Here is an 82,702-nt window from a genome sequence, read left to right as displayed (position 1 = left end):
GGCAATGGCCAGGGCCAGCAGCAGTTGCGGTGCGCTCCAGCCCAGCAGCTGCTGGGTCAGCAGGCCGACACCGGCGGCGGCCACGATGAAGCCGGAGTTCTGGATGTTCAGCGCGGCGAACACGCGCGCCATCTGGTTGTTGGGGGTGCGGCTCTGGATCAGCGCAAACAGCGGCACCACGAACAGGCCGGTGGCAAAGCCAATGCCGAGCAGGTCGATGATGATGCGGGTGCTGCCGGGCTGGGCGAGGAAGCCGGCCACGTCCAGCCCGCCCACCGGGGCGGCGCCGGGGCGGGCGAAGTACAGGTCCAGCAGGAAGGCGCTCATGCCGAAGGCGCCCAGTGGCACCAGGCCGATCTCCACGATGCGCCCGGACAGCTTTTCGCACATCAACGAGCCGGTGCCGGTGCCGATCGAGAACAGGGCCAGGGCGGCGATGTAGAGCAGGCTGGAATCGGCCACACCGCCGAGGTTGCGCTCGGCCCACACCGGCAGCAGCGAGGTGATGATGGTGCCGAAGAACCAGAACCAGGACACGCCGAGGATGGCGTTGCGCACCGCCAGCTGCTGCTTGGCCAGGCGCAGGGCCTTGATCGATTCGGGAATCGGGTTCCAGCCGATCTGCAGGCCCGGCTCGCCGGCATCCATGCGCGGGATCAGGCGCGCCACCAGGTTGCCGGCCACGGCCAGCACGATGATTGCGCTGGCCGCCACCACCGGGCCGTGCTCACCGGCCAGGTGGAAGATCAGGCCGCCGGTGATCATGCCGCACAGGATCGAGATCGAGGTGCCCATCTCGACCAGACCGTTGCCGCCGGTCAGCTCCTCCGGCTTGAGGATGGAGGGCAGCACCGAGTACTTCACCGGCCCGAACAGGGTGGACTGCACCCCGGTGGCGAACAGCGCCACCAGCAGCACCGGCAGGTTTTCGCTGACAAAGCCCACCGCCGCCAGCGACATGATGCCGATCTCCATCATCGTGGTGATCACGATCAGGCGGTGCTTTTCCAGTTTCTCGGCCACCTGCCCGGCCAGGGCCGAGAACAGGAAATAGGGCGCGATGAAGATGGCCGGGGCCAGGGTGGCGTAGAGCCCGCGCTGGTCGGCATCCAGGCCGAGGAAGAACAGCAGGCCGATGATCGCCTGGCGGTAGACGTTGTCGTTGAACGCGCCCAGGGCCTGGACGATGAAGTACGGCGCGAAGCGACGCTGGCGCAGCAGGGCAAACTGGTTGTGTCCGGACATCCATGACTCCTTGGATAGCGCGCCTGAGCCTAGCAGAGCGCGGCCGCGGTTTACTGCGTGGCGTTCACTGCCGGCGGTGGCAACAACATCGACAGACCGGTGGCCGCGGCGGCGGCCTGGCGCAGGCGCGGCAGCAGGCGCAGCACCAGGGCCAGCTGGGTGTGGATCAGCCCGAGGCGTTCGTCCAGCTCGCTGCTGCCGTCTTCCAGGGCCTGGGCCATGGCCCGCTCGTCGCCTTCGGCGGTCGGCAGTGCCTGGCGCCGTGCCAGGGCATCGGCAATGCCGGACAGGCTGTGCCGGATGTAGGCACCGGCGGCCTGGGCCTGGGCATCGGCGGCCAGCGCGGGCAGTTGCTCGCGATGCGCACCCAGCGCCGAAAGATGGCCGAGCAGGGTGTTGGACAGGGCCAGGAAGCGGAAGCCGGCATCCAGGTTGGGGCGCACCCGCGCCGGCTCGCGCAGCATGTTGCCCAGGGCCACCGACAGTGCCGCATCGGCGTTGTGCATGTCGCGCCGGGCGATGCGCCAGGGCAGGTCATCGCGCTTGCCGTCGCGGTACTGGCCCAGCACCTGTTCCAGATAGCGCGCGGCACTGGCGGCCACGGTGCCCATCACCGCGTGCAGGCGGCGGCCCTGCCAGTCCGGCAGGATCCACAGCGAGGCCGCGGCGGCAATCACGCAGCCGACCACCGTATCGAGCAGGCGCGCGCTGATCAGCACGAAGCCATCGCCGAGCAGGTTGAAGCAGGTCAGCGCCATCAGGGTGATGCCGGCGGTGGCGGCGATGTAGCGGTCGTTGCGGCAGATGAAGAACAGCAGCGCGCCGGCAAAGGCGATCAGCAGCTGGGCCGGGGTGGCCGGGAACAGCTGCAGCAGGGCCCAGGTGGCCAGCAGGCCGGCCACCGTGCCGATGATGCGCTGGACCAGGCGCAGGCGGGTGGCGCCGAAGTGCGGGCGGCACACGAACACGGTGGTGAGCAGGATCCAGTAGCCATTGGCCACATCCAGCAGGTGCATCAGGCCGTAACCGGCGACCAGGGCGATGGCGATGCGCACACCGTGGCGGAACAGCACCGAGGTGGGGGTGAGCTGCTGGCGCAGGCGCCGGCCCATTTCCACCAGGGTGCGTGGGCTGGAATCGCGCAGGCGGGTGTCCATGCCGTCCAGGGTGCTGTCACTGAGGTTGGCCGCGGCCAGCTGGCGGTCAATGGCGCCCAGATTGCGGCGCAGCAGGCGCAGCGCGCCCAGCAGTGGGGTCCAGGCCGGGTTGTGCTGCTGGCCCAGCCAGGCCAGCGAGCCGTCCAGGTCTTCCAGTGCGGCCGGCAGGCGCGCGGCGTGGCTGTAGGCCTGGCGCAGGCGCACCGCTTCGGCCAGCGTCTGGCAGGCCTTGCCCTGCAGGGTGAGCACGCGGTTGGCCCGGTACAGCACATCGGAGTGGAAGAACGCCTCGCTCAGTGCCGCATACGGGTAGTGCGAGGAACTGGCGCGTTCGTGGAAATCCTGGGCCATGTAGTACAGGCGCAGGTACAGCCCGGACTGCACGCCGGGCCGGCCGGAGCGGCCGAAGCGGGCCAGGATGGCGTTCTTGGCCACGTTCAGTGCGGCCACCACGCGCCCGTTCTGTTCGGCCAGGGCCAGCTGCATGGCGGCATGGTCGGCATCGTGCACCGGCTCGAACATCGCCGCCTTCAGCCGCAGGTAGTGGCCCAGCTCGCCATACAGGCGAGCCACCGCCTCGCGTACCGGGCGGTTGGCAAACAACGCGGTCCACACGATGGACAGCAGGCCATAGCCGGCTGCACCGCCGAGCAGGTGGCCGATCTCGTGCCACGCGGTCTGGCTGGGCGTGCCGGGCGGGAGCTGGTCCAGCGCGATCATCGCGTACAGAGCCAGGGTGACGGTGGCCTGGCCGATGGAGCCGTAACGCTCGCCCAGCGCGCCGAGCAGGGTCAGGCCGAAGGCGGCCAAGGCCAGCGCGGCAATGAAGGGCAACGGATAGGGAAACAGCAGCACCACCGCCGCCCCGGCCAGGGCAAAGCAGGCCAGTGACAGCGCCACCGCCTTGCTGCGGCCCCACCAGTTGTCGTCGGTTTCGGCAATCGCGCTGGCGATGATGCCCAGGAACAGGCCGGGAATGGCCGCTACCGCATCGCCATACCAGCCATAGGCAATGGCGCTGGCCAGGGCGATGCTGACGCGCAGGCCGTAGCTGGATTTTTCATGCGCCCACAGGCGGCCCAGGCGGGAAGAGTGGCGAGCCATGGCGGTCTCGGTTCAAGTGCCCGGCCATTATCGCGTCAGTGCATGCCAATCCGGTGGCAGGCAGGCAAACCTGCCCGGCCCGGGATGCCGGCGGCTCAGGCCAGCTTGCTGAAGATCACCCACAGCGCGGCGGCAAAGCTCAGGAAGGCGAAGATCATGCCGCCAACGCCGCTGACCGCAGCCGCTTCCTTGTTCAACCCAAAACGCAGCCAACCCACGATCAACGAGGGAATCAGCAGCAACAGCACCACCAGGATCCAGGCGTTGTCGGGCATGGGCAGTCTCCACAGAATCAAACGGGGCCAGCATGGGCCGATGTCCCATCCTCGTCATTCGGGAACTTGTCGGCATTGATCCAGAACAAGGGTCGGCAACAGGCGGCCGGTGGCTGGGCGGGCGGGTACCATCAAGGGCTTGATGATCAGCAAGGGCGGGCGCAATGACGGGCAGGCAGGCAAGGGGTTGGACGAGGGCGGCACTGGCCGCGGCAGTGGCCATGGCCGGCATGGCGGCCGGCGCCCAGGCCGAGGTGTTGCCGGCAACGGCCAGCGCCCAGGCCGCACAGGCGCAGCTGCAGGCCTGGCGGCGTGACCTGCACCAGCACCCGGAACTGGGCGGGCAGGAAACCCGCACCGCGGCCATCGTGGCCGGGCACCTGCGTGCGCTGGGCCTGACCCCGCGTACCGGCATTGCCGGCACCGGTGTGGCGGCCGTGCTCAAGGGCGGCAAGCCCGGCCCGCGCCTGCTGATCCGTGCCGACATGGACGCCCTGCCGGTGGCCGAGGAAACCGGCCTGCCGTTTGCTTCCACCGTGCGCAGCAGCTACCGCGGCCAGCCGGTGGGGGTGATGCATGCCTGTGGCCACGATGCCCACGTGGCCATCTTGATGGGCGTGGCCCAGGCACTGGTGGCGCGCAAGGACACGCTGCCCGGCGAGGTGATGTTTGTGTTCCAGCCCTCCGAGGAAGGCCCGGCCGACCCCAACGAGGATTTCGGCGCCCATCGCATGCTGGCCGAAGGCCTGCTCAACGACTTCAAACCCGATGCCGCCTTCGGCCTGCACGTGTGGGCCGGGCTGCAGGTGGGGCAAGTGGGCTACAAGGCCGGCCCGCTGCTGGCCTCGGCCGATGAGTGGCTGCTCACCATCGATGGCAAGCAGACCCACGGCTCGCGGCCGTGGGAGGGCGTGGACCCGATCACCGTCGGCGCCCAGGTGCTGCTGGGCACGCAGAGCATGATCGCGCGCCAGATCAACATCGCCCAGACCCCGGTGGTGCTCACCGCCGGCCAGTTCAACAGCGGCGTGCGCTTCAACATCATCCCGGACCAGGCCAACCTGGTCGGCACCCTGCGCACCTTCGACCCGGCCGTGCGCGAGGACGTGATCGCCCGTTTTGATCGCATCGCCAGCGACTACGCCCATGCCGCCGGCGCGACCGCCACGCTGAAGGTGATCAACCAGGCCCCGGCCACCATCAACGATGTCGCCCTGGCCCAGCGCCTGCGTCCGGCACTGGAGCGCGCCGCCGGTGCGGCCAACGTAGTGGACATGCCGCTGCAGACCATCGCCGAGGATTTCTCCCACTTTGCCAACACCGTGCCCGGTTTCTATTTCCTGGTCGGTGCCACCAGTGAGGGCATCGACCCGGCCAAGGCCCCGGCCAACCATTCGCCGAAGTTCCTGCTCGACGAGGCCGCACTGGTCAACGGCATGGCCGCGATGCTGCAGGTGACGACCGAGTTTCTCGAGGCCGGCGCGCACTGAAGGGCATGCCACCGGCTGATGCCGCCACGACAAGGAGTGAGAGCCGATGAAGCGTTTTCTGCTGGCCGTGTTGAGTCCGGTGATGGTGGTGTTGATGTTGGCCTTGCTGCTGGTGGCGGGCTACTGGTTTGGCCCGTTCGGTGTGGGCCTGGTGATTGCATCGCCCTTGCTGTACCTGTTCGTGAAGGTGCAGTGGCGGCGGGCAACCAACAACCGTTATGTGGACCCGAGCCTGCCGCCGATCGAGCCGGACGTGTCCGGCGTGCCGCCGCAGGTGCCCAACGCACAGCCGCCGGTGTACGGCGCTGCTGCGGGCAACCGGGTGCAGCTGCATCCGGTCGGGCGCTCGCTGGGCGTGCTGCAATGGCTGGAATACCTGCTGGCCGGCCTGTGGCTGCTGTGGCTGACACCGATGATCTACAACGGCCTTTTCAGTGATTTCCATGCCAGCCGTGGCATCGGCATGCAGCGCCTGTTCGCCCAGCTCGGCGCGTTTGGTATGGCCGCGCTGTTGGCGGCCATTTTCCTGTCGGTACAGAACGCCTACTTCAGCCTGCGCCTGCGCGCGCGCTGGATCAGTTGGCTGGTGGTTGCGGCCGCCTGGGTGCTGATGCTCTGGCTGCGCAGCGGCAGTCAGTGATGCGTGCGCAACGGCGGCAGCGTTCGTGCATCAGTGCAGGTAACGCGCAAACCAGGCCAGGGTGCGTTCCCAGGCCAGCTGTGCGGCCGCTTCGTCATAGCGCGGGGTGGAATCGTTGTGGAAGCCGTGCTGGGTGCCGGGGTAGATGTAGGCCTCGTACGTCTTGCCGTGCGCTTTGAGTGCGGCTTCGTACTCGGGCCAGGTGGCGTTGATGCGGGCATCTTCCTGGGCAAACTGCAGCAGCAAGGGGGCCTTGATTGCCGGCACCTCTTCCGGGCGTGCCTGGCGGCCATAGAACGGCACCGCTGCAGCCAGTTCCGGGTAGGCCACCGCCGCCGCATTGGACACGCCGCCGCCGTAGCAGAAGCCGGTGATGCCCACCTTGTCGGTGCTGCGGCTGTCGGCCAGCAGGAACTCGATGGCGGCGAAAAAGTCGTTCATCAGCTTTTCCGGGTCCACCTGGGCCTGCAGCTCGCGGCCCTTGTCATCATTGCCCGGGTAGCCGCCCACCGAACTCAGGCCATCCGGGGCCAGGGCGATGTAACCGGCCTTGGCCAGGCGCCGCGCCACATCCTCGATATACGGGTTCAGGCCGCGGTTCTCGTGCACCACCACCACGCTGGGCAACGGGGCATCGGCCTTGGCCGGGCGCACCAGGTAGCCGCGCACGTGGCCGTGGCCCTTGGGCGAGGGGTAGCTGATGTATTCGGCAATGATGTCCGGGTCGGTAAAGCGCACCTGTGCGGCCAGCGCGTAATCCGGGCTGAGTGCGGCCAGGATGCCCACTGCGGTCATGCTGCCCACCGCATAGGTGGCCGCGCGTTCGAGAAAGTCGCGCCGGCTCAGCTTGCCGTGCACGTAACCGTCATACAGCTCCAGCAGCTCAGGGGCGAAATCCTTGGCGGTCAGGCGGGTCATCAGGTTTCTTCCGGGTGGGATGGGGAGAAGCTAGCAGAGGCTGGACGTCGAGGTGGCTGGACTGTTCAAGGATGTGAGCCTCACTCCCGTTAGTTCGCAGGCAACCACCCTGACGAGGGCAATGCTTGCGCGCCGCGCTTGGCTGGTCTTTTCGTGGGCACAGGGGCGGCCGGAGCGGGAGGAGGAGAAGGGCGCGCTCGGCGGTTCAGGGGCATCGCATGGTCAAACCGTTTGGCGAGGCGTGCGTGCAGGATGAATGCGCAGGTGCGGCGCGGGCAGACAGTCGCCTTCATTTGTTTCCAAATTTGTAACGATTGAGTGACTGTATTTTGCCCATCTGGTCTGGAATTACAGTAATATTTACTCTAAAACTTGTATCCAGATTTGTAACGAAACTTTCCTCATGGCCCGTCCACGTTCAGCTGCCGTCGCCGATCTGCTGTTCCTGTTGCAAAGCGGGGATCCCATGTCCTCAGCCGAACTGGTCAGCCAGCTGGGTATCTCGCGCCCATTGTTGTCGCGCCTGGTGGCCGAGGCGGGTGAGCAGGTCATCCGTTTCGGCAATACCCGCGCCACCGCCTATGTGGCCACCGAGCGCAGCCGCCCCAACAACTGGGCGCTGTACCGCATGGGCGCCGATGCCACGCCGGAGCCGCTCGGTACCCTGCATGCCCTGCGTGGCGAGCGTTTCCTGTTCCAGCCCTCAGGACAGCGGCCCAATCTCGTGCGAGCGGTGGAGGCGGTGTCTGGGCATTTTCCGGGCATTCCGTGGTTTCTGGATGACGTGCGCCCGCAGGGCTTTCTCGGTCGCACCCTGGCGCACAGGAACGGGAAGCTGATGGGCGTGCCGGAGGACCTGCTCAGCTGGCGTACGGCAGACAACCTGATCGGCATCCAGCACGGCGGCACCGGCATTGGCGACCTGCTGCTGGGCAGTCGGGCCGTGGACCAGGCGCTGGAGCAGTTGCAGAACCCGCCCGATGCGGTGGCCATCGAGCAACGTCTGGATACCTACGCCCGCATGGCCCGCGATGCGCTGGCCGGCGAGGATGTTGGCTCCTCTCCCGGTGGCGAGCAGCCCAAGTTCACGGCCACCGTGCAGGACGGCAGCTCGCGTTATGCGGCCATCGTGAAGTTCGCCGTGTCTGTGCGCTGGGCCGATCTGCTGGCGATGGAGCATCTGGCTCTGCGCACACTTGCCGCGCACGGCGTGCCGGCGGCGGTATCGACCCTGCTGCAGGACGGCGGCCTGACGTATCTGGAGCTGCAGCGTTTTGACCGCACGCACGATGTGCTGGGCCGGCGCGGCTTTGTCTCGCTGATGTCGCTGGATGCCGCCTTCACCGGCGAAGGCCGCCGCAGCTGGGCCGAGGCCGGGCGGCAGTTACAGGCACTGCGTTTGATCGATGTGGCCAGTGCCGAACGCATGGCTCTGTTGCACTGGTTCGGCCAGCTCATCGGCAACAGCGACATGCACCAGGGCAACCTGGGTTTTGAATTGGTCGATGACGGCCCGCTGCCGCTGTGCCCGGCTTACGACATGCTGCCGATGTACCTGGCTCCGCCGCGCAGTGGTGCCGAACGCGAACCGGTGGCCATTGCACCGCGTGCGCCCGAGCAGATCGGCCAGGGGGCGGTGATCGCCCGTGCCGCTGCCATGGCCATCGATTTCTGGGGGCAGGTGGCCGGCAGCGGCCTGATTGCCGATGCGGTCCTGTGCGAAGTGGCACGCCGCAACCGTGAGGTGGTGGCGACCTACGCCGCGCGTTTCGGCCGCTGAGCAGTTTCAGCGCAGGTAGCGCGCTAACCAGGCCAGAGGGCGCTCCCAAGCCAGTTTCGGCTGACAGGGGCAGGTTGAAGTGGCCTGGGTTTTACGGGCTGAGCGCGGCCAGGATGCCGCCCCCGTCAGGCTGCCTGCCGCAGAGGTGGCAGCGCGTTCGTGAAAGTCGCGCCGGCTCAGCTAGCCGTGGACGCAACCGTCTTGCAGCTCAAGCAGCCCGGGGGGGCTGAATCCTTGGCGGTCAGGCGGGTCATCAGGTGTCTTCCGGATGGGGTGGGCAGACCCTAACAGAGGAAGGATACGGTGCGGGCAGGCAGGTCATCGCCATGAACCGGTCGCGATCAGGCTGGCAGCTGAAAGGACAAGCGGAGCTGGCTTGTCAGTGCTGTGCTAAAACGCCAGCCTCCTGCCGCGTAATTGATGGTTTCCATGTCCCAGCCAGCCTCACCGCCACCATCACGCTTGCCGCCACCGTCCTCTCGTAAACCGCCAGCACCGCGTGGCTTGAATCTGGTGCATGTGGTTGTCGCTGCTGGCGTACTCCTGGTGGCGGGTTATTTCATCGGCGGCAAGCGCGAAGAAGCCAGGCCGCAGGCGCAGGCGGTGCCAGCCGTGGCGACACGCCCCGATACGGCAACGCCGGCCGGGCAGGATGGCTCCGGGGTCATGGTGATGCGTGGCCAGGCGGCTACCGAGCGGCGCGAGGTGGACCTGGCCCGCATGACCTTGCTGGAAGGTGGCACGGTGTTGCGCATTGAAGGTGGCGTCGGGCGCCACTTTGCCCGTCAGTTGGCCGGTTTGCTGGCCGAGAACCGTGGCCTGCAGCGCATCGACATCACCAGCGGTGGTGGCTACATGATGGAAGGCTTCGAGGCGGCGCGGGTCATCAACCGGCACAACCTCATCGTGCGGGCCAAATCGCATTGCGCCAGCATCTGCGTGGCGCTGTGGGCGGCGGCGTTTTCGCGCCAGTTGGAGCCGGATGCGGTGATCGGCCTGCACCAATGGACGGCCCAGTGCGAAGTGATGCCCTCGCCGGAGCGCGAGCAGTGCCAGCACCACGCGCAATTTGCCACCAACAACAAATCCACCTACGAAGCCTGGCTGCGCAGCGCCGGTTTCAATGCCAACCTGATCGCCCTGCAGGCCCGCACCTTGCCGCAGGACATGGCCATCCTCACTGCCGCACAGCTGCGCAGTAATGGCGTGGATTTCGTGCTGGTGGACAAGGCGGATTGATGGGCCCAGTGTTGTTACTGCAGGTCAGCCTGATCTCGACATACATTTATTCCTGATCGTGTCCATCAGTGTGTATAGCGGATGGAGATCAACCTCTGCTGCGAGTAGCGCAGGTCAAGCTGGACCATGTGCATGGAAAGGTCGGGCACGCCCAGATAATAGACATCAGTCAAATCAGCCGCATGAGATGTGCTGCTATCGGGTTGCCCCAGTTCGGCGATCACCTGTTCGCGTGCCATGCCCGGGGTGATGTGGCGCAGAACGGTATCCGCCATTGCCCAGCGTTTGGTCTGTTCGAGGTCTTTCTCGCCCTCGGTACGCCACGCTTCACGGTCGAACTCCGTTGCCGGTGCGCATGCGGCCGTGGCACACACCAGAGCCATCAGCGTTGCATTCAGTGCATGGGAAATGGCTTGTTTTCTTGGCTGGTCGTTCACCGCTGTCACTCCGTGCGATCCGTCCCGATCCTAACGTGAATCCTTGATCTTCCATAACGGATGCATTGATCTGTGACGGTGGTTGGCGGAAGTGGTCGGGTTTGACCATAGTCAGTTTTTCCTTGGCTTGTCGCTGTTCTGCTGTAATCTCGCAGGGCGTCAGCAGTCGCGTTTTTTCAGGGTGGTATTGTTTTCTGGAACGTACCCGCCACAGTGCCGCCAAGTGCAACGCGGGTAGCGATGCAGTGGCGGGCGGATTGATCAAGCAGACAGTGTGGGGAAGCCTGTGCGCTATGGATTGCGGTGTTTTCTTGTCATGTTGCTGGCTTGCGGCAATGCCGTGGCTGCCGGCCTGCCTGAGGCGGTGTTCCATCAATGGCTGGCTGCCTTCAACAGTGGTGATGCACAAGCGCAACAGCAGCTGATATCCACCTACAACATGGAGGGTGAGCAGCGGCCGGGTTTTGGCCTGCGGCAATCCATGGGGCCTTTCAGCTTGCTGGCCGTGCAGGCCAGCAACGACGAGCGAGTGCAGGCCCTGGTGCGCGCGGATGACAGCGAACGGACCTTGCTGGTGACCCTGGCCATGAGCGGCAGTAAGAAGCCCGTGGTGAGCTTGTTCCAGATCGAGGGTGCGCAGACACCGCCACAGTTCCAGCCTGCACGCTTGGCCATGCCTGCCTTGCTGGATGCTGCCGGCAAACGCCTGGACGGCCTGTTGGCCGACGATGCCGTGGCCGGCTGCGTACAGCTGGCCAAGGACGGGCAGACGCTTTTTGCCTGGCAGGGCGGCCTGGCCGACCGTGCCGGTGGTGTGCAGATGCGCGCCGATACGCAGTTGCGCATTGCCTCGCTGGGCAAGATGTTCACCGCCGTGGCGGTGTTGCAACTGGTGCAGGCCGGGCAGCTCTCACTGGATGACCCCATTGCCGCGCATTTGCCCGATTACCCCGGCAATGCCGCTGCGCGTGGCATCAGCGTGCGCCAGCTGCTCAACCACACCAGTGGCTTGGGCGATGTGTTCGGTGAGGATTTCAGTGCGCATGCCAGCACCCTGCGTACCCATACCGATTACATCGCCCGCTATGCCGCGCAGCAGCCGCAGCATGCCCCCGGTGCTGAGGATGGTTATTCCAACTACGGCTATATCGTGCTGGGCGCCATCATCGAGGCGGTGAGCGGGCAGTCGTACTACGACTACGTGCAGGCCCACGTATTTGCACCGGCCGGGATGACCGCTACCGGTGCCTTGCCCGAAAGCGAGGCCGTGCCGGGGCGGGCGGTGGGCTATGCCAAATTCGAGGGGCGTTGGCTGCCGGAGACGGTCTCATTGCCATGGCGTGGTACCGCGGCTGGTGGTGGCTACAGCACCGCCGGGGATCTGCTCAAGTTCGGCCAGGCCCTGCTCGATGGCACGCTGCTGGACCCGGCATTGCTGCAGCAGGCCACCGTCGCGCAGAACCACAAGGATTGGTATGGCTACGGTTTCATGGTCAGCGGCATTGGGCCCGCACGCCAGTTCGGCCACGAAGGCGGCGTCCCCGGCCAGAACGCCGTGTTCTGGGTGCTGCCCGAAGCCGGCTATGTGTTGGTTGGCCTGAGCAACACCGACCCGGATGCCATGGGGAATGCGGTCAACTACATCGCCCGACGGCTGCCGCTGTGAGTTCGCGCTGGCTTTAAGCGGCAAGTGCACTCTGACCCGGGTTCTTACTTTGAACTGGTAAGTGAACCTGACCCTGAGGTTTCCCGAGGTGATGCCCTCGCCGGAGCGCGAGCAGTGCCAGCACCATGCGCAATTTGCCACCAACAACAAATCCACCTACGAAGCCTGGCTGCGCAGCGCCGGCTTCAACGCCAACCTGATCGCCCTGCAGGCCCGCACCTTGCCGCAGCACATGGCCATCCTCACTGCCGCCCAGCTGCGCAGCAATGGTGTGCATTTCGTCCTTGTCGACAAGGCAGATTGATCGCAATTGAGTGAGCTTGACCTCGTTGGCTCGGCTATCAACCGGGTAAGTGAACCTGACCCCGATCGTCGTGATGATCCTGTGACCCCGATCCTCGTGTACTACGCCAGCATTTCGCCCAGACGTCTCATCCAGCCGCGAATCTCTCCATCCGGATCACGTTCGTCCAGCATGGCTGCGGTCATCATCGGGAACGCGAATTGAGCTAGTTTTCCTTTGGCCTTGTTGTCTCCCAATGGTGCTCCGTGCCCAACATGCGCCGAGTAGGCTTCAGCGAAGAGCTTGGGCGTTGCCTTGCCGTTGACGGGATGGTCGAAGATATCTACTTCCACGCCGAAAGCGAGCGAAATGGCGTCCGTATGCAAGTAGCTCTCAATCTCGTGCTTGGTCGTGCGAACGGCCCAAGAGCCATCTATTCGTGCATTTACCAAATCTACCGACTGAGCATACTTCGCCACGTCCCCGTCGTAGATATGAACTTCCCGTTTATTGAGCGCACGCAGATAATTCTGATTGACCCAGTGTTCCAGCGTGCCACCACCCAAGACGATGAAGGCCAGGCGATCATCCGACGCCAGATTGGGCAGTGTTGCATCGTCCTGATGAAGTGCATTGGAAAGAGCCTTCAACGACAAAACATCGGTGGGCCCTTCGACGCATACAAGGACTTGGACGCGGCTGTCCGGGGTAACGCCGAGTGCCTCCGCGACCTGTCCGAAAACATCCATCCCTGATTGGATCTGGGGCTTGCCAGATTCCGGATGGCGCGAGACATACCGAATACTGTCTTGGGGTAAGGAGGAGGCAAAGCCAGGACTATGGGTGGTCAAGATCACTTGGCATCCCGGATCCTCCGAGAGCATTTTGAAGGAGTCAATGAGAATGCGCTGGTTGTTCGGGTGCTGTGCTGTTTCCGGCTCCTCAATGGCATAGATGATGCTGCGCTTGATGCTGGTCCTAAGGCGACGTTCGGCTTCGGCTTTAAAGAAGCTGACCAAAACCAGGCGCCGTACACCGCTTCCTCGCTTGTTCAGTGGGATGCCGTCATCAGTGTTCAGACCCAGGGAGAAGAGCCCTTGCCATTTGGCTGGGGTGGGTGGGCTGAACTCTGGCGTTAGCTTGCTGGCAAGGTTTGGATCGATGGTGGCAAGGGCCGCATGTGTGTTCTGGGCGATCTCTTCCGCCTTCTCCCGAACCTTTGCCTGGATTCGAGCGATATCGTCTTGGACTTCCGCGATCGCCGCTGCCACTGCTGCTTTCATTGGGCTCTGGACTTCGTCGTCTGAGTCTCGGCTGCTCCGGTCGCTTTGAAAAAGAGCGAACATGGGTAGGTGCGGCTCGATCTGCTCCCAGATTCGCTTCACGTCTTCCTTGGACTTGCCCACGGGAATAGCGACTTCCTGAAGCTGGAGGTCGGCGGCAGCCGCCCAAATCGCGCGACGCATCCCGGGATTGCCCTTAAGAGCAACGTCTAAACCCAGAGCTCTCACCCGCTTTTGGAGATCATTTTCTTTGAGTTCCAGTAGGTTGGCGCAGTCGGCCGCTGTGGGATGGTTGGCAATGACCAGAACGTCTGCGGATGGCTTTTTGCTTTTGCAATCAAAGGTCTTCCTGATCTTCAGTCGCCCATCGTTGGCTAGCAGGTATTCGTCGGCCAAAGTTGTTTCGGCCCCCGCGTCCAAAGTCAGTGTGGGCGGCAGCCGCGAGAACTCGCAGGTGATGGACACGTCTTTGCCGACGTTGTGGACGTGTGCATCCCCTTGTTCCATGGAGACAAGATCGTCATTGAAGAAAATCTCCAAGGCTTCAAGGACGGTAGATTTTCCGATGTCATTCCTTCCGATAAAGGTTGTCAGGTCGCCCAGCTCGACTCGAACCTCTTCCCCATAGCAGCGAAAATTTTTGATGCTGACTGCTTCCAAGCGCATGTTGTCGCCCTCCCCCGGGCCTCTTCCAAGCAGCCAGTCCGGCTGCAGGCTGATGATGCCTAGGAGGCAGCGAGCCAGCAACGGGCATGGCGGGACCGCCTTCTTCCCTGCTTGGTGCCACCGGGGACAGTTGTCTTGCACACAAAAAATAACAGGGCGCCCAAAGGGCGCCCCGTCTTGTCATCCATCCATGTCCAGCGCTCTCGCGCCTTCTGCAGTTACCCCTGCTGCTCACGCGCAATCGCGCGCCAGCCGATGTCGTTGCGGTGGAACTCGTTGGCCCAGCTGACCTTGGCCACACCGTTGTAGGCATTGGCCTGGGCATCGGCCACCGAGGAACCCAGGGCGGCAACGCAGAGCACGCGGCCGCCGGCAGAGATGATGTTGCCATCGGCATCGAGTGCGGTACCGGCGTGGAACACCTTGGCACCGCCGTGGTTGATGTCGCCCACGTCGCTGTCCAGGCCGGCGATCACATCACCGGTGATCGGGCTTTCCGGGTACGGTTTGGCGGCCATCACCACGCCCAGGCTCGGGCGCTCGTCCCACTGGGCGGTGGTGTCGGCCAGCTTGCCGTCAATCGCCGCTTCAACCAGGTCCACCAGGTCGGACTGCAGGCGCAGCATCACCGGCTGGGTTTCCGGGTCGCCGAAGCGCACGTTGAATTCGATGACCTTGGGTGCGCCGCTGGCGTCGATCATCAGGCCGGCGTACAGGAAGCCGGTGAACGGCACGCCGTCGGCGATCATGCCCTGCACGGTCGGGTTGACCACCTCGCGCATCACGCGTGCATGCACGTCGGCGGTCACCACCGGGGCCGGGGAGTAGGCGCCCATGCCGCCGGTGTTGGGGCCGGTGTCGCCATCGCCCACGCGCTTGTGGTCCTGGCTGGTGGCCATCGGCAGGGCGGTGCTGCCATCGACCATCGAAATGAAGCTGGCTTCCTCACCTTCCAGAAATTCCTCGATCACCACGCGGGCGCCGGCATCGCCGAAGGCATTGCCGGACAGCATGTCGCGCACGGCGTCCTCGGCCTCGGCCAGGGTCATGGCCACGATCACGCCCTTGCCGGCGGCCAGGCCATCGGCCTTGATCACGATGGGGGCGCCCTTCTCGCGCACATAGGCCAGGGCCGGCTCCACCTCGGTGTGCACGGCGTAGAACGCGGTGGGAATGCCGTGGCGGGCGAGGAAATCCTTGGCGAACGCCTTGCTGCCTTCCAGCTGGGCGGCGGCGGCGGTGGGCCCGAAGATGCGCAAGGAGGCGGCGCGGAAGGCATCGACCACGCCCAGCACCAGCGGCACTTCCGGGCCGACCACGGTCAGGCCCACGCCTTCAGACTGGGCCAGGGCGAGCAGGCCGTCGATGTCGGTGACCTTGACCGCGACGTTGCGGCACTTTGCTTCGCTGGCGGTGCCGGCATTGCCCGGCGCCACCAGCACTTCAGTGACGCGGGAGGACTGGGCCAACTTCCAGGCCAGGGCGTGCTCGCGGCCGCCGGAACCGATAACCAGAATCTTCATGCGCGTGGGGTGTCCGTAAGGGTCAGGAAGTGGGGCAGCTGTTGGCCGGCAGGGTGGCTTCGAAGAACAGCGCACCGTCGGCATCGATGAAGCGCCGGCGGACCACGCCGCCAGCAGCCAGATAGGGTTTGAGCGCGGCATCGGCGCACAGCTCGGCCATGGCCTCGGTTTCGTCGGCCAACAGCGCATCACGCAGGTGTGGCTTGGCCTCCAGCTGGGCCACGCGGGCATCGGCAAAGCGGATGTCCAGCACCAGGTCCACGCCGCCGGCATAGGCGCGTTCGGTGATCAGGCCATCGCGGTAGGGCGCAGGCAGTTTGGCGTTGCTGGCGGCAAGGGCCGCCTCACGGGCCTGGCCCAGGCCGTTGCCCTGGCAGGCGCTGGCAAGGGCAAGCACGGCAAACAGGGGCAACAGGCGCAGGTTCATGGGCAGCGGTTGTCCAGTTCCGGGGTGGGGTAGTGGCGCAGGCCGGGGTCGTAATCCAGGCGCAGGTTTTCGATCACCGCGCTGCCGCAGGCCACGCCGCTGTGGGAAAGCTGCAGCGGCCAGAAACCTTCGCGCTGGCTGCTGGTATCGGCCTGCCAGGTGGTGCGCAGCTGGCGCAGGCCGGCTTCGCAGTCCGGCGCACCGGCGGTGGCGGCGGCGCTGTCCGTGGCCGCGCCGTCGTCGTCCTGGTCTTGGATGTCGGCATCGTCCTGGCACTGCAGCTGGGCCTGGTTGTCGTAGTGGCTGGCAAAGCGCGCCACCTGACGCAGCTGGCCGTGGTGGGCGGCCACCAGCACGGTTTCGCCCTGCATGGCCTGATTGGCATCGCCCACGCCGGCCTGGATGGCCACGCCGGGGATGTCCGCACCGAGGGTGATCAGGGACACTTCGCCGACCACACCGCCACTGCCCAGGGTGATGCCGCGCCGGCCATCCACGGTTTCCAGGCCGCCATTGGCATCGGCGCGCAGCAGCCACAGGTCGAGCAGGCCGGCCTCGTCGGCGGCGGCATCGTCGCGGTTGGCGCACACCGCCACCAGGCTGTGCTGGATGCCGGCAATCTCCACCGCCTCATCCAGGCACTGGTAACGGTGCAGGGGGCGGTTGTTGTCGCGGTCACGCCAGGCCTGGTCGGCACTGGCCTGCTCGCCATAGGTGGTGTTGCGCCAGGCCTGCAGGCGCTTGTCGCGCTCGGTCGGGCTCAGCTGTGCCGGTGCACTGGGCGCGGCATCGGTGCTGGCCGCATCGGTGCCGGCCGGGCCGTCACCGGACTGGCCGCAAGCGGCCAGCCCGGCAGTGAGCAGCAGCGCACACGCGCTGGAGGTCAGGTTGCGTGTGCGCATGGGCTGGCTCCTTTTAGTGGCGGAAGTGGCGCACGCCGGTGAACACCATGGCGATGCCGTGTTCGTTGGCAGCGGCGATCACTTCGGCATCGCGCATCGAACCGCCCGGCTGGATCACCGCGGTGATGCCGGCTTCGGCAGCGGCGTCCAGGCCATCACGGAACGGGAAGAAGGCGTCCGAGGCCATCACCGAACCCGGCACGACCAGGCCGGCGTCATTGGCCTTGATCCCGGCGATGCGGGCCGAATACACGCGGCTCATCTGGCCGGCGCCCACGCCAATGGTGCGCTCGTCCTTGGCATACACAATCGCGTTGGACTTGACGTACTTGGCCACGCGCCAGGCAAACAGCAGGTCGCGCAGCTCGGCCTCGCCCGGGGCACGGGTGGTCACCGTGGTCAGCTCAGCAACGCTCATGCCGCGGTTGTCGGCCGACTGGATCAGCAGGCCCGAACCGATGCGCTTGGTGTCGTAGTTGTTGCGGCCCGCACCCTGCGGGATGCGCAGCACGCGCACGTTGGCCTTCTTGGTCGCGTAGGCCAGGGCGTCGGCGCTGTAGTCCGGGGCGATCAGCACTTCAACGAACTGGCGGTCCAGGATGGAGGCCATCAGCGCGGCGTCCACCGGCTGGTTGAAGGCGATGATGCCGCCGAAGGCGCTGGTCGGGTCGGTGCCGTAGGCCTTTTCATAGGCATCGGCCAGCGACGGGGCGACGGCCACGCCGCACGGGTTGGCGTGCTTGACGATGACGCAGGCCGGCACCTCGAACTGACGCACGCATTCCAGCGCGGCATCGGCATCGGCCAGGTTGTTGTAGCTCAGTTCCTTGCCCTGCAGCTGTTCAAACGTGGCCAGGGTGCCCGGCACCGGGTACAGGTCACGGTAGAAGGCGCCGGTCTGGTGCGGGTTCTCGCCGTAGCGCAGGTCCATCACCTTCACGAAGGACGAATTCATCTGCGCCGGGTATTCGGCACGCACCGGCACCGCGCTGGTTTCGGTCACGGCCGACAGGTAGTTGCTGATCGCCGCGTCGTACTGTGCCACGCGGTTGAACGCGGCCACCGACAGGGCAAAACGCTGGGCCGCGGAGAGCTGGCCGTCGTTGGCCTGCAGCTCGGCGATCAGGCCGGCGTACTGGTCCGGGCTGGTGGCCACGGCGACGCGGGCGAAGTTCTTGGCAGCAGAGCGCAGCATGGCCGGGCCGCCGATGTCGATGTTCTCCACCGCATCTTCCAGCGTGCAGTCTGCCTTGGCGGTGACCGACTCGAACGGGTACAGGTTCAGCACCAGCAGGTCGATGGCGGCGATGCCGTGCTGGGCCATCACTGCATCATCAAGACCGGCGCGGCCGAGCAGGCCGCCGTGGACCATCGGGTGCAGGGTCTTGACCCGGCCATCCATCATTTCCGGGAAACCGGTGACGTCACTCACATCCTTGACCGGCAGGCCGGCGTCGCGGATGGCCTTGGCGGTGCCGCCGGTGGAGAGCAGTTCAACGCCGCGTGCGTTGAGTGCGCTGGCCAGTTCAATCAGGCCGGTCTTGTCGGAAACGGAAAGCAGGGCCCGGCGGACGGGCAGCAGATCACAAGCCATGGTGCGGATCACAGCGGTGGGAGCGGGGGCTGTATTGTAGGCCGCGGCCTTGGATGGCGTCGCGTGACGGAGGGCATGTTGTATCGCCCCGCCGCGTTGTGGCTGGCGCTGCCGGCACCCGGGCCAGAGGCGTACCTGAAGGCGCCGCGCTTGCGGGCCGGGGCCACTGCTGGGGTAGGCTGTGGCCAACACTGCCAGGAACCGCAGGGCGAAGATCGTGTCGATCTATGCATTGAAAGGACGTTTCCAGAACCTGTTGCGCCCCGTCGTGGGGGCGCTGTACCGGGCCGGTGTCAGCGCCAACAGCGTGACCGTGGCCGCCGCGCTGGTGTCGCTGCTGGTGGCCGCGCTGGTCTGGCGCTATGCCCCGTCCCAGCCATTGCTCTACCTGGCCCTGCCGCTGTGGATGCTGCTGCGCATGGCGCTCAACGCCGTGGACGGCATGCTGGCACGCGAGTTCGGCCAGCAGTCCGCACTGGGGGCCTACCTCAATGAACTGTGCGACGTGGTCGCCGATGCAGCGCTGTACCTGAGCCTGCTCAGCGTGCCGGGAGCGCAGGCCGCGTGGCTGTGGCTGCTGGCCTGGGCCGCCGCCGTGAGTGAATACGCCGGTGTGCTCGGCCTGATGGTCGGCGCCAGCCGCCGCTATGACGGCCCGATGGGCAAGAGTGACCGCGCCTTTGTGATTGGCCTGGCCGGCGTGTTGCTGGCCGGCAGCTGGCTGGCGGCCAGCGTGCTCAACGTCGTGGTCGCGGCCATGGCCGGGCTGTGCCTGTGGACTCTGGTCAAGCGGGTGCGCCTGGGCCTGGCCGAGGCCGCAGCGGGAGCAGGGCAGGGCTGAGGCGGACAGCAGCAACGCAGACCACGACAACAGGCCAGGAACGGCCACACCCACCACGATTGCACAGGCACAAGGATCAGCGTCATGAGGCAGCAGCAGGAGCGGCAGTTTTCCAGTTTCGATGAGCAGGCGCTGTACTACCGGTATTGGCCGGCCATGGCGGGCAACACCCCGCCACGGGCCATCGTGCTGCTGCACCGTGGCCATGAGCATTCCGGCCGGGTGACCCACCTGGTCGACGAGCTGGACCTGCCCGATACCGCCTTCTTTGCCTGGGATGCACGCGGCAACGGCCGCTCGCCCGGTGAGCGCGGCGACGCGCCGGGCTTTGATGCCCTGGTGCGTGACCTGGACAGCTTCATCGCCCATATCGGCAGCGAGCACTGCATTGCGGTGGAGGACATCGTGGTCATCGCGCAGAGTGTGGGCGCGGTGGTGGCCGCCACCTGGGTGCACGACTACGCGCCGCGCCTGCGCGCCCTGGTGCTGGCCTCGCCGGCGTTCAAGGTCAAGCTGTACGTGCCCTTTGCCCGCCCCGGCCTGGCCCTGATGCACAAGCTGCGCGGCAACTTCTTCGTCAACAGCTACGTCAAGCCGCAGTGGCTGACCCACGATGCGCAGCGGGTGGAAAGCTACCGCAGTGATCCGCTGATTACCCGGCCGATTTCAGTGCGCGTGCTGCTGGGCCTGTACGCGGCCGCCGACCGGGTGGTGGCCGATGCCCAGGCCATCAGTGTGCCGGTGCAGCTGTTGGTGTCCGGTGCCGATTTCGTGGTCCACCGTGGCCCGCAGGACCGCTTCTACGAGCGCCTGTCCAGCCCGGTGAAGGAGCGCGTGCACCTGCCCGGTTTCTTCCACGACACCCTGGGCGAGCGTGACCGCGCCCCGGCCGTGGCCCGTATCCGCCAGTTCGTGCAGGCCCGTTTTGCCCAGCCGCTGTGGCAGCTGTCGCGGCGTGATGCCCACCGCCATGGGCCGACCTTCGACGAGGCCGAGATCCTGTCCTGGCCGCCACAGCGCAACAGCCTGGCCGACCTGCGCTGGCGCGGGGTGAGGGCCGGCCTGCGCCTGGGCGGCAAGCTGTCCGAAGGCATCGCCCTGGGCCTTGAGACCGGCTTTGATTCGGGCAGCACGCTGGACTACATCTACCGCAACCAGGCCCGCGGCAAGGGCCCGCTGGGGCGTCTGGTGGACCGCAACTACCTGGATGCGATCGGCTGGCGCGGCATCCGCATCCGTGGCCAGCACCTGCAACAGCTGCTGCGCGAGGCGGCCGGCCGGCTGCGCGCGCAGGGAATGCCGGTGCGGGTGCTGGACGTGGCCGCCGGCCATGGCCGCTACGTGCTGGAGGCGCTGGGCAGTGGTGAACAGCGGGCCGAGCAGATCGTGCTGCGTGATTTCAGCGCGCTCAACGTCAGCCAGGGCCAGGCGTTGATCGCCGCACTCGGCGCCGGTGACATCGCCCGCTTCGAACAGGGCGATGCGTTTGATCCGGCCCAGCTGGCCACGCTGGACCCGGCGCCGACACTGGCGGTGGTGTCCGGCCTGTACGAGCTGTTTGCCGACAACGATGCGGTGCTGCGTTCGCTCCAGGGGATTGCCGCGGCGGTGCCGCCCGGCGGCTACCTGGCCTATACCGGCCAGCCCTGGCACCCGCAGCTGGAGTTCATTGCCCGGGCCCTGACCAGCCACCGCGACGGCGCGGCCTGGGTGATGCGCCGGCGCACCCAGCAGGAAATGGACGAGCTGGTGCGCCTGGCCGGCTTTGAGAAGGTGACCCAGCGCATCGATGGCTTCGGCATCTTCAGCGTGTGCCTGGCACGCCGGTGCGCGTGAGCCTGGGGGCAGCGGCGGTGTCGCCTGCACCCACTGCACGGCCGTGGCGGCGGGCGCTGCTGTGGCTGGCCCTGCTCGGCCCGTTCTTCTTTGCCAGTTATGGCTTTGCCAACTGGTATGCCAGCACCCGGGCGCAGGTGCCGGTGGTGGTGTTCGGCTGGGAGGCCGGCATGCCCTTTGTACCGTGGACGATCGTGCCGTACTGGTCAATTGATGTGTTCTACGCGGTATCGCTGCTGCTGTGCCGGCAGCGGCTGGAGCTGGACCGGCATGCGCTGCGCCTGCTCAGCGCGCAATTGATCGCCGTTGCCTGCTTCTTGTTGTGGCCGCTGCGTTTCAGCTTCACCCGGCCGCAGACCGAGGGCGTGTTCGGCTGGTTGTTCGATGTGCTGCTGGGTTTTGACAAGCCGTTCAACCAGGCGCCGTCACTGCACATCGTGTTGCTGGTGGTGCTGTGGGTGAAGTTTGCCCAGTACCTGCACGGTGGCTGGCGCTGGCTGCTGCATGGCTGGGCGTTGTTGATCGGGGTGTCGGTGCTGACCACCTACCAGCACCACTTCATCGATATCCCGACCGGGGCCCTGGTGGGTTGGCTGTGCGTATGGCTGTGGCCGGAGCAGGGCACACCGCCATTGCGGGCCTGGCAATGGCATGGCGATGGCCGGCGCTGGCGCCTGGCCGCGTATTACCTGCTGGGCGGGGTGGTGCTGCTGTTGCCGGCAGTTGTCGTCGGCGGTGCGGCGCTGTGGCTGTTGTGGCCGGTGGTGTCCGTGCTGCTGGTGGCCCTGGCCTATGCCGGGCTGGGCACGAATGTGTTGCAGAAACGGGCCGATGGCCGTTTGAGCATGGCCGCGCGCTGGCTGCTGGCCCCGTATCTGGCCGCGGCCTGGCTCAATTCGCGGCTGTGGACGCAGCGCGCGCCGCAGCCGGTGGCGGTGGCCGCCGATGTCTGGCTGGGCAGGATGCCGGCCCGCCGCTTGCCGGCGCCGTTGCTGGCGGTGGTGGATGTCTGCGCCGAGCTGTCCTGCAAGGTGGCGGCGCCGGCCTATGCCAGCGTGCCGATGCTGGACCTGGTGGTGCCTTCACCTGCGCAGCTGGTCGAGGCGGCCGGGGCGATCGAGCGCCTGCGCGGCAATGGCCCGGTGCTGGTGTGCTGCGCCCTGGGTTATTCACGCAGTGCGGCCAGTGTGGCGGTGTGGCTGCTGCGCAGTGGCCATGCTTCCAGCCTTGAGCAGGCACTGGCGCAACTGCGGGCGGTGCGGCCGCAGGTGGTGCTGGGGCCGGCCCATCGGGCCGCCATTGCCGCTGCCGCCGGAGTACGGCCATGAGCGCGCTGCCCGATCATGCCGCCATGCACTTGCTGCTGCGCCAGGGGCGTGGGCCGGCGTGGCTGTCACTGGCCCTGCTGTTGGCCGCCTTGGTGCTGCTGGGCCTGTTGCCGAACGCCGGCCTGTTGCCGATGGCCCTGTTGCTGGCCAGCGTGCTGGCCGGCCTGGTGCAGGGGTTTTATGCCTGGCGCGTGCAGCTGGATGCCGACCTGCTGCGGCTGCTGCTGGACGAAGGCCTGCACGGTGAGGCGGCGGCACAGCGGGTGGACCAGCTGCTGGCCGCTACCGGCCTGCGCCGCCGCGCCCAGGGCGCGCTGCGTGGCTGGGACCTGCGCTGGGCGGGCATGCGTGGCCTGCTGCGCGGGCAATACCTGATGACCGGTGTGCAGACGCTGTTGTTGCTGCTGGCCGTGCTCTGGCCGCAGCCGTGAAGGGGAGATGCCGATGTTTGCCGACCTGATTGCCCGCGCCTGCAGTGGCGCCATCCATGTGCTCACCGGCGCGCGCGCGCTGTGGCTGGGCTGCGCGCCCTCGTGCGAACGCCGCATCTACTACGGCAACCACGCCAGCCATGGCGACTTCGTGTTGATCTGGTCCTCGATGCCGCCGGCATTGCGCCGCCAGGTACGCCCGGTGGCCGCGGCCGACTACTGGCAGCGCGATGGCCTGCGCCGTTACCTGATCGATGCGGTGTTCAACGGCGTGCTGGTGCAGCGCGAGGCGGCCGGGCGCCAGCACGACCCGCTGCAGGTATTGTGCGATGCGGTCGATGGCGGGGCGTCGCTGATCCTGTTCCCGGAAGGCACGCGCAATACCGGCGAGGAGCCGCTGCTGCCATTCAAGAGCGGCATCTACCACCTGGCCCGGCAGCGCCCGGAGCTGGAGTTCGTGCCGGTGTGGATCGACAACCTCAAGCGGGTGATGCCCAAGGGCCGGCTGCTGCCGTTGCCGCTGCTGTGCACGGCCAGCTTCGGCGCGCCGCTGCGCCTGCAGGCCGGCGAGGGCAAGGCCGCCTTCCTGCAGCGCACCGCCCAGGCACTGCTGCAGCTGGCACCGGCCGGAGGCCGCGCATGAGCGGGTTGATGCTGTTTTCCGGCGAGCTGGCCACGCGCAGCGTCGGCCAGCAGACCGGCCTGCTGTTTGCCGGCATCGGCGCGGTGCTGGTGCTGGCCACCGTGATCGCGGAAACCCTGAGCTGGAGGCAGCGCCGGCGTGGCCAGCCCAGTGCGGTGGTGGCCAACCTGGTCTCGCGCATCCGTGCCTGGTGGGTGATGGCCATCGTCATCGGCCTGGCCCTGTTGTTCGACCGGGCCGGGGTGATCGTGCTGTTTGCCTTGATCTCGCTGTTTGCCCTGCGCGAGTTCATCACCCTGGCGCCGACCCGCTCCGGCGATTACTACGCCCTGCTGGCCGCCTTCTACATCGTGCTGCCGTGGCAGTACTACCTGGTCTGGATCGACTGGTACGGCCTGTACACCCTGCTGATCCCGGTCTATGCGTTCCTGTTCCTGCCGATCCTGGCCACCATCGGTGGCGACACCACCCACTACCTGGAGCGCACGGCCAAGGTGCAGTGGGGGCTGATGATCTGCGTGTTCTGCATTTCCCACGTGCCGTTGCTGCTCAACCTGCAGGTGCCCGGATATGACAGCCACCGCAACGTGCTGCTGTTCGCCTTCATGGTGCTGGTGGTGCAGTCCTCGGACGTGCTGCAGTACATCTGGGGCAAGCTGCTGGGCAAGCGCCTGATCGCACCGAAGCTGTCACCGTCCAAGACCGTGGAAGGCTTTGTCGGCGGCGTGCTCAGTGCCAGCCTGCTGGGCATGGCGCTGTGGTGGATCACACCGTTCACCCCGCTGCAGGCCTTCGGGCTGTCACTGCTGATCAACCTGATGGGCTTCTGGGGCGGGCTGGTGATGTCGGCGATCAAGCGCGACCGCGGGATCAAGGACTGGGGCCACATGATCGAGGGCCATGGCGGCATGCTCGACCGCCTGGATTCGGTGTGTTTTGCCGCCCCGGTGTTCTTCCATGTGGTGCGCTACTACTGGAAGGCTGGCGGCTGAAGGCGCGGGCGGTATGCCGCGCGCTGCCGGGCAGGGCCGGCAGCAGGGAGAGCTCAGGCCGGGATCAGGCCGTATTCGCGCAGCTTCTTGCGCAGGGTGGCACGGTGGATGCCGAGCATCGCCGCGGCGCGGCTCTGGTTGCCTTCGCAGTGGTTGAGCACTTCGGTGAACAACGGGATTTCCATCTCGCGCAGGACCACCTCGTACACGTCATCGGCATCGCAGCCATCCAGGTCGCGCAGGTAGCGGCGAACGGCATGGGCGACGCTTTCACGCAACGGCGGGCGGGGGACGCCACGACTGTTGTCAGGACGGGAGACGGGTACGTTCAAGGGAGTTTCCAGCGAAATGGTCGGGCTGACAGCGCAGCCGTGCAGGCGCGCAGTTTAGCGCGCTGGCGATCAAATGACCATCTGCGGGCGTCAGCGGAAGCGGAAATGGAAGGCTTCGGCGGCCGGTGCCGGCTCCACCAGCTGGAAGCTGGCCTGGGCGCTCTGGCCCGGTTCCAGCCAGGCTGGCGCGTCGCTGCCCAGGTATTCGGCCGGGGCGAAGATGCGCTGGCCACTGACCTGGCCATCGGCGGTGGACAGGGTCAGTTCGATCAAGGGCAGGGCCTGGCGCCAGCGGGCGTCGTTGCGGAAGCTGGCTTCCACCTGCAGGGTGCCGGGCTGGCCGGGCACCGGCAGCACGCTGCGCTGGAGCATGTTGAACGCTTCCGGCTCCTGCCAGGTCGGCAGGCGGCAGCGCAGCACCCCGCACAGGTTTTCCAGCCACGGTCGGTGGGCCGGGTCGCTGGCCAGGCGCGAGCGGTCGGCCAGCACCACCTGCAACACCAGCAAGGCCGCCAGGCCGGCGGCCAGCAGCCATTGCCAGCGGGCCATCTGCGGGCCAGGCGGGCCCTGGCGCAGGAAGGTGGGGGCCGCATCACTGGCCGCCGGCGCGGTGGCGGCAGGCGCGTTGTCAGCACTGTCGGGCAACGGCTGCGGTGCGGCGGTGTCAGCACGCGCCGGCTCCTCCTGCACGGGCTGCGGTGTGCTGGCCGGCACATCGTCAGCAGCCGGCGCGGCCACCGGGGAGGGGGCCGGGCTGCGCAACAGGGCGGCCAGGGACTGGCGGGGCGGCTGGTGCTGGCTCATGGGATCAGCGGCGGCGGCCGGTGATGCGCATCCAGTCGCCATCCTGGGTGGCAACCAGGTCGTCGAACCACTGCGCATAGCGCTGCAGCAGTTCGTCTTCCTGGCCATGCAGGATGCCTGACAGGGCAATCACGCCGCCGGTGGCGACACGGCTGGCCAGGACCTCGGCCAAGGCATCCAGGGCCACGGCCAGGATGTTGGCCACCACCACCGGATAGGTGTCTGCCGGCTCGTCCTCGGGCAGATAGGTGGCAATGCTCACGCCATTGCGCTGCCCATTGTCATGGGTGGCGATGATGGCCTGCGGGTCGTTGTCCACGCCCACTGCGGCTGCGGCGCCCAGCTTGAGGGCAGCCAGGGCGAGGATGCCCGAGCCACAGCCGAAATCCAGCACGGTCTGCCCGGCCAGCTTGCCCTCGTCGGCCAGCTGGTCCAGCCAGCGCAGGCACAGCGCGGTGGTCGGATGGGTGCCCGAGCCGAAAGCCAGGCCCGGATCCAGACGCACGATGGCCGCATCGGCAACCTGGGCGGCGTCGGGCAGCTCGTGGTTCCACGGCACGATCCAGGTACGACGGCCGAAGGACATCGGCTGGAAGGTATCCAGCCAGGCGCGCTCCCAGTCCTCGTCGGCCACCGCACGGAAGCTCACCCCGGACCACTCCAGGCCCGGGTCGAAGGATTCCAGGGCGGCCAGCAGGGCCAGCGCATTGGTATCGGCATCGAACAGGGCAGTGAGGATCAGTTCGCCCCACAGCGGGGTTTCGCCCACGCCCGGCTCCAGGATCGCCCGCTCGTTGCTGGTGTCTGCATCGGCATCGAGCAGGGTGACCGACAGTGCGCCGACGTCATCCAGCGCATTTTCATAGCGCGGCTGGGTGGTTTCGGTGCAACGCAGGGTGAGTTCGAGAAAGGGCATGGGGCTTGGGAAACAACAAGGCAGAAGCGGGCATCGTAGACGAGCCGGCGTCGGAATGCGCGCCCCGGTGTGGCCAATTCAGCCCGCTTGCCGGTACAGCGGCTAAACTCCAGCCTCCTGTCCAGGCCCGCTTCGCGCCCAGACCATGCCTCCGCTGCAGCCCTTTCTCCAACGACGTCTTGTCTTGCTGCTGCCGGTACTGGCCGGGGCACTGCTGTTGCTGGGCGTGGCCGTGGGCCAGCGTCTGCCGCAGGCGGGGCTGGAGGCACCGGCACCATTGCCGGTCAGCAGCCTGTTGCCAGCCACCACCCGGGTGCTGGGGCTTTCCCGGCAGCGCGACGACCAGCCGGCCGGCAATGCCATCCCCGCCCTGCCACTGGATATGGCTGCTGGCCTGGAAGGGCGCGGCAATCTGTATGACTACGCCCGTCAGTTGCAATACGCCGTCGCTGCTGGTGACGCCCAGGCGGGCTGGACGCTGAGCCGTATCCATGACTATTGCGGGCAATACCTGCAGGACCCGCAGGGCTATGCGCTGGATGACCGGTTGCTGGCCACGGCAGGTGGCGGCCCGCTGCAGGCGCTGGTTGCCGCGCGCTCCCGCCTGGGCCAGCGCTGCCATGGGTTTGCCCCCGCCGACCAGCCCGGCCACGCGGGCATCGTGCTGCAGCGCCGGCGCGCCGCACAGGCGGGCCACCTGGCCGCCGAAGCAGCGCTGTTGGCCATGGGGCAGCCGCTGAGCGATGACGATGATTACCGCCGCCAGTTGGTGGAGCGGGTGATCCAGTCCCAGGACCCGGAAGCCTTTCTGGCCCTGTCACCGGCGATGGGCGCAGTGGCCGCTGGTGATGCGGCTTTGCACGATGCAGTGGCTGGGACCCAGTTCACACAATTGGCCTGGCAGGTGGCGGCATGCCGGCTGGGCATGGCCTGCGGACCGGACAGTGTGCTGATGAGCAGTTATTGTGCCAACGCCGGGATCTGCTCGCGCAAGCCCGACCAGGATTTTGAGTCTTTCGTGTTCGATGCGGCGGTGCCGCCGCAGGGTGTGGAAAAAATGAACCAGTTGATCAACCAGCTGCGCCGTCCTCGCGGGGTGCGCTCATGAAACATCGCCGTCTGCTCCACGGTGCCCGCTTCTGGCTGTGGGTGTTCCTGCTGGTGGCGTATTCGGCCGCTGCGGTGGGAGTGCTGCTGATCGACACGCACGAGTACCGCAACCTGTCCCAGGTCAAGCTGACCACGGTGGATTCGCCGCTGGACCAGCGCCGTGCCGGGGCCAGCCAGGCCGCAGCGGTGTACCGGGCGCAGTCGGGCATGCCGTTCTCGACCCTGCCGGCGGGCAGCTCATTGCAGATCCTGTGGCCGGACGGCTCGGCCGAGACGGTGCTGATCCTGGACCCGGCCTCGCCGCTGGGCACCCAGCCGCTGGAAGGCAGCCAGGTCACTGCTGAGAAAACCGGCGCGCGCTGATCTTTGCCGGTGCCGGAAGGGCAAGGAAAAAGGCGGGCAATGCCCGCCTTTTTCATGCCTGCGGTGTTGCCACTCAGGTCAGTTCGATCGACTTGGTCTTGCGCTCGGCCAGACGCTTTTCCAGGTAGTGGATGTTCTGCCCACCGGTCTGGAAGCCGACATCGCGCATGATGCGCTGCTGCAGCGGGATGTTGGTCTTGATGCCTTCCACCACGGTTTCGTTCAACGCCACCCGCATGCGGGCGATGGCGGTTTCACGATCCGGGCCGTGCACGATCAGCTTGCCGATCATCGAGTCGTAGTTCGGCGGCACCTTGTAACCGGCGTAGATGTGGGTATCCACACGCACGCCCGGGCCACCCGGCGGATGGAACGCGGTGATGGTGCCCGGGTGCGGCATGAAGCTTTCCGGGTCCTCGGCGTTGATGCGGCACTCGATGGCATGGCCGGTGAGCACCACGTCTTCCTGCTTGATGGTCAGCTTCTGGCCAGCGGCCACGCGCAGCTGCTCGGCGACCAGGTCGATACCGGTGACCATTTCGGTGACCGGGTGTTCGACCTGCACGCGGGTGTTCATTTCGATGAAATAGAACTTGCCGCCTTCAAACAGGAATTCGAAGGTGCCGGCGCCGCGGTAGCCGATGCGGATGCAGGCATCCACGCAGACCTTGCCGATCTGTGCGCGCAGTTCCGGGGTGATGCCCGGTGCCGGGGCTTCTTCCACCACCTTCTGGTGGCGGCGCTGCATCGAGCAGTCGCGTTCGCCCAGGTGGATGGCATTGCCCTGGCCGTCGGCCAGCACCTGGATTTCCACATGGCGCGGATTTTCCAGGTACTTCTCCATGTACACCTCGCCATTGCCGAACGCGGCCTTGGCTTCACTCTTGGTGGTCTCGATGGAGGACTTCAGCGCGCCTTCGGCATGCACCACGCGCATGCCACGGCCGCCGCCGCCGCCGGAAGCCTTGATGATCACCGGGTAGCCGATCTCGCGCGCGATGCGCGTGTTGGCCACGATGTCCTCGCCCAGTGGGCCGCCCGAGCCGGGCACGCAGGGCACGCCGGCCGCCTTCATCGCACGGATCGCCTCGACCTTGTCGCCCATCAGGCGGATGGTCTCGGCGCGCGGGCCGATGAAGATGAAACCGGACTGCTCCACACGCTCGGCGAAGTCGGCGTTTTCCGACAGGAAGCCGTAGCCCGGGTGGATGGCCTGGGCATCGGTGACTTCGGCCGCGGCAATGATGCGCGGCATGTTCAGGTAGCTTTCCGCAGACGGGCCCGGGCCGATGCACACCGATTCATCGGCCATCGCCACGTGCTTGAGGTTGCGGTCCACGGTGGAATGCACGGCCACGGTGCGGATGCCCAGCGCCTGGCAGGCCCGCACGATGCGCAATGCGATTTCGCCTCGGTTGGCGATGACGACCTTCTCGATCATGGCTGCGCCCTCAGGCGATCACGAACAGCGGCTGGTCAAACTCGACCGGCTGGCCGTTGGTGCCCAGGATGGCCACCACGGTGCCGGAGAACTCGGCTTCGATCGGGTTGAACATCTTCATCGCTTCGATGATGGCCAGGGTGTCGCCGGCCTTGACGGTCTGGCCGACGCTGACGAAGGCCGGCTTGTCCGGGGCCGAAGAGGAATAGAAGGTGCCGACCATCGGCGCGCGCTGGACCTGGCCGTCGGGCAGGGCATTGGCGGCCGGCTTGCTGCCACCGGTCGGGGCTTCGGTGGGCGAGCTCATCGGCATGGCCGGGGCCGGGGCCGGTGCGGCGGCCATCGGGGCGGCCATCATCGGTGCGGCAACGGCGTAGGCACCGGTCGGCGCGCGGGACAGACGAACCGATTCCTCGCCTTCCTTGATCTCGATCTCGGCCAGGTTGGATTCTTCCAGCAGGTCGATCAACTTCTTGATTTTACGCAGATCCATGAGTGCCTCTACTTGCTTGTGTCAGGGATGTCCGCAGCGGTGGGGCGCGCGGAAGGGTCGGTTAAAGCCGGGCCAGCGCTGCATCCAGCGCATAGCGGTAACTGTCGGCGCCAAACCCGCAGATCACCCCGACGGCCTTGTCGGAGAAATAGCTGTGCGCACGGAAGGGTTCACGTGCATGCGGGTTGGACAGGTGGATTTCGATGAACGGGATCGCCACCGCGGCCAGGGCGTCGCGGATCGCCACCGAGGTATGGGTGAAAGCGGCCGGGTTGATCAGGATGAACGCGGTGCCGTCACTGCGCGCGGCCTGGATGCGGTCGACCAGGGTGTGCTCGGCGTTGGACTGCAGGCTTTCCAGCTGGTGGCCGGCGGCCTCGGCCGTGGCCTGCAGACTGGCGTTGATGTCGGCAAGGGTGGTGTGGCCATAGACCGCCGGCTCACGCGTGCCGAGCAGGTTGAGGTTGGGGCCATGCAGTACCAGCAGTCGAGCCATCGAAACAACGCGTCGCGGAATGAAGATCCAGAGTCTGCGGCAAGCTGGCGATACTGTCCAGTTCGCCGAAGTTACGGGTGTTTGAAACGAATGTTTGAAATTCGTTGGCGTATGGATGCCGGATCAGTTGGCCCTGTGGGCCCAGCCGGCAATCTCGCCGGGCGCGAACGGCCCCAGTTTGCGTTTGTGCAGGCGCCCATCGGCATCGATCAATACCGTGTAGGGCAGCAGGCCGCGCGCATTGCCCAGGGCCACGCTGCTGTCGGCCGGGCCGGGCGGTTCGATGGCGATCGGATAAGGCACCGGGACCCGGGCCAGGAAGGCTTCCACGGCCTCGGGCGTATCCAGGGCCAGGCCGATCACCCGCACGCCGGTTTCGCCCTGTTCGGCGGAGAAGGCTGCAAGTTCCGGCATTTCCTCGATGCAGGGTGCACACCAGCTGGCCCACACATTGATCAGCAGCGGCCGGCCACGCAGTTCGGCCAGACGCAGGGGGCGGCCATCGCGCAGGCTCAAGGTCATGTCGTCGGGCAGGCGCTGGCCTTCCACCGCGCCGCCCGGCGCCATGCCGGCCAGGTCCGGCGAGGGTGGGGCGGCGAAATGGCCACCGGCCCACTGGCCGGCCAGCACGCCGGCTGCGGCCGCGGTGGCAATCACTGCCAGCCAGCGGCCGCGCAGGCTCACCGGGCGGCCCGCAGCAGGGCGTCTTCGACCACGGTCTGGCTCAGCACCGTGGGCAGGACCCGCGGCGGTGCGCCGGGGCCGTAGACCACGTACAACGGCACCCCGACGGCCTTGTGCTCGCTCAGGAAGGCGCTGATGGCCGGGTCCACGTTGGTCCAGTCACCACGCATGTAGACCGCATCGGTACGCCGCAGGATGTCGCTGAAGGCGGCACGTTCGATGACGTTGCGCTCATTGGCCTTGCAGGTCACGCACCAGTCGGCGGTCATGTTGACGAACACCACGCGGTTGTCGGCACGCAGGCGGTCCAGCAGGTTGGCGTCGTAGGCGACATGGCCGCTGCCACTGCTGGCCACCGTGGCCGGTGCCGGCAGGCGCGCCACCAGGCCGATCGGCAACAGGGCGCAGGCGGCCAGCAGCAGGGCGATGCTGGCCATGGTGCGGCGTTCGCGCCACAGGCTGCGCTCGGCCCACCACAGGGCCAGGGCGAGCACGGTCAGGCCGGCCAGCAGCAGGGCAATGCCATCCACGCCGCGCTGCTTGCCCAGCACCCACAGCAGCCAGACGGCGGTGAGGTACATCGGGAAGGCCATCAGCTGCTTGAAGGTTTCCATCCACGCGCCCGGACGCGGCAGACGGTCGGCCAGGGCCGGGATGAAGCCGATCAGCAGGAACGGCAGGGCCAGGCCGAGGCCGAGCATGGCAAACACCAGCAGGGCCAGCAGCGGCGGGGCGGTGAAGGCATAGGCCAGGGCGCCACCCATGAACGGGGCAATGCAGGGGCTGGCCATCACGCAGGCCAGCACCCCGGTGAGGAAATCGCCGGCCGGGCCGCTGCGCTGGCCGAGCAGGCGGCTGAACGGGCCGACCCCGCCGCGGCCGATGTTGAACACGCCCGACAGGCTCAGGCCCATCGCAAACATCAGATAGACCAGCACCGCCACAAACAGCGGCTGCTGCAGTTGGAAGCCCCAGCCGGCAGCCTGGCCGGCCGCACGCAGGGCGATGACCAGGCCGCCAATGGCGGTGAAGGCGGTCAGCACGCCGGCGGTGTACCACAGCGCATGGCCACGGGCGTGGTCACGGCTGGCACCGCTCTGGGCCAGGCCCAGGGCCTTGAGCGAGAGCACCGGCAGCACGCACGGCATCAGGTTCAGGAGCAGGCCGCCGGCCAGGGCCAGCAGCAGGGCCAGCCACAGGCGGTTGCTGTTGTCGGCCGGCGCGGCCGGCGGCGGGGTGGAGCGCAGGGCGTTGTCGGCACTGGCATCGACACTGGCCGGCACCTGGGTGGTGGCGCGCGGACGCACCATCAGGCTGCCCGGCGGGGCCGGTAGGTTGGCCGTGGCCGGGTTGTCCAGATGGGCGGCCGGCTCCTGCTGCGGGCTGACCACGGTGGCCGGCGGCAGGGCCGGCTTGGCGGTGCCGTTGGCGGCGGTGGCCGTCGCCGGGGTGGCCGGGCCGGGGTCGATGCGGCCACGCGGGATGTCCACGCGGATGCGGCGGGTCATCGGCGGATAGCAGATGCCCTGGTCCTGGCAGCCCTGGAAGGTCGCCACCAAGGTCGCACTGCCGCCGCCTTCGGCCAGCCGGCGCAGCGGCAGCTTCAGCTCGATCGGGTCGAAATAGACCACCGTGTGGCCGAAATATTCGTCGTGGTGCTGCTTGCCGGCCGGCCAGTTCGGGGTGCCGGCGCGGACCCCGTCCAGACCCTCGATGGTGAAGGCGCTGCGGTCGCGGTACAGGTAATAGCCGGCGGCCGGGGTGAAGCGCAGCAGCAGGGTGTTGCCGCCATCGGCCACGGCCTCCAGGCGGTAGGCCTGTTCGGCCGGCAGCGGCAGGCCGGGGCCGGCGTCACTGCCGGGCAGGCGCAGGCCGGTGCCCGGGCCGGGATTGTTGCCACCCAGGCCGGGCAGGTTGTTGAGCAGGCCGGCAAGCGGCCTGCTGCCCACGGTAGCCGCGGTGGCGGCCGGCAGGCTGACATTGAGCGTGCGCTTTTGCGGCGGATAGCAGATGCCGATGTCCGCGCAGCCCTGGTAATGCACTTCCAGGCTGACCCGCTGGCTGCCTTCGCTGGCCTGGCCGGGCAGGTGTGCGCTGAGCTGCTTGCGGTAGGTCTCCACCGGGCCGAAGAACTCATCGGTGTGGGCCTTGCCGGCCGGCAGCTGCAGGTCGCCGGCGGCAAAACCGCTAGCGGCAACCACGCGGGTGCGGTGGCGATAGAGGTAATAGCCATCGGCAATCTGCCATTGCAGGTCGATGCGCTCGCGGCTGGCGGCGCTGGCTTCCAGCACGAAGGCCTCATCGACCGGCAGCAGGTCCTTCTCATCGGCTGCGCTGGCGCTGAAGGCAGTACCGGCCAGGGTGATCAATGCGCACAGGCGCAACAGCAAAGACATCGGTCAGCAATCCTCGGCGGAGTTGTGTGCCACCCAGGCCAGATAGGCCGGCAGCCCGTCACTGACCGGCAGGGCCAGGATCTCCGGGACATCGTAGGGGTGGTGGGTCTGGATATGGTCCATGGCCTGGGCGCGGCGGGCGTTGCTGGTCTTGATGATCAGCTGGATCTCGCTTTCGCGCTGGATCTGTCCCTGCCAGCGGTAGGTGGAGATCATCCCGGGCAGCTGGCTGACGCAGGCCGCCAGGCGCGCGCTGACCAGCCCATCGGCCAGCGCTTGCGCAGTGGCGGCATCCGGGCAGGTGGTGAGCAGCAGGCAGACGGTGGAATCGGACATGGCGCGGGCCAGTATAGGGGCCCGCGCCGTGCGCTGCCGGGCGGCCGCGCAGGCCGCCCGGACGGGGGACATCAGTTGGCCAGCTGGCAGGTGGCCGGCTTGGCCGAGTTGAACAGGGCGGCGGTGGCCCACTGCGGGTTGTCGATGAACGGGTTGCGGTTGCCCTGGAAGCTCTGCACCACGTCATTGCGCGCGCGCTCGGCCGCATCCGGCGGGTCGAGCTGGTGCCAGGCCAGCAGGGTGGAGAGCAGACCCATGTAGGCCGGCGAGGACGAGGTGATGACGATCTTGGAACGGTCGTCGGTCAGTTCCAGGTCCGGCTCGGTCTGCTGGGTCACCGGGTGCTTGCCGCCTTCATAGCGGATGGCCATGTAGAGCACCGCACGGGCGATGTCGCCCTTGCGCCCGTCCCACACCTCGAAGCTGCCGCCATTGCCGTCCGGGCCGATGAACCAGTTGCGGTCACCGCGTGCGCTGGTGCCGCCGTCGCCGTTGTTGGCCTCGGTGGCCAGCGCGGTGCAGCCGCTGGTGCAGTTGGCCAGCGGCTTGTTGCCGCGGCTGGAATTGAAGTTGGTGTCGGACAGGTAAAGCATGTGCGCGTCGGTGTGCGGGGCGTTGGGCAGGCCCTTGTCACCGGTGGTGGAGGAGAAGCCCAGCGACTTGGGCCAGGTGTGCTCGCGGTTGTAGGTCAGCCCCGAGCCGGTACCGGCGCGCGCGGACACCTTGCTGTAGGCGCGGTTGCGGTAGATGTCCAGGATCTGGCCCGGATTGGCCGGGTTCTCGTCGGCAATCTCCAGGATGGTCCAGGTGTTGGTGGTGCCACCGCTGTAGGGGTAGGAGGTGTGCCCCTTGATGGTGTGGTGGATCGAGCAGCGCAGCTGCGAGGCGCTGGAGGTGTTGACCCGCGACCAGTAGCCGCTGCCCGGCACGCCCGGGGTGCTGCCGGCGGCCACGGTGAAGTTGACCGTGGTGTTGGCTGCCGGGGTCAGGCCGTCGCTGTCGGTGAGCTTGCTGGCCACCACGCCGAGCTGGCAGCTGGCACCGGGGGCGAGCACGCTGGCCGGGGTCAGGGCGAAGCTGGTGCCGCTGGCCGGGTGGCTCAGGGCAATGTTGGTGGTGCCGCAGCGCAGGGTGAAGGCACCGCTGGCGGCGGTGACGGCCTCGGAGAAGTTGACCAGCAGGTCGGCGGCCATCGGCACGCCGGTGGCGCCGTTGACCGGGGTGGTGTTGCTCACGCTCGGACGCGGCCCGGTGCCGGTGCTGGTGCCGCTGAAGGTCTGGGCGTTGTTGCAGCTGCCGAAGGTGGCGGTGGCGCTGCTGCGCCAGCTGAAGTCGCCGTAGCTGCTGCCCGTGCCGGCCAGCTGCAGCGAGGTGCCGGCCGCAGTGGAATTGGTTTCCGACACCGGGATGGCGGTGCTGGTCATGCCGGCGGCCGGGCCGTTGCTGGCGGTCAGGCTGCCCTCGTAGCTGAGGAACTGCACCACCTGGCCGTTGCCGTCGACCAGGGCGATGCCGTCATTGCCACCGTTCTGGATCAAGTTGTTGGAGCGCAGGCTGGCCATGGACACCGTGCCGCCACAACTGGCAGCGCTGCCGGCCGGCAACTGGCGGGTGGAATAGGTGGTGCCGGCGCTGGCGGTGGCGCCGTTGTAGAGCACGATGGAATAGGTGGCCAGGTTCTCGCCGGCAGTGGCGACGACCTCGATGCCTTCGTCGATGTCGTTGTTGCTGTTGTCGTAATGCAGTTCATTGATGAACACCGAGGCCATCGCAGGCGCGGTCAGTGTTGCGGTGAGCAGGGCAAGGGCCAGTGGCCGCAGGCGGAAGCGCATCGTCATGGGGATACCCGAATATGAATGAACCGGTAATTCCGGCACGCGAGGGTAGGCCGGGCTTGATGACGGTTGTACGGGCAGATGCGCGAACTGTGACCGCTGGCCGCTTGCCAGGGTGATGGCGCAGGCACAAAAAAGTTTGCATGTGGCCCTTGAAAGCGCGCCAGCGGGCTCCATCTTCCTTGGCATCCCGGGTTGCCGGGCTTTATCCCGCGCTTGCCGCCGCCCCCGCAAACGGTTGGGGCAAGTGCCAAAATTTTTGACCAGTCAAATACTTAAGAGGTCTTTCATGAGCATCAAGCCGCTTCACGACCGCGTTGTAGTCAAGCCGATCGAAGCAGACGAAATCTCCGCTGGCGGCATCTTGATTCCGGATTCGGCCAAGGAAAAGTCCACCAAGGGCGAAGTCGTGGCCGTGGGCCCGGGCAAGCCGCTGGACAACGGCAGCGTGCGCGCGCCGTCGCTTCAAGTGGGTGACAAGGTCATCTACGGCCAGTACGCCGGTTCGACCTACAAGGCCGAAGGCGTCGAGTACAAGGTCCTGCGCGAAGACGACATCCTCGCCGTCATCGGCTGAGTCGAGCGTTTCGCCGCTACTTCCTGATTTTTCCGAATTTTTTTGAGGTAAATGCACATGGCAGCCAAGGACATCCGTTTCGGTGAAGACGCCCGTACCAAGATGGTGCGTGGTGTGAACGTTCTCGCCAATGCCGTCAAGGCAACCCTGGGCCCGAAGGGCCGCAACGTCGTTCTGCAGAAGAGCTTCGGCGCTCCGACCATCACCAAGGACGGCGTCTCCGTCGCCAAGGAAATCGAACTGGCCGATGCCTTCGAGAACATGGGCGCGCAGATGGTCAAGGAAGTCGCTTCCAAGACCAACGACATCGCCGGTGACGGCACCACCACCGCCACCGTGCTGGCCCAGGCCCTGATCCGCGAAGGTGCCAAGGCGGTTGCCGCCGGCATGAACCCGATGGACCTCAAGCGCGGTATCGACAAGGCCGTGACCGCTGCCGTCGCCGAGCTGAAGTCCATCTCCAAGCCGACCTCCGACGAGAAGGCCATTGCCCAGGTCGGTACCATCTCGGCCAACTCGGACGCATCGATCGGCAACATCATTGCCGAAGCGATGAAGAAGGTCGGCCAGGAAGGCGTGATCACGGTTGAAGAAGGCTCGGGTCTGGAAAACGAGCTGGACGTTGTCGAAGGCATGCAGTTCGACCGCGGCTACCTGTCGCCGTACTTCGTCAACAACCAGCAGTCGCAGACCGCTGACCTGGATGACCCGTTCATCCTGCTGCACGACAAGAAGATCTCCAACGTCCGTGACCTGCTGCCGGTGCTGGAAGGCGTGGCCAAGGCTGGCAAGCCGCTGCTGATCATCGCTGAAGACATCGAGGGCGAAGCCCTGGCCACCCTGGTGGTCAACACCATCCGTGGCATCGTCAAGGTCGTGGCCGTCAAGGCCCCGGGCTTCGGCGACCGTCGCAAGGCGATGCTGGAAGACATGGCCATCCTGACCGGTGGCACCGTGATCTCCGAAGAAGTCGGCCTGTCGCTGGAAAAGGCCACCATCAAGGACCTGGGCCGCGCCAAGAAGGTGCAGGTTTCCAAGGACAACACCACCATCATCGACGGCGCCGGGGATGCCGCTGGCATCGAAGCCCGCGTCAAGCAAATCAAGGCCCAGATCGAAGAGACCTCTTCGGACTACGACCGCGAGAAGCTGCAGGAGCGCGTGGCCAAGCTGGCCGGTGGCGTTGCTGTGATCAAGGTCGGTGCCTCGACCGAAATCGAAATGAAGGAAAAGAAGGACCGCGTTGACGACGCCCTGCACGCTACCCGTGCAGCCGTTGAAGAAGGCGTGGTCCCGGGCGGCGGTGTGGCCCTGGTGCGTGCTGTTGCTGCCCTGTCCGGCCTGAAGGGTGACAACGAAGACCAGAATCACGGTATCCAGATCGCCCTGCGCGCCATGGAAGCCCCGCTGCGCGAAATCGTGGCCAACGCCGGCGACGAGCCGTCGGTCATCGTCAACAAGGTCAAGGAAGGCACCGGTGCCTACGGCTACAACGCCGCTTCCGGTGAGTTCGGCGACATGCTGGAGTTCGGCATCCTGGATCCGACCAAGGTGACCCGTTCGGCCCTGCAGAACGCCGCTTCGATTGCCGGCCTGATGATCACCACCGAAGCCATGGTTGCCGACGCTCCGAAGAAGGACGACGGCGCTGCCATGGGCGGTGCAGGTGGCATGGGCGGCATGGGCGGCATGGGCGGCATGGACTTCTAAGTCCGCCGTTGCCAGCCCCGCGCTGACTGCTGTAACGAAAAACCCCGCTCGTCGAGCGGGGTTTTTCTTTGTCTGCGTCTGCCGTGATGCGGCATGGAGTGGGTTGTCCGCCGCAGGCCTCAGGGCAGAGGGTCGTCTGCCGTGGCATTGTCCAGGCCTGGAGTGTCGAGCATGAGCATATGCAGGCTGTCGCCCTGGCGCAGGGTGACATGGTCGGCACGCACGCTTTCAACGACCAGGTCATCGTGGAGCATGTCACCGACCTGCAGGTTGAGGGTGCCGCTGCCCGGGACCAGGATCAGGGCGCGTGACTGGCTGGCCACATCGGCCACCAGGCTGGCCTGCAGCTGCAGGCCTTCGATGGACGTGCTGCCGGGCGGGGCGCTGGCTTGGCGTGGGGTGAACAGGTTGGCCAGGCTGCCCGGTGCGGCCGGCGCAGCCGGTGCCTGCAACTTGCCAATGGCCGGCAGGCGGAAGTCCTGGCGCAACTGCCAGGCCTGCCAGCCGATGCTGGCCAGGCTGCCGGCAACAATGGCCACGGCCAGCAGGCGTGGCAGCCAAGGCGGGAGACGGGTCATGGACGTGATCATCGACGTGGTCATGGACACAGGCCCAACGCCTGGATTTCCTGCTGTTGTGCGGCACTGAGCTGGCTCATGGCGCTGGAATGGCATTGTTGGCGGACGTCGTCCAGATTGCCGGCCTGCAGTGCCGGTCCTCCGGAGCGGATACCCACGGTGTGGCTGGCCGGGCGCAGGTCATGGCCGGTCGCAGTGGCCTGCCGCTTGACCGGCATGGCTGAAGGTCGACGTTCATCGCTCGCAGCCGGGCGCAGTGGCAGGTAGTACTCGCGGCTGCCGTGGGAGAGCACGACGCGGTCGGTGAGGATACGCAGCAATTGCAGCCCATTGCCCAGGTCACTGCCGGCCCGGCGCAGGCTGGTCTGTCCATTCTGGCCGAACACGGCCATGCCCTGATCGGGCCGGGCCGCGGCAAAAGTAGCCTGCAGACGCAGGCCGGCCGGTGCCAATCCGGCCGGCAGCAGGGCCGGGGTGCTCCCCGCTTGAGCGTCGGCGGCGGTAATCGCGGTGATCAGCAACAGGACAGGCAGGGAATGTAAGAGGGTGGTCATGGTCGGTGTGGCCCGGAGCCTGTACGGCTCCGGGCCGGCAGGGATCAATCCAGATCCAGTTGCATCAGGGTGGTCAGGTTGCGGTTGTTGAGCAAGGTCAGCAGCAGGTTCTCATTGGCCTGCAGCCCGGTCCAGCGCTGATTGGTACCGCCGCTGCAGTTGTAGGTGATGATCGCCTGGCGATTGTTGGTCAAAAAACCACCGCTCATGTCCAGACAGCGGCCCGCGCGTTTGATCGCCGGCAGCGCGGACAGGTCAAACTCCTGGCCGGCGTTGCCACGATCACACAGGCTCATCTGCACCCCGGCCGAATTGCCACCGCTGCCGGTCAGGCAGTAAGTCGGATAGGCGGCACTGCGGATGCTGCCGCGACCATCGGCCAGCCATTGTTCGTTCTGGCCACCGGTGCAGGCCGAGGTGCCGGACACATACGGCGACGGCTTGCCATTGACCAGCTCCACCTTCAGGCAGTGCCCGGCCGGCAGGCGCAGCAGCTGTGCCGGCGGCAGCAACGGGGTCTGGTTCATGCCCAGGGTGCTGAGCAGGCTCTTCAGTGCCTCCACCGCGGCGTTGTTGTCGGTGGCTTCCAGGTCACTGCGGTAACGGGTCATCCAACGGTTCAGGCGCAGCGCATTGCTTTCCTGGGTGTTGTAACGCTGCAGGACCTGGCGCGCGGTGCTGCTCAGGCCCGAGGGATCATCGCCCCAGCTGGCATGCAGCAGTTTGGCATTGGCACTGAGCTCGATCAGCTTGCTGTCGGCCTTGGCGGTGAGCGCGGCCTCCAGCTGCGGCAGCTCGACCCGGCGCAGGGCGGCATAGCCGGCTTCACGGCCGACCACCACCGGTGCCGGCATGGCCGCCAGATTCTGCGGGAAGCTCACCGTATCGAGCACCGTGGCCTGGGCGCCCGGTTCGCGGCAGCTCAGGCTGGCCTGGGTCGGCTTGTCGGCCTGGGCCAGGTTGATGTGCAGTTTGTTGACCGAGCCGCTCTGCATGCGGTTGCCGGCCAGTTCGATCTGGCGGCTGCTGCCATTGGCAAACTGCACCTGCACCCAGCACTGGCGTGCGCTGGCGTTGGCTGCCGGTGTCGGCAGGTCATACACATTGCCCCAGTTGCCGCGCATCGGCGGATACAGCACGGCCGTGCCCGCATTGGGGTCATAACCGCCGATCAGGGTGAACACCGGAACGCCGAACAGACGCGGACGCTGGTAGTGGTTGGTGGGCAGGTTCATGTGGATGACGTTGCTGGTGCCGGTGGCCGGGCCGGCCTCTTCCATGCGCCGGGTGGTGGCATTCCAGCGTGACCAGCCGGTGGCCGAGTCCGGGTCCGGCACCACCCGGTCCAGTGATGGCTGGATGCGGACCTTGGTGCTGTAACCGGTGTAATGGGTGTAGTTGGACAGCGAGGTGGCGTAGTGGCCGCCGCTCATCGCATCGGTGCCGAAGCTGTACAGGTCCTCGAACACCGGCATGCCGCCCATGCCGTCATTCTTGCCGCGGTTCCAGTGCAGGTTGGCGCGCATGCGCTTGCGGTAGGCGATGTAGCCCCAGCCGCTGTCATGGTGGTGGCCGGACCAGAAATAGTTGTTGCCGTTCTGGCCCGGATAATGGCCCAGACCATAGTGGTGGCCGATTTCGTGGCTGAATTCGTTGCCGCGCGAGCTGTACAGGGTGAGCATGCCGTTGCCACCGCTCAGGCCGTGGCTCTGGCGCCCGTTGGCATACATGCCGACGTTGTGGTGGGCCAGCACATGCTGGAACAGCTGCGGCTGGTTCTGCGACTTCATGCTCGAGGAGCTGAGGCCGAAGTTGGCCAGGTTGGTGCCCACACTGACCGAGGACTTGCCCACATCCTCGCGCATGTCACCGGAGTACACATCGCCGTTGGTGGCACTGGCGTGCAGGGCCGGATCGGGCGAGTTGATGTCATAGATCACGCCACTGCCAACCATGACCCGGTCCAGCTGCAGCGGCTCGTAGTAGCCCACGGTCAGCTGGGCGGCCGGAATGGTCTGGAAGTAATCGGCGGCGGCCTGCTCGGGCTGGGCCAGGAACCAGTGGTCATTGTTCTGGCCATTGGGGGTGGTGAGCATGCCGATGCGGATGCTCTGCACCACCAGCTCGGCCGGGGCGGCAAAGTCGATGTCCGCGGCGGCCAGGCTGCCACTGCGGCCCTGGTCATCACTGATGGCCAGGCTCAGACCGGGCACCACCCAATCCCACGGCAGGTGCACGCTGAAGGCACGGCGTGAGTAGTTGTAGTCCTGACGGGTGTTGCCGCCGGTGTTGTCCGAGCGGTACATCTGGTTGGGGTGCAGCAGGGCCAGGGTGCCCTTGGTCTGGCCGTTGACGCTGACCACCACGCGCATGCTGTCGATCGTGCCCAGCGACGGGTCCGGGGTAACCAGCAGCAGGGCCGCGCGTTCGGAGGTCAGGCGCGGCATGTTCTTTGCCTCGTTGCCCTTCGGATCCACCGTGTGGCTCTGCGCGAACTGGATCATGGCCGGCAGGTTGCCGGCCAGGTCGTTGCGCACGGTGCGGGTCTTGCCGCTGGCATCCACATCATAGAAACCACCCACATCCAGCTCGTCCCAGCGTGCCGAGGTCGGCTCGGGGAACGGGGGCGGAGCGGGTGCAGGAGCCGGAGCTGGAGCCGGAGCCGGAGCCGGTGCTGGAGCCGGAGCCGGAGCCGGAGCCGGAGCCGGTGCCGGAGCCGGAGCCGGAGCCGGAGCAGGAGCCGGAGCAGGAGCCGGAGCCGGAGCCGGAGCAGGAGCCGGAGCAGGAGCAGGAGCTGGAGCTGGAGCTGGAGCTGGAGCTGGAGCCGGTGTGGAGGGCTCCGGCAAGCTGGTGTCCGGCTCCTCGATCAGGGTCGGCAGGCGGTAGCTGGGGTCACAGCCGCTGAGCAGCAGGCTGGACAGGGCCAGGCCGAGCAGGTGACGGGTGGGTATCGGTTGCATGGTGGTATTCCCCCTGGAATGGTGTGCACAGGCCTGCCAGGCACCGCGTCGAGCGAGCGCGGTGCGGTGGCGGGCCCTGGGATGGCGCTGACTGGTGTGCGGTCAGTTCAGCGGAGTGGGGCGGAGGTCCGGAAACAGTTGCTGGCTGTGGGCCGGCAGTGGTGTCTGCCCGCGCCTGGGAGGCGGCGCCTGCTGACGCAGGTCCATGTACTTGTGTTCGCTGATGGCTCCGGCCTCGCTCATGTCGGTGATGACAGTGGGGCGCAGGAAGACCATCAGGTTGCGTTTGACCCGGTTCTTGCTGGTCGAGCTGAAAAGCCGGCCCAGGCCGGGGATGTCGCCCAGCAGGGGCACCTTGGAATGCTGGTCGCTGCTGTCATCCTGGATCAGGCCACCGAGCACGATCACCTGCCCGTCCATGGCCAGGATGGTGCTCTTGATCGAGCGCTTGTTGGTGATCACGTCGGCGACCTGGATGCCACTGGGCGAGGGCACCAGCGAGGAGATTTCCTGCTCGATTTCCAGGCGCAGGCTGCCACCATCGTTGATGTGCGGGGTGACCTTCAGGGTCACGCCGACGTCCTGGCGCTGGATCGTGGTGAACGGGTTGCTGGTGCCGTCGGCACTGGTGGTATACGAGCCGGTCTGGAACGGCACGTTCTGGCCGACCAGGATTTCGGCCGGCTGGTGGTCCAGGGTGAGCAGGGTCGGGGTGGAGAGCAGGTTGCTCTTGCTGCTGGACGACAGCGCGGTGACCAGGGCAGCAAAGTTGCTGTTGCCGATGCCCAGCAGGGCCCCGGAGGGCAGGCTGGCCGGCATCGCGCCGCTGGCCAGGGTGCCGATCAGGGTGCCGATCGACAGGCCGGTATCGTTGTAGTTGATGCCACCGACGCCGGCGCTGCCCGAGCCGCCGTCCATCGCCCATTGCACGCCGAGCGCATCTTCGATGTCACCGGAAATTTCCACGATGGCCGCCTCCACCAGCACCTGCGAACGCGGGATGTCCAGCTGGTTCACCACATCGCGCAGCACCCGCAGCATGTCCGGACGGGCGTGGATGACCACCGCATTGATGCTCTCATCGGCGCGCACCAGGCTGCTGGCCTTGCTTTCGCCCTGCTGCGGATCGGCGTTGATCGAGCCGGCAATGGCATCCACGGTCTGCGCAATCTGCTTGGCATCGCCGTGGCGCAGGCGCATCACCTGGGTGGTGGAGGACTGCGGCGCATCGGCATCCAGCGAGCGGGCCAGGGCGATCAGGCGTTCGCGTGCCTGCACCGGGCCGAATACCAGCAGGCGGTTCAGGCGTGGATCGGCCAGTACCCGGGTGCCACCGTTGGCGGCGCTGGCCCCGAGGGTGGCACTGAGCATGCGCTGCAGTGATTCGGCACTGGCATGGACTGCGTCGTAGGCGCTGTGCTCATGCAGCTGCGGCGCATCGAGCTGGCGCAGCAGGGCCTGGATGCGGGCGATGTTGCCGCGGCGATCGCTGATGATCAGCGAGTTTGAGGTGGGCACCGCGGCCAGGTGGGCATTGCCCGGCAACAGCGGGCGCAGCATCGGCAGCAGCTCGCTGGCCACGCCATGCTGTACCGGCAGGACCCGGGTTTCGATGGCGTCATTGCCCGTGCCCCGGTTGCCGGCCCAGCCATGGGCTTCGTCATTGGGCACGATGCGGGTCTGCTGGTCATCCTCGATCACCGCAAAACCGTTGACCGTCATCACCGACAGGAACAGGCGGCGCACTTCCGGCAGCGACATCGGCTCGCTGGCCATCACGCTGACCTGGCCGCTGACACGCGGATCGACCACCAGGGTGTCACCGGTGATGCTGGACACCGCACCGATGAAATCGCGGATGTCGGTGTCCTTCATGTTGATCGTCCATTGTCCGGCTGCTTCGGCCATGGCAGGGGCCGGCAGCAGCAGGCTCAGGGCCAGCAGGCAGCCGGCAAGACGAGGCGACCAACGGCGCAGCACGGCCTTCATCGTTGCGACCTGACACGGCCGGATGACGGGAAGGGGAGGCGTGGGGGATGGCACATGGATCGCTACAGCTCCTGTTGACGACACAGCAACAGGAAGCACGACCGACGTACTGTGGGCAAAGCCAGCAATGTCCCCTGTTGTGCAGTTGCCAGCGTCGCTGGTAACCGCGCTGGCACTTTAGCGTTGCTTCTCTTACGGGGCACCGAAAGTGATCTGGAAGTGTGACCCGAATCGCCAAATGGTCGATGGCAGCGCGCATTTTTGCGTAGTGCGTGGCATGTTTGCCCGCTGTTTTTGGGTGGCTGCACCAGTGCCGGCCACCACAGGGGGATGTATGACCAAACCATTTTCCGCCGGCGTTTTGCCGAGTCTGGCGGCAGCGCCGTGCCTGCCGATGGGCTTTGCGCGCGACCAGGGTGTGCTGCTTGGCGCCGATGGACTGGTATTGCATCACCGTGCCGACGCCAGCCTGGCTGCGCGTGCCGAGGCCAGGCGCATTGCCGGCCGAGAACTGCAATGGGATTGCGTGGCCGACGAGCAGTTCGAGCAGCTGTTGCAGCAGGCCTATCGCCAGGACAGCGCCAGTGCCATGGGCATGGTCGATGGCCTGGACCAGGAGCTGGACCTGGCCAGTCTGGTCGAAGGCCTGGAACAGGCCGAGGATCTGCTGGCGCAGCAGGATGACGCGCCGATCGTGCGCCTGCTCAACGCTCTGCTGGGCGAAGCGGTGGCCGAACAGGCCTCGGACATCCACATCGAAACCTATGAAAAGCGCCTGGTGGTGCGCTTTCGCGTGGACGGCATCCTGCGTGATGTGATCCAGCCCCGGCGCGAGCTGGCGGCCCTGCTGGTGTCGCGCATCAAGGTCATGGCGCGCCTGGACATCGCCGAAAAACGCCTGCCCCAGGATGGCCGCCTGGCCGTGCGCCTGGGCAACCGCGAGGTCGATGTGCGCGTGTCCACCCTGCCGGCGGCCAATGGCGAGCGGGTGGTGCTGCGCCTGCTGGACAAGCAGGCCGGGCGTTTCTCGCTGCCGGCACTGGGCATGGTGCTGGAAGACCAGCAACAGTGGCAGCAGATGCTGCAGCGGCCGCATGGCATCGTCCTGGTCACCGGGCCGACCGGTTCGGGCAAGTCGACCACGCTGTATGCCAGCCTGGGCCAGATCGACCACCGCACCCGCAACATCCTCACCGTCGAGGACCCGGTGGAATACCACCTGGACGGCATCGGCCAGACCCCGGTCAACCCGCGCATCGACATGACCTTTGCCCGCGGCCTGCGCGCGATCCTGCGCCAGGACCCGGACGTGGTGATGGTGGGCGAGATCCGTGACCGGGAAACCGCGCAGATCGCGGTGCAGGCCTCGCTGACCGGCCACCTGGTGCTGTCCACCCTGCATACCAACAGCGCGGTCGGTGCGATCACCCGTTTGCTGGACATGGGGGTGGAGCCCTACCTGCTGTCCTCCTCGTTGCTGGGGATGATGGCCCAGCGGCTGGTGCGCCGGCTATGCCCGCATTGCTGCCAGCCCAGCCCGGCCAGCGCGGCCGAATGCCGGCAGTTGCAGATCGATCCGCTGCAGCGCCCGCAGCTGATGCGCCCGCGCGGTTGCGCGCAGTGCCAGATGCAGGGCTATCGCGGCCGGGTTGGCCTGTACGAACTGGTCGTGTTTGACCCCTCGCTGGCGTCGATGGTCCAGGCCGGCGCCAGCGAAACCGAGCTCACCGCGCATGCGCGGCGGCAACGCGGCAGCCTGCTGGCCGACGGCCATGCCAAGGTCCTGGCCGGGGTCACCACGTTGGAGGAAGTGATGCGGGTGGTGGCCGAGGCATGAGCGCCTGGCGTTACCGCGCACTGGCCGCCGATGGCCGCAGTGCCAACGGGGTGATCCAGGCCGACAGTGCGCGCAGTGCGCGCCAGCAGCTGCGCGAGCGCGGGCTGTCGCCGTTGCAACTCGAAGCCGTCCAGGCCGATGCGCAGGGCCGGCGCTGGCAGCGTATTTCCAGTGCCGAGCTGTGCCTGCTCACGCGTGAGCTGGCAACCTTGATCCAGGCCGCGGTGCCGGTGGAGCAGGCCTTGCAGGTGGTGGCCCAGCAGAGCCGGCGCGAACGTGTGCGCAGCCTGCTGCTGGGCGTGCGCGAGGCGGTGCTGCAGGGCCAGGGCCTGGCCGCGGCCCTGGCGCGTTACCCCCATTCGTTTCCTGCCATGTACCGGCACACCGTGGCCGCTGGCGAACGCGGCCAGCTGGGGCGTGTGCTGGAACAGCTGGCCGATCATGTGGAGCAGGCCGAACAGGCGCGCCAGCGTCTGCAGGTGGCCATGGTCTACCCGGCCATCCTGGTGCTGGTGTCGCTGGCGGTGGTGGCATTTTTGCTCGGGCATGTGGTGCCCAGCGTGATCGGTGTATTCACCAGCAGTGGCCAGGCTCTGCCGCTGCCGACCCGGATCCTGCTCGGTGCCAGTGCCGCCCTGCAGGCCGGCTGGATCTGGCTGCTGCTGGCCGTGGCAGGCCTGGGCTATGCCCTGTACCGACTGCGCCGCCAGCCCCACTGGCGTTTGCGGATGGATGCGGCGCTGCTGCGCCTGCCCGTGCTCGGTGCGCTGCTGCGCCAGGGCGACAGCACCCGTTTCACCGCCACCCTGGCCATCCTGGAAAGCAGCGGTGTGCCCCTGGTCGATGCGCTGGCCATCGCCACCCGTGTGGTCGGCAACGCCTCGTTGCAGGCCGGCCTGACCAGGGCGGCCGAACGTGTGCGCCAGGGCAGTGGCCTGGCCGTGGCGCTGCAGGCGCATGCGCCGTTGCAGCCGATGCTGATGCACCTGATCGGTGCCGGCGAGAGCAGTGGCCGGCTGGGGCAGATGCTGCAGCGGGGTGCCCAGCAGCAACAGCAGGCATTGAACAGCCGCATCGGCCTGCTGGTCGGCCTGTTCGAGCCGTTGGTGCTGGTGGTCATGGGCAGCCTGGTGCTGTTGATCGTGCTGGCCGTGGTGCTGCCGATCATCCGCCTTAACCAGATGGTTTGATGAGGAACGCAACAATGATGCAGACGCGACAACAAACGGGCTTCACCCTGATCGAGGTGATGGTGGTGGTGGTGATCATCGGCATCCTCGGCGCGCTGGTGGTGCCGCAGGTGATGGGCCGCCCGGACCAGGCCAAGGTCACCGTGGCCCGTGGTGACCTCAAGGCCGTGGCCTCGGCGCTGGAAATGTACCGGCTGGACAACCATGTATATCCCGACACCCAGCAGGGGCTGGAGGCGCTGGTGACACGCCCGGCGCAGGGTGCACCGAACTGGAACCGGGAAGGCTATCTGCGCAGCCTGCCGTTGGATCCGTGGGGCCGGCCCTACCTGTACCTGTCCCCGGCGGCGGGAGCGCCGTACCAGCTGTACAGCCTGGGCGCCGATGGCCGCCAGGGCGGGGAGGGCACCGATGCGGATCTGGACAGCCGCCAGCCCTGACCATGCCGCGCGCCCGTGGATTTACCCTGCTCGAACTGCTGGTGGTGATTGCCGTGCTGGCCATCGCCCTGGCCGCAGTGGGCCTGGCCGGTGCCGGCCAGGCCCGCCAGGCGCAGGGGCAGGCCAGTGACCTGGCCCTGTTGATCCCGTTGCTCGGCGAGCAGACCCAGCGCCAGCGCCATTGGCACGGGCTGCGTATCCAGGCCGACAGCTACCAGGTCATGCAGCTGCGCGGACAGCCGCCACGCTGGCACGTCCTGCCCGGACATGAGCCGGTGCTGTTGCCCGATGGCTGGCAGTGGCAGCTGCACACGGCCACCGAGCTGGCCGCCGCAGTCCAGGCTGCCGATGGTGGCCCGGCACCGCAACTGGTGGTCGCCGCCGATGGCCAGACCACCCCGTTCCGCCTGCAGCTGCGTCCGCGCGATGGCGGGCAGGCGGGCTGGCTGCTGCACGGGGATGGTTTCAACCAGCCGCTGCTGGAGCCGGCGCCGTGAGCCGCCCTGCAGTGGCGGGCTTCACCTTGATCGAAGTGCTGGTGGCCCTGCTGGTGCTCACCAGTGTGGCGACCATGGTCTATGCCAGCGTGCAGCGCTACCAGCACAACGCGGTGCGCATGGAGCAGCAGCTGCTGGCCGGCTGGCTGGCCGACAACACCCTGAGCGAAATGCAGCTCGCCGGGCAGGTCCCGGTCAGTGATGGCCAGGCCCAGAGCGTGCACTACGGTGGCCTGCACTGGTGGTTGCGGTGCGAGGTCGGCCAGGCCGCCGATGCGGCCGCTGGCATCCATCCGGTCACCGTGCAGGTCGGCCTGGCCGGCAGCACCGAGCCGCTGCAAAGCCGCTCCGGCGTGGTGGTGGCGCCATGAAGCCACAGCAGGGGATGACCCTGATCGAGCTGCTGGTGGCGCTGGCGATGTTTGCCCTGCTGGCCCTGGCCGGCCAGCGCCTGCTCAGCACCGCAGTGGATGTGCGCCGCCAAGGCCAGGCCCATGCGCAGCAGCTGCAGCAGCTTGCCCGCGCCATGGCCCTGCTGGAGAGCGACCTGGAGCAGGCCATCGTGCGCCCGTTGCAGCTGGCCGATGGCAGCGCCGAGCCGGCCCTGCACAGCCTCGCCGATGGCAATGGCCTGCAGTTCACCCGGGCCGGCTGGGACAACCCCTTGCAGCAAGCGCGTTCGAACCTGCAGCGGGTGCGCTGGTGGGCCGATGCCGATGGCCTGCAGCGTGGGGTGTGGATGGTGCTGGACCGCGCCGAGCAGGACGTGCTGTATCCGCAGCGCATGCTCGATGGCGCCAGCCAGGTGCAGTGGCGCTATCTGGACGCACGCGGCAACTGGTTGCCGGCCTGGCCGGCGGGCAGCCAGGCGCCTTTGCCACGGGCGGTGGAAGTGCAGTTCAGCCACCCACGCCATGGCGTGCTGCGGCGGGTGTTGCGCCTGCCTGACGGCGGCACCGGGGTGCCGCGATGAGCCGGCAGCGGCAGGGCGGCATGGCCCTGGTGATGGTGCTGCTGATCCTGGCCGTGGCCGTGGCCGTGTGCATGGCCCTGATCAGCAGCCAGCAGCGGCAGATCCAGTCCCAGGTGCAGCAGCGCGAGCACCGCCAGGCCTGGCAATTGGCCCTGGAAGGCGAGGCGCGGGCGCTGCATGCCCTCGCGGCGCAGGCCATGCAGGCCACTTCCGGGCCGGCGGCTGCCGGCCTGTCCGGGCAGCTCGTGCAGGGGCCGATGCGCCTGGAAATCGCGGTCGATGACCTGTCGGCCCGGCTCAACCTCAATGCCTTGATCAGTGCTCCGGGCCAGGTCGATGCGGCCGGGTTGGCGCGCTTGCAGCGGCTGCTGCAAATGCTGGACCTGGCCCCGGAGCTGGCCTGGGTGATCGTGGCCCGGCTCGATCCCGCTGCGCTGCCGGCGCAAGGGCCCAGGCAGCCGCGTCTGCCCGCATCTGGCCCGCTGGCCGATGTGAGCGAGCTGCGTGCCTTGCCGGGGATCGATGCATCCGCCTATGCCCGCCTGCAGCCGTTTGTCAGCACCCTGCCGGCGGCGGTCGGGCTGAATGTGAACCAGGCGCCGGCCGTGGTGCTGGCCAGCCTGGCCGATGGCCTGGGCGCGTCCGGTGGCCAGCAGCTGTTGCAGGCGCGGCCGGCCAGGGGACACCGCAGTGTCGATGCGTTTGTGGCCCAGCCGCTGCTGGCGCGTTACCGCGTTGCTGCCGATGGCCTGCAGGTGGCCGGGCAGGCATTCGAGATACACAGCCGTGTGCGTTGGGCCGATGGCGCCCTGCAGCTGTCCAGCATCGTTGTCCATGATGCCGGGCGTTGGCGGGTAAGCAGCCGGCAGTTGCGGCCAGTGATGGCGATCGAGGAAATCCAATGAAACGAGAAACGTCACCGGTGGCCTTGTGGTTGCCCCCGGATATCCCGGCCCAGCTGCCCGATGAGCTGGTGGTGCAGTGTCTGGATGCAGGGGGCTGCCATACCCTGAGCCTGGCCGCCGCGCTGAGCCACCTGGGCAGCCGCCCCGCCGTGCTGGTGCTGGCTCAGGAGCAGGTGTCCTTCCATGCCCCGCGTCTGCCGCGTGCCCGTCGTGGCCTGCAGCAGCAGGCGCTGGCCTTTGCGGTGGAGCCGCATCTGGGGCAGGCGCTGGAGAGTGTGCATCTGGCTGCCGGCCAGCCCCTGGCCGATGGCCGCTGGTTGGTGGCGGCCATCGACCGCGCCCTGCTGGCCGGCTGGTGCAGCCAGCTGGCGGCTGCCGGGCTGGTGATCCGGGCCATCCATGTCGATGCCGATCTGCTGCCGGGGCAGGGTCTGCGCGGGATGCATCTGCCCGGGCGCTGCCTGCTGGCCGATGATCAGGGCCTGCGCATGGCCTTCGCCCCGGCACAGTGGCCACAGGTGCAGGCCGGGCTGGTGGAGCCGGTGCAGTGGCTGGGCAGCCCGGCCCGGGAGCCGGCCTTGGAGCCGGCCGACGATGCCTTGCCTCCGGCATTGACCGAGCCGTTGTTGCCCTTGCTGCTGGCCGGCGGCGCTGACCGGGTTGATCTGGCCCAGGGCCCATTTGCGCTGCGCAGCCCGGGGGGCGGCCTGCGCTGGCGTGCGCTGGGCTATGCACTGGCGGCGGCCATGCTGCTGCAGCTGGGCAGCGTGCTGGTGCAGGGCGCGCTGTACGGCAAGCAGGCACAGATGTACGAGCAGGCCAACCTGGCCCTGTTTGAAAGCGTGTTTGGTGAGCAGCGGGTGGTGGATCTGCGCCAGCAGTTCGACAGCCTGCGTGCCGCGCAGATGGCCAGCAGCGATGTGATTGCGCTGCTGCAACGCATTGATGGCCAGCTCAGCCTGCCCGTGCAGACGCTGCAATACCACAGCGCCCAGGGCCAGTTGTTGCTCACCCCGGAAGCGGGTTTTGACGGCAATGCGCAGGAAATCGCCGCGCAGCTGGAACAGGCCGGCCTGCGTGCCGGGGTATCGGCCAGTGGTTGGCCACTGCAGGTGGAGGCGGCGCAATGAGTCAGGCAATGGCATCGATCAAGGCGGCCTGGCAGGCGCGCCAGCCACGCGAGCAACGGGCCCTGCTGGTGCTGGGCCTGGCCTTGCTGGCGGCGGCCTTGTGGCAGTGGGTGTGGGCGCCGGCGCTGCAGTGGCGTGATCGCCAGCGTGCCGATTCCGATGCCGCACGCGCGCTGTACCAGCATCTGCGCGAGCATGCCCCGGCATTGGTGGCCGGGCGCGTGGCGGCCAGCCAGATGGGAGAGCGCACCCTGCCCGAGCTGGCCACCGCCCTGGCACTGCAGCAGGGCGTGCAATTGCAGGTGCCGCAGGCCGATGCCGCCGGGCAATGGCAGCTGCAGGCCAGCGCCGCCGAGGCGCCGTTGCTGCTGCACTGGCTGCAGCAGCTGCAACAGACGGGGGTACAGGTGAGCCAGCTGCAGTTGCAGGCCAGCCAGGACGGCTGGGAGCTCAGCGCGCAGGCCACGCGCTGACAGCCCCTGGCCAGGTCAGGCCTGGATCATTGCGGGGCCTGGTCCAGTGACTGCGCGGTCCACTGCACGATCGCGCTGAGCGGCATCGCCCCGGAGTGGCGGGCGATCTCGCGGCCATGCTGGAACAGCACCAGGGTGGGAATCGAGCGGATGGCATAGCGTTGGGCCAGCACCTGCGCCGCTTCGGTATCCACCTTGGCCAACCGCACCTGCGGCTCCATGCGCTGCGCGGCGGCTTCAAACTGCGGCGCCATCTGCCGGCACGGGCCGCACCAGCTGGCCCAGAAATCCACCAGCAAGGGCAGGTCGCTGTGCAGATGGTTGTCGAAGCTGGCCGCATCCAGTGCCACCGGCTTGCCGTTGAACACGGCCTGCTGGCAACGGCCGCAGCGCGGTTGCTGTTCCAGCCGGGTCAATGGCACGCGGTTGCGTGCATGGCAGTGGGCGCAGGCGATGAGCAGGGAATCAGGGGCAGTCATGCGGAAAAACCGGTCAGCAGAGGCGGCCACAGCATGCCAGCCGCAGCGGCGATTGTGGGTCAATCTTCGCTCCTGCCTGCCGATACGGTGGGGCGGGCAAACGGCCCGTTTGACCCGGATGAACCCACGCAATGCATTTGAAGACCCTGGCCACCTTGTTGCTGGCCGTTGCCAGCGTATCCACCGCACAGGCCGCTGATGGCCGTTACAGCCTGGGCGCTGGTGTGACCACGCTGGGCTACGGGATGGATGGCAACCTGCGCCTGTCGCCGCGTTTGTCGGCCACCGCCAGCTGGAGCACCTTCAGCGTCGATGGCGATGTGGACACCGATGATGTGGCCTACCGCGGCGAGCTGTCCTCGGACAACGCCACCCTGGCACTGAACTGGCACCCGTTTGCCGGCAGCTTCCACCTCAGCGCCGGTCTGGTCGCCGGTGACCTGCAGGCCGTGGTCACCGGTACCCCGGTGGCCGGCAGCAGCTACACCTTCAATGGGCAGACCTACACTGCGGCCGAGGTTGGCCAGCTGCGCGGCGAGGTGGTGATCAAGGACAACGTGGCCCCGTATGCGGGCATCGGCTGGCGTTCGCAGCGCAAGGGCCTGGGCGGCTATGCGCAGATCGGCGTGATCGCGGCCAAGACCAGCGTTGCCCTGGCCGCGACCGGCATGCTGGCCGATCCGCGCCTGGCTGCCGACCTGGAAGCGGAGCGGCGTTCGCTGGAAGAAGAAGTCGATCTGTCGCTGTACCCGGTGATCGGTGCCGGCCTGGTCTGGCGTTTCTGAGATGAACAGGACGATGCCGGTCGGCAGTGGCCGGCATCGGCAACGCGTTGCATCTGAAACAGTCGCATGCGGGCAATTGCCGTGGTATCACTGTTGGCCATGAACGCAGCCCACGCCAACTTTTACTTTTGGTACTGGTTTCCGAAGCCACTGGCGGAGGAAGGTTTGCGCTCACCCTGAAGAACACCTCAGACGCATACCCGAAGGCCGCCAGCGAAAGCTGGCGGCCTTTTTGATGCCGCCGCTGCCGGGGCCTCACACCACCACGAACACGCTTTGACTGGAGTTTTGCATGCCCCCGCATACCGACGACCTGCGCATCAACAAGCTCGAACCGTTGACCCCGCCGGCCCACCTGATTTCCCTGCTGCCCTGTGACGAGCCGGTCTCGCAGACGGTCAGCGATGCGCGTACCGCGCTGCACCGCATCCTGCACGGCAGCGATGACCGCCTGGCCGTGGTGATCGGCCCGTGCTCCATCCACGATACCGTCGCCGCCATGGAATACGCCCGGCGCCTGCGCCCGCTGCGCGATGCCTACGGTGATGCGCTGGAAATCATCATGCGCGTGTACTTCGAAAAGCCGCGCACCACGGTGGGCTGGAAGGGCCTGATCAACGACCCGGACCTGGACGGCAGCTTCAACATCAACAAGGGCCTGCGCATTGCCCGCGGCCTGCTGCGTGACATCAACGCGATGGGCCTGCCGGCCGGGGTCGAGTTCCTGGATGTGATCAGCCCGCAGTACATCGCCGACCTGGTCGCCTGGGGCGCGATCGGTGCGCGCACCACCGAAAGCCAGGTGCACCGCGAGCTGGCCTCGGGGCTGTCGTGCCCGGTGGGCTTCAAGAACGGTACCGGTGGCGACATCAAGATCGCCGCCGATGCGGTGGGCGCGGCCTCGCACCCGCACCACTTCCTGTCGGTGACCAAGGAGGGCGGCACCGCCATCGTCTCCACCGCCGGCAACCCGGATTGCCATGTGATTCTGCGCGGCGGCAAGGCCCCCAACTTCGATGCCGCCAGCGTCCAGGCCACCAGCGCGGTGCTGGACAAGGCCGGTATCGCGGCGCGCCTGATGATCGATGCCAGCCACGCCAACAGCAGCAAGAAACCGGAAAACCAGCCGGCGGTGGTGGCCGATATCGCCGGGCAGATTGCCGGCGGTGAGCAGCGCATCGTCGGCGTGATGGTGGAAAGCCATCTGGTCGCCGGGCGCCAGGATCTGGTCGAAGGCCAGCCGCTGGCCTACGGCCAGTCCATCACCGATGGCTGCATCGGCTGGGACGATTCGGTGGCCGTGCTGGAGGTGCTGGCCCAGGCCGTGCGTGCGCGTCGTGCCAAGCAGGAGGCTGCATAATCCAGAAATTGGACGTTTCTGGGGAGTGATCAGTGCGTATCAGGTATCGAAAGCCAAGCCTCAAAACAGCTCTCGGGCTTACAGCCGCGAAGAAAAAACTGAAGCGTGATCTCGGTATCTACAAGGTCACAGGCGTTTTGAATGCTCCCAAGAATGCCAAGCGCCGTGTCAAACGAGCTGCGGGCTGGGAATCGGAAGGTGCGAAGCTGTTTCGCTTCATTGCCAGACTTTTCAAATAACAGACACTGAGAAACGGGGCGATGCGCATCAGCGCACCGCCCCGTTGTTGTTTTCCGCGCTGCCGGCAAGCAACTCAGTCCTGCGCCACCGATGCTGCCGGCGTGCGCACGAAGCGGGCGCGCAGGCGGGCAAGGGCCAGGTAGATCGCCGGGGTGGTGTACAGGGTCAGCCACTGGCTGACCAGCAGGCCGCCGACGATGGCAATGCCCAGCGGCTGGCGCATTTCCCAGCCTTCTCCGGTGGCCAGCATCAGCGGCAGGGTGCCGAGCAGGGCGGCCACGCTGGTCATCAGGATCGGACGGAAGCGCAGGCGTGCCGATTCGAGCATTGCTGCCTGCGGGTCCAGGCCCTGCTCGCGTTGTGCGGCGATGGCAAAGTCCACCATCAAGATGGTGTTCTTCATTACAACGCCTACCAGCAGGAACAGCCCCAGCAGGGAGATCAGGTTGAGCTCGTTGCCGAACAGCAGCAGGGCCAGCAGCGCACCCACACCGGCCGAGGGCAGGGTGGACAGGATGGCCAGCGGCAGCACGCTGCTTTCATACAGCACGCCCAGCACCAGATACACCGCCAGGGCGGCGCCGAGCACCAGCCACAGTTGGCGCTGGCGCATTTCATTGACGCTGCCGGCTTCCTCGCCCAGCTTGGCCTGCACGCTGCTGGGCAGCATCACCTCGGCCACGGCGCGTTCGATCGCCGCACTGGCTTCACCCAGGGTCACCCCACTGGCCAGGGCAAAGGAAATGCGCGTGGACAGGAACTGCTCACGGTGCTGGATGCGGTCCGGGGCCATACCGTAATCCCAGTGCGCAAAGCTGCTCAGCGGCACCCGGCTGCCATCGGCGGCAATCGTGTTGACCTGTTCCAGGGTGGTGGGCGACTGGGTGTAGCGCGGGTCCAGCTCCATCACCACCCGGTACTGGTTCAGGCTGTCGTACAGGGTGGCCACCTGGCGCTGGCTGAAGGAGTTGTTGAGCACGCTGGAGAGCAGGCGCATGTCCACCCCGAGCTGGCTGGCTTTCTCGCGGTCCACTTCCAGCTTGACCTGGCGCATGCCCTCGTCACCGCTGGATTCCACGTCCTCCAGCTGCGGCAGCGCGGCCAGGGCCTGCTGCAGGCGCGGGGTCCATTCGCGCAGCGGCGCGATGTCGGCGGCCAGCAGCTGCAGGTCGTAGTTGCCATCGTCATTGCCGCCACCACCGCCGACGCGGATGTCCTGGTCCACCGACAGCCACATGTTGCCGCCGGGCACCTTGGGCAGGCTGGCACGGATGCGGTCCACCACCTCGCGCGCGCTGGCATCGCGCTGGTCCAGCGGCTTGAGCTGGACCATCACCATGCCGTTGTTGACCCCGGTGCCACCGCCGATGAAACCGCCGATCTGGGCCACTGCCGGGTCATCCATCAGCACCTGGCGGTAGGCGGCGATCTTGGGCTGCATCACCTGGAAGGACAGGCCGTCATCGCCGCGCATGAAGCCGCGCAGCTGGCCGCTGTCCTGCTGCGGGATGGTGCCGCGCGGCACCTTGTCCAGCAGCAGCACGTTCAGTGCGATCACCGCCACCAGCACGCCCAGCATCAGCGGCACGTGGCGCAGGCAGGCGCCCAGGCTGCGCAGGTAGGCCGCGCGCAGGCCCTCGAAGACCAGGCTGCCCAGACGCTGCCACGGGCCTTCCACCCGCTGCGGGTCGTGCGCACGCAGCAGGCGCGCGCACAGGGCCGGGGTCAGGCTGATGGAGACCAGCAGGGAGACGAACATCGCCGCCACCAGGGTCAGCGAGAACTCGCCGAACAGGCGTTTGACGAAGTCATCCATGAACAGGATGGAGATGAACACCACCGCCAGGGCCAGGTTCATCGACAGCAGGGTGGCGCCGACCTCGCGTGCCCCGGTGATCGCCGCCTTGAGTGGCGAGAGCCCCTCGTCGATATGGCGGGCGATGTTCTCCAGCACCACGATCGCGTCATCCACCACCAGCACCGCGGCCACGATCAGGGCCATCAGCGAGAAGGTGTTGAGCGAGAAGCCCCACAGCCAGATCAGGAACAGCGCACCGAACAACGACACCGGAATGGCCAGGGTCGGGATCAGTGCGGCGCGCCAGTGGCCGAGGAAGGCCAGCACCACCAGCACCACCAGGGCCACGGCCAGCACCAGAGTCAGCTCGGCCTCGCGCAGGGTGGCGCGGATCACCGGCGAGCGGTCCATCACCACGCTCATCTGCATGCCGTCGGGCAGCAGCGCGGTCAGGGTGTCCATCTGCGCGTGGATCGCATCCACGGTGGCAATGATGTTGGCGCTGGGCTGCCGGCTGACCACCAGCAGTACCGCATCGTTGTTGTTGTGGAAGCCGGCGGCGTAGCGGTTTTCGGTGCCGTCGCTGACCTGGGCCACATCGCGCAGGTGTACCGGGCGGCCATCGCGCATGGCCACCACCAGGTCCTGGTACTGCGCGGCATGGCGCAGCTGCAGGCTGGCCTCCACCTGCCACTGCTGCTCGCCGGCGGCCACCTGGCCGAGCGGGCGCAGCGCATTGGCATTGCGGATCGAGCCGGCCACATCGTCCAGGGCGATGCCGTACTGGTTCAGTGCGGTGGGGTTGAGCGAGACGCGCACCGCCGGCAGCGAGCTGCCACCGGCCTCGACCTGGCCCACGCCCGGCACCTGGGCGATCTTCTGCGCGATCACCGTGGAGGCGACATCGTAGATTTCACCCGGGCTGTGGCTGGCCGAGCTCAACGCCAGGATCAGCACCGGTGCCTGCGAGGGATTGATCTTGCGGTACTGCGGCATGCCCGGCATGCCCGCTGGCAGCTGCGCGCGGGCGGCATTGATGGCCGCCTGCACCTCGCGCGCGGCCTCATCGACATTGCGCTCCAGCGAGAACTGCAGGTCGATGCGGGCATTGCCCTGGTTGGACGAGGAGGTCAGCCGGGTCACCCCGGGGATCGTGCCCAGGGCGCGTTCCAGCGGCGTGGCCACGGTGGCGGCCATCGATTCGGGGCTGGCGCCGGGCAGGCTGGCGCTGACCTGGATGGCCGGGTAATCCACCTGCGGCAGCGGTGCCACCGGCAGGCGCACAAAGGCCAGGATGCCGGCCAGCACCACCGCGATGGCCAGCAGCAAGGTGGCCACCGGGCGCAGGATGAAGGTGCGCGACAGGTTCACCGGCTCGGGGGTGTGGGTGTGCTGCATGCTCAGGCCCCGGCGTTGTCAGCGGTGGCGCTGGCCACGCCGTTGCCACGCACGAAGCGGTTGAAGAACAGGTAGATCACCGGCGTGGTGAACAGGGTCAGCACCTGGCTGACGATCAGCCCGCCGACCATCACCAGGCCCAGCGGCTGGCGCAGCTCGGCACCGGAGCCGGCGGCAAACATCATCGGCACGGCGGCAAACAGCGCGGCCAGGGTGGTCATCAGGATCGGCCGGAAGCGCAGCAGGGCGGCCTGGTGGATCGCCTGTTGCGGCGTCATGCCGTGTTCGCGCTGCGCCTCCAGGGCGAAGTCGATCATCATGATCGCGTTCTTCTTGACCAGGCCGATCAGCAGGATGATGCCGATCACCGCGATCAGGTCCAGGCTGCGCCCGGAGAGCAGCAGCGCGGCCAGCGCACCGACGGTGGCCGAGGGCAGGGTGGAGAGGATGGTCACCGGGTGGATGAAGCTCTCGTAGAGCACGCCCAGCACGATGTACATCACCAGCACCGCGGCCAGGATCAGCCACAGGGTGGAGGACAGCGAGTTCTCGAACGCCGCCGCCGCACCCTGCAGGCGCAGCTCGACGCTGGCCGGCATGCCGATCGCCTCGCGTGCGCCCTCGATCGCCGCCACTGCCTCGCCCAGCGAGGCGCCCTGCGCCAGGTTGAAGGACAGGGTCACCGCCGGGAACTGGCCCAGGTGGCTGACCTGCAGCGCGGTGGCGCGGGTGGAGATGCGGGCCAGGCCGGCCAGCGGGGTCTGCTGGCCATCGGCGGTGGTGACGTGGATGCGGCCGATGTCCTGCGGGCCCAGCTGCTGCTCCGGGTGCGCTTCGAGCACCACCCGGTACTGGTTGGCATGGGTGAAGATGGTGGAGATCTGGCGCTGGCCGAAGGCGTCATACAGCGCATCGGCGATGCTGGTCACCGGCACCCCGAGGCGCGCGGCGGCATCGCGGTCGATGTCCACATAGGCCTGCAGGCCACGGTTGGCCAGGTCACTGGCCACGTCACGCAGGGCCGGTTGCTGCTGCAGGTGGGCCAGCAGGCGCTCGGTCCACAGGGCCAGCGCGTCGGCATCCGGGGTGGTCAGGGCGAACTGGTACTGGGTGCGGCTGATCCGGTCCTCGATGCTCAGCTCCTGCACCGGTTGCAGGTACAGGCTGATGCCGGGGATGCGGTCCACCCGCTGCTGCAGGCGGGCAATGATTTCCTGCGCGCCGGCATCGCGCTGGCCGTGTGGCTTGAGCTCGATCAGCAGGCGGCCGGAATTGAGGGTGGCGTTGGCCCCGTCCACACCGATGAAGGAGGACACGCTGGCCACGTCCGCATCTTCCAGCACCGCTTCGGCCAGGGCCTGCTGGCGGCGTGACATCGCCTCGAACGAGATCGACTGCGGCGCCTCGCTGATGCCCTGCACCAGGCCGGCATCCTGCAATGGGAAGAAGCCCTTGGGCACGGCCAGGTACAGCACGGCGGTGAGCACCAGGGTGGCCACGGTGGCGATCAGCATCAGCGGCTGGCGGGCCAACACCCAGTGCAGGCCACGGTCATACCGGGCAACCACCCGGTCGAAGATGTCGCCCTGGGCCGCACCCTCGCCATGGGCGGCGGCATGCGGGTTGGCCTTGAGGAAACGCGCGCACAGCATCGGGGTCAGGGTCAGCGACACCACCAGCGAGATGCCGATGGCTACCGCCAGGGTGATCGCAAACTCGTGGAACAGCTTGCCGACCACATCGCCCATGAACAGCAGCGGGATCAGCACCGCAATCAGCGACACGGTCAGCGAGACCAGGGTGAAACCAATCTGGCGGGCGCCATCCAGTGCCGCCTGCAGGCGGCTCTTGCCCATCTCCATGTGGCGGGCGACGTTTTCCAGCATCACGATCGCATCGTCCACCACAAAGCCGGTGGCGATGGTCAGCGCCATCAGGGTCAGGTTGTTGAGCGAATAGCCGGCCAGCAGCATCACCGCAAAGGTGCCGATCAACGACAGCGGCACCGCGATGGAGGGAATGATGGTGGCCGGGATGGTGCGCAGGAACACGAAGGTGACCAGCACCACCAGGCCGATGGCCAGCACCAGCTCGTGCTGCACGCCCTTGATCGAGGCACGGATGGATTCGGTGCGGTCGCTGAGCACGCTCACCGTCACCGCGGCCGGCATCGCGCTGCGCAGCTGCGGCAGCAGGGCATGGATGCTGTCCACCACGCCGATCACATTGGCCCCGGGCTGGCGCTGGATGTTGAGCAGGATTGCCGGGGTGGTGCCCGACCAGGCCGCCAGCTGGCGGTTTTCCGGGCCCTGCTCGACGCTGGCCACATCGCCCAGGCGCAGCGGGGCGCCATCGCGGTAGCTCAGGATCAGGTTGCGGTACTCATCCACCGAACGCATCTGGTCGTTGGCATCGAGCATGATCGCGCGGGTCGGGCCATCGAAGCTGCCCTTGGGCAGGTTGACGTTGGCGGCGGTGATGGCGCGGCGGATATCGGCCATGCCGATGCCGGTGGCCGCCAGTTGCTGCGGGTTGACCGCAATGCGCACCGCCGGGCGTTGCCCGCCGGCAATGCTGACCATGCCCACGCCCGGCAGCTGCGACAGGCGCTGGGCCATGCGCGTATCGACCAGGTCATACACCTGCGGCAGGCTCAGGCCATCGGCGGTGATGGCCAGGGTCAGGATCGGGGTGTCGGCCGGGTTGACCTTGCGGTATACCGGCGGCATCGGCAGGTCGCCGGGCAGGAAGCTGTTGGCCGCATTGATGGCCGCCTGCACTTCCTGCTCGGCCACGCCCAGGTCCACTTCCAAAGCGAACTGCAGGGTAATGACCGAGGCGCCGCCGGAGCTGGTCGAGCTCATCTGTTTCAGGCCCGGGATCTGCCCCAGGCGGCGTTCCAGCGGCGCGGTCACCGCGCTGGTGGTCACCGTCGGGCTGGCGCCGGGGTAGAGCGTGGTGATCTGGATGATCGGGTAGTCGACCTGGGGCAGGGCGGCCACCGGCAGCAGGCGGTAGGCGAAGATGCCGGCAATCAGCATTGCCAGCATCAGCAGCGAGGTCGCTACCGGGCGCAGGATGAAGGTGCGCGACAGGTTCATGCGCCGGCCGTGGCGTCAGCCTTGTCCTTGGCCGGTGCGGCGGCGGCATCGGCCGGGTCGGCCACCACCTCCACCTTGGCCCCTTCGCGCAGGTTGTCGATGCCTTCCAGCACTACCCGCTCCCCGGCGGCCAGGCCGGCCATCACCGCCACGTTCTCGCCTTCGGCCGCGCCCAGGCGCACATCGCGCAGGCTGGCGGTGTTGTCCGCGCTGATCACATACACATAGGTGCCATTACTGCCGAACTGCACCGCCGCATTGGGGATCACCACCGCATCGGCACTGCTCACCGCCAGGCGGATGTTGACGAACTGGTTGGGGAACAGGGCGTCACCGGCGTTGTCGAACACCGCCCGCAGCTTCAAGGTGCCGGTGGCCGTATCAATGCGGTTGTCCACGCTGGCCAGCTTGCCGTTGGCCAGGACCTGCTTTTCGCTGCGGTCCCAGGCTTCCACGGCCAGCTCCGGGGTCATGCGCACGGCCTCGATCACCGGGCCGATGTCGGCCTCGGGGATGGTGAACAGCACGCTGATCGGGTTGGTCTGGGTGATGGTGGCAATGCCGTCGGCATCGCCGCTGCGCACCAGGTTGCCCAGGTCCACCGCACGCAGGCCCATGCGCCCGGCCACCGGCGCGGTGATGCGGGTATAGCCCAGCTGCAGGCGGGCCTCGTCGACGGCGGCCTGGTCACTCTGCAGGCGGCCCTCGAGCTGGCGCACCAGCGACTGCTGGTTGCTCAGGTCCTGGGCGGCCACGTATTTCTGTTCGTGCAGCTCGGCGTAGCGGCGCAGCTGGTTGCGGGCGTTTTCCAGCTCGGCCTGGTTCTGCTTCTGCGTGCCCAGGGCCTGGGCCAGGGCCACCTCGTACGGGCGCGGGTCGATCTGCGCCAGCAGGTCACCGGCGGCCACCTGCTGGCCTTCGGCAAAGGCAATGCGCACCAGCTCGCCTTCCACCCGGCTGCGCACGGTCACCGTGTGCAGGGCGGTCACCGTGCCCAGCGCCTTGATGCGCACGGTCAGGTCCTGCTGGCGGGCATCCACCACGCGTACCGGCACCACCCGTTCGCCACGGCCGCCACCAGGGCCACCACGGCCCGGGCCATTGCCGGCGTCCTTGTCGCCACTGCAGGCAACCGTGGTCAGGGCCAGGGCGCTGGCCAGCATCAGCAGGCGCAGCAGGGAGGGGGAGCGGAACGAGGGGCGTGGCGACATGGGCGTATGCGTCCAGCCATGCGGCCGGGCGTCCTGTGTAGGGAGTTGTGTGTCGTCGGCTGGCCGTAAGCGCGGGCAACGGCGTGGCGTGATGCGGATCTGCAGGGCAGTGGGCCCATGGTACAGGCCCGCCTTGGGCGTCCGGCATGACCTTGGTCATGGCCGGTGTATCGGAATGTATCGGCTGCCCGCAGTGGCGATAATGCACCGATGTCCGCTGCTTCCCGCCCTTGGTATGTGTACCTGCTGCTGTGCCAGGACGGCAGCTACTACGCCGGCATCAGCACCGATGTGCAGGCCCGTTTTGCCGCCCACCTGGCCGGCAAGGGCGCCCGTTACACCCGTTCCCACCGCCCGCTGCAGGTGCTGGCCCAGCGGCAGGTGCAAGGCCGTGCGGCGGCGTTGCGCGCCGAACATGCGCTCAAACAGCTGCCCAAGGCGCGCAAGCTGGCCTGGTTTGATGCGCCGCTGCCCGGTTTGGCTGGCGCTGCAGATGCCCATGCTAGATTGCCTGATACCTCTTCCGAGCCCCTGCCCGAGCCTGCCGTGATGGACGCGCGCGACCAACAATTCCTGCGTGAGGGGGCCGGCCAGGCCGCTGCCCTGCTGCGCTCGGTCGGCAACGAAAACCGCCTGCTGGTGCTGTGCCTGCTGATCGAGCACGGCGAGCTGGCCGTGGGGCAACTGCTCGAACATGTGGCGCTGACCCCGCCAGCGTTGTCCCAGCACCTGTCACGCATGCGCAGCGACGGCCTGATCGACTACCGCCGCCAGGCGCAGACCCTGTACTACCGCATCACCAACCCGGCGGTGGCCGAGCTGGTGGCCACCCTCAAGCGCATCTACTGCCCTTGACCTGCAGTCCTGTGTTTGCAGGGGCGTGATGACTGTGGTGTGCTGCGTTCTGACACAACCCACATTGGAGAGCAGGCATGCGCGGTGCACGCAGGATGGTGGCAGCCATTGGGCTGGTGTTGCTGGGCGCTGGCCTTGTGCCACCAGCCATGGCCGATGACGGCAGCTGGGGGCTGCAGCAGGGTAATCCGGTGCCGGTCTGCAAGCCACCTGGCCAGCGCGCCTGGCTGCAGCAATTGCGCTGTGCCGATGGCAGTGCGTTGTCCTGGCGGCGCATCGGCAGCATCGGTACCCGCACGCCAATGCTGGCGGATTTCCCCATCGCCACGTTGGAAAAGTACATGAGTGGCGAGCCGCTGGCCGACGGCGAGGTGGATTACCACATGGTCGACGGCTATCAGGTTGATTGTGGCGGCAAGGTGCAGCAGCTGTACCTGGACATGTACCACTGCGAGCTGCCCGCGCCGCAACGGGCACCGGCCGGCTTCCTGTTCGTGGCTGCCGAGCCGGGCGGCAGCGATTCCTGAGCGCATCGGTGTTCAAACGCACAACGCCCGGCAATGCCGGGCGTTGTGGTGTTGCATCAGCGCAGGCGCGTGATCAATTACGGCTTCATCGAGCCGGTCTTGATGTAGCGCTGGTGCCAGGACAGCGACTCGTCCAGCAGGTGTGGGGTGTGGCGGCCGTAGCCATCACGCATCGCACGCTCGAAGTAGTCGTTCAGTGCATCGCGGAAGTCCGGGTGGGCGCAGTTGTCGATGACCACGCGGGCCCGCTTGCGCGGTGCCAGGCCACGCAGGTCGGCCAGACCCTGCTCGGTGACGATGATCGACACGTCGTGCTCGGTGTGGTCCACGTGGCTGACCATCGGCACGATGGCCGAGATGTCGCCGCCCTTGGCCAGCGACGGGCTCAGGAAGGTGGACAGGAAGCCGTTGCGGGTGAAGTCGCCCGAACCGCCGATGCCGTTCATGATGCGGCTGCCCATCACGTGGGTGGAGTTGACGTTGCCGTACAGGTCGGCCTCGATCATGCCGTTCATGCCGATGCAGCCCAGGCGACGCACCAGTTCCGGATGGTTGGAGATTTCCTGGGTGCGCATGATGATGCGCTCGCGGTAGAACTTGATGTTGTGCTTGAACTCTTCGTTGGCTTCCGGGCTCAGGGCGAAGCCGGTGCACGAGGCGTAATCGAGCACACCGCTCTTGAGCAGGTCCAGCATGCCGTCCTGGATCACCTCGGTGAAGGCGGTCAGGCCACGGAAGCCGCTCTCGGCCAGGCCGGCGAGCACGGCATTGGGGATGTTGCCCACGCCGGACTGCAGCGGCAGCAGGTTGGCCGGCAGGCGGCCCTTGCTCACTTCGTGCTTGAGGAAGTCGATCAGGTGGGCCGCGATCAGCTTGGAATCGTTGTCGATCGCCTTGAACGGCGAGTTGCGGTCCGGGCCATGGGTATGCACCACGGCCACGATCTTGGACGGGTCCACCTTCAGGGTGGTCTGGCCGATGCGGTCATTGGCGTTGACCAGCGGGATCGGCTTGCGGTGCGGCGGCAGGGCGGTGCCGTAGTACACGTCATGCATTCCCAGCACGTCTTCCGGCTGCCAGTCGTTGACCTCGATGATCACCTTCTTGGCCAGGTCCAGCCAGGTCTTGTTGTTGCCCACCGAGGTGGAAGGCACCAGCGAGCCGTCTTCCAGGATCGAGGAGACCTCGACCACGGCGGTGTCGATGTCGCCGTAGAAACCGAACCACACGTGCTGGGCAACGTGGGACAGGTGGATGTCGATGTAGTCCAGCTCACCGGCATTGATGCGCTTGCGGGCATCCGGGTCGGTCTGGAACGGCATGCGCAGGGCCAGGCCTTCGGCCTTGGCCAGGGCACCGTCCAGCTCCGGCGCGGTGGATGCACCGGTGAGCAGGTTGATCTTGAATTCCTGGCCGGCCGAATGCGCGGTTTCGATGCGCTGGGCCAGCGCCACCGGCACCGCCTTCGGGTAGCCCGAACCGGTGAAGCCGCTCATGGCGACGGTCTCGCCCGGCTGGATCAGGGCAGCGGCAGCCTCGGCAGAGACGACCAGATCGCGCATGCGCGCGTTGTGGATGCGGGCTTCAGACATGATCTATGCAACATCGTGTGGGATGGATTGATTATCGGCCATATGACCGCCGATGAGGTGTGCGACCTTGGTGTAATCGATTGTTTTTACTGAATATGTCGCCCAGCAGAATATGCCTATGCAAGATCAAGGCGAAGTGACAGGTATTGCTTTTTTTGCACTGCAGCGTGCAACTTGCCTGACAGCCAGACAAGATCGCCCTGCATCCCGACGTGGGGGAGGGAGCAGGGCCCGCTGGCAGTTCGCTGCAAGCGGGCTTTTTTATGTCCGCCTTTCGGCCGCCATCCGCCCCCGCCCGCTGCCAAATGGCTGTTATGACTGCTTTTGCTGCCCCGTTGTCGCCGGCCCTGCAGGCCCACCTCGAACGCGCGCTGGCGCGTCTGGAACCCGTGCTGGCCGCCTTGTCGCAGCCGCTGGACGCCGCCCAGCTGGCCCTGCTGCAACGTCTGCTGGTGGTCAGTGACTTTGCCGCCGACACCCTGCTGCGCCAGCCGGCCCTGCTCTCCACCTTGCTGAGCAAGGCCTGTCCGCCGATCGAACGGCCCTTGCTCGACCCGGCCCAGCCCGCCGAATGGCCGGTGCTGCTGCGCCGCTACCGCACCGCGGCCTCGACCCGCCTGATCTGGCGTGACATCGCCGGCCTGGACCGGGTCGAGGACACCCTGGCCGGCGCCACGGCGCTGGCCGAAACCTGCCTGGGCCTGGCCCTGGCCGTGCTGGAGGCCGAGTTCGCCCAGCGCCATGGGCTGGTGCGGGCCGAGGACGGCAGCGTGCAGCGGCTGGTGGTGTTCGGCCTGGGCAAGCTGGGCGGCGGCGAACTGAACTTCTCCTCCGACATCGACCTGGTCTATGCCTACCCGCAGGCGGGCGAGAGCGATGGCCCGCGTGCACTGGCTGCGGAGGAATACTTCGCCCGCCTCGGCCAGCGCCTGGCGCGCCTGCTCGATGACACCACCGTGGATGGCTTCAGCCACCGCGTGGACCTGCGCCTGCGCCCGTTCGGCAGTGCCGGCCGGGTGGCGTTGTCGTTTGCCGGCATGGACCTGTACTTCCAGCGCGAAGGCCGCGACTGGGAGCGCTATGCCTGGCTCAAGGCGCGCGCGGTGGCCGGTGACATCGATGCCGGCGAGACCTGGCTGGCCACGTTGCGCCCGTTCGTCTACCGCCGCTATCTGGATTTCACCGCGCTGGACGGCCTGCGCGAAATGAAGGCGGCGATCAATGCCGAGGTGGCCCGCAAGGGCATGGGTGAAGACATCAAGCGTGGCCCCGGTGGCATCCGCGAGATCGAATTCCTGGCCCAGTCGCTGCAGCTGATCCGTGGTGGCCGCGAGCCGGCCCTGCGCGAGCGGCGGCTGATGCCGGCGCTGGCCGCGCTGGTGGCCAATGGCCAGATTGCCGCGGTTACCGGCCAGCAGCTGCTCGATGCCTACCGCCACCTGCGGGTGCTGGAAAACCGCCTGCAGATGCTGCGCGATGCGCAGACCCATCGTTTTCCCGAGGATGCGCTGGACCGTGAGCGCATCGCCATCGGCCTGGACCATGCCGGTTGGGACGCCCTGCTGGCTGCCTGGCAGCCGGTGCGTGACCTGGTCAACGGCGAATTTGCCGCCCTGCTGGCTCCGCGCCGTGGCCAGGCCGCGCCGGATGCGCTGACCAGCTACTGGCGTGGCCTGCCCGAGGGCGGCGATGCCCAGGTACTGGAACAGGCCGGCTTTGTCGATGCGCAGGGGGCCGACCAGGCTTTGCGCGAATTTGCCGCCAGCCATGGGGTGGTGTCGTTGTCCGACCAGGCGCGGGCGCGTCTGGACCGGGTCCTGCCGGCCCTGCTGCAGGCCGCTGCCGCCACTGCCCAGGCCGATGCCGCACTCAAGCGCGTGCTCGGCCTGCTGCAGGCCATCGCCCGGCGTACCTCCTACCTGGCCCTGCTCGACGAGCAGCCCAGTGCGCTGTCGCGCCTGGTCAACGTGTTCTCGCGCAGTGCGCTGCTGGCCGAGCGGCTGGTGGCCTATCCGCTGCTGCTGGACGAATTGCTTGATACCCGGGTCGGCGGGCCGATCCCGCCGCCGGCAGCGGTCAGTGCCGCGTGTGCGGCGGCCCTGCAGATCGATGACCCGGAAGGGGCGTTGCGGGCCTTGAACGAAACCCGCCTGGCCCTGAGCTTCCGCATGGCCCTGGCCTTCCATGACGGCCGCCAGGACGCCATTGCCTGCACCGGTCAGCTGGCCCAGCTGGCCGACGCGGTGGTGGATGTGGTCTACCGCATGGCCCTGGCCGAGGTCGAGCACGCCCACGGCGTCATTGCCGGAGGGCGCTTTGCGATCATTGGCTACGGCTCGCTGGGTGGCAACGAGCTGGGCTTCGGCTCGGACCTGGATCTGGTGTTCCTGCATGACCAGCCGGCGGGCTGCGAGGGCAGTGACGGCAAGCGCCCGCTGGATGCCGGGCGCTACTACGCCCGTCTGGCGCAGAAGGTGATGTCCCTGCTCGGCGCGGTCACCGCCGGTGGCCGCCTGTATGACACCGATGTGCGCCTGCGCCCGGATGGCGGCAAGGGGGCACTGGTGTCCTCGCTGGCCAGCTACACCGAATACCAGCGCGAGCGTGCCTGGACCTGGGAGCACCAGGCCCTGGTGCGGGCCCGCCCGGTGGCCGGCGATGCCAGCCTGATGGCCGATTTCAGTGCGGTGCGCGCGGCGACTCTGGGCCGTGAGCGTGACCGCGCGGCGCTGGTGGAGGATGTGGTCAAGATGCGCGGCCGCATGCGTGCCGAACTGGACCGCTCCGATGCGGCGCGGCTGGATCTCAAACAAGGCGCGGGTGGTGTGGTGGACCTGGAGTTCCTGCTCCAGGCCGGGGTGCTGGCCCTGGCCAGTACCCATCCGGGCCTGCTGGAAAGCGCCAGCAGCCGGGTGCTGATCGATGCCCTCGGCCAGGCCGGCTGGTTTGCGCCGGGCACGGTGGTGGCCCTGCACCAGGCCCATGCCACCCTGCTGGACAGTGGCCTGGCCTGCACCCTGGACCGGCGCCCGCGCCTGGCCGTGCGCAATGAGGCCATCGACGATGCGGTACAACTCATCGTCCAGGCCGGGCAGCAGGTGGGGGTGGTGTTCGACGCGGCGCCGGACGTGGCCGGCTGAGGCCTCAGCGCCCGCTCGGGTTGCCGGGTACGGCCAGCTTCCACAGGGCAATGCGGAAGGGCAGCAGCAGGCCCACGGCAATGGCCAGCTTCACCGCCAGGTCGCCCAGGGCCCAGCTGACCCACGGCAAGGGCTCACCGGCGAAGGACACGCTCCAGAAGATGGCCGTGTCCAGGCTGGCCGAACACACGCTGGCCACCAGCGGCGCACGCCACCAGCGGCCATGGCGCAGGCGGTCGAACACGCCGATGTCCAGCAGCTGGGAGGCAATGAAGGCCAGGCACGAGCCGATGGCGATGCGCGGGCTGGCCAGCCAGATCGAGGCCAGCACGGCCAGGGCGAAGCCGGCCCAGGCCACCTTGCGCGCGGCTTCGGGTCCGAAGCGGCGGTTGACCAGGTTGGAGACCAGGAAGGCCACCGGGTAGGAGAACGCGCCCCAGGTCAGCCAGTCGTTGATCGGGTACATCACCAGGATGTTGGAGCCGAGCACGACCACACCCATGGCCAGCACCGCCAGCAGCAGGTCGCGCTGGCGCAGCGGGGCAAACAGCAGGGCATCACGCAGGGACATCGTGCTCGTCGGGTCAATCAGGGAAGTGGGGGATTATCGGCCCCGGCGGCTTTACCGGGGCCAAAAACCGGCGTTTACAGTGCCTGGCTGTGCTGGCTGGCCGCCGCTTCGATGCTCGGCACGAAGGCCAGCGCCGGGCCATCGCCGTTGGCATCGCGCAGCAGCCAGCCGGTGTCCTGGCTGCTGGGCTGGAAGGCGATCAGCTGGTCCACGGCGAAACCGGCGGTGGGGTCATCGGCGCGCGCCGGCCATTGCACCAGGGCCTGGTTTTCCGGGTTTTGCGGGTCCTGCAGGTGGATAGCACGGCCGCCGTCGGCGGTGTCCTCGATCAGCTGCACCCGCATCGGCGGCAGGCTGGCGGTCTTGTCGCCGGCATCGGCGCTGGCGCGGTCCAGGGCCCGGCCGGTGGCCCGGGAGGCACTGCGCGCGCCCACATAGGCGGCATAGAACGGGCCGGAGACCACCATCACCGCACTGACTCCGGTGACCAGCACCGAGGCCTGTGACGGGGTCAGGATCAGGCGGTCCATGCCGGCGTTGGCCGGCGGCACCAGGCCCAGCCCCAGCACGGCAGCGCACAGGCCCGCACGCAGGGCCCGGCTCACGGCTGGCCGCCCGGCGCGGTGGCCTGCTGCAGGGTGTCGCTGTGGCTGTTGAGCAGGGCCTGGCCGGTGGGCACGAAGGCCAGCGCATCGCCCTGTGCCGTGCCGTCGCGCAGCAGCCAGCCACTGCCTTCCTCGCTGCTGGTGAAAGCCACGTTCTGGCCGACGCGGAAGCTGCCGGCCGGGTCATCGGCACGGGCCGGCCACTGCAGCTGGGCCGTGTTTTCCGGGTTGGCCGGGTCCTGCAGCAGCACTTCGCGGCCGCCGTCCTCGCGCTCCTTGATCGACTTCACTTCCATGTCCGGGACCTGCTCGGCCTTGATCTCCGGGGCCGCTGCGCGGTTGGCGGCCGCCGTCGAGGCCTTGATCGAACCGCCGACCACGGCGGTGGACAGCATCACCGGGATCGAGATCACCAGCATCGGGCTGTACACGGCCAGCACGGTGGAGGCCTGCGAGCCGGTCATCTCGTCGCCGGCCTGGGCCAGCGGGGCCAGCAGCAGGCTGGCGGCAAGGGTGGCGCCGAGCAGGCGGGTGCGGGGCAGGGTCATGGCGTGGTTCCTTGTGCAGGGGAGGGCAGGTGGCGGTGCGGGATGGACAGCTCCTGCTGCAGCACTTGCTGGTCATGCAGGAAGTTGAACACCGATTCCACCGTCACCACCGAGTAGTTGCCGGAAATGCGTTCGCTGGCCGGGTGGTCGGTCACGGCCACGTTGTCGACGAAGAAGCGTGCGCCCAGGCGTTTGCCCAGGCCGATGTGCAGGCGGCTGGGCAGGTAGCCGTTGTCCTTGAGCCAGTGCCGGGTCTTGCTGCGTGCATCGAGCACGCTGCCGTCGCGGCTGTGGGCGATGGCCGCGGCCAGCATCTCCAGCACCCACTGGTTGGAGTTCTGGTAGTCATCGCCACCGGGCCAGGCCAGCATGCTGTAGCGCGGCTGGTGCAGGGCATGGGCCAGCGGCGCATCACCGGCCAGCAGCTGGCGCAGGGCGCTGGCCACCTCGGCGCTGGGAATACCCACGCGCAGGTTGCTGCTCACCGACGATTCGCCCAGCAGGTTGACCAGGCCCTCGCGGTAGAGCTGGGAGGTATCGCCCTTGCAGCGGTTGAGCAGGTGGTAGACCTGCCATTGCTGCGCATCGTCGCGCAGCAGGATGGCCAGGTGGCTGTGGCGCAGGCCGTACTTGCTCAGGTCCTGGCCGCCACGGGCGGCAATGGCCACGTCCACCCCGTCCAGCGCATCCAGGCGCTGGCTGGTGACGCTGGCCATGTCGAACATCGCGGCCATGGTTTCCGGCGGCGGGTAGCGCGGGGTGCAGGCCGGTTGCTGGGCCTGGGCCAGGCCGGCAACGGCGAGCAGGGCAAGGGTGAGCAGGCCGCGTCCGGGCCGGGGGGGAACTCGGGGCATCGACAAACCTTCCGTAGCTGTGTGCCCGGGCAGTCTAGCGTCCCAGCCGGGCCCGGACCTCGGCGGCAATGCGTCCGGTCTCGCGCAGTGGCTCGATTGTGTGATGCCCGTCACCCAGGGCGGCCAGTGTGTTCAGCAAACGCCCGCGTTCATGCAGGCTGCGCTGGAACCGGGCCATCCGCCCCTGGGCGCTGCCGGGCAGCAGCACGCAGACCGGGGCGCGGGTGGCGCAGGCTTCGGAGAGCAGGTTCACCGAATCGGGGGTGACCACGATCTGGTCGGCCCAGCCGAGCAGGCCGGCATACGGGTTGGTGCCGTCGCCGCCATCGCTCCAGATCACCCGCGGCAGGTTGGCAAAGGCGGCCAGCATGGCCTGGGCCACCGCCGGCGGGGTCCGCCGCGAGGTGGTGGCCAGCACGCTGCCGCCCTGGGCGCGGACCTGGCCGGCGATCTGCGCAAAGCAGGCCGACATCGCCGCCTCGTCCCAACGCGCATGGTCGGTCGGCCCGCCCACCAGCACCGCGGTGCGCGGGCCGGGCAGCTGGCCGATATGGGCAAACGCGGCCCGGCCCCAGGCCAGCCACTCGTCGTTGACCGGGTTCAGGCTGCCTTGCAGGCTGAGCACGTTGGCCCCGCGCAGGTTGTCGTGCTCCGGGGTGATGACCAGGTCCCAGTGGCGCGGGTTGATGCGCGGGTTGAGGATCTGCACCACCGCACTGCCGCGGGCACGCAGCTGGCGCAGGGCCAGTGCGGCCTGGCGGCCACAGCCGATGGCCAGCGCCGGGGCGTGTTCAAGCAGGTTGGCAAAGTCACTGCCGTAGGCGCGTTCGGCCCCGGGCAACTGGCGCGGCGCGGCCCAGCGCCAGGGCGCGCGCGGCTGCAGGGCCAGGCGGCTGACCGGACCCGGCTGCAGGGCACGGGCCAGCGCCACGGCCTGGCGGACATTGCCGGCGCGTCCATCGGTAATGGCGTGGATCGGGCTCGATCGTTGCACTTTTATTGGTAATCCGTTCCGGTTTTGCCGGGTGTTCCACTGCTGGTGTACGTCTACACTGCCGGCTTGGCCTGGCCATTGTGACTGTTTTTCGCGGCACCTCGCCGCCCACACGCCACATTTCCTTAGCAAGGGGTTGTTCGATGTCTGCCATCCTGTCTGATGACGTTCTGGACCAGTTGTTCCGCACCGCCCGTACCGCCAATGCCTTCGCCGACACCCCCGTGTCCGAGGCGACCCTGCACCAGCTCTACGAGCTGACCAAGTACGGCCCGACCGCGGCCAACACCACCCCGGCGCGCTTTGTGTTCATCACCAGCGAACAGGGCAAGGCGCGCCTGGCCCCGGCCCTGGATGCCGGCAACCTGGCCAAGACCCTGGCCGCGCCGGTCACCGTGATCGTCGGCCACGACCTGGATTTCCACGACAAGCTGCCCTACCTGTTCCCGCATACCGATGCGCGCAGCTGGTTTGACGGCCCGCAGGAAGGGCGCCGCCAGCCGGCCCTGCTCAACGGCAGCCTGCAGGGTGCCTACCTGATCATGGCCGCGCGCGCGCTGGGCCTGGCCGCCGGCCCGATGGGCGGGTTTGACCACGCCAAGGTCGATGCCGAGTTCTTCGCCGGCACCAGCATCGTCAGCAATTTCCTGGTCAACCTGGGCTATCCCAGCGACCAGGGCCTGTTCCCGCGTTCGCCGCGACTGTCCTTCGACGAGGCCGCGCGCATCCTCTGATGCCGCCGGCGTTGTCGCCCTGGTTCGTCCCTTCTTTCACGCCCGAGGAAATCCGCATGAATACCGCTACCAAGCTGCTGCTCCCGTTGTCCCTGGCTGCCGTGCTGGCCGCTTGTGCCCAGCAGGCCCCGGCCCCGGCCGACACCACCGCCCCGGCTGCCACCACCGAAGCCGCCCCGGCCGCGCCGGAAGTGGCTGCCATCGCCGTGGCCTCGGGCACCTACAAGCTGGACCCGACCCACACCGACGTGCTGGCGCAGTGGAACCACATGTCCTTCTCCAACCCGACCGCCCACTTCGGCACCGTGGACGGCACCCTGGTCTACAACGCCGATGACGTGAGCCAGTCCAGCGTGGAAGTGACCCTGCCGCTGTCGGGCCTGAACAGCTTCACCGCCAAGTTCGACGAGCACCTGCGCAGCGCCGATTTCTTCGATGCCGCCACCTTCCCGGTGGCCACCTTCAAGAGCACCAAGGTCGAAGCAGCCGGCACCAACAAGCTGACCGTCACCGGTGACCTGACAATCAAGGACCAGACCAAGCCGGTGGTGCTGGATGTCACCGTCAACGGCGCCGGCGAGCACCCGATGATGAAGGTGCCGGCAGTCGGTTTTGATGCCACCACCACCATCAAGCGCACCGACTTCGGCGTTGGCGCCTATGCCCCCAACGTCAGCGACGAAGTGAAGCTGCGCATCACCACCGAGGCCACCCAGGCCCCGGCCGAGACCGCTGCCGAGTAAGCGGCAGACGCGTGCGCTGATGCACATGGAAGGCCCGCCGGATGGCGGGCCTTTTTGTTTGCCGCCGTTGCGGTTTTGCTGGGCAGTGCACATGGCCTTGATGCCGGCTGCACACCGTGTTGAGACGCCGCGGTTAAGGTTGCGTTTCATTCGGGTTCATGCAGAGGTGCTTCGATGCTGTCTGCCACATCTCATCACTCCTGGCTTGCGCTGGCCTGCGCCGCCCTGCTGGGCAGCGCGGGCATCGCCGATGCCTGCACCCGCTTCGTCTATCACGGCGCCGGCAACGAGGTCATGACCGCCCGCTCGATGGATTACAAGATCGACACCGGTACGCACCTGTGGGTGTTTCCACGCGGGATGGCGCGGCATGGGGCTGCCGGGCCCAACTCGCTGCAGTGGACTTCTCGCTATGGCAGCGTGATTGCCAGCGCCTATGACATCGCCACCACCGATGGCATGAACGAGGCCGGCCTGGTGGCCAACCTGCTGTGGCTGGCTGAATCGGAATATCCGCAGCGTGGGAGCGGCAAGCCCGGGCTGAGCATCTCGGCCTGGACCCAGTACATGCTGGACAATTTCGCCACTGTCGATGAAGCGGTGAAGGCACTGTCCAGCGAACCCTTCACCCTGATCAGTGATGCCGCGCCAGGGGAGACGCGCTTGGCCACCCTGCACCTGTCCCTGTCCGATGCCAGTGGCGACAGTGCGATCATCGAATACATCGGTGGCCGGCAGGTCATCCATCACAGCCGCGCCTACACGGTGATGACCAATTCGCCGGTGTTCGAGCAGCAGCTGGCCCTGGAAAGCTACTGGCGGCAGATCGGTGGCACGGTCATGCTGCCCGGTACCAATCGCGCTTCTGACCGTTTCGCCCGGGCGGCCTTCTATATCGATGCCATTCCCAAATCCAGTGACCCGGTCGAATCCACGGCCAGCGTTTTCGGCGTGATCCGCAACGTGTCCGTGCCGTACGGGATCACCACGCCGGACCAGCCCAACATCTCTTCCACGCGCTGGCGCACCGTCGCCGACCAGACCCGTCTGCGCTATTACTTCGAATCTGCCCTGGCTCCCAATGTGTTCTGGGTGGACCTGAAGGCGCTGGATTTCAGCCCCGGCAGCGGCAAGGTGATGCGCCTTGACCTGGGGCAGTACCAGCGCACCATCCATTCTGGCCAGGCCAATGCGCAGTTCAAGCCGGCGCCGGCCTTCGATTTCCTCGGGGTATGAACATGCGTCGCGGTGATGGCCCGGCGCTACCCCGGCCATGGCGCATCCGCCTGCACCGGCACGCGGCGGCCCTTGCCGCTGGGATGCTGGTGCTGTGGCTGCTGGCCGTGCCGCCGGCGCATGCCGAGGATGGCTGGCGGGTGCAGGCAACGCCCTATGTGTGGATGAGCGGGCTGGAGGGGCAGGTGCGTCCATTTGCCCGCGCGCCACTGGTCACGCTGGACAAGTCATTTTCCGAGGTACTCGACAACCTGGACGCGGCGGCCTTCCTCACCGCTACCGCACGCCGCGAGCGCTTCGTGCTGCAGGCCGATGTCACCCAGGCCCGCAGCTCGGACAGCGCGCCATTGCCCATCGGCCTGGATGCAGGGCTCACCCTGCGCCAGCGCTCGGCCAGCGTGACCGCCGGTTACTCCTGGCCGGCCACGGACCAGGCCACGCTTGACCTGATGGCCGGGGTGCGCCATTGGGACATCCATGCGGCCGTGGCGGTGCCGGGGCTGTTGGCTGCGCGTTCGGATTCGACCTTTGTCGACCCGATCGTGGCATTGCGCTGGCACCAGGCCCTGTCCGCGCGCTGGAGCAGTGTGGCCTATGCCGATTGGGGCGGCTTTGGTGTGGGCTCGGACAGTACCTGGCAGCTGTTGGTACTGGCCAACTACCAGGCCAGCAAGCGCGTGTACCTGTCAGCCGGTTACCGCCACCAACAGCTGGATTACCGCGATGCCGGCAAACGTATCGATGTTGCCCTGTCCGGGCCGATGCTGGGGCTGACCTGGCGTTGGGGCAAGACAGCTGGTCACAACCAGCCCTGAGGGTAGGGTGGGCTGGCGGCGCATGCGGCCGCATCGAAAGCAGCGGCCAAGCGAAGCTGCACATCACCACCCAAGCCAAGCCGTGACCGCTGCCGAGCAATCGCCAGCCAGCGCGCAGAAACACAAAACGCCCCGTCAGGGGCGCTTTGTTTTCCGCATCGTGGCGAGCGCCGCTCCCACAGCCCAGCTACAACACGCCGCTGTTGCAGGTGCGCCTCTGGCTCTGCAGGAGCGCGGCTTTGTTGTTGTAGGAGCGCCCCCGGGCGCGAACCTCAGCCAACCATCATCGTCGCGGCGAGCGCCGCTCCCACAGACCAGCCACAACGCGCCGCTGTCGCAGCAGTGCGGCGTTGCTGTTGCAGGAGAGCCTCCTGGCGCGACCGCTCAGGCGTCCTCGTCTGCCGGGTTGGCCTTCCAGTAACCAGTGGCGCGGATCCAGTCCTTGGGCACCTGCATGTGGCCTTCGATGAACTGGCGCATCTGGCGGGCGCGGCGCGATTCGCAGGCCACCCAGTAGAAGACATCGCCTTCCGGTTCCTCGATATCGGTCAGCACGTCCTCCAGCAGCTGGCTGCTGTGGGCCGGGTAGCCGCCGCGCTCCAGCCACTGGATGCGCACGTTGTCGCCACCGTCCAGCGGCAGGCGGTCACCGTGATCGGGGATTTCGATATACGCCTGCACCTCGGCATGCTCGGGCAGCTGTTCGATGAAGCGGGCAATGGCCGGCAGCGCGGTTTCATCACCCAGCAGCACATAGCCATCAAAGTCCTGGGCCAGGGCGAAGGAACCACGCGGGCCGCCCACCACCAGATCATCGCCGGGCTGTGCCCGCAGCGCCCAGCTGGTCGCCGGGCCGGCGCCATGCAGGACAAAATCCAGCACCAGTTCGCCGGTCTCGCTATCGACATGGCGCGGGGTGTAGTCGCGGCTGGGCGAGGGCAGGGCGCCATCGGGGTAGCGCGGGCCGTGCTCGGTCAGCTCCGGCAGCACGAACGCCCCATCGGCATTGGGGAAGAACAGTTTGACGTGGTCATCGGCACCGGGGCTGGCAAAGCCGGCCAGCTCCGGCCCGCCCACAGTGATGCGCTGCATGTGCTCGCTCAGGCGCTCGCTGTGCAGCACCTGCAGCTGGCGGAACTGCAGCGGCAGGCGGATCAGGGTGTTTTGATGGTCGCTCATGCGGATACCTGTGGTGGGTGGCGCGAAAAGGAGGGCTGGAGGCTCAGGCCGGGTCCGGCGGTGAGGCGGGGTCGGCGCCGAGCACGATGGCGGCCTGGGCAATCAGGGCGGCGGCGGCAGCCACCTGCTGCGGTGGCCAGGGTTGGCGCTGCTGCAGCAGTTGCTGGGTCAGCTGGGCCATGGCCTGGCGGATCGGTGCCGGCAACTGTTGCTTGGCCAGCTGGCGCGCGCTGTGGCGGGCGCGCAGCAGCGCGTCCTGCACGGCTTCATCCTGTACCTGCAGCAAGGCCTGCCCGGTGCTGCTGAGGCGGTAGCACTTGCGCCCGTCACCCGGTTCGACCAGCACCCAGTGCTGGCGCTCGAACTCGGCCAGCAGCGGGTATACCGAGCCGGCACTGGGGGTGTAGCGGCGGGCAAACATCTGGCTGACCTGCTGGATCAGCTCATAGCCGTGGTGCGGGCGTTGGCCCAGCAGCCACAGCAGCAGCCAGCGCAGGTCACCGCGGCCCAGTGGGCGAGGGCTGGATGGGGCAGGAGCCGGGATGTCCATGACAATTCGATATATCGAAAACCAGAAAACGATATATCGAAATGGTCGGATGGGCAAGCGGCGGGCAGGCTGCCCGCTGTCATGGCTCAGCCGCAGCGCACGGCGGTGATGCGGTTGTCGGCGTCGGCGAACACGCGCAGGCGGTCGGCGCGGTAATCGCGCGAGACGATGCTGGCCGGGCCGATCGGGTTGAGGATGCCGGCCCCGCTTTGTTGCTTGAGCCGGGCCAGGGTAGGCAGGTCACTGGGCTGGCCGATGGCCCAGGCCAGGCCTTGGTCGTGGCACACGGCAGCGTTGCTGTGGGCGGTAGAGCGCGAGGAGGTGCTCTGGCAGGCACCCAGGCTGAGAATCAGGGCCAGGGCGGTGAGGGCGGGGCGGGCAGGCAGCATGCAGGTATCTCCAACGGGCCAGCGGCCATCTTCGACAATGCGCTGTGAGCACTGCCTGCAAGCGGCCCCAACCCACACCAGAACAGGGTCTTTGTACGACCAACGGACGCTGTTCAAGCGCGCTGGCAAAGGGCGTAATGGGCTTCCATACGGGTAGCGTATTGCTGCTGCGCAGCATCGATTTCCGTCGGTAATGTCATGCCCCTGCGCTACACTTGCCGGCTGAAAACAGATACATACATTTGGCTTTGGCGCGCCTGGCGCGCGGCTTGGGAGTAGCGATGAATTGGTTGACTGAGGTGTTGAACAACGACCCGAACCCGGTGGAAACCACCGAGTGGATCGAGTCGATGAAGGCGGTGATCGACAATGCCGGGGCTGACCGCGCCCACCAGCTGCTGGAAGGCATGGTCGAGCTGACCCGCCGCAACGGCGCCTACCTGCCGTTCTCCCCGACCACCGAATACGTCAACACCATCGCCCCGCACCTGGAGGCCAAGAGCCCGGGCAATGCGGAGCTGGAATGGCGCATCCGTTCGATCATCCGCTGGAACGCGATGGCCACCGTGGTGCGGGCCAACCGCAAGCCGGGCGACCTGGGCGGCCACATCGCCTCCTTCGCCTCCGGTGCCACCCTGTATGACGTGGGCTTCAACCACTTCTGGCGTGCGCCCAGCGAAAACCATCCGGGCGACCTGCTGTTCATCCAGGGCCACAGCGCCCCGGGCATCTACGCCCGCGCCTTCCTGGAAGGCCGCATCAGCGAAGCCCAGCTCGATGGCTATCGCATGGAAGTGGACGGCGCCGGCCTGTCCTCGTATCCGCATCCGTGGCTGATGCCCGATTTCTGGCAGACCCCGACCGTGTCGATGGGCCTGGGCCCGCTGGCGGCGATCTACCAGGCACAGTTCATGAAGTACCTGGAAAACCGTGGCCTGATCGAGAAGAGCGACCGCAAGGTGTGGTGCTTCATCGGCGACGGTGAGTCTGATGAGCCGGAAACCCTGGGCGCGATTGCGCTGGCCGGCCGCGAAGGCCTGGACAACCTGATCTTCGTGGTCAACTGCAACCTGCAGCGCCTGGACGGCCCGGTGCGCGGCAACGGCAAGATCATCCAGGAACTGGAAGGCGTGTTCCGTGGTGGTGGCTGGAATGTCATCAAGCTGCTGTGGGGCGGTTACTGGGATGCCCTGCTGGCCAAGGACACCAATGGCGTCCTGAAGAAGCTGATGATGGAAACCGTCGACGGCGAATACCAGAACTGCAAGGCCTTCGGCGGCGCCTACACCCGCGAGCATTTCTTCGGCAAATACCCGGAAACCCGCGAGATGGTGGCCGGCCTGTCCGATGACGACATCTGGCGCCTGAACCGTGGCGGCCACGACCCGCACAAGGTGTATGCCGCCTACCACCAGGCGGTGAACACCAAGGGCATGCCGACGGTGATTCTGGCCAAGACGGTCAAGGGCTACGGCATGGGCAGCGCCGGCGAGGCGCTCAACCCCACCCACCAGACCAAGAAGCTCGACGATGCGGCCGTGCGCCACTTCCGCGACCGCTTCAACATCCCGGTCACCGACGAACAGCTGGCCGACGGCCAGGTGCCGTTCTACCACCCGGGCCCGGACTCGCCGGAAGTCCAATACCTGATGGAGCGCCGCCAGGCCCTGGGCGGCTTCCTGCCGCAGCGCCGGCAGAAGAGCAGCGAAAGCTTCATCGCGCCGAAGCTGGAAACCTTCGAGCGCCTGCTCAAGAGCAGCGGCGAGCGCACCTATTCCACCACCATGGCCTTCGTGCAGACGCTCAACATCAGCTTGCGCGACAAGCAGATCGGCCCGCGCATCGTGCCCATCGTGGCCGATGAGGCGCGCACCTTCGGCATGGAAGGGCTGTTCCGCCAGATCGGCATCTATGCCCCGTTCGGCCAGAAGTACAAGCCGGTCGATGCCGACCAGCTGATGTTCTACCGCGAGGACCAGGCCGGCCAGGTGCTGCAGCAGGGCATCAGCGAACCGGGCGCCATTGCCTCGTGGATGGCTGCCGGCACCAGCTATTCGGTGTCGAATGTGGCCATGCTGCCGTTCTACATCTACTACTCGATGTTCGGCTTCCAGCGCGTGGGCGACCTGGCCTGGATGGCGGCGGACATGCGTACCCGTGGCTTCCTGCTCGGCGGCACCGCCGGCCGCACCACGCTCAACGGCGAAGGCCTGCAGCACGAGGACGGCTTCAGCCACATCGTGGCCGGCGGCATCCCGAACGTGCGCAGCTATGACCCGACCTTCGGCTATGAAGTCACCGTGGTCATGCAGCACGGCATGAAGGCGATGATGGAAGACCAGGTCGATGAGTACTACTACATCACCCTGATGAACGAAAACTACGCCCACCCGGCCATGCCGGAAGGTGCGGCCGAAGGCATCATCAAGGGCATGTACCTGCTCACCGACGCCGGCAAGCCGAAGAAGGGCGAACTGCGCGTGCAGTTGATGGGCTCGGGCACCATCCTGCGCGAAGCCATGGCCGCGGCCGAGCTGCTGGACAAGGACTTCGGCGTGACCGCCGACATCTGGTCCTGCCCCAGCTTCAACGAGCTGCGCCGCGACGGCTTCGATGTGGAGCGCCATAACCGCTTCCACCCGGAAGGCGAGCAGCGCAAGTCCTACGTCACCACCTTGCTGGAAGGCCGCCAAGGGCCGGCCATTGCCGCCACCGACTACGTGCGTGCCTATGCCGACCAGATCCGCGCCTTCGTGCCGATGAGCTACACCGTGCTGGGCACCGACGGCTTCGGCCGCTCGGACACCCGCGCCAACCTGCGCCGCTTCTTCGAAGTGGACCGCTACTACATCGCCCATGCCGCGATTGCGGCCCTGGCGAAGGAAGGCAAGATGACCGGCAAGGATGTGGCACGGGCCATCAAGCAGTACGGGATTGACCCGGAGAAGGCTAATCCGGTTGGGGTTTGATTAGACGGGGGGCGTATCAAGAGGCGGCTTCGGCCGCCTTTTGGTTAAATAGTTTCATTAAAAATAAGGGGGAGGGGGATGCGAGCTCGGCTTACAGTTTCCGATTTTTCATGCATAAAGTTTGCTGATATAGAAGTTGATGGATTGACTGTACTTATTGGGCCATCTGCTAGCGGCAAGAGCATTATTTCTAAGCTCATATTTTTCTTCAACGACTTGCTTAATGATCAGTGGCAGGTCTTGGAGGATGGGCGTGGCTATGATGCATTTAAGTCGTTTGTGAAAGATAAATTTAAGGAGTGGTTTCCGGTAGAGGCCTGGGGGGATGCTAAATTTCAAATCGACTACGCATTTGGGGATTTTCAGGTAAAAATAAGTAGAGTTGAGTATCGCAAAAAGCTTGGGGATAATATGAGAATATTGTTTTCCCCTTTCTTTGAGCAGCAGTATTCTGAGGCTCTTGCGGCATTCAAGGAGGTTCTTCAGGGGGTTGATGAGGATGAGGGTGATTACTTTCCGATGCGCAGGGCGTATGAAGTGCAGACGCGGCATCGGAAGGTTATTAAAAAAAAGCTGGGTGATGCTTATTTCGATGTGCAGACCTTCATTCCTGCCGGGCGTTCTTTTTTTACCAGTTTAGGTAAAAGTATTGCGGCTTTCGAGCATGGCAGGGTATTGGATCCTCTAATCGTTAGGTTTGGCAGATTTTACGCTGCTGCGCGTGAGGATAGGTTTTATTCGCCCTTCAAGGTGAAGGGTGTGTTTGAGAGTGAATTTGATGCCCTCATGAGTGGGTCTGTTGTATTCGAAAGAAATAAAGAATATTTGAAATCTTCAGATGGTAGACGCATTCCGTTCTCTGTGATGTCGTCAGGCCAGCAAGAGTTGATGCCCCTTTCTCTTGTTGTGAAGAGAAGAGCTGTCGGGTTGGATAACTCTTCAATTAGGCAGATTCTATTCATTGAGGAGCCCGAGGCGCATTTATTCCCTTCTGCGCAAAGTTCTCTTGTTGAGATTTTTTCAAAGTTCCTATCTCGATCGAAGGGGCGGGCCAGCATGCTTGTAACAACCCATAGCCCTTATGTTCTTGCAAAGATTAATAACCTAATAAAGGCTAGGGACGTTGCTGGTAAAAAAGGGTCAAAAAAGCAGGCGTTGGTCCAAAAAATAATTCCCGATGAGTGTTGGCTTGATGGGGCTGGTGTGCGTGCTTATGCCATCAGGGACGGAATCGTGGGAAAGATTCAAGATCCCGTCGATGGCATGATTGAGGCTGAATACCTTGATGATGTTTCTGGTCATATTCACGACGAGTTCTCTAGGCTTCTTGAGGTGGAGTACTTGTCATGAGTTGCCTGCCCTTTCGGGAAGAGTTGTTTGTATCTAATGTTAAGGTGGAGGAAAATGGCCGTAGCGCTGCATTTTTAAATCCTGATAGATTGAGATTTTTCAGGATTAAATTCGATGGCGGAATTGTAAAAAATACAATAGGTGCCGATTTTGTTGTGGTAAAGGATGGCGTGGGGTCTGTAGTAGTGGAGCTCAAGGGGACTGATATTGAGCACGCGGTAGATCAGATTGATGCCACGATAGGTTACGTGAAGTCATGCAAGGCCCCTGCTTCAAATGGAAAGATTGAAATATCTGCTCTTCCTGTTGCTGGATTAATTGTTTGTTCAAGATTTCCTCGAGCAAGTACTACTTTCCAGAAGAGGCAGAAGAGGTTTGTGTCGAAGCATAGGTCTCCGCTTCATTGTGTTTCCGGAAAGTTTGAGGGGTTGATTGAATATGTTTTGAAGTTTTGAATTCAACAACGGGGTCAGGTTCTTAGGTTTCCCCCCGTTTTCACGGGCGTAGACACATCTGCTCCAAGACGGCCTGTGGCGGTGATCTGAGATGTTCAAGGCAGCGCGATGCTGGTCCCAGCGGGCTAACGGGGTCAGGTTCTTGGGTTTCCCCACGTTTTCACGGGCGTAGACACATCTGCTCCAAGACGGCCTGTGGCGGTGATCTGAGATGTTCAAGGCAGCGCGATGCTGGGCCCAGTGGCCAGCCTCTGGCCAATGCTTCGCGGCCGATACGCAGGGTGGAATACAGCTTTCAGGTGCTTTTGACCGGCCACAACCAGTGGGCGATATCCGCTGCTTCGCAGGCCATGCCGTAAGCTCCCCCCGTAAGCTCCCCCGATCGGCAGACATCCCATAAGTAGAACTTTCTGGCATCTTTTCCCAGTCAGGAGGTTTCATGCGCACATCAAAGTTCACCGAAACGCAGATCGTCGCCGCGCTCAAACGGGCCGATGCAGGCGTG

Annotated in this window: 76 protein-coding genes and 2 pseudogenes; 39 read left to right on the top strand and 39 right to left on the bottom strand. The window is 66.7% G+C overall.

What is annotated here, in order from left to right; genetic code table 11:
• The 3 genes from ABB30_RS03280 to ABB30_RS03270 form a co-directional block, all read right to left on the bottom strand.
• A partial coding sequence (locus ABB30_RS03280; RefSeq protein ID WP_057636877.1) for an MFS transporter occupies positions 1-1,245 on the bottom strand: 1,245 nt, incomplete at its 3' end.
• 50 nt (positions 1,246-1,295) lie between these two features.
• Positions 1,296-3,506 (bottom strand): YccS family putative transporter, encoded by a 2,211-nt coding sequence (gene yccS, locus ABB30_RS03275; RefSeq protein WP_057636876.1) that lies wholly within the window; start codon positions 3,504-3,506, stop codon positions 1,296-1,298.
• A 95-nt stretch (positions 3,507-3,601) separates the two neighbouring features.
• Positions 3,602-3,781: a hypothetical protein gene (locus tag ABB30_RS03270; RefSeq protein ID WP_057636875.1), complete on the bottom strand. Its 180-nt coding sequence runs from the start codon at positions 3,779-3,781 to the stop codon at positions 3,602-3,604.
• A gap of 221 nt (positions 3,782-4,002) precedes the next feature.
• On the opposite strand from ABB30_RS03270, the gene ABB30_RS03265 reads away from it, so the two are divergent.
• Together ABB30_RS03265 and ABB30_RS03260 are read left to right on the top strand one after the other, a co-directional pair.
• Complete coding sequence (locus tag ABB30_RS03265) at positions 4,003-5,271, top strand: amidohydrolase (RefSeq protein ID WP_245626406.1); 1,269 nt, start codon at positions 4,003-4,005, stop codon at positions 5,269-5,271.
• Positions 5,272-5,317: 46 nt separating this feature from the next.
• A complete protein-coding gene (locus tag ABB30_RS03260; RefSeq protein ID WP_057636873.1) occupies positions 5,318-5,911 on the top strand; it encodes a hypothetical protein in 594 nt (197 codons plus the stop codon).
• A 30-nt stretch (positions 5,912-5,941) separates the two neighbouring features.
• Here ABB30_RS03260 and yghX read toward each other — a convergent pair whose 3' ends face one another.
• Positions 5,942-6,829, bottom strand: coding sequence for a YghX family hydrolase (gene yghX / locus ABB30_RS03255; protein ID WP_057636872.1), 888 nt, complete (start codon positions 6,827-6,829; stop codon positions 5,942-5,944).
• Between the two features lie 403 nt (positions 6,830-7,232).
• On the opposite strand from yghX, the gene yjjJ reads away from it, so the two are divergent.
• Positions 7,233-8,609, top strand: coding sequence for a type II toxin-antitoxin system HipA family toxin YjjJ (gene yjjJ, locus ABB30_RS03250; protein WP_083489653.1), 1,377 nt, complete (start codon positions 7,233-7,235; stop codon positions 8,607-8,609).
• Between the two features lie 6 nt (positions 8,610-8,615).
• On the opposite strand, the gene ABB30_RS16915 is transcribed toward yjjJ, so the two are convergent.
• Positions 8,616-8,789 carry a twin-arginine translocation signal domain-containing protein gene (locus tag ABB30_RS16915; protein WP_152980530.1) on the bottom strand — a complete coding sequence of 58 codons (174 nt, stop codon included), beginning with the start codon at positions 8,787-8,789 and terminating at the stop codon, positions 8,616-8,618.
• Positions 8,790-9,038: 249 nt separating this feature from the next.
• Between ABB30_RS16915 and ABB30_RS03245 the strand changes: the two genes are divergently transcribed.
• The gene (locus ABB30_RS03245) at positions 9,039-9,848 is read left to right on the top strand and encodes a hypothetical protein (RefSeq protein WP_152980528.1); all 810 of its coding nucleotides are present in this window, start codon (positions 9,039-9,041) and stop codon (positions 9,846-9,848) included.
• Positions 9,849-9,913: 65 nt separating this feature from the next.
• Here ABB30_RS03245 and ABB30_RS03240 read toward each other — a convergent pair whose 3' ends face one another.
• Positions 9,914-10,285 (bottom strand): hypothetical protein, encoded by a 372-nt coding sequence (locus ABB30_RS03240; protein ID WP_152980527.1) that lies wholly within the window; start codon positions 10,283-10,285, stop codon positions 9,914-9,916.
• Between the two features lie 316 nt (positions 10,286-10,601).
• On the opposite strand from ABB30_RS03240, the gene ABB30_RS03235 reads away from it, so the two are divergent.
• Both ABB30_RS03235 and ABB30_RS03230 read left to right on the top strand, forming a co-directional pair.
• Positions 10,602-11,951, top strand: coding sequence for a serine hydrolase domain-containing protein (locus ABB30_RS03235; RefSeq protein ID WP_057636869.1), 1,350 nt, complete (start codon positions 10,602-10,604; stop codon positions 11,949-11,951).
• Positions 11,952-12,012: 61 nt separating this feature from the next.
• On the top strand, positions 12,013-12,255 hold the full coding sequence (locus ABB30_RS03230; RefSeq protein WP_152980526.1) for a hypothetical protein: 243 nt from the start codon (positions 12,013-12,015) through the stop codon (positions 12,253-12,255).
• 101 nt (positions 12,256-12,356) lie between these two features.
• Here the strand turns inward: ABB30_RS03230 and ABB30_RS03225 are convergent, their stop codons facing one another.
• The 5 genes from ABB30_RS03225 to purH all read right to left on the bottom strand — a co-directional run bounded on the left by ABB30_RS03225 (position 12,357) and on the right by purH (position 18,629).
• Complete coding sequence (locus ABB30_RS03225) at positions 12,357-14,183, bottom strand: ATP-binding protein (RefSeq protein WP_057636886.1); 1,827 nt, start codon at positions 14,181-14,183, stop codon at positions 12,357-12,359.
• Between the two features lie 218 nt (positions 14,184-14,401).
• Positions 14,402-15,706, bottom strand: coding sequence for a phosphoribosylamine--glycine ligase (gene purD / locus ABB30_RS03220; RefSeq protein ID WP_057636867.1), 1,305 nt, complete (start codon positions 15,704-15,706; stop codon positions 14,402-14,404).
• A 22-nt stretch (positions 15,707-15,728) separates the two neighbouring features.
• On the bottom strand, positions 15,729-16,133 hold the full coding sequence (locus ABB30_RS03215; RefSeq protein WP_057636866.1) for a hypothetical protein: 405 nt from the start codon (positions 16,131-16,133) through the stop codon (positions 15,729-15,731).
• The gene (locus tag ABB30_RS03210) at positions 16,130-17,035 is read right to left on the bottom strand and encodes a hypothetical protein (RefSeq protein ID WP_057636865.1); all 906 of its coding nucleotides are present in this window, start codon (positions 17,033-17,035) and stop codon (positions 16,130-16,132) included. Before ABB30_RS03210 ends, ABB30_RS03215 begins: the two co-directional genes overlap by 4 nt.
• A gap of 13 nt (positions 17,036-17,048) precedes the next feature.
• Positions 17,049-18,629 carry a bifunctional phosphoribosylaminoimidazolecarboxamide formyltransferase/IMP cyclohydrolase gene (gene purH / locus ABB30_RS03205; RefSeq protein ID WP_057636864.1) on the bottom strand — a complete coding sequence of 527 codons (1,581 nt, stop codon included), beginning with the start codon at positions 18,627-18,629 and terminating at the stop codon, positions 17,049-17,051.
• Between the two features lie 214 nt (positions 18,630-18,843).
• Between purH and ABB30_RS03200 the strand changes: the two genes are divergently transcribed.
• The 6 genes from ABB30_RS03200 to ABB30_RS03175 all read left to right on the top strand — a co-directional run bounded on the left by ABB30_RS03200 (position 18,844) and on the right by ABB30_RS03175 (position 24,700).
• The gene (locus ABB30_RS03200; RefSeq protein ID WP_211263441.1) at positions 18,844-19,470 is read left to right on the top strand and encodes a CDP-alcohol phosphatidyltransferase family protein; all 627 of its coding nucleotides are present in this window, start codon (positions 18,844-18,846) and stop codon (positions 19,468-19,470) included.
• A gap of 84 nt (positions 19,471-19,554) precedes the next feature.
• Positions 19,555-21,306 carry a bifunctional alpha/beta hydrolase/class I SAM-dependent methyltransferase gene (locus tag ABB30_RS03195; protein ID WP_057636862.1) on the top strand — a complete coding sequence of 584 codons (1,752 nt, stop codon included), beginning with the start codon at positions 19,555-19,557 and terminating at the stop codon, positions 21,304-21,306.
• Between the two features lie 2 nt (positions 21,307-21,308).
• Positions 21,309-22,634, top strand: a complete 1,326-nt coding sequence (locus tag ABB30_RS03190; RefSeq protein WP_057636885.1) for a phosphatase PAP2/dual specificity phosphatase family protein — start codon at positions 21,309-21,311, stop codon at positions 22,632-22,634.
• Complete coding sequence (locus ABB30_RS03185) at positions 22,631-23,065, top strand: hypothetical protein (protein ID WP_057636861.1); 435 nt, start codon at positions 22,631-22,633, stop codon at positions 23,063-23,065. The genes ABB30_RS03190 and ABB30_RS03185 overlap by 4 nt, the downstream gene beginning before the upstream one ends.
• 13 nt (positions 23,066-23,078) lie before the next feature.
• Positions 23,079-23,708, top strand: a complete 630-nt coding sequence (locus ABB30_RS03180; protein WP_057636860.1) for a lysophospholipid acyltransferase family protein — start codon at positions 23,079-23,081, stop codon at positions 23,706-23,708.
• Complete coding sequence (locus ABB30_RS03175; RefSeq protein ID WP_057636859.1) at positions 23,705-24,700, top strand: phosphatidate cytidylyltransferase; 996 nt, start codon at positions 23,705-23,707, stop codon at positions 24,698-24,700. The genes ABB30_RS03180 and ABB30_RS03175 overlap by 4 nt, the downstream gene beginning before the upstream one ends.
• A gap of 53 nt (positions 24,701-24,753) precedes the next feature.
• Here ABB30_RS03175 and fis read toward each other — a convergent pair whose 3' ends face one another.
• The 3 genes from fis to prmA all read right to left on the bottom strand — a co-directional run bounded on the left by fis (position 24,754) and on the right by prmA (position 26,752).
• Positions 24,754-25,032 (bottom strand): DNA-binding transcriptional regulator Fis, encoded by a 279-nt coding sequence (fis, locus tag ABB30_RS03170; RefSeq protein ID WP_057636858.1) that lies wholly within the window; start codon positions 25,030-25,032, stop codon positions 24,754-24,756.
• A gap of 90 nt (positions 25,033-25,122) precedes the next feature.
• Complete coding sequence (locus tag ABB30_RS03165; RefSeq protein ID WP_057636857.1) at positions 25,123-25,836, bottom strand: DUF3426 domain-containing protein; 714 nt, start codon at positions 25,834-25,836, stop codon at positions 25,123-25,125.
• Positions 25,837-25,840: 4 nt separating this feature from the next.
• Positions 25,841-26,752, bottom strand: a complete 912-nt coding sequence (gene prmA, locus ABB30_RS03160) for a 50S ribosomal protein L11 methyltransferase (RefSeq protein ID WP_057636856.1) — start codon at positions 26,750-26,752, stop codon at positions 25,841-25,843.
• A gap of 184 nt (positions 26,753-26,936) precedes the next feature.
• On the opposite strand from prmA, the gene ABB30_RS03155 reads away from it, so the two are divergent.
• Positions 26,937-27,860 carry a hypothetical protein gene (locus tag ABB30_RS03155; protein ID WP_245626404.1) on the top strand — a complete coding sequence of 308 codons (924 nt, stop codon included), beginning with the start codon at positions 26,937-26,939 and terminating at the stop codon, positions 27,858-27,860.
• Positions 27,857-28,225, top strand: coding sequence for a hypothetical protein (locus tag ABB30_RS03150; RefSeq protein WP_057636855.1), 369 nt, complete (start codon positions 27,857-27,859; stop codon positions 28,223-28,225). Before ABB30_RS03155 ends, ABB30_RS03150 begins: the two co-directional genes overlap by 4 nt.
• A gap of 73 nt (positions 28,226-28,298) precedes the next feature.
• Here the strand turns inward: ABB30_RS03150 and accC are convergent, their stop codons facing one another.
• The 7 genes from accC to ABB30_RS03115 all read right to left on the bottom strand — a co-directional run bounded on the left by accC (position 28,299) and on the right by ABB30_RS03115 (position 35,903).
• Positions 28,299-29,666, bottom strand: coding sequence for an acetyl-CoA carboxylase biotin carboxylase subunit (gene accC, locus ABB30_RS03145; protein ID WP_057636854.1), 1,368 nt, complete (start codon positions 29,664-29,666; stop codon positions 28,299-28,301).
• A gap of 10 nt (positions 29,667-29,676) precedes the next feature.
• The gene (gene accB, locus ABB30_RS03140; RefSeq protein ID WP_057636853.1) at positions 29,677-30,159 is read right to left on the bottom strand and encodes an acetyl-CoA carboxylase biotin carboxyl carrier protein; all 483 of its coding nucleotides are present in this window, start codon (positions 30,157-30,159) and stop codon (positions 29,677-29,679) included.
• Between the two features lie 61 nt (positions 30,160-30,220).
• On the bottom strand, positions 30,221-30,655 hold the full coding sequence (gene aroQ / locus ABB30_RS03135; protein WP_057636852.1) for a type II 3-dehydroquinate dehydratase: 435 nt from the start codon (positions 30,653-30,655) through the stop codon (positions 30,221-30,223).
• Positions 30,656-30,778: 123 nt separating this feature from the next.
• Positions 30,779-31,339: a TlpA family protein disulfide reductase gene (locus ABB30_RS03130; protein ID WP_425477369.1), complete on the bottom strand. Its 561-nt coding sequence runs from the start codon at positions 31,337-31,339 to the stop codon at positions 30,779-30,781.
• Entirely contained in the window at positions 31,336-33,735 is a 2,400-nt protein-coding gene (locus ABB30_RS03125) for a protein-disulfide reductase DsbD domain-containing protein (protein ID WP_057636851.1), read from the bottom strand. The genes ABB30_RS03130 and ABB30_RS03125 overlap by 4 nt, the downstream gene beginning before the upstream one ends.
• Before the next feature lie 3 nt (positions 33,736-33,738).
• A complete protein-coding gene (cutA, locus tag ABB30_RS03120; protein WP_057636850.1) occupies positions 33,739-34,071 on the bottom strand; it encodes a divalent-cation tolerance protein CutA in 333 nt (110 codons plus the stop codon).
• Between the two features lie 71 nt (positions 34,072-34,142).
• Positions 34,143-35,903 (bottom strand): endonuclease, encoded by a 1,761-nt coding sequence (locus tag ABB30_RS03115; RefSeq protein WP_057636882.1) that lies wholly within the window; start codon positions 35,901-35,903, stop codon positions 34,143-34,145.
• A gap of 292 nt (positions 35,904-36,195) precedes the next feature.
• On the opposite strand from ABB30_RS03115, the gene ABB30_RS03110 reads away from it, so the two are divergent.
• Both ABB30_RS03110 and groL read left to right on the top strand, forming a co-directional pair.
• Positions 36,196-36,483: a co-chaperone GroES gene (locus tag ABB30_RS03110; protein ID WP_057636849.1), complete on the top strand. Its 288-nt coding sequence runs from the start codon at positions 36,196-36,198 to the stop codon at positions 36,481-36,483.
• 57 nt (positions 36,484-36,540) lie between these two features.
• Entirely contained in the window at positions 36,541-38,193 is a 1,653-nt protein-coding gene (gene groL, locus ABB30_RS03105; RefSeq protein WP_057636881.1) for a chaperonin GroEL, read from the top strand.
• Positions 38,194-38,312: 119 nt separating this feature from the next.
• Here the strand turns inward: groL and ABB30_RS03100 are convergent, their stop codons facing one another.
• From ABB30_RS03100 to gspD, 4 genes are all read right to left on the bottom strand, one after another.
• A complete protein-coding gene (locus ABB30_RS03100; RefSeq protein WP_057636848.1) occupies positions 38,313-38,771 on the bottom strand; it encodes a hypothetical protein in 459 nt (152 codons plus the stop codon).
• A 20-nt stretch (positions 38,772-38,791) separates the two neighbouring features.
• Positions 38,792-39,325, bottom strand: coding sequence for a hypothetical protein (locus ABB30_RS03095; RefSeq protein WP_152980525.1), 534 nt, complete (start codon positions 39,323-39,325; stop codon positions 38,792-38,794).
• 44 nt (positions 39,326-39,369) lie between these two features.
• Positions 39,370-42,285 (bottom strand): M66 family metalloprotease, encoded by a 2,916-nt coding sequence (locus ABB30_RS03090; protein WP_083489650.1) that lies wholly within the window; start codon positions 42,283-42,285, stop codon positions 39,370-39,372.
• Positions 42,286-42,387: 102 nt separating this feature from the next.
• On the bottom strand, positions 42,388-44,274 hold the full coding sequence (gene gspD, locus ABB30_RS03080) for a type II secretion system secretin GspD (RefSeq protein ID WP_057636844.1): 1,887 nt from the start codon (positions 44,272-44,274) through the stop codon (positions 42,388-42,390).
• A 334-nt stretch (positions 44,275-44,608) separates the two neighbouring features.
• Here gspD and gspE point away from each other — a divergent pair, with 334 nt between their 5' ends.
• From gspE to gspM, 9 genes are read left to right on the top strand one after another with little or no spacing between them, the layout of a single operon-like run.
• Positions 44,609-46,111, top strand: a complete 1,503-nt coding sequence (gene gspE, locus ABB30_RS03075) for a type II secretion system ATPase GspE (protein WP_057636843.1) — start codon at positions 44,609-44,611, stop codon at positions 46,109-46,111.
• Positions 46,108-47,301 carry a type II secretion system inner membrane protein GspF gene (gene gspF, locus ABB30_RS03070; RefSeq protein ID WP_057636842.1) on the top strand — a complete coding sequence of 398 codons (1,194 nt, stop codon included), beginning with the start codon at positions 46,108-46,110 and terminating at the stop codon, positions 47,299-47,301. Before gspE ends, gspF begins: the two co-directional genes overlap by 4 nt.
• Before the next feature lie 14 nt (positions 47,302-47,315).
• Positions 47,316-47,741, top strand: coding sequence for a type II secretion system major pseudopilin GspG (gene gspG, locus ABB30_RS03065; RefSeq protein ID WP_245626403.1), 426 nt, complete (start codon positions 47,316-47,318; stop codon positions 47,739-47,741).
• A gap of 2 nt (positions 47,742-47,743) precedes the next feature.
• The gene (locus tag ABB30_RS03060) at positions 47,744-48,238 is read left to right on the top strand and encodes a prepilin-type N-terminal cleavage/methylation domain-containing protein (RefSeq protein ID WP_057636840.1); all 495 of its coding nucleotides are present in this window, start codon (positions 47,744-47,746) and stop codon (positions 48,236-48,238) included.
• Positions 48,235-48,609: a type II secretion system minor pseudopilin GspI gene (gene gspI, locus ABB30_RS15610; protein WP_161808819.1), complete on the top strand. Its 375-nt coding sequence runs from the start codon at positions 48,235-48,237 to the stop codon at positions 48,607-48,609. The genes ABB30_RS03060 and gspI overlap by 4 nt, the downstream gene beginning before the upstream one ends.
• Entirely contained in the window at positions 48,606-49,211 is a 606-nt protein-coding gene (gene gspJ, locus ABB30_RS03050) for a type II secretion system minor pseudopilin GspJ (protein ID WP_057636838.1), read from the top strand. Before gspI ends, gspJ begins: the two co-directional genes overlap by 4 nt.
• Positions 49,208-50,116, top strand: coding sequence for a type II secretion system minor pseudopilin GspK (gene gspK / locus ABB30_RS03045; protein WP_057636837.1), 909 nt, complete (start codon positions 49,208-49,210; stop codon positions 50,114-50,116). Before gspJ ends, gspK begins: the two co-directional genes overlap by 4 nt.
• A complete protein-coding gene (gspL, locus tag ABB30_RS03040) occupies positions 50,113-51,246 on the top strand; it encodes a type II secretion system protein GspL (protein ID WP_083489648.1) in 1,134 nt (377 codons plus the stop codon). Before gspK ends, gspL begins: the two co-directional genes overlap by 4 nt.
• 8 nt (positions 51,247-51,254) lie before the next feature.
• Positions 51,255-51,719 carry a type II secretion system protein GspM gene (gspM, locus tag ABB30_RS03035; RefSeq protein ID WP_057636835.1) on the top strand — a complete coding sequence of 155 codons (465 nt, stop codon included), beginning with the start codon at positions 51,255-51,257 and terminating at the stop codon, positions 51,717-51,719.
• Between the two features lie 26 nt (positions 51,720-51,745).
• On the opposite strand, the gene trxC is transcribed toward gspM, so the two are convergent.
• Complete coding sequence (gene trxC, locus ABB30_RS03030) at positions 51,746-52,198, bottom strand: thioredoxin TrxC (RefSeq protein ID WP_057636834.1); 453 nt, start codon at positions 52,196-52,198, stop codon at positions 51,746-51,748.
• Between the two features lie 131 nt (positions 52,199-52,329).
• Between trxC and ABB30_RS03025 the strand changes: the two genes are divergently transcribed.
• The 3 genes from ABB30_RS03025 to ABB30_RS16455 all read left to right on the top strand — a co-directional run bounded on the left by ABB30_RS03025 (position 52,330) and on the right by ABB30_RS16455 (position 54,582).
• On the top strand, positions 52,330-52,983 hold the full coding sequence (locus ABB30_RS03025; protein ID WP_152980524.1) for a hypothetical protein: 654 nt from the start codon (positions 52,330-52,332) through the stop codon (positions 52,981-52,983).
• Positions 52,984-53,275: 292 nt separating this feature from the next.
• On the top strand, positions 53,276-54,343 hold the full coding sequence (locus ABB30_RS03020; RefSeq protein ID WP_057636832.1) for a 3-deoxy-7-phosphoheptulonate synthase: 1,068 nt from the start codon (positions 53,276-53,278) through the stop codon (positions 54,341-54,343).
• A 32-nt stretch (positions 54,344-54,375) separates the two neighbouring features.
• On the top strand, positions 54,376-54,582 hold the full coding sequence (locus tag ABB30_RS16455) for a hypothetical protein (protein ID WP_161808818.1): 207 nt from the start codon (positions 54,376-54,378) through the stop codon (positions 54,580-54,582).
• A 74-nt stretch (positions 54,583-54,656) separates the two neighbouring features.
• Here ABB30_RS16455 and ABB30_RS03015 read toward each other — a convergent pair whose 3' ends face one another.
• The 3 genes from ABB30_RS03015 to ABB30_RS03005 are packed head-to-tail and all read right to left on the bottom strand — an operon-like array spanning position 54,657 to position 62,091.
• On the bottom strand, positions 54,657-57,779 hold the full coding sequence (locus tag ABB30_RS03015; RefSeq protein WP_152980523.1) for an efflux RND transporter permease subunit: 3,123 nt from the start codon (positions 57,777-57,779) through the stop codon (positions 54,657-54,659).
• Between the two features lie 2 nt (positions 57,780-57,781).
• The gene (locus ABB30_RS03010; RefSeq protein ID WP_057636831.1) at positions 57,782-60,880 is read right to left on the bottom strand and encodes a multidrug efflux RND transporter permease subunit; all 3,099 of its coding nucleotides are present in this window, start codon (positions 60,878-60,880) and stop codon (positions 57,782-57,784) included.
• Positions 60,877-62,091 (bottom strand): MdtA/MuxA family multidrug efflux RND transporter periplasmic adaptor subunit, encoded by a 1,215-nt coding sequence (locus tag ABB30_RS03005; protein ID WP_057636830.1) that lies wholly within the window; start codon positions 62,089-62,091, stop codon positions 60,877-60,879. Before ABB30_RS03005 ends, ABB30_RS03010 begins: the two co-directional genes overlap by 4 nt.
• 210 nt (positions 62,092-62,301) lie before the next feature.
• On the opposite strand from ABB30_RS03005, the pseudogene ABB30_RS16085 reads away from it, so the two are divergent.
• From ABB30_RS16085 to ABB30_RS02995, 3 genes and pseudogenes are all read left to right on the top strand, one after another.
• Positions 62,302-62,625, top strand: a pseudogene (locus ABB30_RS16085) (GIY-YIG nuclease family protein); the annotation flags it as partial.
• A 15-nt stretch (positions 62,626-62,640) separates the two neighbouring features.
• Positions 62,641-62,946, top strand: a complete 306-nt coding sequence (locus ABB30_RS16080; protein WP_057636879.1) for an ArsR/SmtB family transcription factor — start codon at positions 62,641-62,643, stop codon at positions 62,944-62,946.
• A gap of 95 nt (positions 62,947-63,041) precedes the next feature.
• Positions 63,042-63,473 carry a hypothetical protein gene (locus ABB30_RS02995; protein WP_057636829.1) on the top strand — a complete coding sequence of 144 codons (432 nt, stop codon included), beginning with the start codon at positions 63,042-63,044 and terminating at the stop codon, positions 63,471-63,473.
• A 77-nt stretch (positions 63,474-63,550) separates the two neighbouring features.
• Here the strand turns inward: ABB30_RS02995 and scpC are convergent, their stop codons facing one another.
• Positions 63,551-65,065, bottom strand: coding sequence for a succinyl-CoA:acetate CoA-transferase ScpC (gene scpC, locus ABB30_RS02990; RefSeq protein WP_057636828.1), 1,515 nt, complete (start codon positions 65,063-65,065; stop codon positions 63,551-63,553).
• Positions 65,066-65,379: 314 nt separating this feature from the next.
• Between scpC and glnE the strand changes: the two genes are divergently transcribed.
• Positions 65,380-68,205, top strand: a complete 2,826-nt coding sequence (gene glnE / locus ABB30_RS02985; RefSeq protein ID WP_057636827.1) for a bifunctional [glutamate--ammonia ligase]-adenylyl-L-tyrosine phosphorylase/[glutamate--ammonia-ligase] adenylyltransferase — start codon at positions 65,380-65,382, stop codon at positions 68,203-68,205.
• A gap of 4 nt (positions 68,206-68,209) precedes the next feature.
• On the opposite strand, the gene ABB30_RS02980 is transcribed toward glnE, so the two are convergent.
• The 5 genes from ABB30_RS02980 to ABB30_RS02960 form a co-directional block, all read right to left on the bottom strand.
• Positions 68,210-68,776: a VUT family protein gene (locus ABB30_RS02980; protein ID WP_057636826.1), complete on the bottom strand. Its 567-nt coding sequence runs from the start codon at positions 68,774-68,776 to the stop codon at positions 68,210-68,212.
• A gap of 74 nt (positions 68,777-68,850) precedes the next feature.
• Positions 68,851-69,381, bottom strand: a complete 531-nt coding sequence (locus ABB30_RS02975) for a hypothetical protein (RefSeq protein ID WP_057636825.1) — start codon at positions 69,379-69,381, stop codon at positions 68,851-68,853.
• Positions 69,378-69,929, bottom strand: a complete 552-nt coding sequence (locus ABB30_RS02970) for a hypothetical protein (RefSeq protein ID WP_057636824.1) — start codon at positions 69,927-69,929, stop codon at positions 69,378-69,380. The genes ABB30_RS02975 and ABB30_RS02970 overlap by 4 nt, the downstream gene beginning before the upstream one ends.
• On the bottom strand, positions 69,926-70,783 hold the full coding sequence (locus ABB30_RS02965) for a DUF2145 domain-containing protein (protein WP_057636823.1): 858 nt from the start codon (positions 70,781-70,783) through the stop codon (positions 69,926-69,928). Before ABB30_RS02965 ends, ABB30_RS02970 begins: the two co-directional genes overlap by 4 nt.
• 34 nt (positions 70,784-70,817) lie before the next feature.
• Complete coding sequence (locus tag ABB30_RS02960) at positions 70,818-71,777, bottom strand: mitochondrial fission ELM1 family protein (protein ID WP_057636822.1); 960 nt, start codon at positions 71,775-71,777, stop codon at positions 70,818-70,820.
• Between the two features lie 143 nt (positions 71,778-71,920).
• Here ABB30_RS02960 and ABB30_RS02955 point away from each other — a divergent pair, with 143 nt between their 5' ends.
• The 4 genes from ABB30_RS02955 to ABB30_RS16075 all read left to right on the top strand — a co-directional run bounded on the left by ABB30_RS02955 (position 71,921) and on the right by ABB30_RS16075 (position 75,305).
• Positions 71,921-72,511: a malonic semialdehyde reductase gene (locus ABB30_RS02955; RefSeq protein ID WP_057636821.1), complete on the top strand. Its 591-nt coding sequence runs from the start codon at positions 71,921-71,923 to the stop codon at positions 72,509-72,511.
• A gap of 56 nt (positions 72,512-72,567) precedes the next feature.
• Positions 72,568-73,254, top strand: a complete 687-nt coding sequence (locus ABB30_RS02950; RefSeq protein ID WP_083489645.1) for a YceI family protein — start codon at positions 72,568-72,570, stop codon at positions 73,252-73,254.
• Between the two features lie 174 nt (positions 73,255-73,428).
• On the top strand, positions 73,429-74,490 hold the full coding sequence (locus ABB30_RS02945) for a linear amide C-N hydrolase (RefSeq protein ID WP_057636820.1): 1,062 nt from the start codon (positions 73,429-73,431) through the stop codon (positions 74,488-74,490).
• Positions 74,487-75,305 carry a hypothetical protein gene (locus tag ABB30_RS16075; protein ID WP_211263440.1) on the top strand — a complete coding sequence of 273 codons (819 nt, stop codon included), beginning with the start codon at positions 74,487-74,489 and terminating at the stop codon, positions 75,303-75,305. Before ABB30_RS02945 ends, ABB30_RS16075 begins: the two co-directional genes overlap by 4 nt.
• Positions 75,306-75,689: 384 nt before the next feature.
• Here the strand turns inward: ABB30_RS16075 and ABB30_RS02935 are convergent, their stop codons facing one another.
• The 3 genes from ABB30_RS02935 to ABB30_RS02925 form a co-directional block, all read right to left on the bottom strand.
• A complete protein-coding gene (locus ABB30_RS02935) occupies positions 75,690-76,484 on the bottom strand; it encodes a siderophore-interacting protein (RefSeq protein ID WP_057636818.1) in 795 nt (264 codons plus the stop codon).
• Positions 76,485-76,527: 43 nt separating this feature from the next.
• On the bottom strand, positions 76,528-77,034 hold the full coding sequence (locus ABB30_RS02930; RefSeq protein ID WP_057636817.1) for a PadR family transcriptional regulator: 507 nt from the start codon (positions 77,032-77,034) through the stop codon (positions 76,528-76,530).
• A gap of 86 nt (positions 77,035-77,120) precedes the next feature.
• Positions 77,121-77,423: an I78 family peptidase inhibitor gene (locus ABB30_RS02925; protein ID WP_057636816.1), complete on the bottom strand. Its 303-nt coding sequence runs from the start codon at positions 77,421-77,423 to the stop codon at positions 77,121-77,123.
• A 281-nt stretch (positions 77,424-77,704) separates the two neighbouring features.
• Between ABB30_RS02925 and aceE the strand changes: the two genes are divergently transcribed.
• From aceE to ABB30_RS16070, 3 genes are all read left to right on the top strand, one after another.
• Positions 77,705-80,392 (top strand): pyruvate dehydrogenase (acetyl-transferring), homodimeric type, encoded by a 2,688-nt coding sequence (gene aceE, locus ABB30_RS02920; protein WP_057636815.1) that lies wholly within the window; start codon positions 77,705-77,707, stop codon positions 80,390-80,392.
• Between the two features lie 144 nt (positions 80,393-80,536).
• Positions 80,537-81,742: an AAA family ATPase gene (locus ABB30_RS02915; RefSeq protein ID WP_057636814.1), complete on the top strand. Its 1,206-nt coding sequence runs from the start codon at positions 80,537-80,539 to the stop codon at positions 81,740-81,742.
• On the top strand, positions 81,739-82,197 hold the full coding sequence (locus ABB30_RS16070; protein ID WP_152980522.1) for a hypothetical protein: 459 nt from the start codon (positions 81,739-81,741) through the stop codon (positions 82,195-82,197). Before ABB30_RS02915 ends, ABB30_RS16070 begins: the two co-directional genes overlap by 4 nt.
• Before the next feature lie 160 nt (positions 82,198-82,357).
• Here the strand turns inward: ABB30_RS16070 and ABB30_RS16740 are convergent.
• Positions 82,358-82,552: pseudogene (locus tag ABB30_RS16740) on the bottom strand (IS4 family transposase); the annotation flags it as partial.
• Positions 82,553-82,702: the final 150 nt, after the last annotated feature.

Origin of the sequence: Stenotrophomonas ginsengisoli, assembly GCF_001431485.1 — a bacterium.
In the GTDB taxonomy this organism is placed as follows: Bacteria; Pseudomonadota; Gammaproteobacteria; order Xanthomonadales; family Xanthomonadaceae; genus Stenotrophomonas; species Stenotrophomonas ginsengisoli.
The sequence above is the reverse complement of the archived record's forward strand: the minus strand, read 5'-3'. Positions and strand labels throughout refer to the sequence as shown.

What these genes read in the sequence shown, in the direction of transcription:
- gspM (WP_057636835.1), top strand. Translation starts at nt 51,255, where the DNA reads ATGGCATCGATCAAGGCGGCCTGGCAGGCGCGCCAGCCACGCGAGCAA.
- prmA (WP_057636856.1), bottom strand. Translation starts at nt 26,752, where the DNA reads ATGCCCTTTCTCGAACTCACCCTGCGTTGCACCGAAACCACCCAGCCG.
- ABB30_RS03215 (WP_057636866.1), bottom strand. Translation starts at nt 16,133, where the DNA reads ATGAACCTGCGCCTGTTGCCCCTGTTTGCCGTGCTTGCCCTTGCCAGC.
- glnE (WP_057636827.1), top strand. Translation starts at nt 65,380, where the DNA reads ATGACTGCTTTTGCTGCCCCGTTGTCGCCGGCCCTGCAGGCCCACCTC.
- ABB30_RS16070 (WP_152980522.1), top strand. Translation starts at nt 81,739, where the DNA reads ATGAGTTGCCTGCCCTTTCGGGAAGAGTTGTTTGTATCTAATGTTAAG.
- ABB30_RS02955 (WP_057636821.1), top strand. Translation starts at nt 71,921, where the DNA reads ATGTCTGCCATCCTGTCTGATGACGTTCTGGACCAGTTGTTCCGCACC.
- ABB30_RS03020 (WP_057636832.1), top strand. Translation starts at nt 53,276, where the DNA reads ATGCCCCCGCATACCGACGACCTGCGCATCAACAAGCTCGAACCGTTG.
- cutA (WP_057636850.1), bottom strand. Translation starts at nt 34,071, where the DNA reads ATGTCCGATTCCACCGTCTGCCTGCTGCTCACCACCTGCCCGGATGCC.
- ABB30_RS16075 (WP_211263440.1), top strand. Translation starts at nt 74,487, where the DNA reads ATGAACATGCGTCGCGGTGATGGCCCGGCGCTACCCCGGCCATGGCGC.
- aroQ (WP_057636852.1), bottom strand. Translation starts at nt 30,655, where the DNA reads ATGGCTCGACTGCTGGTACTGCATGGCCCCAACCTCAACCTGCTCGGC.
- ABB30_RS02965 (WP_057636823.1), bottom strand. Translation starts at nt 70,783, where the DNA reads ATGCCCCGAGTTCCCCCCCGGCCCGGACGCGGCCTGCTCACCCTTGCC.
- ABB30_RS03015 (WP_152980523.1), bottom strand. Translation starts at nt 57,779, where the DNA reads ATGCAGCACACCCACACCCCCGAGCCGGTGAACCTGTCGCGCACCTTC.
- aceE (WP_057636815.1), top strand. Translation starts at nt 77,705, where the DNA reads ATGAATTGGTTGACTGAGGTGTTGAACAACGACCCGAACCCGGTGGAA.
- ABB30_RS03125 (WP_057636851.1), bottom strand. Translation starts at nt 33,735, where the DNA reads ATGTCTTTGCTGTTGCGCCTGTGCGCATTGATCACCCTGGCCGGTACT.
- ABB30_RS03175 (WP_057636859.1), top strand. Translation starts at nt 23,705, where the DNA reads ATGAGCGGGTTGATGCTGTTTTCCGGCGAGCTGGCCACGCGCAGCGTC.
- yjjJ (WP_083489653.1), top strand. Translation starts at nt 7,233, where the DNA reads ATGGCCCGTCCACGTTCAGCTGCCGTCGCCGATCTGCTGTTCCTGTTG.
- ABB30_RS03090 (WP_083489650.1), bottom strand. Translation starts at nt 42,285, where the DNA reads ATGCAACCGATACCCACCCGTCACCTGCTCGGCCTGGCCCTGTCCAGC.
- ABB30_RS03265 (WP_245626406.1), top strand. Translation starts at nt 4,003, where the DNA reads ATGGCCGGCATGGCGGCCGGCGCCCAGGCCGAGGTGTTGCCGGCAACG.
- ABB30_RS03235 (WP_057636869.1), top strand. Translation starts at nt 10,602, where the DNA reads ATGTTGCTGGCTTGCGGCAATGCCGTGGCTGCCGGCCTGCCTGAGGCG.
- ABB30_RS03010 (WP_057636831.1), bottom strand. Translation starts at nt 60,880, where the DNA reads ATGAACCTGTCGCGCACCTTCATCCTGCGCCCGGTAGCGACCTCGCTG.
- gspJ (WP_057636838.1), top strand. Translation starts at nt 48,606, where the DNA reads ATGAAGCCACAGCAGGGGATGACCCTGATCGAGCTGCTGGTGGCGCTG.
- ABB30_RS02935 (WP_057636818.1), bottom strand. Translation starts at nt 76,484, where the DNA reads ATGAGCGACCATCAAAACACCCTGATCCGCCTGCCGCTGCAGTTCCGC.
- ABB30_RS03195 (WP_057636862.1), top strand. Translation starts at nt 19,555, where the DNA reads ATGAGGCAGCAGCAGGAGCGGCAGTTTTCCAGTTTCGATGAGCAGGCG.
- ABB30_RS03210 (WP_057636865.1), bottom strand. Translation starts at nt 17,035, where the DNA reads ATGCGCACACGCAACCTGACCTCCAGCGCGTGTGCGCTGCTGCTCACT.
- accC (WP_057636854.1), bottom strand. Translation starts at nt 29,666, where the DNA reads ATGATCGAGAAGGTCGTCATCGCCAACCGAGGCGAAATCGCATTGCGC.
- ABB30_RS02925 (WP_057636816.1), bottom strand. Translation starts at nt 77,423, where the DNA reads ATGCTGCCTGCCCGCCCCGCCCTCACCGCCCTGGCCCTGATTCTCAGC.
- yccS (WP_057636876.1), bottom strand. Translation starts at nt 3,506, where the DNA reads ATGGCTCGCCACTCTTCCCGCCTGGGCCGCCTGTGGGCGCATGAAAAA.
- ABB30_RS03025 (WP_152980524.1), top strand. Translation starts at nt 52,330, where the DNA reads ATGCATTTGAAGACCCTGGCCACCTTGTTGCTGGCCGTTGCCAGCGTA.
- gspE (WP_057636843.1), top strand. Translation starts at nt 44,609, where the DNA reads ATGACCAAACCATTTTCCGCCGGCGTTTTGCCGAGTCTGGCGGCAGCG.
- ABB30_RS03005 (WP_057636830.1), bottom strand. Translation starts at nt 62,091, where the DNA reads ATGTCGCCACGCCCCTCGTTCCGCTCCCCCTCCCTGCTGCGCCTGCTG.
- purD (WP_057636867.1), bottom strand. Translation starts at nt 15,706, where the DNA reads ATGAAGATTCTGGTTATCGGTTCCGGCGGCCGCGAGCACGCCCTGGCC.
- ABB30_RS03110 (WP_057636849.1), top strand. Translation starts at nt 36,196, where the DNA reads ATGAGCATCAAGCCGCTTCACGACCGCGTTGTAGTCAAGCCGATCGAA.
- ABB30_RS03180 (WP_057636860.1), top strand. Translation starts at nt 23,079, where the DNA reads ATGTTTGCCGACCTGATTGCCCGCGCCTGCAGTGGCGCCATCCATGTG.
- ABB30_RS16080 (WP_057636879.1), top strand. Translation starts at nt 62,641, where the DNA reads ATGGACGCGCGCGACCAACAATTCCTGCGTGAGGGGGCCGGCCAGGCC.
- ABB30_RS03165 (WP_057636857.1), bottom strand. Translation starts at nt 25,836, where the DNA reads ATGAGCCAGCACCAGCCGCCCCGCCAGTCCCTGGCCGCCCTGTTGCGC.
- gspG (WP_245626403.1), top strand. Translation starts at nt 47,316, where the DNA reads ATGATGCAGACGCGACAACAAACGGGCTTCACCCTGATCGAGGTGATG.
- ABB30_RS02945 (WP_057636820.1), top strand. Translation starts at nt 73,429, where the DNA reads ATGCTGTCTGCCACATCTCATCACTCCTGGCTTGCGCTGGCCTGCGCC.
- groL (WP_057636881.1), top strand. Translation starts at nt 36,541, where the DNA reads ATGGCAGCCAAGGACATCCGTTTCGGTGAAGACGCCCGTACCAAGATG.
- gspF (WP_057636842.1), top strand. Translation starts at nt 46,108, where the DNA reads ATGAGCGCCTGGCGTTACCGCGCACTGGCCGCCGATGGCCGCAGTGCC.
- ABB30_RS02980 (WP_057636826.1), bottom strand. Translation starts at nt 68,776, where the DNA reads ATGTCCCTGCGTGATGCCCTGCTGTTTGCCCCGCTGCGCCAGCGCGAC.
- ABB30_RS03150 (WP_057636855.1), top strand. Translation starts at nt 27,857, where the DNA reads ATGAAACATCGCCGTCTGCTCCACGGTGCCCGCTTCTGGCTGTGGGTG.
- ABB30_RS03060 (WP_057636840.1), top strand. Translation starts at nt 47,744, where the DNA reads ATGCCGCGCGCCCGTGGATTTACCCTGCTCGAACTGCTGGTGGTGATT.
- ABB30_RS03100 (WP_057636848.1), bottom strand. Translation starts at nt 38,771, where the DNA reads ATGACCCGTCTCCCGCCTTGGCTGCCACGCCTGCTGGCCGTGGCCATT.
- ABB30_RS03260 (WP_057636873.1), top strand. Translation starts at nt 5,318, where the DNA reads ATGAAGCGTTTTCTGCTGGCCGTGTTGAGTCCGGTGATGGTGGTGTTG.
- ABB30_RS03115 (WP_057636882.1), bottom strand. Translation starts at nt 35,903, where the DNA reads ATGCGCTTCCGCCTGCGGCCACTGGCCCTTGCCCTGCTCACCGCAACA.
- ABB30_RS02970 (WP_057636824.1), bottom strand. Translation starts at nt 69,929, where the DNA reads ATGACCCTGCCCCGCACCCGCCTGCTCGGCGCCACCCTTGCCGCCAGC.
- ABB30_RS03185 (WP_057636861.1), top strand. Translation starts at nt 22,631, where the DNA reads ATGAGCGCGCTGCCCGATCATGCCGCCATGCACTTGCTGCTGCGCCAG.
- ABB30_RS02950 (WP_083489645.1), top strand. Translation starts at nt 72,568, where the DNA reads ATGAATACCGCTACCAAGCTGCTGCTCCCGTTGTCCCTGGCTGCCGTG.
- gspK (WP_057636837.1), top strand. Translation starts at nt 49,208, where the DNA reads ATGAGCCGGCAGCGGCAGGGCGGCATGGCCCTGGTGATGGTGCTGCTG.
- ABB30_RS03270 (WP_057636875.1), bottom strand. Translation starts at nt 3,781, where the DNA reads ATGCCCGACAACGCCTGGATCCTGGTGGTGCTGTTGCTGCTGATTCCC.
- ABB30_RS03225 (WP_057636886.1), bottom strand. Translation starts at nt 14,183, where the DNA reads ATGCGCTTGGAAGCAGTCAGCATCAAAAATTTTCGCTGCTATGGGGAA.
- gspD (WP_057636844.1), bottom strand. Translation starts at nt 44,274, where the DNA reads ATGAAGGCCGTGCTGCGCCGTTGGTCGCCTCGTCTTGCCGGCTGCCTG.
- ABB30_RS02995 (WP_057636829.1), top strand. Translation starts at nt 63,042, where the DNA reads ATGGTGGCAGCCATTGGGCTGGTGTTGCTGGGCGCTGGCCTTGTGCCA.
- ABB30_RS03095 (WP_152980525.1), bottom strand. Translation starts at nt 39,325, where the DNA reads ATGACCACCCTCTTACATTCCCTGCCTGTCCTGTTGCTGATCACCGCG.
- trxC (WP_057636834.1), bottom strand. Translation starts at nt 52,198, where the DNA reads ATGACTGCCCCTGATTCCCTGCTCATCGCCTGCGCCCACTGCCATGCA.
- gspL (WP_083489648.1), top strand. Translation starts at nt 50,113, where the DNA reads ATGAAACGAGAAACGTCACCGGTGGCCTTGTGGTTGCCCCCGGATATC.
- scpC (WP_057636828.1), bottom strand. Translation starts at nt 65,065, where the DNA reads ATGTCTGAAGCCCGCATCCACAACGCGCGCATGCGCGATCTGGTCGTC.
- accB (WP_057636853.1), bottom strand. Translation starts at nt 30,159, where the DNA reads ATGGATCTGCGTAAAATCAAGAAGTTGATCGACCTGCTGGAAGAATCC.
- ABB30_RS02930 (WP_057636817.1), bottom strand. Translation starts at nt 77,034, where the DNA reads ATGGACATCCCGGCTCCTGCCCCATCCAGCCCTCGCCCACTGGGCCGC.
- purH (WP_057636864.1), bottom strand. Translation starts at nt 18,629, where the DNA reads ATGGCTTGTGATCTGCTGCCCGTCCGCCGGGCCCTGCTTTCCGTTTCC.
- ABB30_RS03245 (WP_152980528.1), top strand. Translation starts at nt 9,039, where the DNA reads ATGTCCCAGCCAGCCTCACCGCCACCATCACGCTTGCCGCCACCGTCC.
- yghX (WP_057636872.1), bottom strand. Translation starts at nt 6,829, where the DNA reads ATGACCCGCCTGACCGCCAAGGATTTCGCCCCTGAGCTGCTGGAGCTG.